This is a genomic window from Streptomyces sp. NPDC093544, assembly GCF_040683495.1.
In the GTDB taxonomy this organism is placed as follows: domain Bacteria; phylum Actinomycetota; class Actinomycetes; order Streptomycetales; family Streptomycetaceae; genus Streptomyces.
The window spans coordinates 1-103621 of sequence record NZ_JBFBEA010000031.1 but is presented as its reverse complement, the minus strand read 5'-3'; the positions used below and the strand labels follow the sequence as shown (position 1 = coordinate 103621).

Sequence of the window (103621 nt, the reverse complement as noted above, 5' to 3'; positions counted from 1 at the left end):
CATGGGGCGGGGTGCGTGGAGTTGGATTGTTCCGGACAGGCTGTGGGAGACGCGAGGCCGCTGATCCCGCCGCCGAGGGTGCGGCCACAGGGCGGCGGAACGCAGGACCCGCCTGATGAGACGCTGTTCGCGGCCATCATCTACGTCCTGGTCAGCGGCTGCGCCTGGCGGCCCTTGCCACCGTGCTTCGGCATATCCAAGTCGGCCGCGCACCGCCGGTTTCTCATCTGGTCGAGAGCGGGTGCGACGTCATCAACCCGCGTAACCGGATCACCGTCGTCCTCGGTCTGGGGTGTGGTCTCCGTCAGGGCGAGGGGTTCGGATTGAGCCCGGAGGACATCGACTACGCGCGAGGCGTGCTCCATGTCCGCCGCCAAGTCCAGGCGATCAAGGGGAAGCTGTACTTCACCCGGCCGAAGGGGAAGAAGACCCGTGTCGTCGGCATGCCCTCCTCGGTTGCCGAGGAGCTGAAGCAACACGTCGAGGCGTTCCCGCCGGTGGAAGTGGAGCTTCCGTAGGGGAAGCTGGAGGGGCAGGCAAGGAATTTCTCGCTGCTGCTCACCACACGATTCGGCAACGCCATCGCGGTGAACACGTGGAGCACCTACACCTGGAAGCCCGTGCTGGCAGAGGTCGGCATCATCCCGCCGCATGCCAAGGGAGCGAAACACTGGCAGTGGGCGGCGGCTCCGAAGGACGGCTTCCACGTACTTCGCCGCACCTATGCCTCGCTCATGCTGGAGGCCGGAGAGTCCGTCGTGACCTTGGCTCGGTGGCTCGGGCACTCCTCGCCCGCGATCACCCTTGGTTACTATGCTCACTTCATGCCGGAGGCCGGAAGCAAGGGTCGAACCGCCATTGACGGACTGCTCGGGAAGGGGGGAGAGCCGCATGCCGGTCGAAACTCCCCAGATTCTCCCCAGGGCCGTTGACGGGCGATTCCCGCTGCGGCGCCTCCCCGGCAGCGTTCGTGGATTTCAAGGCTAAAAAGACAGGCGGCCTGGGGAAATGCTAAAAGAGGTCACCGCGACCCGCTACATCACGCCCCTGCGTGAGGGCGGCTCGTTGCCCGGGCTCGTCGAGGCCGACGACCTCGGGACGTACGTCATGAAGTTCACCGGCGCCGGGCAGGGACGTAAGACGCTCGTCGCGGAGGTCGTGTGCGGTGAACTCGCCCGCCGGCTGGGCCTGCGTGTGCCCGGGCTCGTGACGATCGGCCTCGACCCGGTCCTGGGGCTCGGCGAACCGGACCAGGAGGTTCAGGCCCTGCTGAAGTCGAGCGGCGGGCTGAACCTCGGGATGGACTTCCTCTCCCGCGCGATCGGCTTCGACTCCCTCGCTCACCGGGTCAGCCCCGAGGAGGCCGGGCGGGTCGTCTGGTTCGACGCGCTGGTCAACAACGTCGACCGCTCCTGGCGCAACCCCAACATGCTGGTGTGGCACGGCGACCTGTGGCTCATCGACCATGGCGCCACGATGATCTGGCACCACAACTGGCCCGGCGCCCAGGCCTCCGTCGCCAAGCCGTACGACGCCACCGACCACGCGCTCGCGCCCTTCGGGCCGGACATCGCCTCCGCCGCCGCGGAGCTGGCGCCGCTGGTCACGGAGGAGCTGCTCGCCGAGGTGACCGCCGAGATCCCGGACGAGTGGCTCGACGGCGAGCCCGGGTTCGCCACGACGGACGCCCTGAGACGGGCATACGCCGAACCACTGCTCGCGCGCGCCGCCTCCATCCATGAGCGCATCAAGGGCATCGACGACATCGAGCGCGTCGACGGCGTCGATGACACTGCCGGCACCAAGGGGACCAAGTGAGCGAGCGGGACGTCTTCGAGTACGCGCTGCTGCGGGTGGTTCCCCGGGTCGAGCGCGGTGAGTGCTTCAACGCGGGCGTGCTGGTGTACTGCCGCGCCAAGTCCTTCGTCGCCGCCCGCACGCATCTGGACGAGACGAAGCTGCGGGCGCTGGATCCGGAGGCGGACGTGGCGGGCGTACAGGCCGCGCTGCGCGCTGTCGAGGGGGTCTGCGCGGGAGGGGAAGCGGCAGGTCAGGCGGCGCACGACGATGCCGGGCGGCGTTTTCGGTGGCTGATCGCGCCCCGTTCCACGGTCGTCCAGCCGGGGCCCGTACACACGGGGCTCACCGCGGATCCGGAGTCCGAGGCGGAGCGGCTGCTCGCGTTGCTGGTCAGGTAATGGATCACACGCGCGCGGTGTGCCGTTGACACCGGGTGCCAGGGCTTCTAGCGTCACGTCTGCTGAAGGTACTAAGCGGTTGCTCACCGGACGGGCGTACCGTGTGAGCAGCAGGGCAATTCAGGCCGCAGGGCTTTTCAAGGGCGAGGAGAACCAGCAATGTCCACCACTGAGCAGCGCGTCGCCGTAGTCACCGGTGCCGCGCGCGGCATCGGTGCCGCGACCGCCGTACGACTGGCCGCCGAGGGCCGCGCCGTCGCGGTGATCGACCTCGACGAGGCCGCGTGCAAGGACACCGTCGAGAAGATCACCGCTGCCGGTGGCAGGGCCATCGCGGTCGGCTGCGACGTCTCCGACGAGGCCCAGGTCGAGGCGGCCGTCGCGCGGATCGCCGAGGAGCTCGGTGCGCCGACGATCCTGGTGAACAACGCGGGTGTGCTCCGCGACAACCTGCTGTTCAAGATGAGCACGTCCGACTGGGACACGGTCATGAACGTGCACCTGCGCGGCGCCTTCCTGATGGCGAAGGCCGTTCAGAAGCACATGGTGGACGCGAAGTTCGGCCGGATCGTCAACCTGTCCTCGTCCTCCGCGCTCGGCAACCGGGGCCAGGTCAACTACTCCGCCGCCAAGGCCGGTCTGCAGGGGTTCACCAAGACGCTCGCCTTCGAGCTCGGCAAGTTCGGCGTCACCGCGAACGCCGTGGCGCCCGGCTTCATCGTCACCGACATGACCGCCGCGACGGCCGCCCGCATCGGTATGGGCTTCGAGGACTTCCAGGCCGCCGCCGCGACCCAGATCCCCGTGCAGCGCGTCGGCAACCCGGACGACATCGCCAACGCGATCGCCTTCTTCACGGGCGAGGCGGCCGGATTCGTCTCCGGCCAGGTGCTGTACGTCGCCGGCGGACCGCTCAACTGAAGCCGGGGGACACGGACATGACCACACTCGCCGAGCTCTCGGGCAAGGTCGCGCTGATCACCGGCGCGAGCCGCGGCATCGGCTACGGAGTTGCCGAGGCCCTGATCGCCCGCGGTGACCGGCTCTGCATCACCGGCCGCAACGAGGACGCCCTCAAGGAAGCCGTCGAGGCACTCGGTGCCGACCGCGTCATCGGCGTCGCGGGCAAGGCCCACGACGAGGCCCACCAGGCCGTCGCCGTCGAGCGCACCATGGAGGCCTTCGGCCGCGTCGACTACCTGGTCAACAACGCCGGTACGAACCCGGTGTTCGGCCCCATCGCCGACCTCGACCTCAACGTGGCACGCAAGGTCTTCGAGACCAACGTCGTCTCGGCTCTTGGCTTCGCCCAGCGGACCTGGCACGCCTGGCAGAAGGACAACGGCGGAGCGATCGTCAACATCGCCTCCCTCGCGGGCATTTCCGCCTCGCCGTTCATCGGCGCGTACGGCATCAGCAAGGCCGCCATGGTCAATCTGACCCTGCAACTGGCGCACGAGTTCGCGCCCAAGGTGCGGGTCAACTCGATCGCGCCCGCCGTCGTCAAGACCAAGTTCGCGCAGGCTCTGTACGAGGGCCGCGAGGAGGAGGTGGTCGCGGCGTACCCGCTCGGCCGGCTCGGTGTCCCCGCGGACATCGGCGGCGCCGCCGCGTTCCTCACCTCGCAGCAGTCGGACTGGATCACCGGCCAGACACTGGTGATCGACGGCGGCATCTTCCTGAACGCCGGAGTGGGATGACGTCAGCGTCGGGGGCGCCGCGCCTTGACACGAAGGGCGCCCCTGTCGACGTACGGATCGCGCCAGTGTCGACGTTCGGAATCGCCCCCTGCTGCGACATGCAAGTTGACAGAAATCGCACCCGCGTCAACGCATCACGGACGCACAGAAGCATGACAACGTAGTCACATACATGCTGATCAAGTGCCCTGCCGGGAACGTGGTTCCCCCGGCGGGGCACTGCGGTATGGTCTGCCGTCGTCCCTTGGTACGGCAGATCGAGGAGCGAGCGCGTGTTCAACCGGAATCGGAACCGATCGCTGCGGCAGCTGGCGACGCTCACGGCGATATCCGTGGTGGCCGGGTGCGGCGTCCTCTCCTCGGGTGCGTCCGAGGACGAGGGGCCGATCGTCGTGGGCACCACCAGCGCTCCGAGCACGCTGGATCCGGCGGCGTCCTGGGACGGCTCCTGGGAGCTGTTCCGCAACATCTACCAGACGCTGCTGAGCTATCCCAATGGCGCGGTCGAGCCCGCGCCCGACGCGGCCGAGTGCAAGTTCACCGACACGTCGAATCGCACGTACCGCTGTCGGCTGCGCGCGGGAATGAAGTTCTCCGACGGGGACACACTCGACGCGCTCGCCGTCAAGTACTCGATCGACCGGATCAGGAAGATCGCTGTCGTCGGCGGCCCCGCGGGCCTGCTGGGCAGCCTCGACCGAGTCCAGGCGCTGAGCGACCGTGAGGTCGTCTTCCACCTCAACAAATCCGACGCGACCTTCCCGTTCGTCCTGGCCACGCCCGCCATGTCGATCGTCGATCCCGAGGACTACCCCGCCGACGCCCTGCGCAACGGCGACCAGGTCACCGGCTCCGGGCCCTACACGCTGCGGTCCTACGAAGAGGGCAAGCAGGCGGAACTCGTCACGAACGACCGCTACAAAGGCTTCGCCGACCGCAAGAACGACGCGGTGACCATCCGCTACTTCCAGGACTCGGCCCAGATGGTCGCCGCTCTCCGCGACAAGGACATCGACGTCACCTTCCGCGGCCTCGCCGCCTCGGACATCGTCTCCCTCCGGGGGCAGGACCCTGACAAGGGCATCCAGCTCATCGAGGGTGCGGGCACCGAGATCAGCTACCTGGTGTTCAACCCGAAGGACCGGTGGGCCGCAATACCGGCCGTCCGCAAGGCCGTTGCCCAGATCGTCGACCGGCCGGCGATCGCGAACAAGATCTACAAGGACACCGTCGAGCCGCTGTACTCCATGGTCCCCAAGGGGCTGGTCGGCCACACGGTGGGCTTTTTCGACGACTACGGGTCACCCAGTTCGTCCAAGGCCCGGCAGTTCCTCCTGGAGGCGGGCATCACCGAGCGCGTCCCGCTCACCTTCTGGTACACGACCGACCGCTACGGCTCCGAGACCGCCCCCGAGTTCCGAGAGCTCAAGAGCCAGCTGGAGGACTCCGGCCTGTTCAAGGTCACCCTCAAGAGCCGCCCCTGGAAGACGTATGAAGCGGGCTACCGCAAGGGCGAGTACCCGGTGTTCGGGCGAGGCTGGTTCCCCGACTTCCCGGACGCCGAGAACTTCATCGCGCCCTTCGTGGGCGAGGAGAACGCGCTCGGTACGCCCTATCCGGCCCCGCACATCACCAACAACCTGCTTCCCGAGTCACGGCGCGAGACCGACCGCGGAGCCGTCGTCAAGGAGTTCGAGGAGGCCCAGCAGATCCTCGTGGACGACGCCCGGCTGCTGCCGCTGTGGCAGGGCAAGCAGTATGTGGCCGCCAGTGAGGACATCTCGGGTGGCGAGGTCGCCCTCGACCCGTCGACGATCATGACGATGTGGGAGCTGTACCGGAAGACCAGCTGGTAGCGCCGGGGTTCGGACCCGGTTGTCAGTGGGCGGCGGTAGGTTCTGTGGTCTGGAAGTGACCGCACATCGGAGGAAGTTGACGTGACCGATATCGCCATGCTGCCCGAGTCCTGGCGCGACGTCCTGGGCGACGAGTTGCAGGAGCCCTACTTCAAGGAACTCACCGAGTTCGTCGAGGAGGAGCGCGCGAAGGGCCCCGTCTACCCCCCGCGGGAGGAGGTCTTCGCCGCGCTCGACGCGACGCCGTACGAGCGGGTGAAGGTGCTGATCCTCGGTCAGGACCCGTACCACGGCGAGGGCCAGGGGCACGGTCTGTGCTTCTCCGTCCGCCCGGGTGTGAAGACCCCGCCCTCACTCCGCAACATCTACAAGGAGATGAAGGAGGAGCTGGGCACCCCGATCCCGGACAACGGCTATCTGCTGCCGTGGGCCGAGCAGGGCGTACTGCTGCTCAACGCGGTGCTCACCGTGCGCGCCGGAGAGGCCAACTCGCACAAGGGCAAGGGCTGGGAGAAGTTCACGGACGCGGTCATCCGCGCCGTCGCCGACCGGGCCGACCCGGCGGTCTTCGTCCTGTGGGGCAACTACGCGCAGAAGAAGCTCCCGCTCATCGACGAGGAGCGGCATGTGGTGGTGAAGGGGGCGCACCCCTCGCCGCTGTCCGCGAAGAAGTGGTTCGGCTCGCGTCCGTTCACGCAGATCGACGAGGCCGTGGCCGCCCAGGGCCACGAGGCGATCGACTGGCGGATTCCGGACCTCGGCTGACGGGTGCCCGCTAGGGGGTGTCGTTCGGATCACCCCGGGTCCGCGACGCCTGGCACGGCACCTCGCCGCGTTGTCGCATCACTCGGGTACGTCCAGTACGCGGGTGATGCTCCGCCTTGCGATGCACCGCACCATGCGCCGCGGCCTGATCCGAGGTGATCCGAACGACACCCCCTAGGGGCACCGCTGGGCCAGGACCGTCACCGGCCTGGCCCAGCGGAGTACGGGGGCGCCTGAGCGTGATTGTCAGTGGCTGCCGTTAGCGTCGTTGGCATCGTGAGGATCAGTGACGAGCCTGTGGAGGACGCGGTGGCGGAGCAACAGGAGCAGGCGGCGCCGGATGCCATGATGACCCGGATCGGACAGGCCGTCATGCTGCACCACGGCGGTGACCGCGAGGAGGCCCGGGGCCGGTTCCTGGACCTGTGGGCGCAGATCGGCGAGGACGGCGACCCCCTGCACCGCTGCACGCTGGCGCACTACATGGCCGACACGCAGGACGACCCGTCGGATGAACTCGCCTGGGACCTACGGGCGTTGTCGGCGGCCGAGGAGCTCACCGACGGGAGGATCGCCGAGCACCACGAGTCGCTCGCGGTGCGCGCGTTCTATCCGTCCCTGCATCTGAACCTCGCCGCCGACTATGTGAAGCTCGGCCGCACCGAGGCCGCCCGCACCCATCTGCGCCGGGCGCGCGGTGCGGTCGGCGCCCTCGGGGAGGACAGCTACGGGGACGGTGTCCGGGCGGCGATCGGCCGGCTGGAGGCGCGGCTCGACGGGGACGGGACTTCGGGGTCGGGGGAGGGGCCCGGGTCATTGGGCGGCCCCGGTCCCTCGGGCGGACCCGGAGGAGAGACGCTGGGGCCGCCGAGACGGCGTACCTGATCGAGGGACTGCGGGGTGCGTGGGCGGGGGCTGACGGGGGGCTTACCGTACGCGGATGCCAGGCCGGACGGGCACCGGCGCGGTAGGCGCCGGTTCCGTCAGTGGCCGTATGCCCTCTTACAGATGACAGCCTCCGGGCTGTCCGCCGACCAGCCGCCGTACTTCTTGCCGAGGGCACAGACGTCCGTGGTCGTCGGGATATCCGGGACAACGGGCGGGACGGTGATGCGTGGCTCCGGGCGTGGTGGTTCGGGACGCGGGGCGGTGCGGGGCCGGCGTGGAGTGGCCGGTGGGGCCGCGGCGGGCGGCGGAGGGGCAGCCGCCCTGCGCGGTGCGGGCGCGCTGGGGGAGGGTTTTCGGGACGGACCGATGAGCTCCAGCGCCTCCCGCGCCGGTGCCTGCACGATCTGCGGCTCGGCCTGGCCGTCCGGACGTGGCACGGACGGGCCGGACGGTGCGGGCGGAAGGCCGGAAGAGGGGGGCCGCTGGACGGTCACACAGCCGGAGAGGGCGGTGACGGCCACGGTGACCAGGAGCGTCGCGGTCGTGGTTGATCGATGCACCCGCGCAACTCTGCTGTGTCGGGCCCTCTTTGGGGAGCGGACAAGCGGAGGATGCCCCGCACGGGTGATCCTTCCGCTCCTCCGGAGGGCACCGGAATCCGTGAGGTGACCCGGCGGCCCTGAGGCGTCCGACCCAACAGCCGTATGCTTCGCGACGAGGCCCGGCGAGGTCAGAGACCCGGAAAGTACCCCAAAACCCGCAACGCACTCCTTGAGGAGACCCCTGTGAAGGTCGGCTGCATCGGACTCGGTGACATCGCGCAGAAGGCATATCTGCCGGTGCTGAGCGTGCAGCCGGGCGTCGAGCTGCATGTGCAGACACGCACGCCCGCGACGCTCACCAGGGTCGCCGACGGCCTCCATCTTCCGCGGGAGCAGCGCCACACCGACCTGGCGGCGCTGCTGGCCCAGGATCTCGACGCCGCGTTCGTGCACGCGGCCACCGTGGCGCACCCCGAGATCGTCACGCGCCTGCTGGAGGCCGGCGTACCGACGTACGTCGACAAGCCCCTCGCGTACGAACTCGCCGACTCGGAGCGGCTGGTGCGGCTCGCGGAGGAGCGGAACGTCAGTCTGGCGGTGGGCTTCAACCGGCGTCACGCGCCCGGGTACACGCAGTGCGCCGACCACCCGCGGGAGCTGATCCTGATGCAGAAGAACCGCGTCGGGCTGCCGGAGCGGACCCGCACCATGATCCTCGACGACTTCATCCATGTCGTCGACACGCTGCGGTTCCTGGCGCCGGGGCCCATCGACGACGTGACCGTACGCGCCCGTGTCGAGGGCGGACTGCTGCACCACGTCGTACTGCAGCTCGCCGGGGACGGCTTCACTGCGCTCGGCGTGATGAACCGGCTGAGCGGTTCGGCGGAGGAGATCCTCGAGGTCTCGGGGCAGGACACCAAGCGGCAGGTGCTCAACCTCGCCGAGGTGATCGACCACAAGGGACAGCCGACCGTGCGGCGGAGCGGGGACTGGGTACCGGTGGCCAGGCAGCGCGGTATCGAGCAGGTGGTGCTCGCCTTCCTGGACTCCGTGCGCGCGGGCAAGGTGCTCAGTGCCCGGGACGCGCTGGCGACTCATGAGCTGTGCGAGCAAGTGGTACGTGCGGTGGAGGAGCGAGCCGCCGTAGCCTGACCGCGCGTGTGCCCTCCGTCGCGCACAAGGCCGCCAGCACCAGCAGGGCCGCGTGCACGGGCCAGTCGCCGAACCGGACGTACGGCGTGACACCCCGGGCCAGCGGCACCTCGTACACCATCGTCGTGCTCGCGTCGGTGCCGAGCCAGGAGCCGACGCGCTCGCCGCTCGGGCCGTAGACGGCGGAGACGCCGGTCAGTGTCGCGTGCACCATCGAGCGGCCGGTCTCGGCGGCCCGCAGCGCGGCGAGCGAGGCGTGCTGCTCGGGCGCCCAGCTGTGCTGGAAGCTCGATGTCGAGGACTGCGCGAGGAGTACCTCGGCGCCGTCCTGGGCGAGATGGCGGCTCATGTCGGGGAACGCCGACTCGAAGCAGACCATCGGGCCGACCCGCAGCCCGTGCCCGACGTTCATCACCACCTGCTCGGTGCCCTGCCTGCGGTCCTCGCCCGCCGCCTTGCCCACGGACGTCGCCCAGCCGAGGACGCTGCGCGCGGGAACGTACTCGCCGAAGGGGACCAGCCGCATCTTGTCGTACCGGTCGCCGGTCGGGCCCTGGGGGCCCACCAGGACCGAGCTCTTGTAGATGCCGGGCCGGTCGGAGCGGCGCGCGTCGACGTTCACCAGGATGTCGGCGTCCGTGAGCCGGGACAGCGCGGCGATCCGGTTCGCCAGGTCGGGCCGATCGGCGAGGTCGAAGCCGACGCTGCTCTCGCCCCAGACGACCAGGTCGAGGTCCTGTCCGGCGAGCGTGCGGGTGAGCGCCTCCTCGCGCGCGAAGCGCTTCTCGATACTGTCCAGGCCGTTGACGACTCCGGGTTGTACGACGGCGATCCGGACCGCGCCGTCCGCGTCGGGGCGCGGCGACCACGCCCAGGCCGCCGAGGTCGCGGCGGCGGTGGCGACCAGGCCGGCCACGGCGGGTATTCGGGCCCCGCGAACCGAGACGAGTACGGCGACGGCGACGTTGACCGTCACCACCAGGAAGCTGAGCAGCCACACCCCGCCGACCGAGGCGAGCCGCAGCGCCGGCCCCACCTGCCACTGACTCGACCCGAGCAGACCCCAGGGGCCGCCCAACCCCTGCCAGGACCGGACGAGTTCGACCATCAGCCAGCCGGACGGCAGTACCACGAGCGCCGCCGCGACCTGCCCGGGCGACGGCGTACCGCCGAGGAGCCGCCGTACGAGCCAGCCCCAGGGGGCCCACAGCACGCCGAGCAGCGCGGCTATGACCACTGTGAACACATGCAGGCTCGGCAGCAGCCAGTGGTGCACGGCCAGCATGAAACCGAGGCCGCCGAGCCAGCCGTCGTACGCGGCCCGTTTTGCCGTCGGGGCCGCGCGGACCAGCAGGATCCAGGGCACCAGGGCGACGTACGCGAACCACCACAAGGAAGGGGCGGGGAAGGCGAACACGGGCAGCGCGCCGGCCGCCACGGCGAGGATGCCACGTCGCCAGGGAGAAGCGAGCCGGCGCTCGGGCCTGTTCATACGGCGCCTCCCCTCCCCGGTGCGTGGCTCCAGTGTGCGCGTTGGGGACGATCTCCGACAGGGGGTGTCGGCTCGGGGTGCGACTGTTCTCGGTCAGGGCGCTCGGTGGCGGCTGCTCTTGGTCGGGAGGCGCGGGTGGCGGCTGCTCTCGGCGGGGACGCCGAGGCGACGGCCGTTCAGCGTTGTTGAGGGGTGTCAGAACGGTCAGGTGGTGGCTACGGGCTCCTGACGTGCCTGCGAGGTGCGGCGCCACTTCTCCTGGACGACCACCTCGCGCAGCCGCCAGCCGTCGTACGTACGCACCAGTGCGAAGGCGTAGCGGCCGCCGCAGACGAAGTCGGGCGCGGTGGAACCGTTGTCGTCTGCCGCGAACTTCATCGGGTTGATGTAGTCCGCCTGGATCCGGGCTGTGTCGCCGGTGTCCTGCTCCAGCAGCTCGAACCGGACGCGCCGGTTGACGATCAGATGCTGGCGCATCGGGAACAGTTCCATGCTCTGGGAGAGCCATCCCGCGACTTGGCCGGCGTCTCCCTCGATTCCGCCGGCGGAGCGGTAGTCGGCGCGTCCGTCCGGCGCGAACAGCCCCCGGTACCCCTCCCAGTCGCCGTCGTCCACTGCCACCGCGTACTCGGTGACGAGTCCATCCACGGCAAACCGGTCCATCACGGTCGCGAGCTCCACACGCTGCGTCATTGGATCAGTGTTGGCTACGGAGCGTTCCACGCCAAGGGGCAAAGCGGTGATATTCACCAGTCATCGGTTTCGGCGGCCGATCGGCCTTGCGCGCGGAGGGGTTGGCGCTGTTGGACGTTTCCTATACTGACCGGATGATCACCGTACCGATCAGCGCGCTCGAAGTGGCCATGGTCCAAACGGGCGCGGGAGCGGCAGACACACTGCGAGACACCACCGAGTTCGCCCGACGCCTTGAGGAACTCGGCTATCTGCGCCTCTGGTACGCCGAGCATCACCACTCACCGGCCATCGGAGCGTTCCCGCCCGTCGTCCTGACCGCCCACGCGGCCGCGTTGACGTCGTCCATCCGTCTCGGCTCCGGGGGCGTTCTCGCTCCGAACCACGCCCCGATCATGCTGGCCGAGCAGTTCGGCACGCTGGCCGCACTGCACGGGGGCCGGATCGACCTGGGTATCGGCCGTGGACCGGGCACCTTCGACGACTCCACGGCGCGGGCTCTGCGCCGTGGGGCCGGTCCGACAACGGACGACGAGTACCGCGACGACGTGTCGGCTACTCTGCGTTTCCTGGTGGACGAGGTCGCGCTCGACCCGCTCCCGGAGCCGTGGCTGCTGTCATCGAGCACGGCCGGTGCCGCGCTCGCCGCGGAACTCGGACTGCCGATCGCCTTCGCCCATCACATTCGGCCGGACAACACCCTGGCCGCGCTGAACCACTACCGCGAGCATTTCTCCCCGTCACGCTGGTGCGAGCGCCCGCGCGTGCTGATCTGCGTGGAAACGGTGTGCGCCGAGACGGAGGAGGAGGCTGCCCGGCTCGCCGGCCCGATGGTTGTCCTCAAGGCCGCACTCCTCAAGGGACGGGGCGACTTCGCCTTCCCCACGCCCGAAGAGGCCGCGACCCACTCGTTCACCGAAGAAGAGGCGCAGGCGCTGACGAGCTTCCGTGCCCAACAGGCATACGGCTCACCCGACACCGTGGCGAAGCACCTGGCGGACCTCGTCGACGTGACCGGCGCGGACGAACTCATGCTGGTGACGCCCGTCTACGCTTTGGCCGACCGATTGAGGTCGTACGAACTCGTCAGACGGCACGTCATGATGCCGACGGCGTCATAGCCACGGACAGGTACGTGCGTGCCGGCGCCCCGAACTGTTCGTCAGACGTCTGGACTCGGGCTGAGCTACTCGACATCGATGCCGTAGTCCTGAACGAGTTCCTCCAGGCCGCTTGCGTAGCCCTTGCCGCCGAGGACGAACTCCCAGTCTCCGTTCGGCCTTCGGCGGAAGGATCCGAGTACCAAGGCGGTTTCGAGCGGTCGGCCGTCGGAGACCTCGAGCTGTCCCAGCTCGGACATCTCCGGATCGAGGAGCCGGATGCAGGCATCGGTGAAGCCGGAAAGATCGGCGTCCGGGTTGACCTCCGGGTCGATGGCCGCGACCAGTACGAACCGATCGGCCTCCGTCGGTAGCCCGTCGAAGGAAACGCAGATCGCGGCCTTGTCGGGCACCGTCGCGGGAAGGGCACGTACTGAACCGTCGGGTGTCTGTGGGTTGTTGAAGAAGACGAAGTGATCGTCACTGAGGACGCGGTTGCCGTGGCAGACGAGCGCGCACACATCCAGGGCGACGCTTCCGGTCCACGACATGCCCAGGACGTTGTAGTCGTCGGGCAGCCGAGTGGGTGGGTTCGACGGGGTCGGCCGCGGTGCGGATGGCCGGCCACCCTCACCCAGTCGCCCGCGCAGCCCGTGCCGATGCAGCAGGTCGACGAGCTCGCTGCCCGAGATGAGTTCCAGCGGCTTGCCGTTGGCGAAGGTGTGCGAGCCGGGGCCGAACCCTGACGTCGTCACAAGGACGCCCTTGTTGGCGCCCGCGTCCTGCACAGTTCCGTACAAGTCGCGTACGGAGGTTGGCGGGACCGTGTTGCGGTAGCGCTTCACCTGAACGACGATCTTGCCGCCTCGGATCGGCGTCGGATCCAGCGCGTCGACGTCCACTCCGCCGTCGTTGGAGCGTTGGGTCGTCACCGCCTGCATTCCCATGGCTCGGAAGAGATCGGCGACGAGGTCCTCGAATGCGACCGGATCCATGTCGTACAGGTCCGGTTCCTCATCGCTGCCGTGGGCGACAACGCGGTTTCCGACGTCTTGTGGCCGCCGACTCGGCCGTACCGGGGTGAGTTGGTCCGGCCGGGCCGAGAGCTGCCCGCGCAGCCCGTCGGCCAGGCAACTACCCGCGTCCACCTGTGCCAGGTGCAGGTCACGGAACGAAGAACGCGAAGCCATGACGGTTGCGAGGAACATCTGGCCCGGTCGGCCCGTCGTAGGGTCATGTCCCTCCACGAACCCGTTCAACGCCACCGACTCGAGCGCACCCTGCTCATCCGCGGCGAAGAGCTCGTTCAGCACGAGCAGCATGCACTGGGCGAGAACCTCCCCGTACAAGGCTCGGCGCTGGCCCACCGGACGGGGGGTCTCCTTGTCCTGATCCACCCCGGACATGTACCGAACGGACTTGACCTCAGGGACGATGCTGTAGGCGGGCAACTCCCAATCCAGTACCAACTGTCGGGCCGCCGGATCGTAGGCCGCCGCAATCTGCCGCGGGAATCCTTCGGGCCACGCCGTGGAGGCGTAGAGAGCGGCGGAGAAGTACTCGACAACGGAATCGGGATCCCGGCGCCTTACGCCTTCGGTGGTCGCGACGACGCCGGCGTTGTGGGCACGCACCTCCGCCAGCTGGGCATCGGCCCACTGGCGGTACTCCCGCTCGTACGAAGCCAGTTGTTGCTGTCGGTGAGCCTCCGCCGTCTGGGCGGCATGCCAGTCCCGCTCGAAGCGTGCCCGTCCTTCGGCCTGTGCCTGGGCCCGGCGACTCGCGGTCCAACCGCTCTGCGTCTGGTACTGATTGAAATCCGGCATGGGTACGGGATGCGCCAACGGTCCTGGAGCGAAGGGCTGGACCTCTTCGCGTCGCATGAGCGAGGAAGCCCGGAAAGCCGGGGCGTGACAACCCGAGGCGAGAAGGCCTTGCAGTGACGCGACCTGTGCGTCGAGTTCCTCCGTGCGGCGCAGTGCATCTGCCTGCCGGTACTCGCGGCGGCTCTGGGCGGCTCGTCGCTGGTAGGCCCGCGCCTGCTGAGCTTCCTGTCTCCGCTGTCTGGCTTCGGCTTCCAACTGGCGCTGCTGCTGCCGTTGCACCTCAGCCCACACGCCGACATAACCAGTAGAGCGACGACTCATTTGCTGCAGGCCCTCCCCAGGACGTTGGCAGCCGAAAGGCACCTTGGTTGTCCCCACAACCAGCTGTGACAAGACGACTCTATCCAGCAACTGCGGTCGCGCATATCCATTCGTCAAAGGCCGGCGGCCTGAGCCAACCTCGCAGGTCAAGTGACTGGAGAGTAGCCAAGGTTGTACCGGCGTCAGTTCGTGTAGTCGACCTTGGACCAGTCGACACCTTCCCCCGCGTACCAGTTGATGCCGGTCACGTTCTTGCGCGTGCCCACCTGGAAGCCGGGCTGCGCGATCCACAGCCAAGGGGCGTCGTTCGCGATGATCCTGGCACAGCGCTTGTGCTCCTCGACCCGCTGGTCCCAACCGAGTTGAGGGAGCCCAGCCTCGGCCAGGCAGGCGTCGGCCTTTGCGCTGCTGTATCCGCCCCAGTTGTTGGAGCTCTTCGACTGGTAGAAGACTCCGAGCGCGTAGGCGGGGTCCGGCGAATCGGCCCCGAAGCTCTGGAAGAACATCGGCCGCTCGCCACCGAACAACGCGTGCGTATACGTCGAGGGCGGCAGCGCTTCGAGTTCGAGTGTCACTCCGACGTCTCCGAAAGCGCTCCGGAGCTCGGCACCGACAGGCTCTCCGAGCGGCTCCGCGGTGCTGTAGGCCAACGTCGTCCTGAACCCCTTCGCGTGGCCTGCCTCCCGCAGCAGTTCGCGTGCCCGCTCGGGGTCGTAGGTGTACGGGTGGAAGTAGGGGTCGAATCCGGCCGCGTGGTCCGAGATGGGGCCGTGGGCCGCTCCTGCGTACCCTCGGTAGACCTTGTCGATGATCCGCTGATACGGCGTCGCGTAGGACAGGGCCTGTCGGACCCGGATGTCGTCAAGCGGTGGGTACTTCGGGTTCATGGGGCTCGAGTGAATGACATAGCCCTGGAAGTTCCAGAGGTGCATGTCCTTGCTGTTCTCCAGCGTTTGCATGTCCGCGGGCGACAGGTACTGAGCAACCTGGGCTTCTCCGGTCATCAGCGCGTCGAGTCGGTCGGACGACTTCGGCACCTGCTTGAACGTGATCTGGTCGATCTCGGGAGGGAAGGGATGCTCTTTGTGGGCCACCCAGACCACATGGCGCCCAGGGCTGAGCTCGGCGAGTTTGAACGGACCGAAGCCCACGTCGTGGCTTTTCAGCCAGCGCTTCGCCCAGGGATCGCCTGACGTCGCATGGCTTTTCGCCAGCTTGGAGTCCACCATCGCGCGCCAGAACTCGCTCATGGTGAGAAGCAGGTCAGGGCCGGGCTCCGCCAGCTCGATACGGACCGTGTGACGGTCGAGGACCTTCACATCCTCCGGGCGCTCGATGGTGGCGAGGGTGTTGTAGAAGCTCGTGATGCCGTCGACCGCGAAGCTCCGGTCGAAGGTCCACTTCACGTCGTCGGCCGTGAACTCGTTCCCTGCGTGACTCGGCCAGTCCTTTCGGAGCGAGAACGTGTAGGTTCTCCCGCCGTTGGTGACCTCCCAGCCCTCGGCCATGCGTGGCTCGGTGATGTCCTGGTAGTCACCGGCCTGCCACGCGAGGTCGAAGCCGTCCGGCTCGCCGGGAGCGGCGATGCTCTTCCAACGGGTCAGCCGGTCGTTCAAGTTGAAGACGTGGTCGTACACTTCCTTGCCGAACACAAGTTCCCAGTCAAGGCTGGGAGGGGTCGTTGCCGCCGCGACGACCAACTGCTTGGACGGCGTGGCTCGGCTGCCGCAGCCCGCGATCAACGATCCTGCGATCGGCATCCCTACCACCGCCGCCGCAGACTCCAGGAACGACCTCCGGGTCACCGCACGGCGGAAACCGCCGGTGGGCGGGCCATTGCGCTGGTCCGTCATCGAACCTCCTCGCCCGGGCACTGAGGACGATGCCCATCCGGACGGGAGAGGGTCCGGCGCGTTACGCACCGCCCGGCGAAGCCGGTTGATCTCCGACGGCACCTCCGGTTCGGGAGAACCGCCGAGACGGCCGAATCCTCGCTCTGGGGCCCCCTCTTGACCGATTCCGTCAAGCTAGCGCACCGTGCACCGACGGCCAAGAACGCGTCTTCCACAGGCAACGGCGAAGGAGGAAACGTGTTTCGTACCCGAGGGGATTGGAGCATGCGGCCTCGGCAGATTTTGACCGTGGCGTTGGTCCTGGGGTTGACCGTTGCCGGCTTCCTCGGTGCTCGCATGCTGGGCGAGCGAGACGCGCAACGTGACTCCGAGCACCGCGCCGAACTCGCGGCAGCGCAGATTCGCGAGCGCGTCGAGCAGGGCTCCTCCCTGGCCGAGAGTCTCCGCCGGTTCATGGGGAGCGCCGCAGGGACCGAGATCGCAAGCGGGGAGTTCGAAAGCAACGCATCCAGATGGCTCGGGCCGGCCGGTTTCCCCACTGCCGCATGGGTGGAGCAGGTACCCACTGCGCGTCGTACCGAATACGAGCGCCGTATCGGCTCTCCCATCGTCACACGCGACCGGCGACTCAGGGTCGTGCCCGTCGGACCGCGTTCCTCGTATCTGCCGGCGACCTTCGTTTCCGGCACCCCTCCCATGACGGTGCCCGGGATCGATCTCGGCAGCGAACCGGGCGTGGCCGCGGCGGTGACTCGTGCGAGTGGGCTCTATGAGGCAAGCGCAACTCCTCTGGCGACCCTACGAGATGGCACGAACGGGCTCTTTCTCATCAGGTCCGCTCCGCGCTTCACCAAGGGAGGCGTCGAACCGGGGTTCGTGATGTTGTTCGTATCCGAACTCACCTTGCGCAGAGCGGCCACAGACACGGTGCCGCTCCAACTCACCGTCGGCGGCAACTCTGTTGGAGATCTCGGTGGCGCGGCGGCCGTGCACAGCACGTTCACGATCGCAGGAGAGCGATTCGACGTCGCTGTGCCGCAGGAGTCGGTGCACGGGGCCGGTGCGGTCCTGCCCTGGAACATCCTGGCGGCCGGCCTGGTCCTCGCGGCCCTCGCCGGGGTGCTGGGGGTCAATGCGGCGCGGCGAGCCAGGGCGCAGGACGAGCTCGACCGCATCTTCCATCTCTCTTCGGACCTGATCGCCGTCGCCGATTTCGAGGGAAATGCCACGCGTGTCAATCCGGCCGTCGAACAGATTCTCGGCTACACGGCGGAGGAGTTCCTGGCGCGGCCGTATCTCGAGATCGTTCATCCGCAGGACCGTGAGGAGACTGCCGCGCAGGTGGCCGCGATCTGCCAAGGGGGGAAGGTCACGTCGTTCGAGAACCGTTACGTTCGCAAGGACGGCTCGTACAGAGTGCTGGAGTGGAGGTCGACCCCTGTTCTCAATGAGAGGACCATCTTCGGGGTGGCACGCGACGTGACAGAACGTCGGCGGGCCGAGAGCGAGTTGAGACGGCTTGCGGGTGAGCAGGCGGCGCTGCGGCGCGTGGCGACCCTAGTCGCCAGGGGCGTGCCGCCGGTGAAGGTCTTCGCGGCTGTCGCCGAGGAGGGGGAGCGGCTCCTCGACGCCGAGGCCACCACGATCGGGAGGCTCGAGCCTGACGGGACGATGGCCATCGTCGCCAGCAGAGGGACCGCGCTTGACGTACTGCCGGTGGGCAGTCGTTTGAAACTCGAGTCGGGGTTGGCATTGACCATGGTGGTGCGAACCGGCCGGCCGGCTCGCGTCGACGACTTCAGCCGCGCGTCAGAATTCGTCAAGCGCAGAGCGCAACGGTTGGGGATTCGCTGTTCCGTGGCGGTTCCGATTGTGGTCGGAGGCACTCTCTGGGGGGCGATTGCCGCCGCGACGAGCCGCGAACAGTTTCCGGCCGACGCCGAGCAGCGCATGACCGACTTCACGGAGCTACTCGCGACCGCGATCGCGAACGCGGACAGCCGTGCCGAGCTTGCCGCCTCGCGCAGACGGATCGTCGCGGCGTCCGACGCGGCTCGCCGCCGGATCGAGCGAGACCTCCACGACGGCACGCAGCAGCAGTTGGTCTCGCTCGTACTGGATGTGCGCGCCGAGGAGGCGAACGCTCCTCCCGAGAGGCACGATCTTCGAGCCTCGCTGTCCCGATTCGCGACGGGACTGGCCGCCGCGATCGACGACCTCCAGGAGATCTCGCGTGGGATCCACCCCGCGATCCTTTCCGCGGGCGGTGTCGGTCCGGCCTTGCGTACGCTCGCGCGCCGTTCGGCGATTCCCGTCGAGCTCGATGTCACGACGAAAGCGCGGCTCCCTGAGCCGATCGAGGTTGCGGCGTACTTCGTCGCGTCGGAGGCGTTGGCGAATGCGACGAAGCATGCGCGAGCGTCGCACATAGAGGTTTCGCTCGCGCTGCGCGACGGTGGCCTACTGCTGTCGATTCGCGACGACGGTGTCGGCGGAGCGGATTCCAGCCGGGGTTCGGGCCTCGTCGGCTTGCAAGATCGAGTCGAGGCGCTCGACGGGACGATCAGGATCGACAGCCCGGACGGTGGCGGAACATCGCTCGTCGTCACGCTTCCGTTCGACACCGAGCCGCCGAGGACGGAAACAGGCGGCAGGACCGAGCAGCGGTGAGGTGATGGGGGACGGGGGCGCACCGGCCCGGCTGATCGTGAGCATCTACGGTGTGACACCGCTCGCAACGGAGATCCACAGCCTCGTACTTGTGGGGAACTCGACTGCGGGGCGGTGATGCTGCCAGTTGAGAGGCCGTACATCTCGGCGAGGACATGCTGGCGCATCTGCGATCGTAGAGCGATCCATTCGCGCTGCTGGAAGACTGTTATGTCACGTCCTGTCACTGTTATCACCGGCGGCAGCCGGGGGATCGGTGCCGCGACCTGTACGCGCCTCGCGGCGGACGGGCACGACATCGCGCTCGGGTACGTCAGTGACGGCGCCGCCGCCGAATGGACCGCCGCCGCTGTCCGGGCCGCCGGGGCACGCTGCGTCACGGTCCGCGGCGATACCTCCGACGAAGCCGACGTGGAGCGGCTGTTCGACACGGCGGCGGACCGGCTGGGACCGGTGACGGGTCTGGTGAACAACGCCGGGGTGACCGGCCCGCTCGGCAGGCTCGCGGACGCCGACCCCGCCGATCTGCGGCGGGTGGTGGAGGTCAACCTCCTGGGCACGCTGTTGTGTTCGCGGCGGGCGGCCCGTTCGATGGCGGCCTGGGGAAGCGGCGTCATCGTGAACGTCTCCTCGGCGGCCGCAACGCTCGGCAGCCCGGGGGAGTTCGTCCACTACGCGGCGAGCAAGGCGGCCGTCGACGCCCTGACGATCGGCCTCGCCAAGGAGCTCGGCCCCGACGGCATCCGCGTCAACGCGGTCGCGCCGGGAATGATCGACACCGAGATGCATGCGGCGATGGGCGATCCGGGCCGTGCCGAGCGCACCGGGTCCGCGGTTCCGCTCCGCCGGGCCGGCCAGGCCGGGGAAATCGCCGCCGCCATCGCCTGGTTGATGTCTCCTGACGCTTCGTACACGACGGGGGCTGTGCTGCGGGTTGCTGGCGGACGGTGACGTACGGGGCGGTCCGGCTCGGCTTGTTCGAGCGCCGCCGCCGTTACCCCCGGAGCGTCATCGCGCCGCCACTTGCGCAGCGTCATCGCGCCGTCGCCGTCGCCGTCGCGCGGCCGCGCACTTGGGTCCACGCGAGCGCTAACGGGAGCGCGCGCCGAGGCGAGGCGGGCCCACTCGGCCCCTGCCCCCAAGCCGCCCCGGTTATCGGACCCCGCCCCAGGCAGCCCGGGTGATCGGACTCCGGTCTCAGGCCGCCTCGATGATCTCGCCGCGTATCGCCTTGGCCCACTCCACGACCAACAGCTCGTACTCCGCTCGCTCCTGAGCTGAGAGGGAGCCGCCCGCGCGCATCCACAGCGCGCGAATCTGTTCGTTCACCGCGGCGGCGGACCGCACGGAACCAGAGTGCACGAAATTCGGGGACATGCCTGCAAGCCTAGGGGCAAGGACTGACAGTGCGCTACCAGACGGCTACTCAGGACGTATGTGGTTGGTCACGGCCGCCGCGTCGACTGTCGCTCGGCCCAGGTGCGGGACCAGTCCAGCAGGGGGCCCATCGAGCTCACCAACTCGTCGCCGAGCGGGGTGAGATGCCAGGTGGAGTGGGCGGTCGACGCGGTGATGCCGGCCTCGCGGAGTTCCGTCAGGCGGGTGGACAGGACGCTGGAGGACATACCGTCGCAGCGGCGCTGCAGGTCGCGGAAGCCGGTCGGGGCGCCGCCACGGTGGAGTTCCCAGATGACGCGCAGCATCCAGCGCCTGCCGAGGAGGTCCAATGCCGCCATGACGGGGCGGCCACTCGTCGAGCCACGCACTGGCCGGCCGGGTACCGGGGTGTTGGGAGCCAGGCTGTTGGGCGCCGAGGTGTCGGGTGCCGGGGTGCCCGGTGGTGAGACGCCGGGTGATGAGGTCTCGGCGGCGGACTGGTCCGGCTCGGGTCGTGTGCTCAAGTGAGTACCTCTCGTGGGGACTTGCTCACTTCTCACCCTTGCGCTTCGATTTCAGAAGCGCAAGGGTGCAGGGCATGAAGCAGCGCATCGACGGCGTCACGCCGCCCTACGAGCCCGAGATCGACCGCGCGTTGCACAGGTGGATGCCGCCCGGCGCCACCCGTGAACCTCTGATGCTCTTCAAGGTCCTGGTCCGCCACCCCGAACTGGCCTCGGGCATGCAGGTGTTGGGCGAGGCACTCCTCTTCCACGGCAGGCTGCGCGACGCCGACCGTGAACTCGTCATCGCCCGCGTCGCGGCCCGCTCCGGGTGCGCGTACGAGTGGGGCGTCCATATGGCGGTGTTCGCCGAAGCGGCCGGACTCGGTCAGGAACAGATCACCCTCACCGCGACCGGCGAAGCCGACGATCCCACCTGGTCAGCACGCCAGACGGCCCTGCTGCGCGCCGTGGACGAACTCCACGCCGCCGCACAGCTGAGCGACGAGGCGTGGAGCGGACTGCGGGAGCACCTCGACGAACTCGAAGTCCTGGAGTTGCTGGTCCTCGCGGGCTGGTACCGGACGATCGCCTATGTCGCCAATGGTCTGCGGATCGAGCAGGAACCCTGGGCGCGCGCCCTGCCGGGGAGTTGAACCGTCGGCATGCCGACTCGGTGGTGGCGTGCCGGAACCGGAGTCGTCAGCCTGACGACTCCGCGGCGTGCGGGCTGAGCGCACCCGTCGTCACCAGCGCGATGATGACGATGCCGAGCGCGATGCGGTAGTAGACGAACGGCATGAAGCTCTTGTGCGAGATGAACTTCATGAACCATGCGATGACGGCGTACCCGACCACGAAGGCGATGACCGTCGCGAAGGCCGTCGGGCCCCAGTCGACATGGCCCCCCTCGCTGGCGTCCTTGAGCTCGAAGACCCCGGAGGCGAGCACGGCCGGCATGGCGAGGAGGAAGGAGTAACGGGCCGCCGCCTCACGGGTGTAGCCCATGAACAGGCCGCCGCTGATGGTCGCGCCGGACCGGGAGACGCCGGGGACCAGTGCCATCGCCTGGCAGAGGCCGTAGAGCAGGCCGTCCTTGGTGTTCAGGTCCTGAAGTGTCTTGCGTTCCCTGGCGGCCCGGTGCTTCCCGCCCGTCTCGTCGCGGGCGGCGAGCCGGTCGGCGATACCGATGACGATGCCCATCACGATCAGCATCGTCGCGGTGATCCGCAGATCGCGGAACGGCCCCTCGATCTGGTCCTTGAGCGTCACCCCGAGCACACCGATCGGAATCGAGCCGACGATCACCAGCCAGCCCATCTGCGCGTCGTGATCGCTTCGCATCGCCTTGTTCACCAGCGAGCGGGACCACGCCGAGATGATCCGCGCGACATCCTTGCGGAAGTAGATCAATACCGCGGCCTCGGTGCCGAGTTGGGTGATCGCGGTGAAGGCCGCGCCCGGGTCCTCCCAGCGCGCGAACGCCGCCGTCAGACGCAGATGCGCGCTGGAAGACACGGGAAGGAACTCGGTCAGCCCCTGGACGAGTCCGAGGATGAGGGATTCAAACCAAGACATGAAGTTACGTGGTCCCAGTACTGATCGTGGAGGGGCGACGGGCGCACCGCGCCGCTGATCGCGGTGATCACGGGCGGTGTTGAGGGCAGCGTAGCGTCCCCGTCCGACAGTTCTGCCACAGGGGTTTCGTAGCTGGATGCCGCCGGGTGCCCCCGGAGCTCGGTCCGGGGGCTGGACGACCGCGTTCTCGGTGTTGACCTGCGGCTGGGCCGACGCATACGTTTCAGCAGTTGAGAAAGCGCTTGCTGCCGCCGAGGTTCGCCCGGGTGTCAACATGCGTTGGCCAACGTCTGACGACCACGTCCGATGGAGTGCTGATCACGCCCATGCGTACACCCCGCAACGCCACCAGCCCCGCGGCCTCCCCGAACCGCCTCGGGGCGCCGCTCGACGGCCGCCGTATCAGGGCCGCCGTCATCGGTACGGGTGCCATCGCACGAGGGAGCCATGTCCCCGCGCTCGCCCGACTCGCCGAGGAGGGGGAGACGGAGATCGTCGCCGCGGTCGACATCGCCGAGGACGCCGTACGGGAGTTCTGCGCGGAGGCAGGCATTCCGCACGCGTACACCGATCTGGACCGCATGCTCGAAGAGCAGCGGCCGGACCTGGTCGTCATTTGCACGCCGCCGACCCTGCACCGCGAGCAGACCGTTGCGGCGCTGCGCGCCGGTGCGTGGGTGTGGTGCGAGAAGCCGCCGGTCCTGACGCTCGCCGACTTCGACGCCGTCGAGGCGGAGGAGGGGCTGGGCGGGGGGCCGTACGCCGCGATCGTCTTCCAGCACCGGTTCGGCTCGGGTGCTCGCCAGGTGAAGCGCCTGATCGCCGCGGCGGCCATGGGCCGTCCGCTCGTCGCGCACTGCCAGACCACCTGGTACCGCGACGCCGACTACTACGCCGTGCCCTGGCGCGGACGCTGGGAGACCGAGGGCGGTGGGCCCGCGATGGGGCACGGCATCCACCAGATGGATCTGCTCCTTGACCTGATGGGGCCGTGGAGCGAGGTGCGCGCCATGGCCGGACGCCTCGTGCACGACGTGGAGACGGAGGACGTGTCGACCGCTCTCGTCCGCTTCGAGAACGGCGCGCTGGCGACTGTCGTCAACAGCGTCCTGAGCCCGGACGAGGTCAGCCGCATCCGCATCGACTGCGAACGCGCCACCGTCGAGCTCACACACCTGTACGGGCACAGCAACGACAACTGGCGCATCACGCCGGTTCCGGGAACGCCGGACGCGGACGTGGCGGCCTGGCGCGACTTCGGCGTGGACGTGCCGAGTTCCCACCTCGCGCAACTGCGGGACCTGGTCGCGAGCATGCGCGCGGGTGAGCGGCCGCGCAGCAGCGGCGCCGACGGACGCACCAGCCTTGAGCTGATCACGGCGCTGTACAAGTCGGCGTTCACGGATACGACGGTCCGTGCCGGGGAGATCGGTCCGGGGGATCCGTACTACGCGGCTCTGCACGGCGGCGCGCCCGGCTGGGCGCCCGTGGTTCGCGAGGTGTCCGTGGGCCAGGAAGTGACGGCATGACCACGTCCCCGGACGGTGGCCTGCGCATCGTCCACGCGCACGGTGAGCGCGTGACCATCAGCGAAGTCGGCACCGGGGTCGAGCTGTTGAACTACGTCTACCGTCCCGAGGCCGCCTGGGAGTCCCCGAAGCCGTATCTGCATCCCCTCAGGACGCTGGCGAACAACGTCGTCACGGACTACCGGCCCAATGACCACCGCTGGCACAAGGGTCTCCAGATGACGGCCTCGCACCTCTCCGGCCAGAACCTGTGGGGCGGCAACATATACGTTCACGGAAAGGGATATCTCGAACTCCCAGAGCGCGTGGGGTCGATGGCGCACGTCGCCTTCGACCGGGTGGACTCGGACGACAGCCGCGCGGTCATCGCGGAGCGGCTCAGCTGGCACCCGTACGACGGTGATCTGTGGGCCGACGAGGAGCGCCGCATCGAGGTGCACGACGTCGATCCCGAGTCGGGTTCCTGGGCGCTGACCTGGGCCACCGCGGTCACCAACCGGCGTGAGGTACCGCTGCGCTTCGGCAGCCCGACCACAGCGGGGCGCGAGATGGCGGGCTACACGGGCCTGTTCTGGCGCGGACCGCGGTCCTTCCGGGACGGGCGGGTCATCGGCCCCGACTCCGAAGGGGCCGAGCTGATGGGGCGGCAGGCACCGTGGCTCGCGTACTCGGGGGAACACGACGGCTCCGACGGACACGCGACGCTCGTCTTCGCGCACGCCCCGGAGAACGACCACTCCGGAAAGGCGGGAGCCCACCCGGCCCACTGGTTCGTCCGCAACGAACCGTTCGCCGCCGTCGCCCCGTCGCTCGCCTTCTACGACGAACTGGAGCTGGCGCCCGGCGACACGCTCACCCGCCGCTATCGGGTTGTCGTCGCCGTGGGGGCCTGGGAACGCGAGGACGTCGCGAAGTACCTGGAGGAGCATCCGTGGTGAGCCGATGGGCGCCGGGCGGGGCGGGTGCCTTCGCCGGTCTCCCGGGAGCCGTCGCCGTCTCGCACCTGCGTGCCTACGACTGGCCCGCGGCCGACGGTGTCAGTGGCGGAACTCCGCATGTGCACCTGACCTGTTCGGAGGCGTACGTCGTCACCGGCGGGCGCGGCGCGGTGCAGACGCTGACGACGTCCGGGTACGAGGTCACGCAGCTCTCACCCGGCACCGTCGCGTGGTTCACGCCGGGCACCGTCCACCGGCTGGTCAATGAGGACGATCTGCGCATCACCGTCCTCATGCAGAACAACGGACTGCCGGAGGCGGGCGACGCCGTTCTCACCCTGCCGCCGCGCTACCTGACCGACGCCGAGACGTACGCGGCCGCGACAGCCATCCCTGTCGACGCGCCCGAGGAGGAGCGGGAGCGGATCGCCCGGGCCCGGCGCGACCTCGCCGTCGAGGGCTACCGGGTGCTGCGCGAAGCGGACGGGCCCGAGCCGCTCGCCGCGTTCCACCGGGCCGCGGCCGCACTGGTCCGGCCCCGGCTCGCCGAGTGGCGCGAGCGGTGGCGGCGGGGCGCCGAGGCGGCCGCCGCGGCCACGGCGCAGCAGCTCGACCGTCTGGAGCGGGGCGACACGTCCTACCTAGGTGACGCCCTCGTACGTGCTGAACAGCCGTCCGCGCACGGCCGGTTCGGGATGTGCGGACGGCTCGACGTCTACGACGTCCAAGAGGTGGACCGGTAGGTTGCCCGGGTGGCCCGGCGCTTCGCGGTAGTCGTCCGCTACGCCGCCGCGGGCCCGGTCGCCGTCCAGCCCGGGGCCTGCGGGTGTGCCGTCAGGTCGCCGTGTTCGACTTCCTTGCCGCAGTCCCTGCAGACGACCTGTGGGACCAGTTCACTGCCGCAGGTGTGCTCCAGCACCATGGGCCGGAAGCCGTCCTCCTGGAGGTGCCGGTCGCCCCACGCCATGAGCGTGAACAGGACGGGCTCCAGCTCCAGCCCGGCCTGCGTGGGCCGGTACTCGTAGCGCTTGGGGCGGTCGCTGTACTCGACCTTCTCCAGCACGCCGACGTCGACCAGCCGTTTCAGGCGGGCGGTCAGTACGTCGCGCGGGGCGCCGATGTTGCGGACCAGCTGGTCGAAGCGGGTGGCGCCGAGCACTACCTCGCGCAGCACCAGCAGGGAGTACTTCTCGCCGACGAGGGCGAGCGTGGCGGCGATCGAGCAGGGGCGGGCGTCCTTCATGCGACCAGTCTACCGGGTGGGTTGGTTGTTCCAACCCACTGAGTTACTCTTGGGTCACCTTGTGGGTTTGGAATGCAAACTCTGTGAGTTTGGAGATCAGCCATGCGTGATGCCGTGATCGTCGAAGCCGTACGCACCCCCGTCGGCAAGGGCAAGCCGAACGGCTCCCTCGCCCACGTCCACCCCGTGGAACTCCTCGCCCACACACTGCGCACCCTCGTGGAGCGCTCCGGAGTGGACCCGGCGCTGATCGACGACGTCATCGGCGGGACCGTCGACCAGGTCGGCGAGCAGGCCATGAACACCACGCGGTACGCCGTACTCTCGGCCGGCTTCCCCGACACGGTTCCCGCGACCACGGTGGACCGCCAGTGCGGCTCCTCGCAGCAAGCCGTGCACTTCGCCGCGCAAGGCGTCATGTCGGGCGCGTACGACATGGTCGTCGCCTGCGGCGTGGAGTCGATGAGCCGCGTACCCATGTGGTCGAACGTGCCGGCGGGCAAGGATCCCTTCGGACCCGGGGTCGCCGAGCGCTACCCGGAGGGCCTCGTGCCGCAGGGCATCAGTGCCGAACTCATCGCCGCCAAGTGGGGCATCTCGCGCGAGCGGATGGACGCGTTCGCGGTCGGCTCGCACCGGAAGGCGGCCGCGGCCTGGGACAAGGGTCTGTTCGACGCCGAGGTCGCGCCCCTGGAGGGGGTGGCCCACGACGAGTGCGTCCGGCCCGCCGGCACCACGGAGATACTCGCCGGGCTCAAGCCCGCCTTCTACGACCCCGGCTTCGGCGAGCGCTTCCCGCAGATCGACTGGTCGGTCACCGCGGGCAACGCGAGCCCCGTCAACGACGGGGCGTCGGCCGTGCTCATCACGTCGAGCGAGACCGCCGCCCGCCTCGGCCTGCGCCCGATCGCCCGCCTGCACAGCTTCGCCGTCACCGGATCCGACCCGTTGCTGATGCTCACCGGCGTCATCCCGGCCACCGAGAAGGTGCTCCGCAGGGCGGGCCTGACCCTCGACGACATCGACCTCTTCGAGGTGAACGAGGCCTTCGCGACTGTCGTCCTCGCCTGGCAGCAGGAGACGGGCGCCGACCTGGCCAAGGTCAACGTGCACGGCGGAGCGATCGCGATCGGCCACCCCCTCGGCGCGAGCGGAACGCGTCTGACGACCACCCTCGTCCACGCGATGCGTGCCCATGGAGCGCGCTACGCGCTGCAGACGATGTGCGAGGCGGGCGGACTTGCCAACGCGATGGTCCTGGAGGCTGTGTAACGCCGCCTCGGGCGGCCGCAGTTGGACTTGTTGCCGCGGGGTCGCCGGGTCGCGGCGGTGCCTCAGCGGCCGCGCAGCTGGTGGCGCTTGCGCCAGGCCACCACAACTCCGGCGAGGGCCGGTACGGCGATGAAGGCCATCGCGATGAGGAAGGCGGGCGATGTCGGTGCCGAGGCCTGAGCGCCGGCGACGACGTACGCGGCGGTGTTCGGGATGATGCCGAGCGCCGTCGCGAGGAGGAACGGCAGCCAGCCCATGCGGGAGACGGCCGCGCAGTAGTTGGCCGCCCAGAACGGGATGCCCGGGAACAGCCGGGCCGCCATCATCGAGCGGAAGCCGTGGCGGCTCAGCTGCCCGTCCGCCGCCTTCAGCCAGCGGCCGCGCAGCAGTGGACGCAGCGCGTCCTGTCCGAGAAGCCGACCGAGCCCGAAGGCCAGTCCGGCGCCGAGCACACTGCCCCCGACAGAGGCGGCGAGGCCCAGTTGGGAGCCGAAGAGAGCGCCCGCCGCGAGGCTCAGCAGTGGTCGTGGCACGAACGCGACCGTGACCAGCCCGTACGCCACCGCGAAGGCCACGATCGCCGCCGCGCCGTTGAGCTGTGGCGGCCAGCCGTCGGAGAGCATCCGCTGTGGTTCGAACAGCAGCACGCTCGACGCGGCCCCTGCGAGCAGCACCGCCAGCAGGGAGAGCCGCGACCAGGGCGAGAGCAGGGCTCTCGTGCAGCGGGCGGTCAGGCTGGTGGGTCTGCCGGTCAGACCTGTGGGTGTGCCGACGGCGAACTCCGAGGCGATGGCGAGTTCCTTCGCTACGGCGAACTCCGTGGCGGCGGCCGGGGGAGTGGCCGTGGCGGTGCCCCCAGAATGGGTGGTGGCATCGAGCATCCGGTGACACTAGCCGACATGGATGTGTGATCGCCGTATGGTTCGTCTCATGGGCGTCACAGCTTCCGGAACGTCAGAGGTGCCGAACAGCGTCCTGGCGGACACCCTGTTGGAACGGCTCACGGTCACGTACGCCGCGGCCGCCGATCCGCAACGGGCCCAGTCGATGCGCGCGTACATGAAGGACATCGCGCCCTTCCTCGGCCTGACCACACCCGAGCGCCGCGTCCTGTCGCGGACCGTCCTCCTGAATACCGCACGTCCCGACGAGGCGGACTGTGTCGCGGTCGCCCTCCGCTGCTGGACGCTGCCGGAGCGCGAGTACCAGTACTTCGCCGTCGACTACCTGCACCGCCATGTGCAGCGCCTGTCCTCCGACTTCCTGCCGGTGGCACGGCACCTCGTCTCCACGGTCTCCTGGTGGGACACCGTCGACGCACTCGCCTCCCACGTGGTGGGAGGCCTGGTGGCCGCCGACCCGGGGCTGAAGACCGACATGGACGCGTGGATCGAGGACGACGACCTGTGGGTCGCGCGTACGGCCCTGCTCCACCAGCTCCGCTACAAGGACGCCACCGACACCGAACGCCTCTTCGGGTACTGCGTCCGCCAGGCCGGACACCCCGATTTCTTCATCCGTAAGGCGATCGGCTGGTGTCTGCGCGAATACGCGAAGACGGATCCACAGGCGGTACGGGACTTCGTGGCCCGGGAGCGCGGGCGGTTCGCGCCACTGTCCGTGCGTGAGGCCCTGAAGAACATCGGCCCCTGAAGTCTCCTGGCGCACCGGGGGACACATCCGACTCGGGGTGCGAAAAACCATTCGACGTGGGCAGACGCGTCGGCGAAGATCTCCTCATGTTCCGGTACGCCTTCCTCCTCGCAGCATCCGCAGTCGCGGATGCGCCGAAGGCTGCCGTCCCGATCATCGTGGCCGCCGCCGACGGCGCCCGAAGCTGACCCTTCCCGGATCGTCCGGCGGACCCCGCAGGGGGAGGGTCGGCAAGTCCTTGGGGTCCCCGTCCCGGCCCGTACGCGCCGGGGCCATCACTCAGCTCCGCTGACACTGAAGAGGCTTCGAGGTACAGCCATGCCCAAGACGGCTTACGTGCGGACCAAGCCGCACCTGAACATCGGCACCATGGGTCACGTCGACCACGGCAAGACCACCCTGACCGCCGCCATCACCAAGGTTCTCGCCGACCGCGGCTCCGGCACCTTCGTCCCGTTCGACCGGATCGACCGGGCGCCGGAGGAGGCCGCGCGCGGCATCACCATCAACATCGCGCACGTCGAGTACGAGACCGACACCCGGCACTACGCGCACGTCGACATGCCGGGCCACGCCGACTACATCAAGAACATGGTCACGGGCGCGGCCCAGCTCGACGGGGCGATCCTCGTCGTCTCCGCGCTCGACGGGATCATGCCCCAGACCGCCGAGCACGTGCTGCTCGCCCGCCAGGTGGGCGTAGACCACATCGTCGTCGCCCTGAACAAGGCCGACGCGGGTGACGAGGAGCTCACGGACCTCGTCGAGCTGGAGGTCCGCGAACTGCTCTCGGCGCACGGGTACGGGGGAGACTCCGTACCGGTCGTACGGGTGTCCGGTCTCAAGGCCCTTGAGGGGGACCCTCGTTGGACGGCGTCGATCGACGCGCTGCTCGACGCGGTGGACACGTACGTACCCATTCCGGAGCGGTACCTGGACGCGCCGTTCCTGTTGCCGGTCGAGAACGTGCTCACGATCACCGGGCGCGGGACCGTCGTCACCGGGGCGGTCGAGCGCGGCACGATCCGGGTCGGCGACCGTATCGAAGTGCTCGGCGCCGCCGTCGACACGGTGGTCACCGGCCTCGAGACCTTCGGCAAGCCGATGGAGGAGGCGCAGGCCGGGGACAACGTGGCGCTGCTGCTGCGCGGGGTGCCGCGCGACGCCGTCCGGCGCGGGCACATCGTCGCCGCGCCCGGCAGTGTCGTACCCAGCCGTCGGTTCTCGGCGCAGGTGTACGTCCTGTCGGCGCGGGAGGGCGGGCGTACGACGCCTGTGACCACCGGGTACCGGCCGCAGTTCTATATCCGTACCGCGGACGTGGTCGGCGATGTCGACCTCGGGGAGACGGCTGTCGCCCGGCCCGGTGACACCGTCACGATGGCGGTGGAGCTCGGGCGGGACGTTCCGCTGGAGCCCGGGCTGGGCTTCGCGATCCGTGAGGGGGGTCGGACCGTTGGTGCGGGGACGGTGACGTCGGTCGGCTGACGGCTGTGTGGGGTGCGGGTGCCTGCCTGGGCAGGGTGGGCACCCGCACCCCCTCCACCGAGCTGGAGCTGGGGGCGGGCAGTTTTCGCCCCCTCCGCCCCTACCCGTCCCGTACCTGGAGGCTGCCGCCCCCAGACCCCCGCTTTCGGCCTGGATGGCCTCGTCCTCAAACGCCGGACGGGCTGGATGGTTCCGGCCGGAGCTGATGGGGGATGGCCGCACAATGGACCCGTGGACGACGAGCCGATACCCGTGACGCGGGACGTGGATCACGGGATCGCCAAGCTGATGCCGGATGTCGACCGGAAGCGGGCGTGGCTGCTGACGGTGGACGGGGCGCCGCAGTCGTATGTCGATCTGGACGCGCCGACGCATCTGGAGTTCGAGTACGCGCGCCGGCTCGGGCATGTGGTGGACACGGTCGCGGAGCAGGGGCGGGCGCTGGACGTGCTGCACCTCGGCGGGGGCGCGCTCACCCTGCCGCGCTATGTCGCCGCGACCCGGCCCGGGTCGCGGCAGGACGTGGTGGAGGCCGACGGAGGTCTGCTCTCCCTGGTCGTCGAGTACCTGCCTGTGTCCGACGACGCGGCCATCGCGCTGCACGGCGCGGACGCCCGCACCTGGATCGAGGCCGCCGCACCCGACTCAGCCGACATCGTGATCGCGGACGTCTTCGGCGGCTCCCGCGTCCCGGCGCATCTGACCTCCGTCGCGTACGCGCGGGCGGCCGAGCGGGTCCTTCGCGCCGACGGCGTCTACCTCGCGAACCTCGCCGACGCCGCGCCCTTCGCCTTCCTGCGCTCCCAACTGGCCACGTTCGCCACGGTTTTCGAGGAGCTGGCGCTGATCGCGGAACCCGGCGTCCGGCGCGGCCGCCGCTTCGGCAACGCGGTGCTCGTGGCCTCCCGCCGCCCCCTCGACACGGCCACCCTCGCCCGCCGGACCGCCTCCGACGCCTTCCCGGCGCGGGTCGAACACGGCGCCGCACTGCGGAAGTTCATCGGCGGCGCGAAGCCCGTACGGGACGAGGACGCGGTCCCCTCACCCGAGCCGCCCGACGGCGCCTTCAGCATCGGCTGACCCCGGGACGCGGTCCGGCGTGGACGCTCCCCGTGCCACCGCTTTCGTCCGCCGCGTCAGATTCCGTACGTCGGGGACGCACAGCACCGCCGCCGTGACCACGACGACGAGGATCGCGCAGCCACACAGGGCGGCCGTACGGCCGAAGGCCACTTCCGCTGGGCCCGCCAGGGCCGTTGCCAGCGGAACCATCGCGATCGAGCCGAACCAGTCGTAGGCGGAGACACGCGAGAGCTTGTCCTCGGGGATCTCCTGGTGCAGCGCGGTCATCCACGAGACCCCGAACACCTCGATGGACAGACCGCTGACGAGCATCACCGCGCACAGCCAGCCGACCGGCAGGGGCACCGCGAGCGCGGCGGACGGGGCGGCGAGGGGGAAGACGCAGAGGGTGCCGGCGAGCAGGAGGCGGCGCGGTTTCCAGCGGGTCATCAGAAGTGCGCCGCCGACGGTGCCGAGGCCGAACGCGCCGAGGGCGAGCCCCCACGGGCCCGCCCCGCCGAGGCTGTCCCGGGCGACGAGCGGACCGTAGACCGCCTCTGCGGCGCCGACGACCGCGACGACCACGGAGAACTGCGCGACGATCGTCCACAGCCACGGCCGTCCGCTGAACTCCCGCCAGCCGTCGCGGAGATCGGAGAGCAGACCGCCGCCGGGTTCGCGCGCCGGAATGTGGCTGACGTCGAGGAAGGCGCGCAGCGACCCCGCGACCGCGAACGCCACCGCGTCCACGGCCAGCACCCAGCCGGGCCCGATCGCGGCCACCATCGCCCCGCCGAGGGCCGCGCCGCCAAGGCCGGCACCGTGCATCGCCATCCGGAACATCGCGAAGGCACGGCTCGCCTGGGGCCCGCTGACCGAGGACATCAGCATGCCCTCCGCCGCCGGGTTGAAGAACGCCTGCCCCGTGCCGCCGAGCGCGCTCAGCATCATCATCTGCCACAGCCGCGGTTCACCGGCGATGACCAGCGTCGCGAACGCCGCCTGCGAGACGCAGTTGAGGGTGTTGGCCGCCACCATCACCCGGTGGCGCGGCAACCGGTCCGCCACCGCGCCACCGATCAGCAGGAAGAGCACCAGCGGCAACGTCCGCGCCGCAGCCACCAGCCCCACGTCACCGCCGTCGCCGCCGATGTCGAGCACCGCGAACGCCGAGGCGATCAGGGCGCCCTGGCTGCCCAGGTTGGTGGCGACGGCGGCGGCGGTCAGCAGGGTGTAGTTCCGGCCGGCCCAGGAAGGGCGGCGCGTGCGTCCGGGGGAGGGGGAGTCGGCGGCAGAGGTCACCGGGTGACTATCCCCGTCCCGGGTTCGACTTGCCAAACCATTTGCCCCGGGGGCAGGAGGGGAGGGGACGCAGGTCAGGGGCCTTGTGCACGGCCGCGCGGCACATTGCTCCGCGCGGTCCGCGACTCACCGTGTGGGTACGTCGGTACGTCGGTACGTCGGTACGTCGACACGGTGAGCGCGGTGAACTCGGTGAACTCGGTCCAGGTTCACCGCTCCCGCCGTCCCCGACTCACCCCGTCGGCTCGCCGTGCAGCCGTACCGTGCCGAGGATCTTCTGGACGGTCGCGTCCGAGACCTCCTCGGACACACCCTTGGCTCCGTAGAAGGTCCAGGACACGAAGTCGTCGGCCGAGTTCTTGAAAGCGAAGGTGGTCGCCTTGCCGTCGGTGTCGCACTTGTCCTTCTTGGGGACGCCGGACGAGTACGTCGTCACGACGCTGCCCTTGATGCCCGAAGTCGTCGTGTACGCCTTCGGCTTGCCGATCGTGAGCAGCTTCTTCGAGGCGTCCTTCTGGTCCGTGTAGCCCCCGAAGACCCACCAGGCCGAGTCGTTCTGTGCGACGTCGTCGGTGTTCTTGGCGCCGCTCTGTCCCTTGGTGCCCACGGCGGCCAGCGCCGACTCCTCCTCGTAGCCGTCCTTGTCGGAGTCGTACGAGCACCACTTCTCCTGGAGGAACGCGGGAGCGGACATGCCGATCAGTACGGAACCGTCGCCCTTCTTGTCGTCCTCGAAGCCGATGAACGTACCGGGAGTCTGGACCTCCCAGTCCGCCGGTACGTCGAAAGCCGTGCCCCACTTGGGGTTGACGACGACCTTCCAGCCCGCGACCGTCGCCTTCTCCTCGTCGTCGCCCCGCGGGTTGTCGTCACCGCCGCTCGCGCTCGGCGACGTGGAGGCGGACGCCGAGGGGGACTTGGACGGATCGGGGCCCGCGGTGTCGTCCTTGTCGCCGCCGAGAACGAGGAAGCCGGTGACACCGGCCGCTATCACGACGGCGGACGCCGCGACTATCGCCGTGATCTTGGTCTTGTTCCCTCCACCGCCTCCGCCACCCGTGCCGCCGGGTGCTTGTGGTGCCCCGAGCGGGTCCGTGGGAACTCCCCACTGCTGCTGCCCCGGCTGCTGTCCATGCGGGTTGGGCTGTGGATACCCCGTCTGCTGATATCCCGGCTGTTGGTACGGATTCGGCTGCTGGTACCCCGGCTGCTGGTACGGGTTCTGGTCCTGCGGGTTCTGCTCGCCCCCGGGCGGCTGCTGTCCTGGCCACATGGGGAGTCACCTTAGTGCCGCCTGTGACACGTTTCGGTCACTGCGTCTCGTCAGACATGTACCGGATCAGAGGCCTGACGGGATGTCAGAGGGGCGGACGGTTGCTGCCCTGGCCGCGCGGGCGGCGTAACGATACTTCGACTGTGCAGGGTGCTGGTCAAGAGTTGCTACTCGTGGGTAACATATTGGGATGAGCGCAGACCAGATGTCGATCGGCGAGATGCTCGCCGCCACCGTGCCGATGGCCCGGACCCTGAACCTCGAGTTCGTGGAGACCACGCCGGAGAAGGCCGTAGTGGCCCTGCCGGACCAGGACGAGTACCACAACCACGTCGGCGGCCCGCACGCCGGAGCGATGTTCACGCTGGGGGAGTCGGCGAGCGGGGCGATCGTCCTCGCCGCGTTCGGGGACCAGTTGTCGCGCGCCGTGCCGCTCGCCGTCAGCGCCGAGATCGCGTACAAGAAGCTCGCGATGGGGCCCGTCACGGCCACCGCGACGCTCGGCCGCCCCGCCGTCGATGTCGTCGCCGAACTCGACGCCGGTCAGCGCCCCGAGTTCCCCGTTGCCGTCGCCATCCAGCGCGGGGACGGTGCGGTGACCGGCGAGATGACGGTTGTCTGGACATTGCGCCCGAACAACTGAACCCACCACCGCCCGGTCGCCGGCGACCCGCGTCGCTGTCCGGGCGTCGGCACCGGGCGCCGCCCCCTGTGGGTGGGGCTTCGTCACGGGACCCGCGGCTGTGGACGACCGCGGAGGTGAGCGCGTCATGGGTCGCCTGTTCGGCGGGCTCACCGCCCTCGCCGCCGTCGGAGGCGATTCGCTCCCCTCCCTGAGCAACAGTTAGGCTCGCGAAGCCAATCAGAGACGCTGCCCGGCGTGCACTCACTGCTCGCTTCGAACGCAGGGCGGGCGAAACGGGAGGAACCGGCGTTGCACGTCCAGGAATGGCTCGAGACGGTGCCCGCGATCGCCATCTACGCGCTGGTGGGGCTGGTCATCGGCCTGGAGAGCCTGGGCGTCCCACTGCCCGGCGAGATCATCCTCGTCTCCGCGGCGCTGCTCTCCTCGCAGCACGACGGGATCAACCCGGTCATTCTCGGGGCGTGCGCCACCGTGGGAGCGATCGTCGGCGACTCGATCGGCTACGCCATCGGCCGCAAGGGCGGACGGCCACTCCTTACCTGGCTGGGCGCCAAGTTCCCCAGGCATTTCGGCGAGGCGCATATCGCGACGGCCGAGCGGTCCTTCGAGAAGTGGGGCATGTGGGCCGTCTTCTTCGGCCGTTTCATCGCCCTGCTGCGGATCTTCGCGGGCCCGCTCGCGGGCGTGCTGAAGATGCCGTACTGGAAGTTCCTGATCGCCAACGTCCTCGGCGGGATCATCTGGGCCGGCGGCACCACCGCCGTCATCTACTACGTGGGCGTGGTCGCCGAGGACTGGCTCAAGCGCTTCTCCTACGTCGGTCTTGTCGCCGCGGTGCTCATCGGGCTCGCCTCGATGCTGGTCGTGCGCCGCAAGGCGAAGAAGGCGGCGGCTCAGCACGAGGCGGCCGAGGTCGCCGAGGCGCCGGCTGTACCGGCGCCCGCCACCGACTGACTCATCAGACCAGACCAGACCGGAGTCGGTCACTTCTCCGCGTCGGCGTCGGCGTCGGCGTCGGCGTCCTCGTGCACCGCGCGGTGCGCCTTCGCCAGCTCGACGTACAGCGTGCCGTTCAGTGAGATGCCCTCGCGCTCCTCGGCGGTCAGCTCCCGCCTGACCTTGGCCGGTACGCCGGCGACCAGCGAGCCCGGGGGTACGCGCATGCCCTGCGGCACCAGCGCCTGAGCGGCGACCAGTGAACCGGCGCCGATCACCGCGCCGTTGAGTACCGTCGCGCCCATCCCGATCAGGCAGTCGTCCTCGACAGTGGCACCGTGGATCACCGCGTTGTGCCCGACCGAGACGCGCTCGCCGACGGTGACGGGGAAGCCCGGGTCGACGTGGAGCGTGCAGTTGTCCTGGACGTTGCTGTCGGCGCCGATGACGATCGGACCTACTTCGGCGCGCAGCACCGCGCCGTACCAGACGCTCGCCCCCGCGTGCAGGGTCACCTCGCCGATCACCACGGACGTCGGCGCCGCGAACGCCTTCGGGTCCACCTTCGGATCCTTGCCGCCGATCCCCGCGATCAGCGCCCGCTGCGTCATCACCGTCTCCTTCTGGTCGATTCACCGGCACCGTATGCCATCGGTGCGGGACCCGGTGGGGCGAAGATCACAGCCGTACGGCCTCTTCGGCGCACTGCGTGCTGAGTACCGTGAGCGGGTGCCCACGAACAGGAACACGTTCTCCTCATGGCGGCGCGGCCTCGCGCAGCGTGCCGTCCACGCGGGCTGGGCCTGGGTGCAGCGCACGGGTGCGATCACGGCCGAACACCCGGGGCGGCTCCGCTTCGGCGCGATGGGAACGAGTACCAGACTTGCCTTCCCGCTCGGCACGGTCTTCGGTGAGCCCTGGATCCACCTCGGCTCGCACTGCATCGTCGGCGAACAGGTCACACTGACCGCCGGACTGATGCCCGACCTCGACCTCGGACCCGACCCGATCCTGCGCATCGGCGACGGTGTCGTGCTCGGCCGCGGCAGCCATGTCATCGCCGACACGACGGTCACCATCGGCAGCGACTGCTACTTCGGGCCGTATGTGTACGTCACGTCCACGAACCACTCGTACGACGATCCGCATGTGCCCATCGGGAAGCAGTGGCCGCGGATGGAGCCGGTGGAGATCGGGTCCGGCTGCTGGATCGGGACCGGGGCGGTGATCCTTCCCGGCGCGCGGATCGGGCGGAACGTGGTGGTGGCGGCCGGTGCGGTGGTGCGAGGTGAGGTGCCGGACCACGCCGTTGTGGCGGGGGCGCCCGCTCGGGTCGTACGGCGCTGGGATCCGGTGGGCGGGTGGCAGCCGCCGTTGCGGACGCCGGCGCCGGTGCCGATTCCCGACGGGGTGACGCCGGCGCAGTTGTCGGCGCTGTCGGGGCTCGATGAGGAGACGGCGGCGCGTCTGGCGGAGCTGGACGAGGAGACGACTGAGCGCCTGGCGGAGCTGGACCTCGATGCTCGGAGCGCGCCCGGGGACGTACGCTCCGAGACCTGACTCAGCCCGTCGCCAGCAGGACCGTGCCGACCAGGGCGAGGCCCGCGCCCGCCGCCTGGACTCCGCGCAGCCGTTCGCTGAGGATGCCGCGCGCGGCCAGGGCCGTGACCACCGGATACAGCGAGGCGAGGACGGCGGCGACGGTGACCGGGCCGTGCTGGGCGGCGATCGAGTAGGTGCCGTTGGCCGCCACATCGGCGAGACCGACGAACGCGAGCGCGGGGAGCAGGCCCCAGGGGAAACCGCCCTCGGGGAGCGCCTTTGCGCCGCGCTTCACCGAGATGCAGAGGGCCGTGCCGCCCGCCGCCACATTGGTCACGCGCTGTACGAAGAGGGCGAGGAAGAGGCCGGTGAGATTCGTCGAGGCCTCCGCGATCAGCGACATCACCGCGCCGAATCCGAAGGCGGCGAGGAGGGTGAGCAGGACGGCCTGCCGTTGGACGGGAGCGCCCTTCAGCTGCGGCCCACCCGCGAGCACGACCCCGACGAAGGCGACCGCGATGCCCGCGAACTGGAGCAGCCCCGGACGCTCGCCCAGGACGAGGCCCACGCCGACCGGCACGGCGACACCCAGCGAGCCGAGCGGGGAGACGACGCCCATCGGGCCGAGCGCCAGCGCCTTGTAGAAGGAGAACATCGCGACCGGACCGACCAGACCCGCGGCCACCGCGAACCACAACTGGGGGCCTGCCTCGCTCCAGCCGCCGGTGGCGACCACGACCACGCCGAGGACGGCGACCGCGATCGTCTGTGAGGCGACGACCACCGTGAGGGCAGGCATACGTCGGGTCAGCAGCCCTCCGCCGAAGTCGGCCATGCCCCACAGGAGGCTGGTGGCCAGGGCGAAGAGTGCTGTCATGGGGCGCCTCGCAGTACAGTTTGGTGAACAATCTGGTGCACCACACGATAGTGCAATGAATTAAACTATGTCATCCAAAATATTGGACGGAATGTGTCGGACCTCGACCTGCTGACCCAGTCCCTGGCGCGCAACGTCAAGCGCTGGCGCAGCGAGCGCGGCTTCACCCTGGACGCGCTCGCCGCCCGTGCCGGAGTCAGCCGCGGCATGCTCATTCAGATCGAGCAGGCCAGGACCAACCCCAGCCTCGGCACCGTCGTCAAGATCGGTGACGCACTCGGCATCAGCATCACGACCCTCCTCGACTACGAGCAGGGGCCCAAGGTCCGGATCGTCCCGGCCGATCAGGCCGTACGGCTGTGGCACACCGACGCCGGCAGTTACAACCGGCTCCTCGCGGGCACCGAGGCGCCGGGACCGCTGGAGATGTGGGACTGGCGGCTGATGCCCGGCGAGGGCAGTCCCTCGGACCCGCACCCCACCGGCACGGTCGAACTCATCCACGTCACGGCGGGCGAGCTGACCCTCACGGTCGACGGCGTCGAGCACCGCGTGCCGGCGGGCGCCAGCGCCTCCTTCGAGGCCAACACTCCTCACACGTACGGCAATGACAGTGACGCACCGGTGGAAATGATCATGACCGTGTCGGTGCCGGGCGTGCACTGAGACACCTGACCGAGGGTGTACGCGCGGCTGTTAGCGTGCCGTCATGCGCGCACCGATCGGACACTTCGACCACGCCACGCCCGCCCCCGACTGCCTCGGCGAACTCATCGGCCCGGTCGCCGACGCCGTACGCGACTGGCGCGGTGGCATCCCCGCCGACCAGATCGTCTACGTCGACACGGACCCCGAATGGGCCGACACCGCGACCTTCGTCGAGCACTACGGCAAGGAACTGCTCGACCAGTCCGCCAACTGCGTGGTCGTCGCGGGCAAGCGCGGCGGCGAGACCACGCTCGCCGCGTGTGTCGTCCTCTCCGCGACCCGCGTCGATGTCAACGGCGCGGTCCGGCGCCAACTCGGCGCCCGCAAGGCCTCGTTCGCGCCGATGGACATCGCGACCGGGGAGACCGGCATGGAGTACGGCGGCATCACACCCATCGGACTCCCCGGCGACTGGCCGGTGTTGGTGGACCCGGCGGTGGTCGCGCTGCCGTATGTGCTGGTGGGGAGCGGGCGGCGGCGCGGAAAGCTGCTGGTGCCGGGGAGGGCGTTCGCGGAGCTGCCCAATGTGGTGGTGCTGGAGGGGCTGGGCGTCGCCTGACGGTGGGTCAGGCGGTGTCGCGGTGCGCGAGTGCCAGGCGGCGGGCGAGGCTGCCGAGTGTGGTGATGTCGGAGGGCTCGGTGTCGCCTGACGGTGGGTCAGGCGATGCCGTGATGCGCCAGCGTCAGATGCGGGTCGCTCTCGCCCGGCGCCGGGGTCGGATCGGCGTGGACCAGGGCAGCGGTGAGCTTCGGTACGGCGTGCAGCAGGGCGTGTTCGGCCGCTACGGCGATGTCGTGGGCCCGGCGCACGGTCACCTCGCCGTCGACCACGACCGCCACCTCGGCGCGCAGCCGGTGCCCGATCCAGCGCAGCCGCAGCTCACCCACCCCGCGCACACCCGGCACCTCGCGCAGCGCCTCCTCGGCCCGGTCGACAATGGCCGGGTCGACCGCGTCCATCACGCGCCGGAACACCTCGCGTGCGGCGTCCCGCAGCACCAGCAGAATCGCGGCCGTGATCGCCAACCCCACCAGCGGGTCCGCGAGTTGCCAGCCGAGTGCCGCGCCTCCCGCGCCCACCAGCACGGCCAGTGAGGTGAATCCGTCCGTACGGGCGTGGAGTCCGTCCGCCACCAGCGCGGCGGAGCCGATCTCGCGGCCGACGCGGATGCGGTGGCGGGCGACCCACTCGTTGCCGAGGAAGCCGATGACCGCGGCGAAGGCGACGACCGGGATGTGGTGGATCGGCCGGGGGTTCAGCAGTCGGTCGACCGCCGTCCAGGCCGCGAAGGCGGCGGACGCGGCGATCGTCAGCACGATCACGATGCCCGCTAGGTCCTCCGCCCGGCCGTAGCCGTAGGTGAAGCGTCGCGTCGCCGCGCGGCGGCCCAGCACGAAGGCGATCCCGAGCGGTACGGCGGTGAGGGCGTCGGCCGCGTTGTGCACCGTGTCGCCGAGCAGCGCGACCGACCCCGAGAGCACGACAACGACCGCCTGCGTCACGGCAGTTGCGCCGAGGACGACGAGGGAGATCCACAGCGCCCGCATGCCTCGGGCCGACGACTCCAGGGCCGGGTCGAGTTTGTCGGCGGCTTCGTGGGAGTGGGGGGTGAGGAGGTGGCTCAGGCGGTGCGCGAGGCGGGGGGCGTGGGGGTGGGTGTGGGCGCGGCCCTGGGCACGGTCCTGGCCGTGGCCGTGGGTGTGAGCTTGGCCGTGCGTGTGGCCCTGGTCGTGACCGTGACCGTGATCGTGTCCGTGGGTGTGCTCGTCGCTCACGTGGGTCCCTCTCCGGTGTGCGGGAGTGGACGCGGGATTGTCCACGGAGCCATTATGTGCGTATGAGCGCACGCACGCACCTATCACCTACACATGATGCGCACCCGCGCACCCCTGACGAGGAACAGTTCGCGCTCGCGGCGGAACTCCTCGCCCTGCTGGGTGATCGCACTCGCCTCGCCCTGCTGCACGCCCTGACCGGTGGAGAGGCCGATGTCACCACGCTCACGGAGGCATGTGGGGCCGCGCGTCCCGCCGTCAGCCAGCACCTGGCCCGGCTCCGTCTCGCCGGGCTCGTGAACACCCGCAAGGAAGGCCGCCGAGTGATCTACTCACTCGGCGACGGCCATCTGCGCCGGGTGGTCGATGAGGCGCTGAGCCTGGCCGACCACCGCCTCAACGACAGCCCGGCTCACGACTGAGAGCGCGACGACCGGGTCGGCGTACGAGTCAACTGACAGCGAGACAACCGGGTTGCCGTGAGCGTCAACTGGCAGCGCGAAGACCGAATCGGCGTGCGCGTCAACCGACAGCGCATCGACCGGATCGCCGTACGCCTCAGAAGATGTGGGCGGTGTCGTCCTCGCCCTCCTCCAGCAGGTTCGCCGCCTCGCCCACGACGCTCGGGTCGGGGCTGCCGACGACTTCCTCGTCCTTGCCGGTGTAGTCGAAGCGGGCGAGGACGCTGCGCATGGCCTCGACGCGGGCCCGCTTCTTGTCGTTGCTCTTCACCACGGTCCAGGGCGCCTGTTCGGTGTCCGTCTCGCGGAACATGGCGACCTTGGCGGCGGTGTAGTCGTCCCAGCGGTCCAGCGAGGCCAGGTCCATGGGACTCAGCTTCCACTGCCGTACAGGGTCGACCTGGCGGATCGTGAAACGGGTGCGCTGCTCGCCCTGCGAGACCGAGAACCAGAACTTGATCAGGTCCACACCGTCGTCGACCAGCATCCGCTCGAACGCGGGCGCCTGCCGCATGAAGCGCCGGTACTCGTCGTCCGTGGCGAAGCCCATGACACGCTCGACGCCGGCGCGGTTGTACCAGGACCGGTCGAACATCACTATCTCGCCCGCGGTCGGCAGATGCTCCACGTACCGCTGGAAGTACCACTGCCCGCGCTCGCGCTCGGTCGGCTTCTCAAGTGCCACGACCCGTGCACCACGCGGATTCAGGTGCTCGGTGAACCGCTTGATCGTGCCGCCCTTGCCGGCCGCGTCCCGTCCTTCGAAGACGATGACGAGCCGTCGCCCCGACTCCTTTATCCAGCTCTGCAGCTTCAGCAGTTCTATCTGCTGGAGGCGCTTGTGCCAGTCGTACTCCTTGCGCTCCATGCGCTGCGGGTAGGGGTAGTTCTCGCGCCAGGTATCGACCGGGCTGCCGTCAGGGCGGATCAGTACGGGGTCGTCGTGGTCGCTGTAGTCGACCCGCATCCCCGCCATCAGTGGCGTCATGTCAGCCTTCCCTTCTCCCGGTTCGTGACTGTTCGTGTGCCGGCGCCAGTGCCAGTGTCCGACATCAGTGGAACTGCGGCACGATCAGATAGATTCCGTACGCCACCACGGCCGCGCAGGCCAGGAAGCAGAGGCCGGCCTGGGCGAACGCCAGGGTGTCGCCGCCGCCGTCGCCCTCGTGTGCGGCCTCGACCCGGGCGAGGCCCAGCACGCCGAGGGCGAATACGACGACCACTGCGACGGTCACTCCCGTACTCACCGCGGCAACCTCGCCGAGTGCGCTCCAGTCGATATGCATGTCCAGAACTCCCCTTGGTCAGGCGGCCGTGCCGACATCTGTCGGCGTCGCGCTGCGGATGGTGACGTCGTGGGCGTCGTTCACGTTGTTGGCGCTCACCGGGTTGCGGCGCGAGGCGATCACGATGACCGCGGCGACGGCCAGGGCGACGAGGGCGATCACCACGGTGCCGAGGTTCCCGCCGTGCTTCACCACGCTCGCGGAGACTCCGCCGACCAGCGCGGCGGCGGGCAGGGTGACCAGCCAGGCGATCACCATGCGGCCCGCGACGCCCCAGCGGACCTCGGCCAGGCGCCTGCCCAGACCGGCGCCGAGGATGCCGCCCGAGCAGACCTGTGTGGTGGAGAGGGCGAAACCCAGGTGGGCCGAGGTGAGGATCACAGTCGTGGAGGCGGCCTCGGCCGCGAAGCCCTGCGGCGACTGGATGTCGGTGAGGCCCTTGCCCATGGTGCGGATGATCCGCCAGCCGCCGATGTAGGTGCCGAGCCCGATGGCCAGACCGGCCGAGGCGATCACCCACACCGGGGGACCGGCGTTGTGGCCCAGCGCCCCGGCCGAGATCAGGGTCAGTGTGATCACGCCCATCGTCTTCTGCGCGTCATTGGTGCCGTGCGCCAGCGAGACCAGCGAGGCCGAGGCGATCTGACCTAGCCGGAATCCCTCGGTCACCGACTTCTTGCGGGCCCGTGCGGTGATCTTGTACGCGAAGTAGGTGGCCAGCAGGGCTGCGATGCCCGCCACGAGGGGCGAGGCCACGGCCGGGATGAGGATCTTCGAGACGACCATGTCGAAATGCACGCCCTTCTCGCCCGCGCCGACCCATACCGCCCCGATCAGTCCGCCGAACAGGGCGTGCGTGGAACTGGAGGGAAGCCCGACGAGCCAGGTCATCAGATTCCACAGAATCGCCCCGACCAGGCCCGCGAAGATCATGCCCGGCGTGACCAGGGTGTCGTCCACGATGCCGCCCGAGATCGTCTTGGCGACCTCGGTGGAGAGGAACGCTCCGGCGATGTTCAGGACGCCGCTGATAAGGACCGCTGTTCTCGGTTTGAGCGCACCGGTGGCGATGGACGTGGCCATCGCGTTCGCCGTGTCATGGAAGCCGTTGGTGAAGTCGAATGCCAGCGCCGTGACGATGACGACCGCCACGAGGAACGTGATGTGGTCCATCCTTCGATGGAAGCAATCGCAGTTGTACACCCGGCTAACCTCAGGCAAAGCCCGCGTAAGGCGGAGCAAAGGTCAACATTTGTTTGCGGTCGCATCGGCCCAGGTCGGCGGTCGCCGAGCCGGTTGCTTGCCATGATCGTCACACGGTCAGCAGGATGGCGGCATGCCCGCCTTCACCGCTCCCGACGGCACCGAACTCGCCTCTCACGTCATGGGTGACGGTGAGCCGCTGCTCTGCCTGCCCGGTGGCCCGATGCGCGCCTCCGCCTACCTCGGTACCCTCACGCTCGTCACCGCACGTGCGCGCGCCCTGGGCGTCGACTTCACCGAGAAGCACCGCCGGGAGGCGGCCGCCCTGCGCAAGGACGAGCCGTGGTTCGCGGATGCGAACAAATCCTACGAGCGGATCCGGGCCGGCTCCGCGGTCGACGCCGACTGGGACTCTGTCGCCCCGTTCTTCTACGGCCGGTGGGACAAGGCAGCCCGGGCGCACGCCGCGACCGACGTCGAGCAGTCCAACGAAGAGGCCGCGGACCTGTACGCGTCTCCTGACGCCTTCGACCCGGTCGGCGCCCGCGCCGTCGTCACCGGTTGGGAGGCACGGGTCCTGGTCCTCGCGGGCGAACTGGACAGCGGGCCGCTTCCCCGTGTCGCCGACGAGATCGCGGAGCTGTTCCGCGAGGCGGAATCGGCCGTCCTGCCGGGAGCCGGTCACTTTCCGTGGCTCGACGACCCCCGCCGCTTCACGGAGACCGTCACCGCGTTTCTCGACCAGGACCACTGACAGCTCAGGTCAGGCGCAGGTCGATCCATTGGACAGTGTCTCCGGGCAGCACATACCGCTCGATCTCCACGAAGCCGTGCTTCCGCGCGAACCGCAGGCCGTCGGCGTTGGAGGCCAGGACGACGGTCTCGATCACCTCGGCACCCCGCTGGCGCGCCTGCTCAAGGCCACGTGCGTAGAGCTCCTCGCCGAACCCCCGCCCCCGGTGCTCGGCGAGCACACGGGCGATCACCGTGGCGGTGGCGGTGTCGTCCGCGGGCGGGCGCACCGTCGTGCAGCCGACCAGGACGTCGCCGAGGTACGCGACCTCAAGGTGATAGCGCCGGGCACGGTCCCGTACGTCGTCGAAGGACATGGCGGCGGGCGGGACGATCACATTGTGGACGTGCTGCCAGTCCTTGAGACGGGCCTCGTCGTCCGGCTGCTCGATACGAAGGGTGGACACCGGAGCAGGGAACCCGTGATCAGCAAGAGGTGTCAACTGTTTTCGCCGCTCAGGGGAGTTGGGGGTCAGCGCAGCCGGCCGTACTCGATCGCCGGGCAGCGGTCCATGACCATGTCCAGGCCCGCCGCACGCGTCCGGTCGTAGGCCTCCTCGTCGATGACGTCCAGCTGGAACCAGACCGCCTTGGCGCCGATGCGGGTGGCCCCGTCGGCGATGGGGCCCGCGAGGTTGCTGTTGACGAAGACGTCCACGACATCGACGTCGAAAGGGATGTCATCGAGCGAGGCGTAGCCCTGTTCGCCGAGAACCGTTTCCGCCTTCGGATGGACCGGCACGACGCGCTTGCCGTGGCGCTGGAGGACCTCGGCGACGCCGTACGCGGCGCGGCGCCGGTTGGTGGAGAGGCCCACAACCGCCCAGGTGTCACCAAGGTCCTGGAGGATCCTGCGAGCCGTCTCGTCGTCGCCGTACATGGCTTGTCTCCTCTGGCCGGGCGTCTCGCCCCTCCCGCGAAGGGGCCCCTGTGCCGGGCAACAGCCCGGGCCGCCCGGCGATTCCCGATGTGCTCCGGGTTCCGGTCGGGTGAGCGGGTGTCCCTGTGGGGACCGTGGCCGCGCCCCCGGTGCTGTCCGGAATGGTCCCACCTCCCTGCGCGCGGCCCTCCGGCCGCCTACGCTCACTCCGTGCTGCGTATCACCGATGTTCGAACAGGCGAGTCCACCGATGCCGTCCCCGCCCGACGGGTGCTGGCCCGCGTCCAGGTGCATCTGTCGGGGGCCGACACATCCGCGCTGCGAGTGCTGCTGGTCGCCGATGTGCTCGCCCGGGCCCTGGAGATCGGTGGGACACCCACCGTCACCGCGGCCGACCCGCCCGGGGACCTCCGGGCACGCGCCGACGCGCTCGGCATCCGCCGCGCCGAGGCGGGTACGGCCGGCGCGGGCACGGCCCTTCACGTCCTCGCGCCGGGCGACACCGTCACGGACGGCATCCGGGTCGAGGTCGCGCCGGTCACCGGCACGGCCGATCCGGCACTGCTGCGCATGATCCTGCTCGCGACCCCGCGCCGGGAGCCCGTCGACCTCACCGTCGCCGACCTCGAAGGCGCTCGCGAGACGCTGGCGCGCTGGCGGAAGGCGGTCGCCACCTGGGCGACCCGTCCGTCCAAGCCCGTCCCCGAAGCCGTACGGCAGGAACTGCGGGCCGCGTGGGAGGACGACCTCGACGTGCCCGCCGTACTCGATGTGCTGCGGCGCGTGGAGAGCGCCGAGGACATGCCGGACGGCGCCCGCTTCGAGACGTACGCCTTCGCGGACCGTCTCCTCGGGCTCGAACTCACCCGCGACATCGGGTCGGTGCTGTGATCGCCCGTGCCGGGGCAGGACCGCTGCGCAGACTCGTCGTCCTGCGGCACGCCAAGTCCTCCTGGCTCACGGGCGTGGCCGACCACGAACGCCCCCTCGCACCGCGCGGCCGCCGCGACGCCCCGGCCGCCGGACGCGCCCTCGCCGAGGACGACTGGCTGCCGGACCTCGCACTGTGCTCGACGGCCGTACGGGCCCGGCAGACCTGGGAGTTGGCCGCCGAGCAGTGGGGCACCCCGCCTCCCGTACGACTGGACCAGCGGTTGTACGGCGCCGACGTACCGGAGTTGCTGGAAGCGGTGTCCGAAGTCCCGGATCAGGTACTGACGTTGTTGTTGATCGGCCACAACCCCGGCCTGGAGGACCTGGTGCTCGAACTGGCCGGCGACAGCCTCGGCGACGCGCTGGACGACGTACAGACGAAGTTCCCGACCTCGGCCGTCGCGATCCTCGCCTGGCACGGCGTCGGCTGGGACGAACTCGCCCCCGGCACCGCGTTGTTGACGGACATGATCGTGCCCAGGGGCAAGAAGCAGGGTTAACCCACGTGAATCCGGGGCCTGCGCTCCGGGTCCGGTTCGGCGCGGCGGAGTACCTCGCGGGTGACCGGGGCGACCTCGCCGTCGCCGAAGACGAGGAAGCGTACGAGGTGGCTCAGGGGGTTGCCCTCGGTCCAGTTGAAGTACGCGTTGGGGACCGAGCCGGTGCGCTCGCGCAGCTGCATCAGGACGGCCGCGATGGTGTTGGGCACAGTCGCGCCCCGGACGCGCAGCCTGCGTACGCCGTGCTTCTCCTCGCCGTGCACGGCGAGGTCGGCGGTGAAGTCCGAGGAGTCGGTGACGAAGACCTCCAGGAAGAGCACCGGACGATCGTCGGGGATACGGGTGTGCTCACGCTGGCTGCGCTCCTTGGCGCGGTACTCCCGGTAGCTGTGCTCGTCCGGCTCGTTGGCGATGAGCTGGAGCGGTCCGCTGACCGCGGCCTCGTCTATGAACCGGGCGGCGGCCTCGTCGAACGTGACTGCGGCGGCGCGCAGTTCGAAGGCGCGGTGCACACGGGAGGCGAACGAGGTGACCAGGATCGCGAGGATGAAGATTCCCGCGATCTTGATGCCGTCGGGCCGCTCGATGACATTGGTGACCAGCGTGTACGCGAACACCGCGGTGATCGCGCCGAAGCCGATCGCGGGGCCCCGCCGGCCCCGCTTGTGCACGGCGACCGTGGAGGCGAACGACGCGGACAGCATCAGGACCAGCACACCCGTGGCGTACGCGCCGCTCTGGTCGTCGACATTCGCGTTGAACCACAGCGTGATGAAGACCGCGGCCGCCATGAAGACCAGGACCAGCGGACGCACGGCGCGGGACCACTCCGGAGCCATGCCGTAGCGCGGCAGATAGCGCGGTACGAGGTTGAGGAGCCCGGCGAGCGCCGAGGCACCCGCGAACCAGAGGATCGCGATGGTCGAGATGTCGTAGACCGTGCCGAAGGCCTCACCCAGGTGCTCGTGCGCGAGATACGCGAGCGCGCGGCCGTTCGCCGATCCGCCGCTCTCGAACTCGTCCTGGGGGATCAGGATCGTCGTCGCCAGACTGGACAGCAGCAGGAAGCCGCTCATGATCACGGCGGCCGTGGTGAGCAGCTTGCGGGTTTCGCGGATCCGGCCCGTCGGCTTCTCGTACGTGTCCGTCGCGTCGCCCTTCACCTGAGGCATCACCGCGACGCCCGTCTCGAAGCCGGACATGCCGAGCGCCAGCTTCGGGAAGACGAGCAGCGCCACGCCGACCATCGCGATCGGTGAGGAGTGCTCGGCCGTCATCATGTCCGTCCAGTCACCGATCTTGACCGGGTTGCTCAGTACCTCCCAGGCGGAGGTGGCCAGGACGACGACATTAAGTGCGAGGTACGCCGTCACGAGCACCACGGCTATGCCGATGGCCTCCTTGAAGCCCTTCAGGAAGACCGCACCCAGCGCGGCGACCAGGACAAGCGTGATCCAGACGTTCCCGCCGTGCATCCAGTGCGGAGCGAAAGGATTTTCCACGACGTGTGCGGAGGCGTCCGCCGCCGACAGCGTGATGGTGATCATGAAGTCGGTGGCCGCGAACCCGAGCAGCACAAGGACGAAGATCTTCCCCGACCACCAGGGCAGCAGCCGCTCCAGCATCGCGATCGAACCCTCGCCGTGCGGGCTCTCGTGCGCGACACGGCGGTACACCGGCAGCGCGCCGAGCAGGGTCAGCGCGATCAGCACGAGCGTCGCGAGCGGGGAGAGCAGTCCGGCCGCGAGCGCGGCGATACCCGGCTGGTAGCCGAGCGTGGAGAAGTAGTCCACGCCGGTGAGACACATCACGCGCCACCACCTGTGGCCCTGGTGCTCGGCGTCCGGGGTGGCGTGCGGGCCCGGGTGGCGGGCCGACTGCTCGCTCAGGCCCTCCAGGAGCCACGCCCGCCAGCGGGGTGTGGCAGCGGAGGGCTCGGGATGGTCGGGCGCGTCCGCGTCGGAGCTCTCCACCTGGGTGCCGGTCATGCTGCGATCTCCCTGCGATCGGTCGGGCCGGCGATCCGGCGTCGGTCGAACTGTTGCCCCGGCCTGGGCCTTTCGGCAACGACGAGCGAGTATCCACCACCTCCTCGCGCACACGTTCGCCGGGGGCGACCGTGCGGGACGGCGGCGTGCTCCACGCGCGCGCGGGGCACGTACCACGTGCGGGAACGGGCCTGCTAGAGGGCAACCGGATGCCCCACGCGTGCGTGGAGCACCTACCGCGTACGGGGGAACGGCCTGCAGGAGGCCGATCGGTGCTCCACGCGCGCGGGGGCACATACGCTGGCGTGATGCAGGACGAGTACCGCACAGTGGCCCGCGCGGGCGTGCACGAGACCGAGGTCAACCGCTCCCGTTTCCTGTGCGCCCTCGCCCCGGCCGCCACCGAGCGGGAGGCCCAGGACTTCATCGCCGGTGTCCGCAAGGAGCACGCCGACGCCACCCACAACTGCTTCGCGTACGTCATCGGAGCCGACGCCGCCGTCCAGAAGGCGAGCGACGACGGCGAACCGGGCGGCACCGCGGGCGTCCCCATGCTCCAGATGCTGCTGCGCCGCGACATGCGGTACGTCGTCGCCGTCGTCACCCGCTACTACGGAGGCGTCAAGCTCGGCGCGGGCGGACTGATCAGGGCGTACGGCGGCTCGGTTGGCGAGGCGTTGGACACCCTGGGGACCCTCACGCGCCGGAGGTTCCGGCTGGCCACGGTGACGGTCGACCACCAGCGGGCCGGCAAGGTGCGACACGATCTGCTGTCGACCGGGCGCCAGGTGCGTGACGTTCGCTACGACGAGGCGGTCACGATCGAGATCGGGCTACCGGACGCGGACGTGGAGTCGTTCCGGGCGTGGCTGGCCGATGTCACCGCCGGGACAGCCGGGTTGGAACTCGGCGGAGAGGCGTACGGGGACGCGTGACTCGGCTGTGTCGCCGTCGGCCGTGAGGGCCGATACGGGAGTAGCCGCCCGTGATGTCCGACCCGCCCGTTAGTCTCGGGGATCATGAGGCTTCTGCACACTTCCGACTGGCATCTCGGCCGGGCGTTCCACCGGGTGAACATGCTCGACGCCCAGTCCGAGTTCATCGGCCACCTCGTCTCGACCGTGCGCGAGCACGACGTCGACGCGGTGGTCGTGTCGGGGGATGTGTACGACCGGGCGGTGCCGCCGCTGGCCGCGGTCGAGCTCTTCGACGACGTCCTGCACCGGCTGGCCGACCTCGGCGTACCGACGGTGATGATCTCCGGGAACCATGACTCCGCGCGCCGGCTCGGCGTCGGTGCCGGGCTCATCGGGCGGGCGGGCATCCATCTGCGGACCGAGGCCTCGGCGTGCGGCACGCCCGTGGTGCTCGCCGACACACATGGTGACGTGGCCTTCTACGGACTGCCGTATCTCGAACCGGCCCTGGTGAAGGACGAGTTCGGGGTGGAGAAGGCGGGCCACGAGGCGGTGCTCGCCGCTGCCATGGACCGGGTCCGCGCCGACCTCGGCGCGCGTGCGGAGGGCACCCGTTCCGTGGTCCTCGCCCACGCCTTCGTCACCGGGGGCCAGGCCAGCGACAGCGAGCGGGACATCACGGTCGGCGGGGTCGCCGCCGTACCCGCCGGTGTCTTCGACGGCATCGACTACACCGCGCTCGGGCATCTGCACGGCAGCCAGACCATCACCGAGCGCGTGCGCTACTCGGGCTCCCCGTTGCCGTACTCCTTCTCGGAGACCGACCACCGCAAGAGCATGTGGCTCGTGGACCTCGGCCCCGAGGGCCTGCTCGGCGCCGAGCGGATCGACTGCCCCGTCCCCCGGGCGCTCGCCCGCATCCGGGGACAGCTGGAGGAACTGCTCGTCGATCCGGAGCTGCAGGGGCACGCGGAGGCGTGGGTCGAGGCGACCCTCACCGACCCGGTGCGCCCGGCCGACCCCATGGCCCGGCTGACCGAGCGCTTCCCGCACACGCTCAGCCTCGTCTTCGAACCGCTGAGGGCGCCGGAGGACCCGGATCTCTCCTACGCCCGGCGTCTGGCGGGCCGCGGTGAACAGCAGATCGCGGAGGACTTCGTCGCCCATGTGCGTGGCGCGGGACCCGACGCACGCGAACAGGCGGTGCTGCGGGACGCGTTCGACGCGGTCCGTGCCGACGAGGCCGTACGGGAGGTCGCCCGGTGACGACACATCCACGGGAGACGGCACGTCCGCCGGCCCTGATGGGGGCCGCCCGATGAGGCTGCACCGCCTGGACATCACCGCGTTCGGGCCCTTCGGCGGCACCCAGCGCGTCGACTTCGACGAACTGTCGGCGGCGGGGCTCTTCCTGCTGCACGGGCCGACGGGCGCGGGCAAGACGTCCGTGCTCGACGCGGTCTGCTTCGCGCTCTACGGAGCCGTGCCGGGCGCCCGTCAGGGCGGTTCGCTGCGCAGCGATCACGCGACACCCGCCACCCGCACGGAGGTGACCCTCGAACTCACCGTCGCCGGACGCCGGTTGGAGATCACCCGGCAGCCACCCTTCGAGCGGGTCAAGAAGCGCGGCGCGGGCACGACGACCGAGAAGGCGCAGAGCTGGCTGCGCGAGTACGACGCGTCGGCCGGCTCCTGGAAGGACCTCAGCCGCTCCCACCAGGAGATCGGTGAGGAGATCACCCAGCTGCTCGGCATGAGCCGCGAGCAGTTCTGCCAGGTCGTGCTGCTTCCCCAGGGCGACTTCGCGCGCTTCCTGCGGGCGGACGCCGAGGCCCGCGGCAAGCTGCTCGGACGCCTCTTCGACACGCACCGGTTCGCCGAGGTCGAGAAGCGGCTCGCCGAACGGCGGCGCGCGGCCGAGGCCGAAGTACGTGACGGGGACACGGCGTTGCTCGCCGACGCGCACCGCATGCAGCAGGCGGCAGGCGACGCCATGGCGCTGCCCGACCTGGCGCCGGGAGACCCCGGTCTCGCCGACGCCATCCTGAGCTCTGCTGCCGTCGCCCGCAGCACCGCACGCGAACGGCTCACCATCGCCCACTGCGCGCGTATGGCCGCAGAGTCCGCGCAGGCCGCGATAGGTCGCCTGCTGGACGACGTACGTGAGGTGGCTCGGCTGCAGCACCGGTTCGCTCAGGCGCGGGAGCAGGCCGCGCGCCTGGAGGAGCGGGCCGACGCCCAACGCGCGGCCCAGGCGCGGATGGAACGCGGCCGCAAGGCCGAGGCAGTGGCCCCCGCGCTCGACCTGCGTGACGTCGCCGAGGCCGAGCATCGGCGCTCGGCAGCCGAGGAGACACGCACGCGTGCCGCCCTGCCGGAGACGTTCGCCGGAGCCGGTTCCCCCGGGCTCGTGTCCGCCGCGCGCAGGGCGGCCGAGGAACTGGGCGGCCTGGAGTCGGCGCGTCGCGCCGAGCGCCGACTGGCCGAACTCGCCACGGAGCGCGTCGACCTGGACCGTCAGGAGCGCGCCGACGAGGACGTACTCCAGGACGCCGAGAGCTGGCTCTCCACTTGGGAGGCGACCCGCGCCGCCTTCGAGGAGCGCGTCGAGTCCGCGCAGGAGGCCGCGACACGCGCCGAGCAGCTCGCCGTGCAGCGCGACCCCGCGCAGGCCCGACTCAACGCGGCCCGCCAGCGCGACGAGTTCGCCCGTGACACGGACGACGCCCAGCAGCAGGCCCTCGCCTTCCGCGAACGCGCCACGGACGCGCGCGCCCACTGGCTCGACCTGAAGGAACAGCGGCTCCAGGGCATCGCCGCGGAACTCGCCGCAGGACTCGTCGACGGCGAACCCTGCGCCGTGTGCGGCGGCACCGAACACCCGGCGCCCGCACGGAAGATCGCCGGGCACGTCGACCGGGAAGCCGAGGAACAGGCCCTCGCCGCCTACCAGCTGGCCGACGACCAGCGCACCGAGGCGGAACGGCGGCTCGGCCTGGTCCGGGAGGCGCTGGCCGCGGCGACCGCGGAGGCTGGCGACGCCCCCACGGCACAACTCGCCGAGCGAGCAGGTGAGTTGGAGCGGGAACACGCCGAGGCTCGCGCCGCCGCATCGGGGCTGCACACCGCACGTGAGCGACTCGCGCAGGCCGGTCTTGAGCACGAGCGGCGGGTGGCCGCCCAGCAGCAGGCCGCACTCCGCGCCGCGGCCCGGGTGTCGCACCGGGACCGGAACGACCAGGAACGGGCTTCTCTACAGGAGGAGTTGGACCAGGCCCGGGGCACCGCGGGCAGCGTGGCCGCGCGGGCCGCGCAGCTGGAGCGGCAGGTCGCGCTGTGCACCGAGGCCGCCGACGCGGTGCGCGCGGCCGAGGACACCGCGCAGCGGCTCAAGGACGCCGACGCGCGACTGGCCGACGCGGCCTTCCGCGCCGGGTTCGACACGCCGAGGGCAGCCGCCGACGCACTGCTCGACGACGCGGCGCACCGGGAGCTCCAACGGCGGCTCGATGCCTGGCAGTCGGAGGAGGCGGCGGTACGGGCCGTACTCGCCGAATCCGACACGGTGGCCGCCGCCCAGCAGCCGCCCGCCGACCTGCGGACCGCCGAACAGGCGGCCGAGTCCGCCGCCCGCCGGCTGCGGGACGCCGCCTCCGCGCAGGACGCGGCGGCCCGGCGGTGCGGGGAGCTCGACCGGCTGTCCACGCGCGCGACCGCGTCCGTACGCCGCCTGGCGCCGCTGAGGGAGGCGTACGACCGCGTGGCGCGCATGGCCGGTCTCGCGGCCGGCACGTCGGCGGACAACGAACGCAAGATGCGCCTGGAGTCCTACGTTCTCGCCGCCCGCCTGGAACAGGTCGCCGCCGCCGCCACCGTACGGCTGCGGCGCATGTCCTCCGGGCGCTACACCCTGGTCCATTCCGACGACCGCGCCGGGCGTGGCCGCAGCGGTCTTGGACTGCATGTCGTGGACGCCTGGACCGGCCGCGAGCGCGACACGGCGACGCTTTCCGGCGGCGAGACGTTCTTCGCCTCCCTCGCGCTGGCCCTCGGCCTCGCGGACGTCGTCACCGACGAGGCGGGCGGGGTGCGGCTCGACACGCTCTTCATCGACGAAGGGTTCGGCAGCCTCGACGAACAGACCCTCGACGACGTGCTCGACGTGCTCGACTCGCTGCGGGAGCGCGACCGCAGCGTCGGCATCGTCAGCCATGTCGCGGACCTGCGGCGCCGCATCCACGCCCAGCTGGAGGTCGTGAAGGGGAGAACGGGGTCGGTCGTACGGCAGCGGGGCGACCAGGATTGACCTGGGTGACCCCGGTGCCCCGGTGCACTCGGTCGCTCAGTGGCCCAGCGGGCGCCGGGGGAGTGGTGAGGAGTAGACGACACTGGTGGTCACGGAGCCCAGGGTGCCGATCTTGCCCGCCATCTCCTCCAGGTGGCTCATGGAGCGCGCCGCGACCTTGATGACGAAGCAGTCGTCGCCCGTGACGTGGTGCGCCTCCAGGATCTCGGGCGTCGTCCCGACCAGGTCGTGGAAGGGTTTGTAGTTGCCGTTCGGGTACCTGAGCCGCACGAACGCCAGGATCGGCAGGCCCAGGCTCTCCGGGTCGACGACGGCCGCGTACCCCTGGATGACACCCGCCTCCTCCAGGCGCCGGACCCGTTCGGTGACCGCGCTCGCGGACATGGAGACGGCACGGGCCAGCTCGGCGAAACTGGCCCGGCCCTCACGCTGGAGGACATCGAGGATCTGCCAGTCGGTGGCGTCCGGGGAATACGCGGTCATGTGGAATGAATAGCAGGGAAATCCCCGGCCGATCAAGAGAGATGCCGTGGATCGCCACTTCAGGGAGGGGAGCGCCGGACGTAGATTTCTGACCAGGAAGTCCTGCGCGACCGGTGCGGATGGCACTGGTCCGGCGGGACCGGGAGGGAAGGCATCACCATGACTGTGACCGCTGTGACCGCTGTGACCAGCACCGCTGTGGCCGGTAACCCCGTTCTGCGCGTCGCGCCGGCGTCGCCGGCCGCTGCCGCCGGCTACTTCGGCGCGAGCCTCGCCTTCCACGCCGACGCGTCCGATGTCGCCATCGCCCTCGCTGTCGACGGCGACCCCGGTTTCGTCGTCCTCGACTCCCGCTCGACCGAGTCCTGGGACCGGGGCCATGTCCCCGGCGCGATCCACCTGCCGACCGCGCTCATCCCCGAGCAGGCCGAGCAGCTCCTCGACAGGTCGGTGCCGGTCGTCACGTACTGCTGGGGCCCCGGCTGCAACGGCGCGACCCGCGCCGCCCTGGCCCTCGCCGAACTCGGCTTCCAGGTCAAGGAGATGCTCGGCGGCTTCGAGTACTGGGCGCGCGAGGGCTTCGAGTTCGAGACCTGGCAGGGGCGCGAGCGGCACGCCGCGGACCCGCTGACAGCGCCGGCGGACGCGGCGGACTGCGGCTGCTGAACCCGTCGTACGGTACGGATCCAGTACCGCGCGGCGGGTTCGGTCCCGTACGCCCCGCCCCCTCCTACGGCTCGGGGCTCGGCAGGTTCAGTCCCGCACGACTTCGGGCAGCGGCCGCAGAAAGCGGCGGTCCGCCGCGTGGAACTCCGTGGCCGGCCGGGCCGCGCGCAGCACCACGTCGAGGGCGCCGTCCGGGTCGCAGGCGTAATGCCCGCTCGCCCAGGCGGCGTTGGCCTCCACGACGGCCCAGCGCCTGTCCTCGCCGGTTACCAGACCGACGTCCACGACGACGGCGCTGGGCAGCCCCGCCTCGGCGAGCCGCGCGGCGAAGGCCAGCACCTCATCCCCGCGAGGGTCCTCGTCGAGCGGTGCGACGGCCAGCTCGCCATGCTCGAAGTACCGGCTCGCGGTGCGGACTTGGCCGTCAAGGAGGAAGAGCCGGTACTCCACGGCGAAGGCCACGATGTCGCTGACGAGGACGGGTGTGCCGTCGTCCACCGCATCGGGGCCCGGCAGCCGGCTGCCGTCCGGATAGACCCGTGCGGGGAAGCTCTTGTCGTTCGGCGGCTTGATGAAGGCGGGGCGGCGCAGCCGGCGTGCCTCGGCGACCGTGCTGAACTCGATCTCCCTGTGCGTGAGTTCGTACGGCAGACCGGCCAGCCAGTCCAGCGGCGCCTCAAGCAAGCCGAGCCGCAGATCTCCCGCGACGGCATCAGCGAACAGTGGCCCGGCGTACACCGCCGCGCCCGGTGTTGCCCGCCATTCCTCCGGCACCCGCCAGTCGCGCAGCGTTTCGACGTGCGTGCCGCGTCGGCGCGCGGCGTCGGCGAGAGCGTGTCCGGTCGCCGTAACGCGTGGGGAGAGGAAGAGAGTTCGGGTGGTCATGGGTGTCGAGGGTGGCGTATCGGACAGGGAAGGGGACAGCGAATTTCCCCCGGATCCATGCCGTGTAGCTTCTGCGCATGGCGAGAAACGACGACTTACGCGCGGTCCAATGGGTGGAGTCGGGCGGCGGGCCCCTCATAGCGATCCCGGAGACCGTGCTGCCCTTCTGGTCGGGCGCGGACGGCGACGAGATCTACTCCGACTACGACCGGGCCTGTGATGTGGACGGCTTCATCGGCCTCGTACCCGTCGGCGACACCCGGGCCCTGGTCCTCGGCGACGAACCCGCGTCGACCTCTTTCCTGCCCGAGCACGGCACCTTCGTACGGTGGTGCGCCGCCGACTCCGAGGGCGAACTGCTCGCCGGCGTCCCGGCCGCACTCGAAGCGGCGGTCTGGGAGCCGGACATGCACTGGAACGTGCCGGGACCCGTGGTCCTGTTCGACGCGGCCTGGCCCGGGACCGCCTCGACGCGCACGGAGCACCTCAGGGTCGCGCTGGAGCCGGGCCGGTACGCGGTGCGCGCGACGTACGCGGAGCCGGGACCCGAGACGTGGGTGGGTCTCGTACAGCTGCGGCGGCTGCCCTCCTGAGCGCGTGCGTCACCGGCTCGGAGGACGGCCGCCGACGTGGGCAGCGAGCCGTCTCGCCGCTGGAGTGCGCGGTTCAGCTTTCCTCGTACCGCCGGCGGTGGACGGCGCACGGCGGCGGCGGGGCTCAGCGACACAACACGAGCCCGGCCGCCGTCCGTTGGCCTCACAGTTGGGACAGCTCGTCCACCAGGTCGTCCAGGCCCAGCGACCCCTGCGACAGGGCCGCCATGTGCCAGGCCTTCGCGTCGAAGGCGTCGCCGTGGCGCTTCTTCGCGTTCTCGCGGCCCAGCAACCAGGCACGCTCGCCGAGCTTGTAGCCGATGGCCTGCCCGGGGATGGTCAGGTAGCGGGTCAACTCGCTCTCCACGAAGTCGGCCGGACGGCTGCTGTGTGCGCCGAAGAACTCCTGCGCCAGCTCGGGAGTCCAGCGCTCACCCGGGTGGAAGGGCGAGTCCGCCGGGATCTCCAGCTCCAGGTGCATGCCGATGTCGACGATGACCCGGGCCGCGCGCATCATCTGCGCATCGAGGTAGCCGAGGCGCTGCTCAGAGTCGGTGAGGAAGCCGAGTTCGTCCATGAGCCGCTCCGCGTACAGCGCCCAGCCCTCGGCGTTGGCGCTGACTCCGCCGACGGTGGCCTGGTAGCGGGAGAGGTCCCCCGCGACGTGGGCCCACTGCGCGAGCTGGAGGTGGTGGCCTGGGACGCCCTCGTGGTACCAGGTCGAGACCAGGTCGTACACGGGGAAGCGGGTCTGGCCTATCGTCGGCAGCCACGTACGGCCGGGGCGCGAGAAGTCCTCCGACGGTGCCGTGTAGTACGGGGCCGCGGCGCTGCCGGCCGGCGCGATACGTGACTCCACCTTCCTTACCCGCTCGGCGAGTTCGAAGTGTGTCCCGTCCAGTTCCTCGATCGCCTCGTCCATCAGGTTCTGCAGCCACGCCTGGACCTCGTCGACGCCCTCGATGTGCGTGCCGTGCTCGTCGAGGTACGCGAGCGCCACCCAGGGGGTTTCGGCGCCGGGAAGGATCTTCTCGGCCTCCTGCTTCATCTCGGCGAGGAGGCGGTGGTACTCCGCCCAGCCGTACGCGTACGCCTCGTCGAGGTCGAGGTCCGTACCGTTGAAATAGCGCGACCAACGGGCGTACCGCTCGCGACCGACCGTGTTCGGCGCGCCCTCGATGGCGGGCGCGTACACGTCGCGCATCCAGTCCCGCAGGGAGACCACGGCCTCGGTCGCGGTCCGGGCGGCGGCGTTCAGCTCCGCGCGCAGCGTGTCGGGGCCCGGCGCGACGAAGTCCTCGAACCAGCCGCGGCCCTGGCCGTCCGTGTCGGACCACTCGGTGAGCTGCTCGATGAACGTCGCGGTCGGGCGCGGGCTCGCGTACAACTTGCGTTCCAGACCGAGGGCGAGGGACTCGCGGTAGCCGTCCAGCGAGCCCGGCACCGCGCGCAGCCGCTCCGCGACCGCGGCCCAGTCCTCGTCGGTCTCCGTGGGCGTGAGGGAGAAGACCTCGCGCACCGAGTGCGCGGGCGTGTGCATGTTGCCGACCGTGCGCAGGTGTTCGTCGGCGTCGTGCACGGCGAGTTCGGCGCTGAGCCGCTCGCGCAGCAGACGGCCGCAGCGGCGCTCGATGTCACGGTCCGCGCCCGGCTGCCGTTCCGCCTCGTCGAGCCGCTCCAGAGTTCTGCGCGCCAGCTCGGCCAGGGCGGCCTGACCTGCGGGCGAGGCATCCGGCAGCTTGCTGGAACTCGCCTTGTCGCCGAGGTACGTACCGGTGATCGGGTCGAGGGCGATGAGGTCGTCGACATAGGCGTCGGCGACCTCGCGGGGCAGCGGGCTCTTCGTCTCTGACATGCGGACATCCTCATACGAGGACGCGGTTCGCGTCATCAGGGTTCGCTCAGGGCATGGCCCCTGGTGGACCCTGCGGTCAGCCGTCTCGCCTCGGGGGCAACAGAGGCCCGCAGTCCCACTGCTGGAAGATCAACCGGGTCTCCACGCGCGCGACCTCACCCCGGGACGTGAACTCGTCGAGGACCAGTCGCTGCAGATCAGCCATGTCGGCGACCGCCACATGGACCAGATAGTCGTCAGGTCCGGTGAGATGGAAAACGGTACGAGACTCCGGCAAGGCCCTGATCCGCTCCACGAACGGTCCGACCAGCTCCCGCCGATGCGGCCTGACCTGCACGGACAGCAACGCTTCCAGGCCGCGCCCCAACTTCGCCGGATCCAGCCGCAGTTGATGGCCGAGAATGACTCCGGCACGGCGCAGCCTGGTCACCCGGTCCAGACAGGTCGAGGGCGCGACACCGACCTGCGCGGCCAGATCGCGGTACGTCGTCCGGGCGTCGTTCTGCAACAGCCGCAGCAGATGGAGATCCACCGGATCGAGTACGACGGAATCGGCCATGCGGCGAACGTAGCACGGGATGTGGCGCCGCCCACCCGGTCCTTGTTCAGGCTCAGGGCATGGACTCCGTCAGCTACGACACACGCGTACCGAGAACGACGAGACACGGCGACCATGGCGCCGGCCGTACCCGCGCGCTCGCCACCGAGGCCGTGCACGCCGGGCGCGAGGATCTCGCCCGGCAGGGACTGCACGCGGCGCCGATCGACCTGTCCACGACCTACCCGTCGTACGACAGTCGCGGCGAGGCCGCCCGGATCGACGCGTTCGCCACCGATGGCGCCGAACCGCAGGGCCCACCCGTCTACGGCCGGCTGGGCAACCCGACCGTCGCCCGCTTCGAGACCGCCCTCGCGCGCCTCGAAGGCACCGAGAGCGCGGTCGCGTTCGCGAGCGGGATGGCCGCGCTGAGTGCCGTACTGCTCGTACGGAACGCGCTGGGGCTGCGCCATGTCGTCGCCGTACGGCCCCTGTACGGCTGCAGCGACCATCTGCTCACCGCCGGGCTGCTGGGTTCCGAGGTGACCTGGGTCGACCCGGCGGGCATAGCGGACGCGCTGCGCCCGGACACGGGCCTGGTGATGGTCGAGTCCCCGGCCAACCCGACGCTCGCCGAGCTCGATCTGAAGGCCGTCGCGCACGCCTGCGGATCGGTTCCCCTGCTCGCCGACAACACCTTCGCCACGCCGGTGCTGCAACGCCCTGCCGAGCAGGGGGCACGGCTGGTCCTGCACAGTGCCACGAAGTACCTGGGCGGACACGGCGACGTGATGGCCGGAGTGGTGGCCTGCGACGAGGAGCTCGCCGGTCGGCTGCGCCAAGTGCGGTTCGCCACCGGGGGCGTTCTGCATCCGCTGGCCGGCTATCTGCTGCTGCGCGGCCTGTCGACCCTGCCCGTACGAGTCCGGGCCGCGTCCTCGAACGCCGCGGAACTGGCCCGCCGCCTCACCGCCGACCCACGCGTGGCCCGCGTCCACTATCCGCGGATCGGCGGCGCCATGATCGCCTTCGAGGTCCACGGCGACCCGCACGCCGTCATCGCCGGGGTCCGGCTGATCACCCCCGCCGTGAGCCTCGGCAGCGTGGACAGCCTCATCCAGCATCCGGCCTCCATCAGCCACCGTGTCGTGGACCCGGCGGACCGCCACGACGCCGGGGTCGGCGACCGGCTGCTACGGCTGTCGGTCGGGCTGGAGGACGTGGACGATCTGTGGGCCGACCTGGACGGGGCATTGGGCCGGCCCAGCATCCGATCCTGAAGTGCCCTGGGTTTTCAGGCCGGGTGGGCGGCGAACGGTCCATCGCTGCGGAAGGCCGGTTCGGCGAAGCGTTGCAGGAGGCTGACGGTGACGAGTGGTCGTCGTTCGCCGTCAGCCTCCGCGGTCGAGAACACGGCCGGGAGGCGGGCCTAGGACTTGTCCGGCCGGTCAAGTCGCAGGGAAGCGGCCGTGCTTGGCCCGCCGCAGATGTGGGTCCCCCCGAGTCTGAGGCATGATCGGCCGGACAGGTCCTAGTCCCGTACCACCGGCTCCCCAAGCTGTCCCTCGTCGTACGGCAGCCGTGATGTCACCGGAGTCGCGTCCAGGCGGGCGGTGATGACCAGGGTGCCCTCCTCGATCTGGTAGTCGAGGGGAAGGCCGAGGCCGCGCATCGCGGCGACCATGCCGGTGTTGGCGGCCTGTGTGACGGCGTACACGCTCTCGCAACCCGCCTCGACTGCCATCGTCACCAGGCGGCCGAGCAGTTCGCCGCCGATACCGCGCCGCTGCCAGTCGTCCTCGACGAGGAGCGCGATCTCCGTCTCGTCGCCGTCCCAGAGGAGATGGCCGAGCCCGACGATGCGCCCGGATGCCGTCTGTACGGCGAGGGTGCGCCCGAAGATCGGGCTGAGCAGGTGGTTGAGGTAGCGGTCCGCGTCGCCGACCGGACCGTGGTAGCGCATCCTCAGGGTGTGGGGCGAGCAGCGCTCGTGCATCGCCCTGGCGGCGTCGAGGTCGGCGGCGTCGGCGCGCCGCACGCTGATGGCGTTGCCTTCCGGCAGCGTCAGTACGTCCTGGCTGCGCGGGATCCGCGGGCCGAGCCGCGCGTCCAGCTCGACCAGTGCCCGAGCGCGCGCGAACTCCGTCGGTGTGAACGGCAGATACGGCCGCTCCACCGTGATCACCCCGCCCTCCGGCGCACGCAGGCGCATCACCGTGTCCTCAAGTGCCCCCTCGACGGGAGTGCCCTCCTCCGGGCGATCGGACCGGGGCGACTTGGCGGGCAGCGAGCGGATGGTGCACCTGCCGAGCAACTGCCGTAGAGCGAGCGGCAGTTCCGCCGCGTCCAGCGCCGTGCGGGTGGCCAGGCCCAGCACTCGGGTCGGCGCGTCGACCAGGTCGTGGGCGTCGGCCCGTTCGATCCAGGTCTCCCTGCCGCCGGCCTGCGAGACGACGCGCGTCATCTCGGAGGCGGCCAGCTCCGTGGGCGCGCGCAGCAGGAACTCGTCCACGGTGCCCTCCGCCAGCGGATGCGTCTGCAGGCTGAGGATGTCGACCTGGTACCGCGCCAGTGCCGAGCACAGCACGGCCAGCGAACCCGGCGCGTCCTTCACCGTCGTCCGCATCCGCCACAGCGTGGTCGCCCCGGAGACCGCCTCGGGCGCTACCGCGGACTCCCCGGACAACCCGGGCCTGCGTCCGTCGGTGAGCGGCCGGGCACCGGTATCTTCCGCCGGTGGCGCGTGACCGTGGTGGCGTGCCCACCATGTGTGGAAGCCGGCCGTGGCGACCAGGACGCCGGCCGAGATAATCAGCAGGGCCGTCCCGTCGGGTCCGTGCCCGATCAGGTTGGCGACCGCGTCCGCGACCGCGACGGCCGTGAACAGGGCGGCGAGTTCGACGACGTCCCGCCGCCAGTGGTGAACGGGGCGCCCATGCTTTGTTCGCGTCACATCAGACATGTCTCGAGTCATACAGCCACTGTGGAGGACCGGTGTTGCGTGATCACGAACGGTCTGTGACTGATCGGTAAAGTGTCGTTCCGTACCTTTTGTGGTTCTTTTTGCGAGTGTTTTGCTTGCGCCGCCGGGCGGATGCCTGATGCCCCTGGTCAGAGCGATCCGTGGCCAGTCCCCTTCGCACCATCGGAGCGAGGGGAAGTGAACGAGACCGCGCACCGGGGGATGACTCCGGTACGCGGTCGGCGCTTCGAGGGTACGGGAGAGTGACCGGTCCGAACGACGAGTCACACGGGCTCCCGGGAGCTACTGCCCCACTCGCCCCGGCTGAAGAACCTGAGTGAACAGCACAGTTCCGTCCTGCTCGCGCAGCCGCACCGTCAGCTCGCCGCTGTCGCCGTCGATGTCGACCTCGCCGAAGAACTGGTAGCCGCCGGCGGGCGACACGTTCGAGTCGGTCGGCGCCTTCACGAACACCCGCTCCGGACCGAAGGTGTTGTCCAGCGCGCTCGCCGGGAAGGCACCCGCGTTGAGCGGTCCGGAGACGAACTCCCAGAACGGTTCGAAATCGGTGAAGGCGGCCCGCGACGGCTGGTAGTGCTGCGCCGAGGTGTGGTGCACATCGGCCGTCAGCCACACCGTGCCCGTGATCCGCCGGTGCTTGACGAACCGCAGCAGCTCCGCGATCTGCAGCTCGCGCCCGAGCGGCGCCCCCGGGTCACCCTGGGCCACCGCCTCGATGTTCGGCTGCCCCTCGGTGGCGTCCGGCACGACCAGGCCGAGCGGCATGTCCGCGGCGATCACCTTCCACACCGCACGCGATCGCGACAACTCCCGCTTGAGCCATTCCAGTTGCTCGGCACCGAGAATGCCCTGCGGGTCGGTGGTCTGCGTGTCGGGGGAGTTGGCGTTGCGGTAGGTACGCATGTCCAGTACGAACACGTCCAGCAACGGGCCCTGGCGCAGGACCCGGTACACGCGGCCGTCCTGGTTGTCCGGTCGCAGCGTCGAGAGGGGGAAGTACTCGCTGAACGCACGGCGGCCCCGGGCTGCCAGGAGGTCGACGCTCTTCTCGGTGTAACGGGTGTCCGAGGCCGCGATCACCTCACCGGGGTACCAGTTGTTGCGCACCTCGTGGTCGTCCCACTGGATGATCGACGGAACCTGGGCGTTGAAGCGCTTCAGGTTCTCGTCCAGCAGGTTGTAGCGGAAGTTGCCGCGGAACTCGGCCAGCGTCTCGGCGACCTTGGACTTCTCCTCGGTGGTGATGTTGCGCCAGGTGCTGCCGTCGGGAAGCGCCGCCGTCGCCGTGATCGGGCCGTCGGCGTAGATGTTGTCGCCGCTGCACAGGAAGAAGTCCGGGTCGAGCTCGGCCATGGCGTCGTAGATCCGGTAGCCGCCGAGGTCCGGATTGATGCCCCAGCCCTGTCCCGCCAGGTCGCCCGACCACAGGAAACGCACCCCGTCGCGCCGCCCGAGCGGCGTCGTACGGAAGGTGCCGGTCACCGGTTCGCCCGTGCGACGCGGGTCTTGGGGGTCGGCGAGCAGCACGCGGTAGTGAATCTGCTCGCCCGCGGGCAGCCCGCGCAACCGTGTCGTCCCCGTGAAGTCGCTCCCCGCGCCGAGCAGCGGGCCTTGCCACCTGCGGGGGTTGCGGAACGACTCGGTCGCGGACGTCTCGACGATCATCCGGGCCGGGCGGTCGGACCGCACCCACACCAGTCCGGAGTCGGCGGTCACGTCTCCGGTCTGTACGCCCCACCCCGCCTTCGGCCGCCCGGACAGGGCGAACGCGGGCGCCGCGCCGAGCGCGGTGGGCAAGGCCAGAGCGCCGGAGGCGGCGAGCGAGCCGCGCAGAACGCTGCGCCGACCGGGGAACGGATGCTGCGGACGGTGTGACATGAATGCGCCTCCAGCGACGGATTCGGCCAATGGGCACTGCCACAACTACTGGTGCACCGCAGCGCACACGGAAACCGCGGGTGAACAGCTGACCGCGAGCACGAGGGAACCGGCGCCCCGCAGACAAGGGGCGCGTGTCGGAGAGGCGGACGGTGTCGGTCGGTGAGGGGCGCGTGTCTCAGAAGCGGACGACGTCGGCCGGTGAGGGGCGCGTGTTGCAGAGGCGGACGACATAGGCCGACGAGGGACGTGTCTCAGCAGCGGACCGCGTCCGCCATCAGCCGTACGCCGTCGCGGATCCGCGCGGGGGACAGGTGCGCATATCCCAGCACCAGCCGTATGCCGTCGTCGTCGACCGCCTCCCCGTAGTGCGCCAACGGACGTACAACCACCCCGGCCGCGGCGGCCCGTTGCAGGAAGTGGTCCCGTGGCCCGTACCGCTCGGGCAGCATGGCGATCACGTGCAGACCCGCCGCGATCCCGGACACCTCCGTGCCGGGAAAGTGCTCCTCCAAGGCCGATACGAGGGTGTCGCGCCGTTCCCGGTAGGCGCGTTGGCAGCGGCGCAGTTGCCGGTCGTAGCCGCCCCGCTCGATGAAGCGGGCCAGGAGTGCCTGGTCGACCACGGGGTTCCCGAGATCCATGGTGCGCTTGCGCTCGACGACCTCCTCGGTCAGTGACGCGGGCACGAGCAGCCAGCCGAGCCGCAGCCCCGGCGCGAGGGACTTGCTGACCGACCCCGTGTACGCGACGTGCTCCGGGTCGAGCCCCTGCAACGAGCCCACGGGGGCACGGTCGTAACGGAAGTCCCCGTCGTAGTCGTCCTCGATCACCAGGCCGTCCACCGACCGCGCCCAGTCGAGGAGTTCCGCTCGCCGCCGCGCGGAGTACGCGATCCCCGAGGGGAACTGATGGGCGGGCGTCGTCACCACGGCCCGTACGCCCGATGCCTCCAGGGGGCCGGTGGCCAGCCCTTCCTCGTCCAGGGGCAGCGGTACGGTGCCGACGCCGGCCGAGGCATACAGCGCACCGTGCTCGGGGCTGCCCGGATCCTCGACGCCGACAGCGTGCACCCCGCGCGCGTGGAGCACGAATCCGAGCAGCGTCATCGCCTGCGCGACCCCGGAGACCACGACGACCCGCTCCGGGTCGGCGACCACACCACGGCGTCGCGTGAGGAGCTCGGCGAGGGCCGTGCGCAGTTGGGGGAGGCCGCGCGGATCCGGGTAACCCAGTGCGTGGTGCGGGAGTTCGGTGAGCACCCCGCGCTGCGCGGCGGCCCACGCGGCGCGCGGGAACAGCGACAGGTCCGGTGTCCCGGGAACGAAATCGGCCCGCGCGTCGGCCGTTCGCGGAGCGAGATCACGCGCGCCTGGACGGGCCGCCCGCACGGCACCGCCGACCCAGGTCCCGGCGCCCCGGCCGCTGCGCAGATACCCCTCCGCGGTCAGCTGCTCGTACGCCTCCGTGACCAGCCCCCTGGACACCCCGAGATCGGCGGCGAGTTCACGGCTGGACGGCAGCCTGGTGTCCGGAGCGAGCCGGCCCGAACGGACCGACTCGCGCAGCGCCTCCTGGAGCGTGCGCCCACGCGCGCGTGCCGGGGCCGACGCGGTCGGCAGGAGCAGCTCCCAGGCGGCGGCCCAGGGATTCGGCGCCGATCCCCCGGACCCCGGGTACGGGGTGTCCCTCGCATTGGTCCCCGATGACGTCATGGAAGCGGACCTTAAACCGGACCGCGTCCCTTCATAGCGTCGCTGCCATGAACGTCACCCCCGTCCGAGGCGCACTGCTCGCCGCCCTCGCCTGTGTCCTCGTAGGAGCCTCCTTCACCGCCAACAGCGTCCTGGGCCACTACCCGTACGCGGGCGGCCAGTTCCTGCGTTACGGCCTCGCCTTCTTGCTGCTGCTGCCGCTGGTCGGCCGGGGCGGCGCGGCACCGCTCCGGGCACTCGCCCCGCGCCAGTGGGGCCGCCTCGCGCTGCTCGCTGCGGTCGGCATGGTCGGCTTCAACCTCGCGGTGATCGCCGCCGAACGGACGGCTGAGCCGGCGGTTCCGGGCGTCTTCGTGGGTTGCGCCCCGGTGCTGGTGGCTGTGATCGTCCCCCTTCGGGAGGGCCGTCGCCCGCAACGCCTCGTCCTGTACGGGTCGTTGCTCGTGGCGGTAGGCGCCTTCACCGTCCAGGGATGGGGTCGTACGGACGGCGCGGGGATCGCGTACTCCGTGTGCGCGCTCGTCGGAGAGGTGGGCTTCGCGGTCCTGGCCGTCCCCGTACTGCGGCCGCTCGGGCCACGGCTGCTGTCGGCCGCGGTCTGCGGGATCGCCGCGGTCGAGTCGGCGGCGGTCGGCGTGCTCATGGACGGCGGCGCCTGGCTTCGGATGCCGGACGCGACCGAGACGACCGCACTGCTGTGGCAGGCGGCGGTCGTCACGGTCGTCGGCTTCGTGTGCTGGTACATGGGCATGCGGCGCATCGGCGCGGAACGCGCCACGCTCTTCTCCGGGCTCATCCCCGTCGCGGCGGCCGCCACCGCGCCGCTCGTCGGCACGGGCTCGTACGGTGCCGCGCAGGCGGTCGGGAGTGCGCTGGTCGGCGCGGGAGTCGCCCTGGGATCAGGTGTGTTGGCGCGCGCGGGACGTCGGTCAGCGGCTGCCGTCCAGGATGACGCGGGCGACGAGCGCCGGATCGTCGTTCATCGGGACGTGCCCGCATCCGGGCAGCCTGACGAGCCGGGCGCGCGGAATGATGTGCTTCGCACGGATTCCCTGGCGGCGCACCAGCAACCGGTCCTTGGTGCCCCAGGCCACGGTGACCGGAAGCCCGGGGACGTCGTCGGTGAACTGGACGGAGGCTCCCGCCCGGAGAGTCTGCGTGAAACCCTCGGCGTGGGCCAGCGCGAGGGTCTCCGCGACGACGGCCTCGGGTGAACGGCGGCCCGGGCGGGCGTAGATGGAGCTGGTCAGCACCGCACGCCCGGCCGCCGTGCGGGAGAGTCGCTCGACCGCCGGGACGGGCATGCGCCGCGCGGTGTGCCGCATCGCGAGCAGGACACCGAAGGCGTACCGCCGCTCGGCCGGTGTCCAGAACCCTGCGGGCGAGAGCGTCGTGACAGACCGTACGAGCTTCTCGCGGCCCAACTCCAGTGCCAGCAGGCCGCCCAGGGAGTTGCCCGCCACATGCGGCCGCTCGATCTCCAGCGCCTCGCACAGCGCGCCGAGCACGGGCACCACCGTCCCGAGGTCGTGTGTGAGCCCGTCCGGCAGCGCCGGGGACTCGCCGAAGCCGGGCAGGTCGACGGCTATGACGTCGCGCTCGGCCGCCAGAATGTGGACGACCGGGTCCCAGGCCTGCCGGTGGTGGCCGATGCCATGCAGCAGGAGCAGCGGCGCGCCGGTGCCCACGCGCGCGTAGGACACGGTCACGGTCTTCGGGCCGCGCGGAGTGGGGACGTTGAAGGAGACCGTGGCGGACATGAAGCTGCTCCTCGTCTGGGACACGCTGACGGAGTTTGGGACACGCTGACGGACCGTTTCGTAGACAGTTTGTCAGCAACTGCTACCGACGGGTAGCCCCCGGTCGTCATGAACCAGCCCTCGCTTCTTGGACGGGAGCTTTCGGTGTCGTGTCGCGAACATCACCCAGCACCAACGTCCTGTGAACGCTCTGCGGCACCACCCCTGTGCAATGCGTAAGGGATTGAGGATTGGTCTTGACCAAGGGTGGGGGTGGACATATGGTCACAGGGATAGTGCAGGAACCTTTAATAAACAAGGGCGCTAAAACGCCGCCGGGCCACGGCGATTGCGGAGGACAGGGTGGGGACCCAGCAGTTGGAATCGGTGCCGGAACCGAAGTACTGGCATCTCAGGACCGTGCTCAGTGAGGCATTGGACTCTGACTTCACGGTGGGGGAGATCCTTCCCAACGAGCGTGATCTGGCGGCGCGGTTCGGGGTCGCCCGCGCCACGCTCCGCCAGGCTCTGGAGCAGCTTGAACTGGAAGGCCGTCTGCAGCGTCGTCGTGGAGTGGGCACCACCGTCGCCCCGCCGCGTGTGGGTGTGGCGGTCGGATCCGAGCAGCACGTGTGGCCGGGCGCGGTCGGCGATGCCTGGCAGCCCGCGGACTGCACAGTGGCGGTCCCGTCGGCGGCCGTCGTCGGCATCCTGGAGTCGGGCGACGACGAACAGGTGCACACAGTGCGCCGCTCCCTGGTGACGCATGGTCAGCCGGTCGCCGCCGAACTGCTCTACATCCCGGCGTCCTCGGTGCCCGACCTGTCCGCGATCGACGCGCCCTCGGGCACGGCACGCGCGCGTGCCGTGCTGCGTGAGTTGCAGCGCCTGGACCTGGACGGTCAGGACAGCGCCGTGGAGCTCGGTTCGGCCCGCGCGGACGACGCCAGGGAGCTCGACCGGCTTCCCGGAGCGCCCGTCCTCGTCGTCACGACCCGCTTCTTCGCCGAGGGACGCACCGCGGCGGTCTCCGTCGCCACGTACCGCGCCGACACCTGCCGGCTGACCTTCGGCGACTCCGGCGGCGTGGAAATACACCACGACCCGGAGCGCAAGGCTTCCTGAGCCAGCCGCGAGCCGGGCGGTCTGCCACCGAGCAGCAGCCCACCGCACGACCGTCCCGCCCCGGAAATCTCCGGGGCGGGACGTTTTGTTTGTTTTGTAGGCACGTTGCGCTCAGCGGCGCGCGGTCACGGTTCCCTCCACCGCGAACAACTGCTCCTCCACGTGGTCCAGAGCCAGCCGCAGGGCACCCGTCGCCACGGCCGCCTCGCCCAGGAGAGAGAGTGCCACCTTCGGCGGGCGCAGACAGTAGCGCGCCAACTCGCGCCGCAGCGGCTCCAGTACGCCGTCCAGGCCCGCCGCCCAGCCGCCGACGACGACCAACTCGGGGTCGAGCGCCAGCACGAGCGCCGCGACGTCATGGACGAGACGCTGGATGAAACGGTCGACCGCCGCGACGGCCCGCTGGTCGCCGCCCCGGGCATACGCGAACACCTCGGCGACCGCCTGCTCGTCGAGCGGGTGCAACGGCTCGTCAGTGGTGGACAGCAGCGTCTCCGGCGTCACCCCGCGGCCCAGTAGATGCAGCGCGCCGATCTCCCCGGCCGCGCCCCCGTATCCCCGGTGCAGCCGTCCGCCGATCAGCGAACCGGCGCCCGGACTCAGCCCGGCCAGCACGAACACGACGTCGTCCGACTCGGTGGCCGCCCCCTTCCAGTGCTCGGCGACCGCCGCCGCGTTGGCGTCGTTCTCGACCAGTACAGGGCACTTGAAGGAGCGGCTCAGCCGCTCGCCGAGGCGCAGGCCCGTCCACTCCGGCAGCGCCGTGCCCAGGCGTACGGTGCCGTCCGCCTCGACGATCCCGGGGCTGCCCACCCCGACCGCGCGCAGCGAACTGCGGGCCACGCCCGCCCGGCGCAGCAGCTCGGCGACCGCCGTACGCAGCCGATCCAGCCGCTCGTCGGCCGACGCCGCCTCCTCCACGTCCTTGGACATGGAGCCCAGCACCCGGCCGTCCAGATCCGCGAGGAGCGCGGAGACCCGGTGCGGGCCGATCTCCAGGCCCAGGAGATGCCCCGCCTCGGCCCGGAAGCGATACCTTCGCGCCGGACGGCCCTGGCGCCGGGCAGCGCCCTCCTCGGCCGCCTTCTCGACGACGAGCCCGGCTTCCATCAGCCCTTCGACGACTCCCTCGACCGTGGGCCGGGAGAGTCCGGTCACCCGGGTGATCTCGGTGAGGGTCGCGCAGTCCGTGGTGCGCAGCGCGTGCAGCACCACTGCGGAATTGATCCTTCGCAGCAGAGAGGGATCCCCGCCGGTCAACTGCCCCAACGTCTGTCCTCCCAGCTCGTGCGCGTGTTGGCCGGATCGTACTCGGCGCGGCGGACCCCGGCGAGTGCCGGGGACCAGTTGGCTACTGACGGGTCGGACTCAGCCGGGCGCCACGAACCCCGACTCGTACGCCGCGATGACCGCCTGCGTACGATCCCGGGACCCCAGCTTCGTCAGTACGGCGCTGACGTGGGACTTGACCGTCTCGGTCCCGATCATCAGCCGTACGGCGATCTCCGCGTTCGACAGCCCCCTGGCCATCAGCCGCAGCACCTCCGCCTCCCGCTCGGTCAGGGAGGCCCGCTCCATGGCGGCCCGCGCCGCGGGATTCCCGCCGCTGTCCCCGTATTCGGCGGCCAACTGCCGTACTGAGGCGGGGAACAGCAGTGACTCGCCCTCGGCGACGAGCCGCACGGCGTGCACGATCTCGGCGGGCCGCGCCCGCTTCAGCAGAAACCCGTCGGCTCCGGCACGCAGCGCCTCGTAGACGTGCTCGTCGTTCTCGAACGTCGTCACCACGAGGATCTTCGGCGGATCCGCCACGGTCCGCAGCACCGCGCGGGTGGCTTCGATGCCGTCCATCAGCGGCATCCGTACGTCCATGGCGACGACGTCGGGCCGCAGCTGCCGCACCAGGGGGATCACCGCGGCACCGTCGGCCGCTTCCCCGACGACCTCGATGTCGGGCTGGGCCTCCAGGATGGCGCGCAGACCGGCGCGGACGAGGGGTTCGTCGTCGACGAGGAGAACGGTGACCGGCATCCGGCCAGCGTAGATCAGCGCAGTGGCAGCTCCACATGCACCTGCCAGTCACCCTCGTCCGGTCCCGTCCGCGCGCGGCCGCCGAGCAGCGCCGCACGCTCCCGTATGCCGCGCAGCCCGCTGCCCCGGCCCGGCCCCGGTATCTCCGCGGTGAGCTGATTGCGGACCTCCAGGACGAGTCTGCCGTCCTGGACCTCGATACGGACCCGGGCCGGGACACCCCCCGCATGCCTCAGGACGTTCGTGAGCGACTCCTGCAGGATGCGGTACCCCTCGCGGGACAGTGGCCCAGGCACGGTCTCCACCGGACCCGTCACCTCGGCGTCGACCTTGGCGCCGGAAGCGCGCGCCGACTCCAGGAGCCGGTCGGCCTCGGTCAGCGTGGGGCGGCTGCTCACCGGACGCTCCGCCTCCCGCAGCACGCCGAGCACCCGCTCCAGGTCCTCCAGGGCGGCCCGGCCGGTGTCCTCGATCGCGCCGAGGGCCCGGTCGGTGAAGGCGGGGTCGCCGGCCGCCCGCGCCGCACCTGCCTGTACCACCGCGACGGTCAGCGCGTGACCGATGGAGTCGTGGAGCTCACGGGCGATGCGGTTGCGCTCCAGGAGCTGATCGGTGCGCTCCTCCAGGGCGGCGAGCCGCTCGCTGGGGGAGGGTCCGAGCAGCCGGCGCGCTATCACCGTGATCAGCTCGCCGAGGCCGACGATCGCGCCGTACAGGGCGAGCAGCGGGAGTGGGAAGAGCAGTGCGTAGGCCCAGTGCGGGTACGAGACCGGCACGAAGGGGTTGTCGGTAGTCGGATGGCCGGTAGCCACGTTGACCAGCTCGGCGGCGATCAGCGGCGGCCAGACGGTGAGCCCACAAGCCACCCACCCGCCTACCAGACGGATTTCCAGCCAGAGCAAGGTCCGCCACCGGTCCCGCCACGTGACCGAAGGAGCGACCGAGAACGCGGCCTCCTCGCCCCCGCGCGCCAGCATGAACCGCGCCTGCACTCCCTCGCCCCGCCGGACGGCCGGAATCAGCCCCAGCGGAATCAGCAGCACGGCGGGCACCCACGGCTTCGACATGTCGATGAACAGCCACACGCTGACGAACAGCATCGGCACCCACAGGTGCAGCCAACGCGTGTACGTCGTCCCCCGGAACAGCGGGCGCAGAAATCGGGCCATTGCGCCATCGTGACAGGCCTCACTGACAGCGGGCTTCCCCCAGGTGGGGGAGACACTTTCCACCTGTGGGGGAGGTGACGGCCCCTCACCGGCGGCCAGTCTGATGCCATGACCAGCATCGACGTCCAAGACCTCACCAAGGAGTACGGCAGCACGCGCGCCGTGGACCAGCTCACCTTCAGCGTCCTCCCCGGCCGCGTCACCGGCTTCCTCGGTCCCAACGGCGCCGGAAAGTCCACCACCATGCGGCTCGTGCTGGGCCTGGACCGGCCCACGTCCGGCACCGCCACCATCGGCGGCCGCGCCTACGCCGCCATCCACGAGCCCCTGCGCCACGTCGGCGCCCTGCTCGACGCGCAGGCCCCGCACGGATCACGGACCGCACGCGACCATCTGCGGGCGCTCGCCGCGAGCAACCGCATCCCCGAGCGCCGGGTGGACGCGGTGCTCGAGGAGGTGGGGCTCGCCTCCGTCGCGCGGCGCCGGGTGAAGACGTACTCCCTGGGCATGCGCCAACGGCTGGGCGTCGCGGGCGCACTCCTCGGTGACCCACCAGTGGTGCTGCTCGACGAACCGTCGAACGGGCTCGACCCCGAAGGGATCATCTGGATACGGGAGTTGATGCGCGCGCTGGCCCGCGAGGGCCGCACCGTCCTCGTCTCCAGCCACCTCATGAACGAGACCGCGTCCTTCGCCGACCACCTCGTCGTACTCGGCCGGGGCCGACTGCTCGCCGACACACCCATGCGGGACTTCATCGACGCGCGCGTGCAGCCCCGCATCCGGGTGCGCACCACCGACAGCGGGGCTCTGGGTGGCCTGTTCACGGACCACGGCATTGAGGCCGTCGAAGGTGGGGACGGACGCTGGACCGTGCTCCACCCGCGCGTGGAGGACATCGGGCGCCTCATGTCGGCCGCGGGCGTGCCCATTCTCGAACTCGCGGCGGAGGAAGGCACGTTGGAGCAGGCCTATCTGGATCTGACGGTCGCCGAGACCGAGTTCGCCGCCGCGCCGTCCCCGACACAGCCCCAGGAGGCCTGACCATGACGTTCGCACCCGCACTCCACGCGGAGTGGATCAAGATCCGGACCCTGCGGTCGCTGGTCGGAGGACTGTGCGGCGTCCTCCTCGCCACGGCGCTCTTCTCGGCGATCGCCGGTCTCGACTCTGAAGGCGAGGACTTCGACCCGCTGTTCTCGGCGTTCTTCGGTGTCAGCTTCGGACAGATCGCGGCGATCACCTTCGGCGCGCAGGCCGTCTCGGCCGAGTTCCAGGGCGGTGCGCTGCGTGTGTCGTTGGCCGCAGTGCCCGACCGGCTGAGGTGGTTCGCGGCCAAGGCCGTGGCGATCGCGGTTCCGGTGCTGGCGGTCGGCCTGATCACAGGAGCCGTGAGTCTGGCTGTGGGGAAGGCGACTCTCGGGACGAAGGCGAGCGGACTGACCTGGAGCGAGGGGCTACGTGGTGTCGTCGGCTGTGGCATCTACCTGATGCTCATGGCCCTGTTCGCGGCCGGCCTCGCCGCCGTCCTGCGCAGCGGTGTGGCCACACTGAGCACCCTGATCCCGTTCCTCCTGATCGTCTCCTTCGTCGTCGGGAGCGCGTCGGCCGGAGCGGCCGACTTCCTGCCCGACAAGGCGGGCCAGGTGGTCTTCCACGAGACGTGGGACGGCGTCCTCGGACCCTGGACGGGGCTCGCCGTGACCGCGGCCTGGACGGCGGCAGCGCTGGCGGCCGGCGCGTGGTGCGTTCGGCGCCGCGACGCCTGACCCGTAGGGAAAGCGGACCTGGGCGTTGGCCCGCCGGTGGCGAGCAGCGCCGCCCGACCCGCCGGCCCGCGGCGGCAGCCGCCTCCGATCCGCCGCGGCCTGGGCGTCAGTTGCCCCCGACTTGCTGGTCCTCGGTGGCAGCCGCCCGCGCCCCGCTACCCCTCGGCGGCAGCCGTCCGCAACCGCCCGAACTCCTCCGCCATGGTCGCCGCCGTCCAGTGCGCGTTGAGCCCACTGGGGTTCGGCAGCACCCACACCCTGCTGACCCCGATCAGCGCCTCCTGGGGACCGATGGCGGCCTTGCGGTCACCGAACGCCGCCCGGTACGCGGTCACGCCCACCACGGCCAGCCAGCGCGGCCGCAGCCGCTCCACTTTGGCGGTCAGTAGCCGACCGCCCTCGCGGTACTCCTCGGCGGTCAGCTCGTCGGCACGAGCGGTCGCGCGCGCGACGACGTTCGTGATGCCCAGCCCGTACGACGGCAACTCGCCCTGTTCCGCGGGCTTCATGAGCCGCGGCGTGAAGCCGGACAGGTGGAGCACCGGCCAGAAGCGGTTGCCGGGGCGGGCGAAGTGGTGGCCCGTCGCGGCCGTCATGAGGCCAGGGTTGATGCCGCAGAACAGGACGTGGAGGCCGACCGCGGCCACGTCGGGTACGAGACGGTCGCGGGCGGCCTCCAACTCCTGCTGGGTGAAGCGGGTCAGAGGATCGCCCCCGGCGTGTATCCCGCGGCCTCCGGGTGCTGCTTCACGATCTCCTCGATACGGCCGACGACGGCGGCGACCTGGTCGGCGGCGGCGCCCGTGAAGGACAGCTTGTCGGCCATCAGTTCGTCGAGCTGAGCGCGGTCCAGCGGGATGCGCTCGTCCCCGGCGAGCTTGTCGAGCAGCTCGTTGCGCTCCACGCCCTGCTCACGCATGGCGAGGGCCGAAGCGACCGCGTTCTCCTTGATGGCCTCGTGCGCGACCTCTCGGCCGACGCCCGCGCGCACCGCGGCCATCAGGACCTTGGTCGTCGCGAGGAACGGCAGGTAGCGGTCCAGCTCACGCGCCACGACAGCGGGGAACGCGCCGAACTCGTCGAGGACGGTGAGGAAGGTCTCCAGCAGACCGTCCAGCGCGAAGAACGCGTCGGGCAGCGCGACCCGGCGTACGACCGAGCACGACACATCGCCCTCGTTCCACTGGTCGCCCGCCAGCTCCCCGGTCATCGAGGCATAGCCGCGCAGGATCACCATCAGGCCGTTGACTCGCTCGCAAGAGCGGGTGTTCATCTTGTGCGGCATCGCCGAGGAGCCGACCTGGCCGGGCTTGAAGCCCTCGGTCACCAGCTCGTGCCCGGCCATCAGCCGGATCGTCTTGGCGGTCGAGGACGGGGCGGCCGCCAACTGCACCAGCGCGGTCACCACCTCGTAGTCGAGCGAGCGCGGATAGACCTGGCCGACGGACGTGAACGCCTGCGAGAACCCGAGGTGCCGGGCGATCCGCTGCTCCAGGTCGGCGAGCTTCGCCGCGTCGCCGCCGAGCAGGTCGAGCATGTCCTGAGCCGTGCCCACCGGGCCCTTGATGCCGCGCAGCGGGTAGCGGCCGAGCAACTCCTCGACCCGGCCGTATGCCACCAGCAGCTCGTCGGCGGCGGTCGCGAAGCGCTTGCCGAGGGTGGTGGCCTGTGCCGCCACGTTGTGCGAGCGGCCTGCGATGACCAGCTCGCCGTACTCGCCCGCGAGCTTGCCAAGCCGCGCCAGGACGGCGACCGTACGGTTGCGCACCAGCTCGAGCGAGAGCCTGATCTGTAGCTGCTCGACGTTCTCCGTGAGGTCCCGGGACGTCATGCCCTTGTGGACCTGCTCATGCCCGGCGAGGTCGTTGAACTCCTCGATCCGCGCCTTCACGTCATGCCGCGTGACCTTCTCGCGCTCGGCGATCGAGGCCAGGTCGACCTGGTCGAGCACCCGCTCGTAGTCGGCGATGGCGGCGTCCGGCACCTCGATCCCGAGATCCTTCTGAGTCCGCAGCACGGCGACCCAGAGCTGACGCTCCAGCCTCACCTTCTGCTCGGGCGACCAGAGCGTGGCGAGCTCGGCGGAGGCGTAGCGTCCGGCGAGGACGTTGGGGATACGGGGCTTTGCGGGCGCGGGAGTCACGTGTACGGATTCTACTGGCGATTCCTGCAGGCCAGCGCCGCGGGGTTGTTCGTCGGAACCTACGAGGCCGGGGCGGAGCTCTCCGCGATCTCGGTCAGGATGTCGGCGTGGCACAGCTCGGGGGTGCACCAGCAGGCCAGGGTCTTGCCGCGTAGGGCGGGTACCTGGGCGAGCAGGTCGGGGCGTTCGAGGAGATACGCCCGGTACTTGTCCATGACCTCGGCTCGGGTGCCGTCGCGCTTCTTGGTGGGGGTGTCGTAGGCGAACGGGTTGTAGAGCGGGTGTTGAGGGAGGTCCCAGTGGCCCATGGTCCAGCGGCGGCCGACGTAGACGAGGTCCGCGGGGGCGTGTTCGAGCCCGGGGCCGAAGTCGTGGATATGGCCCTTGAGGTTGATGACGGCGGCACTCACACGCGGCTCCCTTCGGTCGGACGTGACGTGACGTGACGTGACTCGGCGCGGCGTTACCTCGATGATCCGGCGCCTGGGCGGCCTACGCCGGCGGCTCTTCGTACGGATACAGCTCGGGGCGCTTCGGCGGAAGCCCGTCCCCCGACGAGCGTCCCGTCAGGCGGCGGCCGATCCAGGGCAGCAGGTGCTGTTTGGCGAAGCGGGCGTCGGCGGTTCGGCGGGAGATCCAGCCGGGCGGGGCCGTGGGCGGCATCGGGGTGTGCCAGTCCGCGTCCTCCGGGTCGTAGCCCAGCACCTGCCACACGGCCTCGGCGACGCGGCGGTGCCCCTCGCCTGTCAGGTGCAGCCGGTCGACGTCCCACATGCGGGGGTCGGCGAGCGAGGGCGCCCCGTACAGGTCGACCACGAGCGCGCCGTGCCGCTTCGCGAGGTCGTCGACGTGGTTGAAGAGTTCCTCCATGCGGGGCCGGAACCGTTCGAGAACCGGACCGGTGCGGCCCGGGCTGCGCATCAGGACAAGTTGCTCGCACGCGGGGGCGAGGCGCTCCACGGCCTCCTCCAGGAGTCCACGGACGCGTCCCATGTCGACCTTGGGGCGCAGCGTGTCGTTGAGGCCGCCGACCAGTGTGATCACGTCGGGCGTCATCGCGGCCGCCACGTCCACCTGCTCCTCGACGATCTGCCCGATCAGCTTCCCGCGCACCGCGAGATTGGCGTACCGGAACCCAGGCGTCCGCGCGGCCATCCGGGCCGCCAGAAGGTCGGCCCAGCCCCGGTAGGAACCGTCGGGCAGCAGGTCCGACATGCCCTCGGTGAAGGAGTCGCCGACCGCGACAAGACTGGTGTAAGTGGCATTCGTCTGCATGGCGAAAAAGATGTTAACCCGCGCGCATACCCGTCGGTAGGTCAGGCCGTCGGTAGGTCAGGCCGTCGGCAGGTCAGGCTTTCGGTGGGGAAGGCTGTCGGTAGGTCAGGCCGCCGGATTACGCGAGCGCGCCGGTCCCGCCCCCGTGACCGCGGTCCCGCCCCCCTCACCACGGACTCGCCCTCACACCGGCTGCCCGAACAGTTCCCCAAGCACGTCCTCCATCGTCACCAGACCCGCGAGCCGCCCGTCGCTGCCCAGCACGGCCGCAAGATGCGTACGACTGCGCCGCATCGCGGTGAGTACGTCGTCCAGTCGGGTGCTCTCGCGGATACGGGCGATGGACCGCATGTCCCGCTCCTCGAACGGGAGGTCGCGCGGCGTCGCGTCCAGGGCGTCCTTGACGTGCAGATAGCCGACGATACGGCGCCCCTCGTCCACGACGGGGAAGCGCGAGAAGCCGGACTCGGCGGACAACTGCTCCAGCTGCTCGGGAGTGACGCCCACGCGCGCGTAGACCACGCGTTCCAGCGGGAGGACGACATCGCGGACGGGCCGGCGGCCGAGCTCCAGGGCGTCGTTCAGCCGCTCCTGGGCGCGGTCGTCGATGAGTCCCGCGGCGCTGGAGTCCTTGACGAGGCGGGCCAGCTCGTCATCCGTGAAGGTCGCGGAGACCTCGGTCTTCACCTCGACCTTGAACAGCTTGAGCAGTGTGTTCGCGAAGGTGTTGATGGTGAAGATAAGCGGACGCAGTGCCCGGGAGAGCCACACCAGCGGCGGCCCCAGCAGCAGCGCGGTGCGCACCGGCTCCGCGAGCGCGACGTTCTTCGGCACCATCTCGCCGAACAGCATGTGCAGATAGGTGGCCAGGGCGAGCGCGATCACGAAGGAGACCACGTGGCCCGCGCCGTCCGGTACCCCCACCGCGTGGAACACCGGCTCCAGAAGATGCTCGATCGCCGGCTCGGCCGCGATACCGAGGACGAGTGTGCACAGGGTGATGCCTAGCTGCGCAGCCGCAAGGAGTACGGACACATGCTCCAAGCCCCACAGCACGCTGCGCGCCCGCCGGTCCCCGTCCTCGGCATGCGGCTCGATCTGGCTGCGGCGGACCGAGATCAGCGCGAACTCGGCACCCACGAAGAAGGCGTTCACGACGAGTGTCGCGAGGCCGATCAGCAGTTGTACGGCGGTCATCGTTCCCCCTCCTCGGTGTGCGGCGCGTGCAGCAGCACGCGTGCGGCTCGCCGGCCCGAGGCGTCCACCACGTCCAGCCGCCAGCCGGCGACCTCGATGCTGTCCCCGACGGCGGGAATGCGGCCGAGCTCGGTCGCGACGAGACCCGCGAGGGTCTCGTACGGACCGTCGGGCACCCTGAGCTCGATGCGCGCCAGCTGGTCGGTGCGGACGGACCCGTCGGCCGAGTACAGCGCGCGGTCGTCGTCGTCCGTACCGACCGGGGCCAGGTCGGACATCTCGTGCGGGTCGTGCTCGTCGCGTACCTCGCCGACGACCTCCTCGACGATGTCCTCCAGCGTGGCGACCCCGGCGGTGCCGCCGTACTCGTCGATGACCACGGCCATCGTGCGCTTGCCGGACAGCCGGTCGAGCAGCCGTTCCACGGTCAGCGACTCCGGTACGAACAGGGGCTCACGCATGATCTGGGAGACGGGGGTACGGCCCCGGTGCTCCGCCTGCACGGCCAGCACGGCCTTGATGTGCACGACGCCGACGACCGAGTCGAGACTGCCGCGGTAGACGGGGAACCGGGACAGTCCCGTCGCCCGGGTCGCGTTCGCCACGTCCTCGCAGGTCGCCTGCGCGTCCAGCGCGATGACCTGGACGCGCGGGGTCATCACGTTCTCCGCGGTCAGGTCGGCGAGGTTCAGCGTCCGCACGAACAGCTCGGCGGTGTCCGCCTCCAGGGCACCCTCCTTGGCGGAGTGCCGGGCGAGGGCCACCAGCTCCTGCGGTCCGCGCGCGGAGGCCAGCTCCTCCGCGGGTTCGAGGCCGAAGCGTCGTACGACACGGTTCGCCATGTTGTTGAGATGCGCGATGAACGGGCGGAACGCGGCACTGAACCAGCGCTGTGGCGTCGCCACCCGCTTGGCCACCGCCAGCGGTGCGGAGATCGCCCAGTTCTTGGGCACCAGCTCGCCGACCACCATCAGGAAGACCGTCGACAAGCCCGTCCCGATGACCAGCGCCACCGAGTGCGACGCGGCGGTGGAGACACCGGCCGACTCCAGCGGGCCCGCGATCAGCTTGGCGATGGACGCCTCGGAGAGCATGCCGACGACCAGATTGGTGACGGTGATGCCGAGCTGGGCGCCGGACAACTGGAAGGTCAGGTTCCGTACGGCCTTCAGGGCGCCCGAGGCGCCGACCTCGCCGCGCTCGACGGCCCGCTCCAGCTCGCTGCGCTCGACCGTGGTCAGCGAGAACTCCGCCGCGACGAAGGCGCCGCAGGCCAGGGAGAGCAGGACCGCCACCAGGAGGAGGAGCAGTTCGGTCATCGGGTCACCTCCGTCCCATGATCGGCCAGGGTCGGGGGGACCGCGCGATGTCGTCCGCCGCCGTGGGAGTCGCGGCGGCTATTGGGAGGCTCGCCCATGGGCGGACGCTCACACACCTTTCAGAGGGCCGACCGATCAGCCCGTGGTAAAGGGTTGGCAAAGTGGACCTGGTCGCCGAGAGGCTTCACTCCGCGGCGCCACTGCTTCTCGCGCACATACCCCGCCTCCCGCCACGCATGTTGCGCGGTCTCGTTCGGCTGGATCACCATCGTGTCCCCGCGACGCCCGGGCCCGTACGGAGGACAGCGCCAGCCGTCGAAACGTGGCTGCTCACAAACACCTTGCTGCACGTGTCTACAGGGGCTTGACCCAGCGCCGCCAGTGGTCCTCGCGATGGTAGCCAGTGGCCGCCCATGTGTGGTGGGCCTGTTCGTTGGCTTCCAGGACCATGGCGTCGACGCGTCGCCCGCCCAGGGCGGTGAATCGTTGCTCTGCGGCTTCGAGCAGGGCGGTGCCGATGCCTTGTCGGCGGTGGGCAGGATGCACGGCGAGTCGGTATGCGGAGCATCGCCAGCCGTCGAAGCCGGCTATGACGGTCCCGGCGAGGATCCCGTCGCGCTCTGCGAGAAGCAGGGCTTCCGGGTCTCGTGTGATGAGTCGGGCCACTCCGTCGTGGTCGTCGCTGATGCTCGTTCCTTCCGCGGCGTCGCGCCAGAACTGCAGCACGGTGTCGACGTCCGAGAGAGTGGCGTGGCGGATGTGGAGATCGCTCATGGGACGAGCCAAGCAGAGCGCCGGCCTGCCGGCGAGCGGTTTCCGTGGCGGGGAATCCACACGGGGGCGGGCTCGGCCCCGGTCTTCCGCAAGCCGCAAGCTACGGGGTGAGCACCGCGGATGTCCCGGTACGCGCCCCCCGCAACCATCTTGCTGCGGTATGCGTCCAGGTGCTTACCTGAGTGCATCCGTACAGGAGGGGCATGACGTCTCATCGGGCTGTGCGGGCCCTGGTTGTCGGCGCCGGGCTGGTCCTGACCTTGATTGTGCTGCCGACGGTTCTGAACATCGCCACGAGCGCCCCTCTTCCCGGGCCGCTGGCCTGGATCGCGGCCCGGCCGTGGCCGGTTCTGGCCTGCACGGGATTCTTCGCGGTCGTGCTGGCGTGGGTCCAGCTGACCTACGTCGACGACGTGAGCCGTGCACGCAGAACCGAAACGCGGGGACGCAGACTCGCGGACGCCGTGCTCCTGATCGATCGCGGGGGCGGGTCGTGGCGGCGCGAGGCGCTGGTGGCGGCTGCTGCGGAGCGGGTCCGCTCCGGCACGCGGGCCACCGTCGTCTACGGTCTGCCCGGGTCGGGCAAGACCACGATCGTTGCGCAGGCGGCCCGTGAGCTGATCGGCGAGATCAAATACGGCGTCGCTCTGACCTTCGAAGGCTATCGGGCCGAGGACGACTCGGGGTTCGTGGTGTCGCAGCTGAACGGCTTCCTGGCCGGGTTCGGCCGGGACTTGGACGAGGCGGTGCTACAACAGTCGCCGCGGGCGGCGCTGTTGCGCCGGCTGGCCGTGGAGTTACGTGGGCTCGGCGTGCTGGTACTGGTCGACGACCTGCACCGGGCCGCTCCCGACACCCGGCGGGAGCTCCTGGACGCGCTGAACGGGGTGGAAGGGGTCCGGGTACTGGCCGCCTCCGACGAGGCGCCGACGTCGCGGCTGCCTGCGGAGGGACTGCGGGTGCCTGAGCTGACTCCGAACGAATACCGCGAACTCGCCCGGAACCTCGCGGCCGAGCTGGGGCTCGACACCGACCTGGACGAGCTGCTGGACAGGCTGCCCGACGAGATCCGCAGCTCCCCCCGCTCCCTTGCCATCACACTCGGCTACCTCCGGGACCGTCCGCTCGAACTGCTGCCGACAAGCGCCACCTCCGATGCGCAACTGGTCGCGCACGCGATGGCCACGCTGGACCCGGAGACCCGGCAAGTGCTGTTGCTGGCCGCCCTGTTCCGGGGCTGCGGCCTCACCGAGCTGCTCGCCCGCTCCGCGGGCGCGCCCGGGTTGCGGGACGCGCTGGACGTACTGCTGCGGCGAGCACTGATCGACCGGGTGCAGCCCACGGTCGAACTACCCGCTCTGGTGGTCGCCGGGCTCAGCGGGTTGGGCGGACCGGAGGCCGAAGAGCTGTGTGAACAGGTGAGTGACGCACTCCTCGCGGAGGCCCGCAGCCGGGTGGCAGCAGGCTCAGACTTGGCCGGGACCGGCCAGGTGATGGCCGCTGCGGCGCACAACCTGAGCCAGCTGGAGGGATGGGCGCAGCTCCTGAAACTGTGCGACCGGTCGGTCCTGGACGCACTGAACAGGCAGGGGCACTGGAGCGCGTTCCTGATGCTGCTGAGGGTCGGTATCCGCGTGGCCGACGGCCGGGACGAGGACCTGGCCCTGGAGTTGCGGCTCCGGCTGGGCCGCAAGCTCACTCAGCTGGGCGAGCCGGGGGAGGCCGCGGCGCTGGTGGAGACGGTGGCGTCGCGGGTGGGTGAGGGCGAGGGTGTCGCCCAGGTACGGCTGGCCACACAACACGGCCTCCTCGCGCTGACCCGCGGTGACGCACAGGCGGCGAAGGTGGCCTTCGAACGCAGCCGCGACCTGGCCGAGGCGCTCGGCGACCCCGCCCTGCTGGCCACGGTGTACAAACAACTCGGGCACACCTACCAGGCGTTGGGCAGGGTCAGACTGGCGCGGGAGGCGTTCCGTACGGCCATCGACCATGCTCCGGCGAAGTCCAAGTACTCCTGGGACTCCCTGGTGAACCTGGCGATGCTGGATCTGCGGGCGGGCCGGACGACGGCGGCGCGAGAGCGTGTCGAGCAGGCGGTCCAGGGGATGACTGCCGACCGCTATGCCGCAGGGCTGCCCCGGGCGAACCTGGCCTACGCCGAGATCGCCTTCGCCGACGGCGACCGGGCCCGCGCGCTGGAACTGGCCCGGGAGGTACTGGCAGGGCCCAACCACGACGGCAGGGTCACCGACCTGGCGGCGTCGATGATCAGAAGGTTCGAGCGAGCGACCGACGGATGAGTGGAGGCTGGCGATGCTGCTGCGGTGGCGACAGCGTGGTACGGGACCGACCTGGACGCCCGGCATCAACCCGGTGAACTACCGGGACGATCCCGGGCTGCCGCGTACGGTCCGGCGGCTGCTGAGGAAGTACGAGCGTGCGCTGCGGATGTACTGGGTGTGGCCGACCAGTTATCCACGTTCCCGCAGCGAGTTGGACGATCTGGCCGCACGGCTCCGGGCCGCCTGGCCGGACGAGGAGCTCGACCCGCGCTATCTCACGTCGATCCTGGCCGTACTCGACGTGCGCGCCCAAGCGTTGTACAGCAAGCAAGGCATGGCCGAGGCCGAGGAGGGGCTGGCTGGATTCTGGGCCGCCAACGGGCTGGAGCAGCAGGCGTTCGACGAAGTCATCCGGCAGATCCACATTGACCTCATCACCGTCTTCGACCACTGAGCGGCTGACCGCGCTGCTCGCGCACGCCCGCGAGCACGTGCCGTTCTACGACGGCCGCATCCCGCTCGGCGACGACCCGTACCACGTGCTGACGGCTCTTGCGCCGCTGGACCGGAAGACGGTGCGTGCGGCGGGCCACCGCCTGCACGCCCTCGACGGCTCGACACAGGGCTGGCGCTCGACCCACACCTCCGGTACCACCGGCGAACCGCTGACCGTTGTCTTCGACCATCCGCCGCAGGAGCTGGAGTTCACGCTGCTCACCCGGCACGCGGACCGGCTGGGGGTGCCGAAGGGCGCAGGGATCGTCCACCTGACACTGCACGCACCCGGGCCCTCGCAGGCGATGGCGGCGCCGTGGGGCGACGGGCGGAGGCTGAGCAAGTGGAATCTGGCCAGGGTGTGGCAGTGCCCCGACCCGGAGTTCCGGCGGGCGATCCGCCGGCTGGACGGAAAGGTGCTGACCGGCAAACCCGCCGTTCTGGAACTGCTGGCCGCCCGGGCGGACGCGGCACCGGCCGGCGTGATCGTGTCCGGCGAGACGCTGGACGCGCGGGCGCGCGCGATCATCGGTGCCGGCCTGCACTGCCCGGTGAGCAGCCTGTACACGCTGGCGGAGGTCGGCATGGCCGGATCGGAGTGCCCGGACGGCGGCTACCACCTGGAGCCGGAGAGCGTGTACGGCGAGATCGTCGACGGTGAGGTGGTCCTGACGCCGCTGACCAACAGGGCCATGCCGTTGCTGCGTTATCGCACCGGAGACCAGGCACGCTGGCTGCCCGCCGACTGCGGCTGCCCACACCCGGGGCCACGGCTCGAGCTGACGAGCATCCGCTCGCCCCGGCACCTGCTCACCACCTCGGGACAGCCGGTGGAGCTGAGCCGCTTCCTGGAGACGCTGGGCGCCCTGCCGGTGAGACGCCTAGCGCTCAGCGCCGAGGGACCGGGCCGCGTCCGCATGGACTACAGCGCCGACGCACCGCTGACTCCGGCGGACCAGGAGCGGGCCGCGCGCCCGTTGCGAGCCGCACTCGGCCTGACCGCCGAGGTGCGGTTCGCCCAGCACAAGGGCCCGCACTGGCCTGCGTCCGACGGACAGCCCACCAACCCTCCGCAGTCCGAGGTCGGCCTCGACCTGCCGGCCGACGACGTGGCGGCCTGGCTGGCCGACTGGTTCACCGAGCGGGAACTGCGCCCGGAGGCGGTCGCGCTGACCGGAAGCGTCCTCACGCCGCAGGCTCGGACCAGGTTCAGCCCGGTGGACGTCACGGTCATCAGCCCCGCGGCACCGGACGAATGGGTGGACGTGGTCCGGGCGTTGCGGCGGGACCTGCCCGCACTCCGCGTACACGTCGTCGACGCGCCCTCGGGGCTGGCGGCGTGCCGCCTGTCCGCCGAGGGCCGGGTGGTGCTCGGCCGACTGCCGGAGATCGCCTGGCCGACCCAGGCCGCTCTGGCAGCCGAAGGCCGCGCGTGGTGCCGCCAGGCGGCCGACACGCTGTGGGACAGGCTCACCGGCCCACCCATCCCGCCCGCGGACACGCTGCGTACGGCCTACATGGCACAGCATCTGTCCGTAACGGCGTGCCGCTATCTGCACCTGGCATCGGGCTGGCGGGAGACGGGTGCGGACGCCGTCCTCGCAGCCGAGTTGGACCCGGAGGAAGGCGCAACCGTCTTCGAGGCGGTCGCGGTCGCCCGCGAGCACCGCCCGCCGCCGCCGGAACCCGACGCCGGGCGGGGCTACCTCCGGGAGGCGATGAGACTGGTCGGGATGGTGGCCGCGGTGTTGTGAGCCTTCGCGAACGCCGGTCTGCGAGGCGGGCGGTGGGAGGACCTCCACTGTTTGTGGGGCCCACCGGCACGCCTCCCGGGCGGCTAAAAGGTGCCTCTATGGCTTTCGTCAGGCAGTAGCCGGTGTGGGTGCCTCGGTCAGATCATGTGGTTGGGCTTCCGGGTGTGCGGAGGGTTCGGCGGATGGTGTTGCGGAGCCAGTGGTGGGCTCCGTCGGCTGTGTGTCGGGGGTGCCAGGCCATGCCGATGGTCAGTGGTGGCAGTCCAAGGGGGATGTCGAGGAGGCGCAGTCCGAGGGCGGTGGCGTCGTCGGCGAGGGGTGAGGGTGCGGCGCCGGGGGTGCGGCAGGCACGAGGCAGGCGATGTCGCTCCCGGTGGCGAGGGTCATTGCGGCCAGATGGCTGGGGAGGACGACGCTGACCCGCCGGTGTACACCCCCCTCGTCGGCTACGGCCTCAACGAGGCATTCGTCCAGGGCGTCGTCGACATGAAGCGAGCCTAGGACGAAGGCCTCGACGCCGGCGTCGCCCGCACCCCGAACACCGCCTCACCCACCAGCTTCGAACAGTGGTGCGCCCAGACCCTCAAGCCCGCCGTCCTCTCCTGAGGGCCAACCACCCGTCGCCGGAACATACGGTGCCCAGCGCACCAAGACGACCTACACCTTGGGAGGCGCCCTGATGCCCACCGAGGAGACCGCCCCCGGTCACGGCGTTCATGCTCGTTGGTGTCGAGGCTCAGGAACTCTCACGGGTTCCGGTGTTCACCGGTGTGCGCGGAAGAACTCGGTGAGGTCGTGCGCGAGGAGTTCGGGTTCTTCGTGGGCGGCGAAGTGTCCGCCACGGGGCATGCGGGTGTACCTCGTGATGTTGTGCGTGCGCTCGGCCCAGCTGCGGGGCGGCTGGGTGAGGTCGGCCGGGAACAGAGCGAGGGCCGTGGGCACGTTGACCCGCTCCACCCGCCTCGTCAGCCGCTGGGCGTATTCGTAGTAGGGCCGGAAGGAGGTCGAGATGGTGCCGGTGAACCAGTAGAGCGACGCCTGTGTGAGGAGGAAGTCGTCGCTGAACCGGGACGACAGGTCACCACCGCAGTCGCTCCACGCCCGGTACTTCTCGACGATCCAGGCGAGCAACCCGGTCGGCGAGTCGGCCAGACCGTAGCTCAGCGTGAAGGGGCGGGTGCTCTGTTGGTGCATGTACCCGCCCTCTTGCGCGGACCACGTCGCGAGGGAATCGAGGTACTCCTGCTCCTCGGGGGTGACACCGGCCGCGTCATAGGCGACCGGGCCGGCGATCGCCATCAGATGGATGCCCACCACGGTCTCGGGGTGGGCTTCGCCGAGCCGGGAGGTGATGCCGGCACCCAGGTCGCCCCCGTGCGCGACGTAGCGCTCGAAGCCGAGTTCGTCGTGCATGAGCCGGTGCCAGATCTCATGTGTCTGCGGCGGCTGGGCGAGCGAGGGCCGTTGAGGTGAGAAGGCGAATCCGGGCAGTGAGGGGACAACGACGGTGAACGCGTCGGCGGCGTCACCCCCGTACCGCGACGGCGTGGCCAGCCGACGGGCAAGGGTGGTCAGCTCGAGAAAGGAACTGGGCCACCCGTTGGTCAGGACGATCGGCAGGGCGGCGGGATGTTCGCCGTCGAAGCGGAGGTAGTGGACGGGGGTTCCGTCGATATCTGCGAGATGGGACGGCAGGGCGTTGATGGTGGCTTCGTGGGCACGCCAGTCGTATTCGGAGGCCCAGTAGGTGACGAGGCGGCGCAGTTCGCCGGAGTCGGTGCCGGCCTCCCAGCCTGTGGCGGGCCAGGGGATCGGCCAGCGTGTGTTGAGCAGCCGTGAGCGCAGCTCGTCCAGTTCGGCCTCGGGAACGGTGATCGCGGGCGCGTGGCGGGTCATGGGGGTCTCCAAGGGGTTCGTTCTCACATGACAGCGGTACGTGCCTGGGTGTCGGAGCCGCTCTGTGTGCGGCTGGCGGGGGACCGGCGGGTGGTCCCGGCGATCACAGCGGACAGGGCCATGAGGATCGCGATGACGAGCAGGGCATGCCCGACAGTGGTCCGGTTTCCGAGGAAACCGATGAGAGGCGGTCCGCCGACGAAGCCGCAGTATCCGATCGAGGTGATGACGCTGACCCGGCCGGCGGCACGAGCGGGCTCGTCGGCCCCGGCGCTCATGCTGACCGGAAAGCCGAGCGCCGCGCCCATTCCCCAGAGCAGGCTTCCCGCGAACGCCAGTCCGGTGGACGGCCCCAGCGCGAAAAGGGCGACGCCGGTGGCGGTGACGGCGGCGGCGGTCCGAAGGACGGTGACTCGTCCGAACTGGTGGAGGACCGCCGGCCCGAGCCAGCGGCCGGCGGTGAGCGCGGTGAGGAAGGAGGCGTACGCCAGCGTGCCGATCGTGGCGGTGACGTGGTGACGGTCGACGACCGAGACGCTGACCCAGTTGCTGCCCGCCCCTTCCGCGACCGCGAAGGCCAGTGCGACGAGCCCGACCGCCACGGTGCGCGGTTCTCGCCACGCGCCCAGACCCGGGCCGAATATTTTCACCGGCGGTGGCACTGCGATGGGGCGCACGGCGTGCTCCGGAAGGAAGTGCCGTGCCGCCGCGGGTACCGCCCCGGCGATGACCGCTGCGACCGCGGCCAGGTGGATGCTTACCGGAACCCGCAGCTCGGTCATCAGCACACCGACCGCGGCACCGGCGACCGTGCCGAGGCTGAACGCGGCGAAGAAGCGCGGCATGACGGGACGGCCGAGCAGTCGTTCGACCGCCGCGGCGTGCACGGTCATCGCGACGTCCCAGAAACCCGTAGCCGCGCCGAGCAGGAACAGCCCGGTCACCAACAGGGGTGCCGAGAGGGCGTATCCGAGTGAGATGACGCCGAGGCTGGCGCTGACGAGCAGGGCGACGACGGTGACGGCCCGGCGGGGGCCGACGCGTGTGACGACCGTCCCCGACAGAGGCAGCACGATCACGCCGCCGACGGCGATGGTGAGCAGCAGGAGTCCCAGTGATGCCGAGTCGAGATTCAGCCGCGTGCGGACCTCGGGGAGCCGGGAGGACCAGGTCGACCCGGCAAGGCCCAGACCGGCGAAGACCGCGTAGGTCGCCCTCGCACCCGCCGTCACCTCCCGCGCTGTCGGGGCCGCCGGGACGGCGGCGGACGCTCCGGTCACGATCCCGGCCGACCGGCTGGGCCGAGCGTCCGGTCGATCGCCTCGCGCGTCCTCCGGCGCGACTCCGGCGCAGTTGTGAGCAGCGCATGCATGATCATTCCCTCAAGAAGGGAGTCCAGGCGGGCGGCGCTGTCCGGGTCGGCGAAACGGGCCAGAACGGTGCGGCTGTCCTCCGTCCATGCCTGCGTCAGGGCTCGCAGTCCGGGGTTGCGGAGGGCCGCCAGGTGCAGCTCGAAGCCGAGGACCGCACTGCGGTGTCTGGCAGGACCTCCGTGGACGAGATCGACCAGGACATTGACGAATTCCTCGCGCGTATTGACATCCTCGAACAGATTCTTGAACACCTTGGACTGCAATTCGACATACCGGGCGAACGCCTGCGCCTGGAGATCGGTCAAGCTGGCGAAGTGGTAGGTGATCGACCCGAGCGGCACGCCGGCCCGGGCAGCGATGTGCCGATGCGTCGTCCCCGCCACCCCAAGATCCGCAATGACGTCGAGGGTGGCGTCCAGGATGTGTGTCTTGCGGCCGGGGTCGTTGCGACGGGTCCGTCGCCGCCCGCCGCCCGATTCGGCCGAGGTCCGGTGCTCGCCACCGGCCATCTTCTTGGCCGTTTCACCTTCGGAAGGGTCCGCCGACGGCGGTTCGATGTGCAGCATGCGTACAAACGTATAAGCCTTAAGAACAGATGTACAAATCAACGGATGCTCATCGCCACCACGACGCGGCAGCACACTCTCGCCTACGCCGTCCTGCACCTACGGCATCCCGCACAGACCGGCCGCTCGCCATCGTCTGCGGTCCAGACGGCTACCCTCACGCCCGCCTCAGTCCGCCCGGCCGAAGGAAGCACTGCGACTTCCGCTTGGGCGCACTCACCATCCGCATCCGCAACCACCACGCGATCCAAGCCCCGCCAGCGGCCGCCCGGATCAGCGTCGGCGGTCGCCCGGCGGCGCACTGCACGAAACCCCCTTCTGGGACCGCTACTTCGAGGTCGTCGACCTCCTCGTCATGCTGAAAGAGGCCGGCGGGTTCGGCGGGTTCACTCCCCGCGCAGTGCCTCGATCACCGTTCCGAAGGCTTCCATGTACGGCTCCAGGACGGTCAGATACGAGAACCCGTACCGCTCCCGCTGTGCCCGCACTTGCGCGGTGATCTGTTCCGCCGTGCCGACCAGGAGGATGGGAAGGTGCAGGACCTGTTCCAGGGTCAGACGGGGCAGGCGGGGGAGTAGTTCCCGCACCGCGGCCTCGCGGTCGTCGGTGACAGCGACCATCTGGATGAGCACGTTCAGTTCGGCGGATTCCTTGCGGCCCGCCGCCAGGCGCTGGTACGCCGCCACCCGCTCGTCCAGCTCCTCCGCCGTGAGCGGGTCCAGCGTCCCCGTCGTACTGCCGGGCACCAACCGCGCACCCGCGAACGCCGCGATGTCGGCGTGCTCGGCGGTGAGCCGCAGCATCCGGTCGCCGTTGCCGCCGATCAGCAGCGGTACCCGGGAGTGCGGGAGGTCGGCCGGGCCGAGCAGTCGCTCCAACTCCTCGACCGTACGCAGGAGATGGTCCACCCGCTCACGCGGGGAGCCGTACGGAAGGCCCGCGGCGTCGTGCTCCGCCTGGATGTAGCCGGTGCCGAGCCCTAGTTCGAGGCGGCCGCCCGTCAGCGCGTCCGTGGTGGCCACCTCGCGGGCCAGCAGTGTGGGATTCCAGAAGCCCGCGTTGAGCACGAAGGTGCCGACGCGGGGCCGCTGGGTCGCCTCGGCGGCGGCCACCAGAGCCGGGAACGGCGCGGGCATGCCGAGATGGTCGGGGACCAGGATCACGTCGTAGCCGAGCTGTTCGGCCCGGCGGCACTTCTCGCGCCACTCCTCGACGGGGGCGGGGTTCATCAGGTTGACGCCAAAACGGAAGGGGCGCGGCATGAACTCTCCTCAGAAATGGGCAACTTGACGAGAGTAGGGCACTGCCATGGGCGACTCGACGGGAGTACATCACTCGTGCGCGATGGCTGCCAGCACATTCATACGGGACGCGCGCAGCGCCGGCAGCAGCGCCGCCACGATGCCCACGAGCGCCGAACCGATCACCACCGCGATGATCGTCGTCCACGGAACGGCGAACGCCTTCATGCCCTGAAGGGCCAGCACCTGTTGCACACAGACGCCCCAGACCAGGCCGAGCGCCAGGCCGAGGATCGCGCCGAACACGGCGATCACCACCGACTCGAGCCGGATCATCCGGCGCAGCTGACGCCGGGAGAGCCCGATGGCGCGCAGCAGCCCGATCTCGCGGGTGCGCTCCACGACCGACAGGGCAAGGGTGTTGACCACGCCGAGCACCGCGATGACGATCGCGAGCCCGAGCAGCGCGTACACGAGGTAGAGCAGCACGGCGATCTGGTCGTGGACCAGCTTCTTGTAGTCGGCCAGGTCGCGTACCTGCACCTGCGGATACGGATCGAGCGTCTTGTCCAGGTTCGAGCGCAGCGTGTCGGCGCCGGTGCCCGAGGCCGCGTTCACGTACAGCGCGGAGTCCTGACCGCCCGGCACGTACTTCTCGATGGTGGCGAAGCCGAAGACCAGCCCGCCCTGCATTCCGAACCCGCCGGAGCCGTCCTGGTCGGTGAGCGCCGCCACCGTCAGTTCGGTGTTCCGTCCGGCGGGGAACTCGACGGGGATCGTGCTGCCGACGGTGACGTCGTGGTCCTTCGCGAAGTCCGCGTCCATGGCGATGTTCCCGTCGCCGAGTGCGGCCGCGCTGTCCCCTTGGGCGTACGTGATGTGGGCGACGTCGTCGAGCCGCGGATCGTAGGCCGTGGCGGTCGTCTCGATCCGCTTGCCGTCCGGCAGCCGCACCGCGACCGGTGAGAAGCGTTGGCGGACGACGAGCCCGGCGCCCTCCGTGCCGCGCACCTTGTCGGTGACCTCCTGCGAGAACGGTACGAAGTTGCTGTTCTGGATCACGAAGTCGGCGCCCAGTGTCTTGTCGATCTGCTCGTCGAACGACTTGGACATCGACGCGCTCGCCACGGACATCCCGCCGACCAGGGCGAGACCCACCATCAGGGCGGCCGCGGTGGCGCCCGTGCGGCGCGGATTGCGCAGCGCGTTGCGCTGGCTCATCCGGCCGACCGAGCCGAACAGGGCGGGGAAGGCCCCGCCGAGGACCCGGATCACCGGCCGCACCAGCAGCGGACCCGCGATCACCGTCGCGATGAGCGTCAGGACGACGCCAAGTCCCAGCAGGGAGGACGAGGTCGCGGTGCTCGACGACGCGGCACATCCCGCGAGCGCGGCGGCGCCGGCCGCCCCGACGACCGAACCGACCACCGCACGCACCCGCAACGGCCGTCCCACACCGGCGACTTCGGCGTCCGCCAGCGCCGCCATGGGGGAGACACCCGACGCGCGCCGCGCCGGGAGATAGGCCGCCACGAAGGTGACGCCGACCCCGACGACGTACGCCGCGACAGGAGTCACCACCCCGATCACCATCTCGGTGGATTTGAGGTTCATGCCGAACGCGCCCATGAGCTCGATCAGTCCGGCCGCCAGCCCGATTCCCGCGGCCAGGCCGAGCGTGGAGCCCACCAGACCGAGGAGAAGCGCCTCGGTCAGCACCGACCGGCGCACCTGACGGCGGTCGGCGCCGAGTGCGCGCAACAGGCCCAGTTCGCGGGTGCGTTGGGCGATCAGCATCGAGAAGGTGTTGACGATCAGGAAGACGCCCACAAGCACGGCGATTCCGGCGAAGCCGAGCATGACGTACTTGATGACGTCCAGGAATCCGCCGAGTTGGGCGGCGGCGTCCTCGGCCTGCTCGTCTGCCGTCTTCAAGTCGTAGGTTCCGGTGCCGAGTTCGGTGGCGATGCGCTGCTTCAGTACGGCGTCGGTGACACCCGGGGCCGCGTCCACCGAGATGCTGGTGGCGGCGTCGGGACTCCCGAGCAGCTGGTCCGGCGCGGTCCGGCTGTCCAGGAACACCAGCGCGGCACCGGGGTTGGTGGTGGTGAAGGTGGCGATGCCGACGATCTCCACCTTGAACGTGCCGGGCTGCGCGAGCACGGTCAAGGTGTCGCCGATGCCCACGTCCTTGCTCTCGGCGGTGTCCGCGTCGAGCAGCGCCTCGCTGGCCCCTTCCGGTGCGCGGCCGGAGGTCAGCTTCACCGGGCTGCGGTCGGTGAGGTACCAGTCGGTGGCGATGGTGGGGGCGCCCGTGGTCGGGCCGACCGACTCGTTCTTGCTGTCGACGATCGTGATGTTCTCGACGGACGCGTCCGCGTGGGTGGACTCGACCCCGTTGACCTCCGCGATGCGGCCGGCCAGCGAGGCGGGCACGGTCTCGGCGGCCCCGGACGGGATCTGGGAGTTGAGATCGTCCTTGGGGCCCACCGTCACATCGGCGGAAGTGGAGGCGAAGAGCCGGTCGAAGGTGCGGGTGACCGTGTCCGAGAAGATGAGGCTGCCCGCGACGAACGCCACGGACAGCACGACCGCCAGCGCCGAGAGGAGCAACCGCCCCTTGTGCGCGAGAAAGCTCCGCAGTGTCGCCTTGAGCACGACCGCCTCAGTCCTTGTCGAGGGTTACGTCGCGGGAGTCGCCGTCGGCCGTTGGGTGACCGGCGTCGGTGTCGGCGTTGGTGGGTTCAGGCCTGGCGCCGGTGCCGGTGCCGGTGGCCACGGGACTGGTGTCACCGTCGGGGGCAGTGGATACGGGCCCGGTGTCGCCGTCGGTGGTCACGCCACCGGAGCTGACGTCAGGAGGCGTACCGCCGGAGCTGCCGTCAGAAGTCGTACTACCGGAGCTGCCCTCAGAAGTCGTGCCACCCGTGCCGCCTCCGTCGTCGAGGGGCACCGGGGTCGCGTCGGGACCGGGCGTCTGATGGCGTCCCTGTCCCCCCGTGAAGTCGCGCAATCGCTCCAGCACCGCATCCGCCGTCGGCCGTTCGATCTCGTCCACGATCCGTCCGTCCCCGAGGAAGAGCACCAGGTCGGAGTGGGCGGCAGCGCTCGGATCGTGCGTGACCATGACGACGGTCTGGCCCAGTGTGTCGACCGCCTCGCGCAGGAAGCCGAGGACTTCGAGGCCCGCGCGGGAGTCGAGGTTGCCGGTCGGCTCGTCCGCGAATATCAGCTCGGGGCGCGAGGCGAGCGCGCGGGCGCAGGCCACGCGCTGCTGCTGGCCGCCCGACAGCTGGGACGGCCGGTGCTTGAGCCGGTCCCGCAGGCCGAGCGTGTCGATGACCTGGTCCAGCAACTTCTGGTCGGGCTTCTGGCCCGCGATGTCCATGGGCAGGGTGATGTTCTCGGCCGCGTTCAGTGTCGGGATCAGGTTGAACGACTGGAACATGAAGCCGATCCGGTCCCGCCGCAGCCGGGTCAGCTCGCGGTCCTTCAGCCCGGTTATCTCGGTGTCGCCGAGCCACACCTGTCCGGCCGAGACGGTGTCGAGCCCCGCCAGGCAGTGCATGAGGGTGGATTTCCCCGAGCCCGACGGACCCATGACCGCGGTGAAACGGCCACGCGCGATGTCGACGTCGACCGAGTCGAGGGCGAGCACGGTCGTCTCGCCCGAGCCGTACGCCTTGGTCAGACCTCGGGCGCGAGCGGCCGTCCCCTCGGCCTCCGCCCGGCCGACGACGTGCTCCGCAGCAGGTGTGGACAAGGCCGCCTCCTCAGTGATGGACGTCCCGACTCCCTTGTCGCGGCGAGCCTAGTGTGATCCTGGGCACACCCGGTATCCCCCCGAGGTGCCGGGACCTCTCCGCCCCAGGTCGTGCCCCTGATATCCGTGTAAGGGGCAATCTCCACCCCGCGATGGCGCATCCGTGCCGGATGCCCTCTTGCCCGTGCTAGCGATTTGGCGCTAGCTTCGAGGTATGGCGAAGACTCAGCTGAACGTACGGGTGGACGAGGGTACGGCCAGGGCCGCCCGCGAACGAGCCCTCGAACGCGGGATGAGCGTGAACCGCTACATCGAAGAACTGGTCAGACAGGACACCGGGGAAGTCGGCCACACCTTCGTCGACGCCGCCGCCGACTTCATGAAGCAGTACGAATCCGTCTTCGCCGACGAGTTCGGCACGGACCGTGAAGGCAGCCGACCGGTCGACCGGGCCGGCCACCACGAAAGCGCGCGCGAAGGTCGTCGTTGATCCCTTGAGCAGTCTCAGAGTCGACCTTGCCTGGCTCCTCATGATCGCCGAACATCAGACGCCCGGAGACCCCCAGGTCACCGATTGGGGAGCCCTCGTCGCCGCCGTCAGCCGGCACGAGGCGGAGATATTCGGCATTCCCGTCTACGACAGCCCGCACGCCCGCGCCGCCGCGCTGCTCCAACTCCTGCTGCACGTACCCGCGCTGGAACGCTCCAACGCGATGTTCGCCTCGGCCGTCGCCTACGGCTATCTCGTCGCCAGCGGCCTCAAGGTCGTCACCTCCCCCGAGCAGGTGCGTGAACTCGCCCGCCTGGTGAAGGGCGGCGACGCGACCGTGCACGACATCGCCCAGGAACTCCGTCAGTGGAGCCTGTGAGGCTTCGGCGGGGCAATGAGGGATCGGCCCTTCATTCTCGCCGTTGCGCAGAACGGCGCCGCTCCGGCGGACGCATTTCTTCGTAGGCGGGACGTTTTCGGTGCCTTGCCGCTCGCAGTGCGGCCGAATTCCCGCTTGTGGTCGCAGTTGAGGTGGTGAAAGCCGTGACGCGCGTTCCGCGGCGGCCTCGCCGGGGCCAGGCGCCCCAAAAGGCCGGCCAGGTCCTCCATGGGCTTCCGCGCCAGGTCCAGGAACCCTCGCAGTCGAAGACAGGCCGGTCCGCGCGTCACGGGCAGAGGGCTGAACCGCCCGTCATGGGGTCGCGTTGTGGCGTCGCGACGGCGTCGAGCTCGAAGCAGCGACTCACATCGCGTCTTGAGCTCACACGTCGCGTCGAGCCGCCCATTCTTCTGTGAAGGTTCCTCCCACCCCATGCGCACAAAGCTTGATGCCGTCTCCATGACCGCTGTGCTGGTGACGGTCGGCGCGTTTCCGCGACCGCACCGCTCACCGCGTCGTGACGGACGAAAACGTCAGCGACGAACCGGCCTCGGCGCTACGGGCCATGTACCTGCGGGACCCCTGCTGCGGTGCGGAGATGCTCGCGACTCTCGACAGTCGCCTGCCGCACCAGGCCGTTCACGCCTATCAGGACTGATCCGGACTGCCCGGTCGGCGAGCCCGTGAGGCCTCGGCGGAGCCTAAGAGGGATCGGCCGGGGCTTCGTCCTCCCCGGCGCCGGGGCGGCGGGCGGTGCCCAGTACGCAGTACGAGGTGGGCAGTCGCGGTCCCTTCTCGGGCATCAACATCCGCCTGTACGGGCCCAGTTCGAACCCGGCGTCCCGCAACGCGGCGATCGGGTCGCGCGCCAGATGGCAGCCGCCGTTGAGCCGCGGCCACACCGTGCGGTCCAGACCGCGCTGGGCGTACGTCATCGAGCGCCCGCCGCCCCTGCCGTGCTCGAAGAACCGCAGGGTGCCCCCGGGCCGCAGCACGCGACGCAGTTCGGCGAGGGTTCGCGGCACATCGCGCACGCTGCACAGCACCAGGCAGACCACGGCGGAGTCGAAGGCCTCACTCTTGACCGGCAGCGCCTCCGCGGTGCCCGGCGCCACATCGACGGGCACCGCGGCGCGCAGGGCCGCCTCGACCGCCAACTGCCGCAACTGCCGCTCGGGTTCGATGGCGACGACCTCCGAGACAGTGCCCGGATAGTGCGCGAAGTTCAGACCGTTGCCCGCGCCGATCTCGATGACCCGCCCCGAGAGCCCGGCGAGCAGTCGGTCGCGTACGCCGCCCATGCCCATCCGTGTCTCGGCGGCGACGCTGACACGGGCGTAGTAGCGGGCGAACAGTGGATGGCGCACGGGGTCCCGCGACACCTTGCCGGAGCTGGCGGACCGGAGCGGCATGACGGACCTCCCAGGAGGACGGGTCTTACCGCGATTGTCCCCCGTACCGGTCTGTCGCACCCCCGCTGTGTGATCCCGGCCGTGCAGGGACCACACAGTGGGGGCACTCCGGTGGCTGCTCCGGCTACTCGGGACGCTCGGGCTGTTCCGATGCGTCAGGTGTGTCAGGTGTGCCAGGTGCGTCAGGCGATGAAGTCGCGCACCTGCGTGTAGACGCCGTAGTCGTTGTTCGTGTCGGTGTGCCCGATGCAGCCGACTCCCACATTCGTGGCGCCGTTCAGAAGCGCGGTGCTGTCCGGGTCGAGGTACTCGTCGCAGTTCGACCAGTAGCTGGCGTAGGAAACGCTGCCCGGTGTCTCGTCACCCGAGTTCAAGGCGGTCAGGAACGAACTGCCGGTGTTCATCTGGGCACAGGACGTGTAGAGCCACGCGCACCACCCGGCGAGGCTCGTGCCGTGGTTCGTCCCGGCGACCGAGACGAAGTCGTCCACGTACGCCGTTCCACCGAGGTTCTTGAGGTAGTAGCGGGAGCTGAGCGGGCCCATGGAGTGGGCGACCAGGTCGACCTTGGACGCGCCGGTCTGCGCGAGCACGCTCTGGACCTTGGTGGCGAGTTGCTGGGCGGTCGTGACGTTCGACTGTCCCCAGCTGTACGACCACGCGTACAGCTCGGAAGTGGTGTAGCCGTCGGCCTTGAAGTCGGCGATCCAGTCGTCCCAGCTGCTCGCCGAACTGCTCAGCCCGTGGACGAAGATCACGGGGTTGTGGGTCGCGGCCTGTGCGGGCGCGGTGAGGGAGAGTGACAGAAGGAGCGCTGCGGCCGCGGTGGAGAAGAACGCGGCGATGCGACGCATGCGGGTTTGCATGGTGCCTCCTGAGTCGGGTGGGGTAATCAGGAGTGTCAGCCGGGGTCTACGCGCGGCGCATCGGTGAACTCGCCAGTCTTTACTTGTCAGTTAACCCGCCAGTAACGTCATACATGTGGTGACCCCGGTGAACCCTCCACCTCGCCCGCCCACTTCGCCACCGTCCCGCACGCCCGCATGGCAGCATCCTGACCCGGCCCAGCGCGGACTCGCCCCGCAGTCCCGGCTCGGCCCCTCACTTTCCGAAGGCGTGCGCGTACGGGTGCTGCGCGCCGCGCACGGCGACCGGCACGCGGCCGCGGAACTCGCCTCGGTACTGACCGAGCGTCAACTGACCGGTCTGGAACCGCTCCCGGAGCGGCCGCCCGCGCTGCTGCGCGCGTACCGCCATGAAGTCCGCGCCCTGCCGGACAGCACCCGCTTCCTCCTGCTCCTCGCGGCGGCCGACCAGCACCCGGTGACCACCCGCGCCTACCTGCGCGCCGTCACCGCGGCCGGGCTCGACACCCGGTCCCTCGACGCCGCCGAGGCGGCCGGGCTGGCTCATGCCACGGCCGACGGGATCGTCTTCCGCGACGCGTGGACCCGGATCGCCGCGTACGAGACGGTCCGTCCGTCGGACCGGCGCGAGGTCCACCAGCTGCTGGCGCGTGTCCTGCGCGGCGAGGGCGAGGAGCCGCGCCGCGCCTGGCACCACGGCGCCGCCGCGCTCGGCCCCAGCCGAAGGCTGGCCGCGCGGCTCCGAGTGGCCGCCGACCTGGCGCGCGCCGCGCGCGAACACGCCCTCGCCTGCGCCCTTTTGGAGCGCGCCGCCGTGCTGACGCCCGATCCGCGCGACCGCACCCACCTGCTCGCCCGCGCGGCCACCGACGCCTGGCACTCCGGCGACACCGACCGCGCCCGCCGCCTCGCCGCGTCCACCACCGACGACGCGCTCAGCGGCCTGCTGGCCCTGCGCGCGGGCAACGCGACCGACGCGTTCGACGCACTCCTCACGGCGGCGGTCCGCTGCGCGGGGCAGGGGGCGAGCGGGGCCAACGGTGCGGTATCGGGGAGTGCGGCCGCTGGCGAGGGCGCTCGCGCGGCGGACCGGCGTGCGGCTGACGGCGGTCCTGGTGGTGGGTTGGAGGAGGCTTCCGTCCGTGTCGCCGGCGAGGGCGGTCGCTTGGCGGGCCGGCGTGTGCCTGACGACGGTCCCGCCGCCGGGGGTTCTGGTGGTGGGTCGGCGGAGGCCTCCGCCCGCGTCACGCCTGGTGTGCACGACGCCGTCGGCGGGCTGCCGGTGGGCGTGGCCGGCATGGTCGGTGAGCTGTCAGCTGCCGATACCGGCCCTGTGCTCTACGACGAGCCACCGGTGGACGCCGATCGTCTGGGGACCGGCTTTCGAAGACCTGACAGGGATCGGCCGACTGTCGAGGCCCGCCCCGCACAGGGTGCCGCCGTCGTTCACCTCCTCGCCCGGGTCACCGAAGCCGCCATCTACACCGGAGATCTGCGCCGGTGCCGGGAGGCGGCCGCCGTCGCCGACCGGCTCGGGATCGTGCCGCCCGGCACGCTGGGCGGACTGGCCGCCGCCTTCGAGGGGCGCTACGAGGACGCGCGGGACCTGCTCGAAGCGGCAGCCGGGCGGTGCGGACCCGGTGGAGACCCCACTTTGCTCATTCACGCCGGGATCGCGGCACTGCTCCTCGGCGACCACACGCGAGCCGCCTCCGCCGCCGTGCGGGCCGCGGCCTCGGCCCGCGCCAGGGGTGAGACCGTGACCGTGCCGCAGGCGATGGAATTCAGGGCGTACGCCGAGTTCTGGACCGGCCGTTCCCGTGCCGCGGAGGCCGACACACTCGACGCGCTCCGCCAGGCGTACGCCACAGGTCAGGACAACGGGGCCTGTCATCTCCAGGCCGCCCTGGCCATGTTCGCCGCCCTCACCGGTGACGAGGACGTATGCCGGGAGCGCGCCGAGGCCGCCCGCTCCTACGCCCTGGCCCGTGGGCTGGGCCTGCCCGCCGCGCTGGCCCTGTTCGCGCTCGCCTTCCTCGACCTCGGCGCCGGCAGGTTCGCCGCCTCCGCGGCCCGGCTGCGTGCGCTCGCCGGTTTCGGACCGGGCCACGGGCACCGCGCCATCCGTCACCTCGCGACCCCGCTCTACGTCGAGGCGGCCGTCCGCAGCGGCGACACCCGGGTCGCCCGGGCCGCCCACGCCGACTACGACCGCTGGGCCCGCACGATCCGCAGCGCCGACGACCTGGCCCTCAGCGCCCGCTGCCACGCCCTCCTGGCCTCCGGCCCCGAAGCCGTCGAGCACTACCGCGCCGCCCTCGACCTGCACTCCGTCGGCACCCGTGACTTCGAACGGGCCCGCACGGAGCTGCTGTTCGGCGGTGCGCTACGACGACTGAGGCACCGTACGGAGGCACGCGACCGGCTGCACAGCGCCCTCGAAGCGTTCGAGCACTTCGGGTCGCCGCGGTGTGCTGCGCAGGCCCGGGCGGAGCTTCGCGCTCTGGGGGAGCCCGCCTCGCCCACGCGGGGCGGCGACGATCTTGCCGCCCGGCTGACCGCCCAGCAGCTCATGGTGGCCCGCATGGCTGCGGAGGGGGCCACCAACCGGGAGATCGCTGCCAGGTTGCTGCTCAGCCCGCGGACGATCGACCACCATCTGCGGGGTGTCTTCGCCCGATTGGGTATCCGATCGCGAATCGAATTGGTGCGGTTGATTGGGGAGGGGTGACTGGTGTGGTTCGTGGGCTGCGGGTTGTTCGTGGCTGGTCGCGCAGTTCCCCGCGCCCCTATGGGGTGCACCTGGCGTTATGAGTGGCCGCGTCCCAGCTTCCGCCCAGCCTTGGCGCGAGCCAACTCGGCGCCCCCGCACGGAAGTCAGCGGGATCAAGTGCCCCCACGCCCTCCGGTACCGCACCGAGCAGCGGAGCTCCCGCCACCACTGGAAGGTCCGCGAGGTTGCAACGGGACGCCAGGTCGGGCTCGTTGGGCCAGCCGCCGATCAGCACACCCGCGAAGTCCAGTCCCCGGAACCGCAGTTCACGTGCCGTCAGCTCTGTCGTGTTCAAGGTGCCCAGCCCCGCCGAAGCGACCACCAGCACCGGCGCCGCCAGCAGCCGTGCCGCGTCCGCCAGCGTTCCGCCCTCGTCGTCGAACCGTACGAGCAGTCCGCCTGCTCCCTCCACCAGCACCAGGTCGTGCTCGGTGGCCAGCTTGGCCGCCGCGTCCGCCACCTCGTGGGGCCGCACCGGCGCGAGACCGGACCGCCGCGCGGCCGTCGCGGGCGCCAACGGCTCGGGATAGCGGGCGAGTTCGAGGGTGGTCACGGCGCCGGCGAGCCGGGCCACCTCGTCGGCGTCACCGCGCTCGTCCGGACGTACGCCGGTCTGCGCGGGCTTGAGCACGGCCACGGACCGCCCAGCCGCGAAAGCCGTGGCGGCGACGGCCGCGGTGGTGATCGTCTTGCCGACCTCCGTGCCCGTCCCTGTGATCACCAGGATCGTCATGTCACCCTTCCCGTGCCGCCGCGCACACCGCGCGCGTGATCCGTGCCAGGTCCGCGTCGCCGGTGACGTACGGCGGCATTGTGTAGACGAGGTCGCGGAACGGCCGTAGCCAGACGCCCTCGCTGACGGCGGCTCGTGTCGCCGCCCTCATGTCCACCTCGTGGTCGAGCTGGACGACGCCGATCGCCCCCAGGACACGTACATCCCGGACACCTGGCAGATCGAGAGCGGGCTCAAGACCCTCCCTCAGGCCCGCCTCGATCCGCTTCACCTCGGTCCGCCAGTCCTGCCCGAGCAGCAGGTCGATCGAGGCGCAGGCCACGGCGGCGGCCAGCGGATTGCCCATGAACGTGGGCCCGTGGGCCAACACCGGGACCTCGCCCCGCGAGATCCCGTCCGCGACCCGCGTCGTACAGAGCGTCGCCGCCATCGTCAGATAGCCGCCGGTCAGCGCCTTGCCGACGCACATCACGTCGGGTGTCACACCCGCGTGCTCCGCCGCGAACAGCGTGCCCGTGCGCCCGAAGCCGGTCGCGATCTCGTCGAAGACGAGCAGCACGTCGTGCGCGTCGCACGCCTCGCGCAGCACCCGCAGATACGCGGGGGAGTGGAACCGCATCCCGCCCGCGCCCTGCACCACCGGCTCGACGATCACCGCGGCCAGCTCGTCGGCGTGCCGCTCGATGAGCGAGCGCAGCTGCTCCGCGTACGACTCCTCGTACGCGGCTGGAGGTGCGTCCGCGAAGATCTGCCGCGGCAGCACGCCCTGCCACAGCTCGTGCATCCCGCCCTCGGGATCGCATACGGACATCGGCTGCCAGGTGTCCCCGTGGTACCCGCCGCGCCAGGTCAGCAGGCGTTGCTTGGCGGGGCGGCCGAGCGAGCGCCAGTGCTGGAGGCACATCTTGACGGCGACCTCGACCGAGACCGAACCGGAGTCGGAGAGGAAGACGTGGTCAAGCCCCTCGGGCGAGATGTCGACAAGGCGCTTCGCCAGCCGTACGGCGGGCTCGTGGGTCAGCCCGCCGAACATGACATGGCTCATGCGCTCCAGCTGGCCGCGCGCCGCGTCGTTGAGCACCGGGTGGTTGTAGCCGTGGATGGCCGACCACCAGGACGACATGCCGTCGATCAGTTCGCCCGAGCCGTCCGCCATCCGCAGCCGTACCCCGCTCGCCGACTCCACGACGAGCGGTTCCTGCCGGCCCGGCATGGGCCCGTACGGATGCCAGACGTGCCGCCGGTCGAGATCGAGCAGCTCGCGTACGGACCCGGGCGTGGACCTGGACCCGGACACAGGCAGGTCAGGCATTGGGCGCGAGATCCGTTCCGGCACCTCGACGGCGTACGGCAACGAGGTCCGTACGCGCCTCAGCGGGCGTTCCCGCGGAAGCCGAAGCCGAAGCCGAAGCCGAAGCGGAACCGCACGCGCCAGCGCCAGCGCCAGCGCCCCCGCCCTCGTGCGAGCCACACCCCCCGCCGTCGGCAACCCGGTGCTCCGGCAGGGTCACCTCCCCCGCGCCCTCCACCTCGAACCCGGCGTCCGCGATCATGTCCAGGTCGGCCTTGCCGGCCTGGCCCTCGCTGGTGAGGTAGTCGCCGAGGAAGATCGAGTTGGCGAGGTGCAGGGCCAGCGGCTGCATCGTGCGGAGGTGGACCTCGCGGCCACCGGCGATACGGACCTCGACGTCCGGGCAGACGAACCGGACCATCGCCAGGATCCGCAGACACCTCTGGGGCGTCAGATTCCACTCCTTGGCGAGCGGGGTGCCCTCGAACGGGATCAGGAAGTTCACCGGAACGGAGTCGGGGTCCAGCTCGCGCAGCGCGTAGACGACGTCGACGAGGTCCTCGTCGCTCTCGCCCATGCCCGCGATCAGGCCCGAGCAGGCGGACAGACCCGCCGCGTGCGCCTTCTGTACGGTGTCCACCCGGTCGGCGTACGTATGGGTGGTCGTGATGTCCCCGTACGTCCCCTCGGACGTGTTGAGGTTGTGGTTGTACGCGTCCGCGCCCGCCTCGCGCAGCCGCTCGGCCTGGCCGTCGCCCAGCAGGCCGAGGCAGGCGCACACCTCGACGTTCTCGTTCCCGGCCTTGATGGCCTTGATCGTGTCGGAGACCCGGTCCACGTCACGGTCGGTCGGACCGCGTCCGCTGGCCACCAGGCAGACCCGCTTGGCGCCGCCGGCCAGGCCGGCGGCTGCGGCCTTGGAGGCCTCGTCCGGCTTGAGCCAGGTGTACTTGAGGATCTCGGCCTTCGACCCCAGCCGCTGCGAGCAGTACGAACAGTCCTCGGGGCACAGACCCGACTTGAGGTTGACCAGGTAGTTGAGTTTCACTCGTCGGCCGAACCAGTGCCGGCGCACCTTTCCGGCCGCGGCCACCACGTCGAGCACGTCGTCGTCGGAGGTGGCCAGCACGGCCAGAGCTTCGTCGCGGGTCGGCAGCTCGCGCCGAAGCCCCTTGTCCACCAGCGTGTTCAGCAGGTCCATGAGGCCCGATCCTGGCGTATGCGACCACTCGCGGCCAAGGAGAGTTTGCACAACAGACGTGGTTCGAGGTGTGGGTATTGCCACATCCTGGGTGGCTGGGACGGCCGCTAGGGTCTGTGCACTGCCTACAAAAACCACGGCTCACAAAACGCACGGCTCGCAAGAAGACGCAGCCAACGAGAACACACGGCTCACAAGCACACCGGCGGCACAACCCCCGTTCCTCCGGTCCGGAGGAGGACCCATGGCGTTCGGCTGGATCGACGAGCAGGCGGGGGCGCGCCGTCGGGCCGGACTCGTCCGCACCCTGCGCCCGCGCCCCGCCGACTCCCCGCTGCTCGATCTCGCGAGCAACGACTACCTCGGCCTCGCCCGCCATCCGGAGATCACCGAGGGCGCCGCGGCAGCCGCGCGAAAGTGGGGCGGCGGAGCAACCGGCTCCCGGCTCGTCACCGGGACCACCGAACTCCACGGCGAACTCGAACGCGAGCTGGCGGACTTCTGCGGCTTCGAGTCCGCGCTCGTCTTCTCCTCCGGATACGCGGCCAACCTCGCAGCCGTCACCGCGCTCGCGCCGCACGGCTCCCTCGTCGTCTCGGACGCGGGCAACCACGCCTCGCTGATCGACGGCTGCCGACTGGCCCGCGGCACCACCCAGGTCGTCGCGCACACCGACCCAGACGCCGTGCGCAAGGCGCTCGGCACCCACAAAGGGCCCGCCGTCGCCGTCTCCGACGCGGTGTTCTCGGTGGACGGGGACGCGGCGCCGCTGGCCGATCTCGCCGCCGCCTGCCGGGAGTTCGAGGCCGGGCTGATCGTTGACGACGCGCACGGGCTCGGGGTGCTGGGCGACGTCTGTCCCTCAAGAACGCCATCAAGCGACTAGCGAATCCGCGACAGTTAAATACGCGATCCCACTATTTTACCGAGAGGCAGTAGCC

Annotated in this window: 95 protein-coding genes and 6 pseudogenes; 50 read left to right on the top strand and 51 right to left on the bottom strand. The window is 70.4% G+C overall.

All coding sequences use genetic code 11. The annotated features are described in order from the left end of the window. Window position 1: 1 nt before the first annotated feature. The 10 genes and pseudogenes from AB0N66_RS35770 to AB0N66_RS35725 form a co-directional block, all read left to right on the top strand. Window positions 2–243: pseudogene (locus AB0N66_RS35770) on the top strand (transposase); the annotation flags it as partial. Beyond that, window positions 183–518 (top strand): hypothetical protein, encoded by a 336-nt coding sequence (locus AB0N66_RS35765; protein WP_365442959.1) that lies wholly within the window; start codon window positions 183–185, stop codon window positions 516–518. The pseudogene AB0N66_RS35770 and the gene AB0N66_RS35765, both read left to right, overlap by 61 nt. Window positions 519–587: 69 nt before the next feature. Then, complete coding sequence (locus tag AB0N66_RS35760) at window positions 588–932, top strand: tyrosine-type recombinase/integrase (RefSeq protein WP_365442949.1); 345 nt, start codon at window positions 588–590, stop codon at window positions 930–932. Between the two features lie 76 nt (window positions 933–1008). Then, entirely contained in the window at window positions 1009–1818 is an 810-nt protein-coding gene (locus tag AB0N66_RS35755; RefSeq protein ID WP_365442947.1) for a HipA family kinase, read from the top strand. Then, window positions 1815–2198 carry a DUF3037 domain-containing protein gene (locus AB0N66_RS35750; RefSeq protein ID WP_365442945.1) on the top strand — a complete coding sequence of 128 codons (384 nt, stop codon included), beginning with the start codon at window positions 1815–1817 and terminating at the stop codon, window positions 2196–2198. Before AB0N66_RS35755 ends, AB0N66_RS35750 begins: the two co-directional genes overlap by 4 nt. 159 nt (window positions 2199–2357) lie before the next feature. Next, window positions 2358–3119 (top strand): 3-oxoacyl-ACP reductase FabG, encoded by a 762-nt coding sequence (gene fabG, locus AB0N66_RS35745; RefSeq protein WP_365442943.1) that lies wholly within the window; start codon window positions 2358–2360, stop codon window positions 3117–3119. Between the two features lie 17 nt (window positions 3120–3136). Next, window positions 3137–3898 carry an SDR family oxidoreductase gene (locus tag AB0N66_RS35740; RefSeq protein WP_365442941.1) on the top strand — a complete coding sequence of 254 codons (762 nt, stop codon included), beginning with the start codon at window positions 3137–3139 and terminating at the stop codon, window positions 3896–3898. Window positions 3899–4170: 272 nt separating this feature from the next. After that, window positions 4171–5754: an ABC transporter substrate-binding protein gene (locus tag AB0N66_RS35735; protein WP_365442939.1), complete on the top strand. Its 1584-nt coding sequence runs from the start codon at window positions 4171–4173 to the stop codon at window positions 5752–5754. 81 nt (window positions 5755–5835) lie between these two features. Continuing rightward, complete coding sequence (gene ung / locus AB0N66_RS35730) at window positions 5836–6519, top strand: uracil-DNA glycosylase (RefSeq protein WP_365442937.1); 684 nt, start codon at window positions 5836–5838, stop codon at window positions 6517–6519. A gap of 309 nt (window positions 6520–6828) precedes the next feature. After that, window positions 6829–7404 (top strand): hypothetical protein, encoded by a 576-nt coding sequence (locus AB0N66_RS35725; RefSeq protein WP_365442957.1) that lies wholly within the window; start codon window positions 6829–6831, stop codon window positions 7402–7404. 98 nt (window positions 7405–7502) lie between these two features. On the opposite strand, the gene AB0N66_RS35720 is transcribed toward AB0N66_RS35725, so the two are convergent. Then, entirely contained in the window at window positions 7503–7967 is a 465-nt protein-coding gene (locus AB0N66_RS35720) for a hypothetical protein (protein WP_365442935.1), read from the bottom strand. A 225-nt stretch (window positions 7968–8192) separates the two neighbouring features. Between AB0N66_RS35720 and AB0N66_RS35715 the strand changes: the two genes are divergently transcribed. Next, window positions 8193–9104 carry a Gfo/Idh/MocA family oxidoreductase gene (locus AB0N66_RS35715; RefSeq protein ID WP_365442933.1) on the top strand — a complete coding sequence of 304 codons (912 nt, stop codon included), beginning with the start codon at window positions 8193–8195 and terminating at the stop codon, window positions 9102–9104. On the opposite strand, the gene lnt is transcribed toward AB0N66_RS35715, so the two are convergent. Both lnt and AB0N66_RS35705 read right to left on the bottom strand, forming a co-directional pair. Further along, on the bottom strand, window positions 9022–10596 hold the full coding sequence (gene lnt, locus AB0N66_RS35710) for an apolipoprotein N-acyltransferase (protein WP_365442931.1): 1575 nt from the start codon (window positions 10594–10596) through the stop codon (window positions 9022–9024). The genes AB0N66_RS35715 and lnt overlap by 83 nt on opposite strands. A gap of 204 nt (window positions 10597–10800) precedes the next feature. Further along, complete coding sequence (locus tag AB0N66_RS35705; RefSeq protein WP_365442929.1) at window positions 10801–11289, bottom strand: nuclear transport factor 2 family protein; 489 nt, start codon at window positions 11287–11289, stop codon at window positions 10801–10803. Between the two features lie 134 nt (window positions 11290–11423). Here AB0N66_RS35705 and AB0N66_RS35700 point away from each other — a divergent pair, with 134 nt between their 5' ends. Then, the gene (locus AB0N66_RS35700) at window positions 11424–12410 is read left to right on the top strand and encodes an LLM class flavin-dependent oxidoreductase (RefSeq protein ID WP_365442927.1); all 987 of its coding nucleotides are present in this window, start codon (window positions 11424–11426) and stop codon (window positions 12408–12410) included. A 65-nt stretch (window positions 12411–12475) separates the two neighbouring features. Here the strand turns inward: AB0N66_RS35700 and AB0N66_RS35695 are convergent, their stop codons facing one another. Then, window positions 12476–14536 (bottom strand): restriction endonuclease, encoded by a 2061-nt coding sequence (locus tag AB0N66_RS35695; RefSeq protein ID WP_365442925.1) that lies wholly within the window; start codon window positions 14534–14536, stop codon window positions 12476–12478. A 182-nt stretch (window positions 14537–14718) separates the two neighbouring features. Beyond that, on the bottom strand, window positions 14719–16389 hold the full coding sequence (locus AB0N66_RS35690; protein WP_365442923.1) for an ABC transporter substrate-binding protein: 1671 nt from the start codon (window positions 16387–16389) through the stop codon (window positions 14719–14721). Window positions 16390–16677: 288 nt separating this feature from the next. On the opposite strand from AB0N66_RS35690, the gene AB0N66_RS35685 reads away from it, so the two are divergent. After that, window positions 16678–19059 carry a PAS domain S-box protein gene (locus tag AB0N66_RS35685; RefSeq protein WP_365442921.1) on the top strand — a complete coding sequence of 794 codons (2382 nt, stop codon included), beginning with the start codon at window positions 16678–16680 and terminating at the stop codon, window positions 19057–19059. A 210-nt stretch (window positions 19060–19269) separates the two neighbouring features. After that, complete coding sequence (locus tag AB0N66_RS35680; RefSeq protein WP_365442919.1) at window positions 19270–20010, top strand: SDR family oxidoreductase; 741 nt, start codon at window positions 19270–19272, stop codon at window positions 20008–20010. A gap of 246 nt (window positions 20011–20256) precedes the next feature. Here AB0N66_RS35680 and AB0N66_RS35675 read toward each other — a convergent pair whose 3' ends face one another. Together AB0N66_RS35675 and AB0N66_RS35670 are read right to left on the bottom strand one after the other, a co-directional pair. Next, a complete protein-coding gene (locus tag AB0N66_RS35675) occupies window positions 20257–20436 on the bottom strand; it encodes a hypothetical protein (protein ID WP_365442917.1) in 180 nt (59 codons plus the stop codon). A 68-nt stretch (window positions 20437–20504) separates the two neighbouring features. Continuing rightward, window positions 20505–20960 (bottom strand): helix-turn-helix domain-containing protein, encoded by a 456-nt coding sequence (locus tag AB0N66_RS35670; RefSeq protein ID WP_365442915.1) that lies wholly within the window; start codon window positions 20958–20960, stop codon window positions 20505–20507. 74 nt (window positions 20961–21034) lie between these two features. On the opposite strand from AB0N66_RS35670, the gene AB0N66_RS35665 reads away from it, so the two are divergent. After that, on the top strand, window positions 21035–21595 hold the full coding sequence (locus AB0N66_RS35665) for a carboxymuconolactone decarboxylase family protein (protein ID WP_365442913.1): 561 nt from the start codon (window positions 21035–21037) through the stop codon (window positions 21593–21595). A gap of 46 nt (window positions 21596–21641) precedes the next feature. Here AB0N66_RS35665 and AB0N66_RS35660 read toward each other — a convergent pair whose 3' ends face one another. Beyond that, on the bottom strand, window positions 21642–22517 hold the full coding sequence (locus AB0N66_RS35660; protein WP_365442911.1) for an undecaprenyl-diphosphate phosphatase: 876 nt from the start codon (window positions 22515–22517) through the stop codon (window positions 21642–21644). 326 nt (window positions 22518–22843) lie between these two features. On the opposite strand from AB0N66_RS35660, the gene AB0N66_RS35655 reads away from it, so the two are divergent. Genes AB0N66_RS35655 through AB0N66_RS35645 form a run of 3 tightly spaced genes read left to right on the top strand, consistent with a single transcriptional unit; the run spans window position 22844 to window position 25727 of the window. Next, window positions 22844–24046 carry a Gfo/Idh/MocA family oxidoreductase gene (locus AB0N66_RS35655; protein ID WP_365442909.1) on the top strand — a complete coding sequence of 401 codons (1203 nt, stop codon included), beginning with the start codon at window positions 22844–22846 and terminating at the stop codon, window positions 24044–24046. After that, window positions 24043–24984: a PmoA family protein gene (locus AB0N66_RS35650; RefSeq protein ID WP_365442907.1), complete on the top strand. Its 942-nt coding sequence runs from the start codon at window positions 24043–24045 to the stop codon at window positions 24982–24984. Before AB0N66_RS35655 ends, AB0N66_RS35650 begins: the two co-directional genes overlap by 4 nt. Continuing rightward, the gene (locus AB0N66_RS35645) at window positions 24978–25727 is read left to right on the top strand and encodes a cupin domain-containing protein (protein ID WP_365442905.1); all 750 of its coding nucleotides are present in this window, start codon (window positions 24978–24980) and stop codon (window positions 25725–25727) included. The genes AB0N66_RS35650 and AB0N66_RS35645 overlap by 7 nt, the downstream gene beginning before the upstream one ends. A 38-nt stretch (window positions 25728–25765) precedes the next feature. Here the strand turns inward: AB0N66_RS35645 and AB0N66_RS35640 are convergent, their stop codons facing one another. Continuing rightward, window positions 25766–26227: a helix-turn-helix domain-containing protein gene (locus tag AB0N66_RS35640; RefSeq protein WP_365442903.1), complete on the bottom strand. Its 462-nt coding sequence runs from the start codon at window positions 26225–26227 to the stop codon at window positions 25766–25768. A gap of 102 nt (window positions 26228–26329) precedes the next feature. Between AB0N66_RS35640 and AB0N66_RS35635 the strand changes: the two genes are divergently transcribed. Beyond that, window positions 26330–27499 carry a thiolase family protein gene (locus tag AB0N66_RS35635; protein WP_365442901.1) on the top strand — a complete coding sequence of 390 codons (1170 nt, stop codon included), beginning with the start codon at window positions 26330–26332 and terminating at the stop codon, window positions 27497–27499. Between the two features lie 62 nt (window positions 27500–27561). On the opposite strand, the gene AB0N66_RS35630 is transcribed toward AB0N66_RS35635, so the two are convergent. Next, window positions 27562–28380 carry a TVP38/TMEM64 family protein gene (locus AB0N66_RS35630; protein ID WP_365442899.1) on the bottom strand — a complete coding sequence of 273 codons (819 nt, stop codon included), beginning with the start codon at window positions 28378–28380 and terminating at the stop codon, window positions 27562–27564. Between the two features lie 49 nt (window positions 28381–28429). On the opposite strand from AB0N66_RS35630, the gene AB0N66_RS35625 reads away from it, so the two are divergent. From AB0N66_RS35625 to AB0N66_RS35615, 3 genes are all read left to right on the top strand, one after another. Continuing rightward, entirely contained in the window at window positions 28430–29152 is a 723-nt protein-coding gene (locus AB0N66_RS35625) for a DNA alkylation repair protein (protein ID WP_365442897.1), read from the top strand. Between the two features lie 318 nt (window positions 29153–29470). Further along, window positions 29471–30640, top strand: a complete 1170-nt coding sequence (gene tuf / locus AB0N66_RS35620; protein ID WP_365442896.1) for an elongation factor Tu — start codon at window positions 29471–29473, stop codon at window positions 30638–30640. Between the two features lie 186 nt (window positions 30641–30826). Beyond that, complete coding sequence (locus tag AB0N66_RS35615; protein WP_365442894.1) at window positions 30827–31720, top strand: fused MFS/spermidine synthase; 894 nt, start codon at window positions 30827–30829, stop codon at window positions 31718–31720. On the opposite strand, the gene AB0N66_RS35610 is transcribed toward AB0N66_RS35615, so the two are convergent. After that, window positions 31682–33004 carry an MFS transporter gene (locus AB0N66_RS35610; protein ID WP_365442892.1) on the bottom strand — a complete coding sequence of 441 codons (1323 nt, stop codon included), beginning with the start codon at window positions 33002–33004 and terminating at the stop codon, window positions 31682–31684. The genes AB0N66_RS35615 and AB0N66_RS35610 overlap by 39 nt on opposite strands. 232 nt (window positions 33005–33236) lie before the next feature. Continuing rightward, window positions 33237–34277: a hypothetical protein gene (locus AB0N66_RS35605; RefSeq protein ID WP_365442890.1), complete on the bottom strand. Its 1041-nt coding sequence runs from the start codon at window positions 34275–34277 to the stop codon at window positions 33237–33239. A 190-nt stretch (window positions 34278–34467) separates the two neighbouring features. Here AB0N66_RS35605 and AB0N66_RS35600 point away from each other — a divergent pair, with 190 nt between their 5' ends. Together AB0N66_RS35600 and AB0N66_RS35595 are read left to right on the top strand one after the other, a co-directional pair. Beyond that, window positions 34468–34920, top strand: a complete 453-nt coding sequence (locus tag AB0N66_RS35600; protein WP_365442888.1) for a DUF4442 domain-containing protein — start codon at window positions 34468–34470, stop codon at window positions 34918–34920. A gap of 291 nt (window positions 34921–35211) precedes the next feature. Next, complete coding sequence (locus AB0N66_RS35595) at window positions 35212–35877, top strand: DedA family protein (protein ID WP_365442955.1); 666 nt, start codon at window positions 35212–35214, stop codon at window positions 35875–35877. Between the two features lie 29 nt (window positions 35878–35906). On the opposite strand, the gene AB0N66_RS35590 is transcribed toward AB0N66_RS35595, so the two are convergent. Further along, entirely contained in the window at window positions 35907–36470 is a 564-nt protein-coding gene (locus tag AB0N66_RS35590; protein WP_365442886.1) for a gamma carbonic anhydrase family protein, read from the bottom strand. A gap of 118 nt (window positions 36471–36588) precedes the next feature. On the opposite strand from AB0N66_RS35590, the gene AB0N66_RS35585 reads away from it, so the two are divergent. Next, complete coding sequence (locus AB0N66_RS35585; RefSeq protein ID WP_365442884.1) at window positions 36589–37419, top strand: acyltransferase; 831 nt, start codon at window positions 36589–36591, stop codon at window positions 37417–37419. A 1-nt stretch (window position 37420) separates the two neighbouring features. Here AB0N66_RS35585 and AB0N66_RS35580 read toward each other — a convergent pair whose 3' ends face one another. Then, entirely contained in the window at window positions 37421–38278 is an 858-nt protein-coding gene (locus AB0N66_RS35580) for a DMT family transporter (RefSeq protein WP_365442882.1), read from the bottom strand. Between the two features lie 93 nt (window positions 38279–38371). Here AB0N66_RS35580 and AB0N66_RS35575 point away from each other — a divergent pair, with 93 nt between their 5' ends. Beyond that, on the top strand, window positions 38372–38944 hold the full coding sequence (locus AB0N66_RS35575; RefSeq protein ID WP_365442880.1) for an XRE family transcriptional regulator: 573 nt from the start codon (window positions 38372–38374) through the stop codon (window positions 38942–38944). A 43-nt stretch (window positions 38945–38987) separates the two neighbouring features. After that, window positions 38988–39545, top strand: coding sequence for a YbaK/EbsC family protein (locus tag AB0N66_RS35570; RefSeq protein ID WP_365442878.1), 558 nt, complete (start codon window positions 38988–38990; stop codon window positions 39543–39545). Between the two features lie 98 nt (window positions 39546–39643). Here the strand turns inward: AB0N66_RS35570 and AB0N66_RS35565 are convergent, their stop codons facing one another. Beyond that, entirely contained in the window at window positions 39644–40762 is a 1119-nt protein-coding gene (locus tag AB0N66_RS35565) for a cation diffusion facilitator family transporter (protein ID WP_365442876.1), read from the bottom strand. 62 nt (window positions 40763–40824) lie between these two features. Between AB0N66_RS35565 and AB0N66_RS35560 the strand changes: the two genes are divergently transcribed. Then, complete coding sequence (locus AB0N66_RS35560) at window positions 40825–41184, top strand: metalloregulator ArsR/SmtB family transcription factor (RefSeq protein WP_365442874.1); 360 nt, start codon at window positions 40825–40827, stop codon at window positions 41182–41184. A 136-nt stretch (window positions 41185–41320) separates the two neighbouring features. On the opposite strand, the gene ppk2 is transcribed toward AB0N66_RS35560, so the two are convergent. The 3 genes from ppk2 to AB0N66_RS35545 form a co-directional block, all read right to left on the bottom strand. Beyond that, window positions 41321–42211 (bottom strand): polyphosphate kinase 2, encoded by an 891-nt coding sequence (gene ppk2, locus AB0N66_RS35555; RefSeq protein WP_365442872.1) that lies wholly within the window; start codon window positions 42209–42211, stop codon window positions 41321–41323. 64 nt (window positions 42212–42275) lie between these two features. Then, entirely contained in the window at window positions 42276–42509 is a 234-nt protein-coding gene (locus tag AB0N66_RS35550; protein ID WP_365442870.1) for a hypothetical protein, read from the bottom strand. Between the two features lie 18 nt (window positions 42510–42527). Then, a complete protein-coding gene (locus AB0N66_RS35545; protein WP_365442868.1) occupies window positions 42528–43682 on the bottom strand; it encodes an inorganic phosphate transporter in 1155 nt (384 codons plus the stop codon). Between the two features lie 163 nt (window positions 43683–43845). Here AB0N66_RS35545 and AB0N66_RS35540 point away from each other — a divergent pair, with 163 nt between their 5' ends. Next, window positions 43846–44466, top strand: a complete 621-nt coding sequence (locus tag AB0N66_RS35540; protein ID WP_365442866.1) for an alpha/beta hydrolase — start codon at window positions 43846–43848, stop codon at window positions 44464–44466. A 4-nt stretch (window positions 44467–44470) separates the two neighbouring features. On the opposite strand, the gene AB0N66_RS35535 is transcribed toward AB0N66_RS35540, so the two are convergent. Then, window positions 44471–44911 (bottom strand): GNAT family N-acetyltransferase, encoded by a 441-nt coding sequence (locus tag AB0N66_RS35535; protein ID WP_365442864.1) that lies wholly within the window; start codon window positions 44909–44911, stop codon window positions 44471–44473. 65 nt (window positions 44912–44976) lie between these two features. Then, window positions 44977–45384: a CoA-binding protein gene (locus AB0N66_RS35530; protein WP_365442862.1), complete on the bottom strand. Its 408-nt coding sequence runs from the start codon at window positions 45382–45384 to the stop codon at window positions 44977–44979. Between the two features lie 210 nt (window positions 45385–45594). Between AB0N66_RS35530 and AB0N66_RS35525 the strand changes: the two genes are divergently transcribed. Together AB0N66_RS35525 and AB0N66_RS35520 are read left to right on the top strand one after the other, a co-directional pair. Continuing rightward, a complete protein-coding gene (locus tag AB0N66_RS35525; RefSeq protein ID WP_365442860.1) occupies window positions 45595–46275 on the top strand; it encodes a hypothetical protein in 681 nt (226 codons plus the stop codon). Next, a complete protein-coding gene (locus AB0N66_RS35520; protein ID WP_365442858.1) occupies window positions 46272–46817 on the top strand; it encodes a histidine phosphatase family protein in 546 nt (181 codons plus the stop codon). Before AB0N66_RS35525 ends, AB0N66_RS35520 begins: the two co-directional genes overlap by 4 nt. Here the strand turns inward: AB0N66_RS35520 and AB0N66_RS35515 are convergent. Beyond that, window positions 46814–48805, bottom strand: a complete 1992-nt coding sequence (locus AB0N66_RS35515) for an amino acid transporter (protein WP_365442856.1) — start codon at window positions 48803–48805, stop codon at window positions 46814–46816. The two genes, AB0N66_RS35520 and AB0N66_RS35515, sit on opposite strands and share 4 nt — an antisense overlap. A 308-nt stretch (window positions 48806–49113) precedes the next feature. Between AB0N66_RS35515 and AB0N66_RS35510 the strand changes: the two genes are divergently transcribed. From AB0N66_RS35510 to AB0N66_RS35500, 3 genes are all read left to right on the top strand, one after another. Continuing rightward, a complete protein-coding gene (locus AB0N66_RS35510; RefSeq protein WP_365442854.1) occupies window positions 49114–49740 on the top strand; it encodes a YigZ family protein in 627 nt (208 codons plus the stop codon). An 84-nt stretch (window positions 49741–49824) separates the two neighbouring features. Beyond that, window positions 49825–50988, top strand: coding sequence for an exonuclease SbcCD subunit D (locus AB0N66_RS35505; protein WP_365442852.1), 1164 nt, complete (start codon window positions 49825–49827; stop codon window positions 50986–50988). Between the two features lie 52 nt (window positions 50989–51040). Continuing rightward, on the top strand, window positions 51041–54028 hold the full coding sequence (locus AB0N66_RS35500) for an SMC family ATPase (protein ID WP_365442851.1): 2988 nt from the start codon (window positions 51041–51043) through the stop codon (window positions 54026–54028). Window positions 54029–54064: 36 nt separating this feature from the next. Here the strand turns inward: AB0N66_RS35500 and AB0N66_RS35495 are convergent, their stop codons facing one another. Continuing rightward, entirely contained in the window at window positions 54065–54511 is a 447-nt protein-coding gene (locus AB0N66_RS35495) for an Lrp/AsnC family transcriptional regulator (RefSeq protein WP_365442849.1), read from the bottom strand. Window positions 54512–54670: 159 nt separating this feature from the next. Between AB0N66_RS35495 and AB0N66_RS35490 the strand changes: the two genes are divergently transcribed. Beyond that, window positions 54671–55177 (top strand): rhodanese-like domain-containing protein, encoded by a 507-nt coding sequence (locus AB0N66_RS35490; protein WP_365442847.1) that lies wholly within the window; start codon window positions 54671–54673, stop codon window positions 55175–55177. Between the two features lie 87 nt (window positions 55178–55264). Here the strand turns inward: AB0N66_RS35490 and AB0N66_RS35485 are convergent, their stop codons facing one another. After that, window positions 55265–56062, bottom strand: coding sequence for an ATP-grasp domain-containing protein (locus AB0N66_RS35485; protein WP_365442845.1), 798 nt, complete (start codon window positions 56060–56062; stop codon window positions 55265–55267). Between the two features lie 77 nt (window positions 56063–56139). Between AB0N66_RS35485 and AB0N66_RS35480 the strand changes: the two genes are divergently transcribed. Further along, entirely contained in the window at window positions 56140–56655 is a 516-nt protein-coding gene (locus AB0N66_RS35480; protein ID WP_365442843.1) for an immunity 21 family protein, read from the top strand. Window positions 56656–56818: 163 nt separating this feature from the next. Here AB0N66_RS35480 and AB0N66_RS35475 read toward each other — a convergent pair whose 3' ends face one another. After that, window positions 56819–58510 (bottom strand): DUF885 domain-containing protein, encoded by a 1692-nt coding sequence (locus AB0N66_RS35475; protein WP_365442841.1) that lies wholly within the window; start codon window positions 58508–58510, stop codon window positions 56819–56821. A 76-nt stretch (window positions 58511–58586) separates the two neighbouring features. Further along, on the bottom strand, window positions 58587–59069 hold the full coding sequence (locus AB0N66_RS35470) for an Lrp/AsnC family transcriptional regulator (protein WP_365442839.1): 483 nt from the start codon (window positions 59067–59069) through the stop codon (window positions 58587–58589). A 59-nt stretch (window positions 59070–59128) separates the two neighbouring features. On the opposite strand from AB0N66_RS35470, the gene AB0N66_RS35465 reads away from it, so the two are divergent. After that, window positions 59129–60328 (top strand): PLP-dependent transferase, encoded by a 1200-nt coding sequence (locus AB0N66_RS35465; RefSeq protein ID WP_365442837.1) that lies wholly within the window; start codon window positions 59129–59131, stop codon window positions 60326–60328. A gap of 251 nt (window positions 60329–60579) precedes the next feature. On the opposite strand, the gene AB0N66_RS35460 is transcribed toward AB0N66_RS35465, so the two are convergent. From AB0N66_RS35460 to AB0N66_RS35450, 3 genes are all read right to left on the bottom strand, one after another. After that, entirely contained in the window at window positions 60580–62010 is a 1431-nt protein-coding gene (locus tag AB0N66_RS35460) for a GNAT family N-acetyltransferase (protein WP_365442835.1), read from the bottom strand. Window positions 62011–62313: 303 nt separating this feature from the next. After that, window positions 62314–63909, bottom strand: a complete 1596-nt coding sequence (locus AB0N66_RS35455; RefSeq protein ID WP_365442833.1) for an alkaline phosphatase D family protein — start codon at window positions 63907–63909, stop codon at window positions 62314–62316. A gap of 254 nt (window positions 63910–64163) precedes the next feature. Then, the gene (locus AB0N66_RS35450; RefSeq protein ID WP_365442831.1) at window positions 64164–65624 is read right to left on the bottom strand and encodes a PLP-dependent aminotransferase family protein; all 1461 of its coding nucleotides are present in this window, start codon (window positions 65622–65624) and stop codon (window positions 64164–64166) included. Here AB0N66_RS35450 and AB0N66_RS35445 point away from each other — a divergent pair. Then, window positions 65615–66508: pseudogene (locus AB0N66_RS35445) on the top strand (DMT family transporter); the annotation flags it as partial. The gene AB0N66_RS35450 and the pseudogene AB0N66_RS35445 overlap by 10 nt on opposite strands. A gap of 45 nt (window positions 66509–66553) precedes the next feature. Here the strand turns inward: AB0N66_RS35445 and AB0N66_RS35440 are convergent. Next, the gene (locus AB0N66_RS35440) at window positions 66554–67384 is read right to left on the bottom strand and encodes an alpha/beta fold hydrolase (RefSeq protein ID WP_365442830.1); all 831 of its coding nucleotides are present in this window, start codon (window positions 67382–67384) and stop codon (window positions 66554–66556) included. Window positions 67385–67726: 342 nt separating this feature from the next. Here AB0N66_RS35440 and AB0N66_RS35435 point away from each other — a divergent pair, with 342 nt between their 5' ends. Beyond that, a complete protein-coding gene (locus AB0N66_RS35435; RefSeq protein WP_365442828.1) occupies window positions 67727–68488 on the top strand; it encodes a GntR family transcriptional regulator in 762 nt (253 codons plus the stop codon). 111 nt (window positions 68489–68599) lie between these two features. Here AB0N66_RS35435 and AB0N66_RS35430 read toward each other — a convergent pair whose 3' ends face one another. From AB0N66_RS35430 to AB0N66_RS35420, 3 genes are all read right to left on the bottom strand, one after another. Continuing rightward, the gene (locus tag AB0N66_RS35430; RefSeq protein WP_365442826.1) at window positions 68600–69757 is read right to left on the bottom strand and encodes an ROK family transcriptional regulator; all 1158 of its coding nucleotides are present in this window, start codon (window positions 69755–69757) and stop codon (window positions 68600–68602) included. Window positions 69758–69856: 99 nt separating this feature from the next. Continuing rightward, window positions 69857–70519 carry a response regulator transcription factor gene (locus AB0N66_RS35425; protein ID WP_365442824.1) on the bottom strand — a complete coding sequence of 221 codons (663 nt, stop codon included), beginning with the start codon at window positions 70517–70519 and terminating at the stop codon, window positions 69857–69859. Between the two features lie 14 nt (window positions 70520–70533). Then, complete coding sequence (locus AB0N66_RS35420) at window positions 70534–71688, bottom strand: histidine kinase (protein WP_365442822.1); 1155 nt, start codon at window positions 71686–71688, stop codon at window positions 70534–70536. A 108-nt stretch (window positions 71689–71796) separates the two neighbouring features. On the opposite strand from AB0N66_RS35420, the gene AB0N66_RS35415 reads away from it, so the two are divergent. Together AB0N66_RS35415 and AB0N66_RS35410 are read left to right on the top strand one after the other, a co-directional pair. Then, the gene (locus tag AB0N66_RS35415) at window positions 71797–72732 is read left to right on the top strand and encodes an ATP-binding cassette domain-containing protein (RefSeq protein WP_365442820.1); all 936 of its coding nucleotides are present in this window, start codon (window positions 71797–71799) and stop codon (window positions 72730–72732) included. A 2-nt stretch (window positions 72733–72734) separates the two neighbouring features. Further along, window positions 72735–73457: an ABC transporter permease gene (locus AB0N66_RS35410; RefSeq protein ID WP_365442818.1), complete on the top strand. Its 723-nt coding sequence runs from the start codon at window positions 72735–72737 to the stop codon at window positions 73455–73457. 155 nt (window positions 73458–73612) lie between these two features. On the opposite strand, the gene mug is transcribed toward AB0N66_RS35410, so the two are convergent. From mug to AB0N66_RS35375, 7 genes are all read right to left on the bottom strand, one after another. Further along, window positions 73613–74161: a G/U mismatch-specific DNA glycosylase gene (gene mug, locus AB0N66_RS35405; RefSeq protein WP_365442953.1), complete on the bottom strand. Its 549-nt coding sequence runs from the start codon at window positions 74159–74161 to the stop codon at window positions 73613–73615. Then, window positions 74158–75600: an adenylosuccinate lyase gene (gene purB / locus AB0N66_RS35400; protein ID WP_365442816.1), complete on the bottom strand. Its 1443-nt coding sequence runs from the start codon at window positions 75598–75600 to the stop codon at window positions 74158–74160. Before purB ends, mug begins: the two co-directional genes overlap by 4 nt. Window positions 75601–75659: 59 nt before the next feature. Continuing rightward, window positions 75660–76010, bottom strand: a complete 351-nt coding sequence (locus AB0N66_RS35395) for a DUF4326 domain-containing protein (protein WP_365442814.1) — start codon at window positions 76008–76010, stop codon at window positions 75660–75662. A gap of 82 nt (window positions 76011–76092) precedes the next feature. Further along, window positions 76093–76875, bottom strand: coding sequence for an SGNH/GDSL hydrolase family protein (locus tag AB0N66_RS35390; RefSeq protein ID WP_365442812.1), 783 nt, complete (start codon window positions 76873–76875; stop codon window positions 76093–76095). Window positions 76876–77058: 183 nt separating this feature from the next. Next, on the bottom strand, window positions 77059–78072 hold the full coding sequence (locus AB0N66_RS35385; RefSeq protein WP_365442810.1) for a hemolysin family protein: 1014 nt from the start codon (window positions 78070–78072) through the stop codon (window positions 77059–77061). Continuing rightward, window positions 78069–79391, bottom strand: coding sequence for a hemolysin family protein (locus AB0N66_RS35380; RefSeq protein ID WP_365442809.1), 1323 nt, complete (start codon window positions 79389–79391; stop codon window positions 78069–78071). The genes AB0N66_RS35385 and AB0N66_RS35380 overlap by 4 nt, the downstream gene beginning before the upstream one ends. A gap of 354 nt (window positions 79392–79745) precedes the next feature. Beyond that, window positions 79746–80165: a GNAT family N-acetyltransferase gene (locus AB0N66_RS35375; RefSeq protein WP_365442807.1), complete on the bottom strand. Its 420-nt coding sequence runs from the start codon at window positions 80163–80165 to the stop codon at window positions 79746–79748. 203 nt (window positions 80166–80368) lie between these two features. On the opposite strand from AB0N66_RS35375, the gene AB0N66_RS35370 reads away from it, so the two are divergent. From AB0N66_RS35370 to AB0N66_RS35360, 3 genes are read left to right on the top strand one after another with little or no spacing between them, the layout of a single operon-like run. Beyond that, the gene (locus tag AB0N66_RS35370; protein ID WP_365442805.1) at window positions 80369–82465 is read left to right on the top strand and encodes an AAA family ATPase; all 2097 of its coding nucleotides are present in this window, start codon (window positions 80369–80371) and stop codon (window positions 82463–82465) included. Between the two features lie 13 nt (window positions 82466–82478). After that, window positions 82479–82901 carry a hypothetical protein gene (locus tag AB0N66_RS35365; protein WP_365442804.1) on the top strand — a complete coding sequence of 141 codons (423 nt, stop codon included), beginning with the start codon at window positions 82479–82481 and terminating at the stop codon, window positions 82899–82901. Next, window positions 82873–84696, top strand: a complete 1824-nt coding sequence (locus AB0N66_RS35360) for a hypothetical protein (protein ID WP_365442802.1) — start codon at window positions 82873–82875, stop codon at window positions 84694–84696. Before AB0N66_RS35365 ends, AB0N66_RS35360 begins: the two co-directional genes overlap by 29 nt. 142 nt (window positions 84697–84838) lie before the next feature. On the opposite strand, the pseudogene AB0N66_RS35355 reads toward AB0N66_RS35360, so the two are convergent. Continuing rightward, window positions 84839–85128: pseudogene (locus AB0N66_RS35355) on the bottom strand (LysR family transcriptional regulator); the annotation flags it as partial. Window positions 85129–85134: 6 nt separating this feature from the next. Here AB0N66_RS35355 and AB0N66_RS35350 point away from each other — a divergent pair. After that, window positions 85135–85302, top strand: a pseudogene (locus AB0N66_RS35350) (NmrA family transcriptional regulator); the annotation flags it as partial. A gap of 156 nt (window positions 85303–85458) precedes the next feature. Here the strand turns inward: AB0N66_RS35350 and AB0N66_RS35345 are convergent. From AB0N66_RS35345 to AB0N66_RS35320, 6 genes and pseudogenes are all read right to left on the bottom strand, one after another. Then, window positions 85459–86592, bottom strand: a complete 1134-nt coding sequence (locus AB0N66_RS35345) for an epoxide hydrolase family protein (protein ID WP_365442800.1) — start codon at window positions 86590–86592, stop codon at window positions 85459–85461. Window positions 86593–86615: 23 nt separating this feature from the next. Beyond that, a complete protein-coding gene (locus AB0N66_RS35340) occupies window positions 86616–87872 on the bottom strand; it encodes an MFS transporter (RefSeq protein ID WP_365442799.1) in 1257 nt (418 codons plus the stop codon). Next, on the bottom strand, window positions 87869–88531 hold the full coding sequence (locus AB0N66_RS35335) for a TetR family transcriptional regulator (protein WP_365442798.1): 663 nt from the start codon (window positions 88529–88531) through the stop codon (window positions 87869–87871). Before AB0N66_RS35335 ends, AB0N66_RS35340 begins: the two co-directional genes overlap by 4 nt. Before the next feature lie 386 nt (window positions 88532–88917). After that, window positions 88918–89793 (bottom strand): LLM class F420-dependent oxidoreductase, encoded by an 876-nt coding sequence (locus tag AB0N66_RS35330; protein ID WP_365442796.1) that lies wholly within the window; start codon window positions 89791–89793, stop codon window positions 88918–88920. 69 nt (window positions 89794–89862) lie between these two features. Continuing rightward, window positions 89863–92430 carry an ABC transporter permease gene (locus tag AB0N66_RS35325; RefSeq protein WP_365442794.1) on the bottom strand — a complete coding sequence of 856 codons (2568 nt, stop codon included), beginning with the start codon at window positions 92428–92430 and terminating at the stop codon, window positions 89863–89865. Between the two features lie 349 nt (window positions 92431–92779). Then, window positions 92780–93535 (bottom strand): annotated as a pseudogene (locus AB0N66_RS35320) (ABC transporter ATP-binding protein); the annotation flags it as partial. 214 nt (window positions 93536–93749) lie between these two features. Between AB0N66_RS35320 and AB0N66_RS35315 the strand changes: the two are divergent. The 3 genes from AB0N66_RS35315 to AB0N66_RS35305 all read left to right on the top strand — a co-directional run bounded on the left by AB0N66_RS35315 (window position 93750) and on the right by AB0N66_RS35305 (window position 95062). After that, window positions 93750–94025, top strand: coding sequence for a toxin-antitoxin system HicB family antitoxin (locus AB0N66_RS35315; RefSeq protein WP_365442792.1), 276 nt, complete (start codon window positions 93750–93752; stop codon window positions 94023–94025). Between the two features lie 4 nt (window positions 94026–94029). Beyond that, the gene (locus tag AB0N66_RS35310; RefSeq protein WP_365442790.1) at window positions 94030–94404 is read left to right on the top strand and encodes a fic family toxin-antitoxin system, toxin component; all 375 of its coding nucleotides are present in this window, start codon (window positions 94030–94032) and stop codon (window positions 94402–94404) included. 517 nt (window positions 94405–94921) lie between these two features. Continuing rightward, complete coding sequence (locus AB0N66_RS35305; RefSeq protein ID WP_365442788.1) at window positions 94922–95062, top strand: hypothetical protein; 141 nt, start codon at window positions 94922–94924, stop codon at window positions 95060–95062. 43 nt (window positions 95063–95105) lie between these two features. On the opposite strand, the gene AB0N66_RS35300 is transcribed toward AB0N66_RS35305, so the two are convergent. Continuing rightward, window positions 95106–95816, bottom strand: coding sequence for a class I SAM-dependent methyltransferase (locus tag AB0N66_RS35300; RefSeq protein WP_365442786.1), 711 nt, complete (start codon window positions 95814–95816; stop codon window positions 95106–95108). A 182-nt stretch (window positions 95817–95998) separates the two neighbouring features. Continuing rightward, window positions 95999–96682, bottom strand: a complete 684-nt coding sequence (locus tag AB0N66_RS35295; protein ID WP_365442784.1) for an alpha/beta fold hydrolase — start codon at window positions 96680–96682, stop codon at window positions 95999–96001. A 250-nt stretch (window positions 96683–96932) separates the two neighbouring features. On the opposite strand from AB0N66_RS35295, the gene AB0N66_RS35290 reads away from it, so the two are divergent. After that, window positions 96933–99413 (top strand): LuxR C-terminal-related transcriptional regulator, encoded by a 2481-nt coding sequence (locus AB0N66_RS35290; RefSeq protein ID WP_365442951.1) that lies wholly within the window; start codon window positions 96933–96935, stop codon window positions 99411–99413. A 58-nt stretch (window positions 99414–99471) separates the two neighbouring features. On the opposite strand, the gene bioD is transcribed toward AB0N66_RS35290, so the two are convergent. Genes bioD through bioB form a run of 3 tightly spaced genes read right to left on the bottom strand, consistent with a single transcriptional unit; the run spans window position 99472 to window position 102680 of the window. Beyond that, entirely contained in the window at window positions 99472–100188 is a 717-nt protein-coding gene (bioD, locus tag AB0N66_RS35285) for a dethiobiotin synthase (protein ID WP_365442782.1), read from the bottom strand. Window position 100189: 1 nt separating this feature from the next. After that, window positions 100190–101500 carry an adenosylmethionine--8-amino-7-oxononanoate transaminase gene (locus tag AB0N66_RS35280; RefSeq protein ID WP_365442780.1) on the bottom strand — a complete coding sequence of 437 codons (1311 nt, stop codon included), beginning with the start codon at window positions 101498–101500 and terminating at the stop codon, window positions 100190–100192. Beyond that, window positions 101493–102680 (bottom strand): biotin synthase BioB, encoded by a 1188-nt coding sequence (gene bioB / locus AB0N66_RS35275; RefSeq protein WP_365442778.1) that lies wholly within the window; start codon window positions 102678–102680, stop codon window positions 101493–101495. Before bioB ends, AB0N66_RS35280 begins: the two co-directional genes overlap by 8 nt. Before the next feature lie 244 nt (window positions 102681–102924). Here bioB and AB0N66_RS35270 point away from each other — a divergent pair. Beyond that, window positions 102925–103533 (top strand): annotated as a pseudogene (locus tag AB0N66_RS35270) (aminotransferase class I/II-fold pyridoxal phosphate-dependent enzyme); the annotation flags it as partial. Window positions 103534–103621 lie beyond the last annotated feature (88 nt).

What these genes read in the sequence shown, in the direction of transcription:
- AB0N66_RS35280 (WP_365442780.1), bottom strand. Translation starts at nt 101,500, where the DNA reads ATGCCTGACCTGCCTGTGTCCGGGTCCAGGTCCACGCCCGGGTCCGTA.
- AB0N66_RS35545 (WP_365442868.1), bottom strand. Translation starts at nt 43,682, where the DNA reads ATGGACCACATCACGTTCCTCGTGGCGGTCGTCATCGTCACGGCGCTG.
- AB0N66_RS35655 (WP_365442909.1), top strand. Translation starts at nt 22,844, where the DNA reads ATGCGTACACCCCGCAACGCCACCAGCCCCGCGGCCTCCCCGAACCGC.
- ppk2 (WP_365442872.1), bottom strand. Translation starts at nt 42,211, where the DNA reads ATGACGCCACTGATGGCGGGGATGCGGGTCGACTACAGCGACCACGAC.
- lnt (WP_365442931.1), bottom strand. Translation starts at nt 10,596, where the DNA reads ATGAACAGGCCCGAGCGCCGGCTCGCTTCTCCCTGGCGACGTGGCATC.
- AB0N66_RS35700 (WP_365442927.1), top strand. Translation starts at nt 11,424, where the DNA reads ATGATCACCGTACCGATCAGCGCGCTCGAAGTGGCCATGGTCCAAACG.
- AB0N66_RS35345 (WP_365442800.1), bottom strand. Translation starts at nt 86,592, where the DNA reads ATGACCCGCCACGCGCCCGCGATCACCGTTCCCGAGGCCGAACTGGAC.
- AB0N66_RS35605 (WP_365442890.1), bottom strand. Translation starts at nt 34,277, where the DNA reads ATGTGGCCAGGACAGCAGCCGCCCGGGGGCGAGCAGAACCCGCAGGAC.
- AB0N66_RS35625 (WP_365442897.1), top strand. Translation starts at nt 28,430, where the DNA reads ATGGGCGTCACAGCTTCCGGAACGTCAGAGGTGCCGAACAGCGTCCTG.
- AB0N66_RS35740 (WP_365442941.1), top strand. Translation starts at nt 3,137, where the DNA reads ATGACCACACTCGCCGAGCTCTCGGGCAAGGTCGCGCTGATCACCGGC.
- AB0N66_RS35465 (WP_365442837.1), top strand. Translation starts at nt 59,129, where the DNA reads ATGGACTCCGTCAGCTACGACACACGCGTACCGAGAACGACGAGACAC.
- AB0N66_RS35490 (WP_365442847.1), top strand. Translation starts at nt 54,671, where the DNA reads ATGACTGTGACCGCTGTGACCGCTGTGACCAGCACCGCTGTGGCCGGT.
- AB0N66_RS35615 (WP_365442894.1), top strand. Translation starts at nt 30,827, where the DNA reads ATGGTTCCGGCCGGAGCTGATGGGGGATGGCCGCACAATGGACCCGTG.
- AB0N66_RS35410 (WP_365442818.1), top strand. Translation starts at nt 72,735, where the DNA reads ATGACGTTCGCACCCGCACTCCACGCGGAGTGGATCAAGATCCGGACC.
- AB0N66_RS35570 (WP_365442878.1), top strand. Translation starts at nt 38,988, where the DNA reads ATGCGCGCACCGATCGGACACTTCGACCACGCCACGCCCGCCCCCGAC.
- AB0N66_RS35630 (WP_365442899.1), bottom strand. Translation starts at nt 28,380, where the DNA reads ATGCTCGATGCCACCACCCATTCTGGGGGCACCGCCACGGCCACTCCC.
- AB0N66_RS35680 (WP_365442919.1), top strand. Translation starts at nt 19,270, where the DNA reads ATGTCACGTCCTGTCACTGTTATCACCGGCGGCAGCCGGGGGATCGGT.
- tuf (WP_365442896.1), top strand. Translation starts at nt 29,471, where the DNA reads ATGCCCAAGACGGCTTACGTGCGGACCAAGCCGCACCTGAACATCGGC.
- AB0N66_RS35515 (WP_365442856.1), bottom strand. Translation starts at nt 48,805, where the DNA reads ATGACCGGCACCCAGGTGGAGAGCTCCGACGCGGACGCGCCCGACCAT.
- AB0N66_RS35415 (WP_365442820.1), top strand. Translation starts at nt 71,797, where the DNA reads ATGACCAGCATCGACGTCCAAGACCTCACCAAGGAGTACGGCAGCACG.
- AB0N66_RS35485 (WP_365442845.1), bottom strand. Translation starts at nt 56,062, where the DNA reads ATGACCACCCGAACTCTCTTCCTCTCCCCACGCGTTACGGCGACCGGA.
- AB0N66_RS35370 (WP_365442805.1), top strand. Translation starts at nt 80,369, where the DNA reads ATGACGTCTCATCGGGCTGTGCGGGCCCTGGTTGTCGGCGCCGGGCTG.
- AB0N66_RS35590 (WP_365442886.1), bottom strand. Translation starts at nt 36,470, where the DNA reads ATGACGCAGCGGGCGCTGATCGCGGGGATCGGCGGCAAGGATCCGAAG.
- AB0N66_RS35420 (WP_365442822.1), bottom strand. Translation starts at nt 71,688, where the DNA reads ATGGCCCGATTTCTGCGCCCGCTGTTCCGGGGGACGACGTACACGCGT.
- AB0N66_RS35500 (WP_365442851.1), top strand. Translation starts at nt 51,041, where the DNA reads ATGAGGCTGCACCGCCTGGACATCACCGCGTTCGGGCCCTTCGGCGGC.
- AB0N66_RS35300 (WP_365442786.1), bottom strand. Translation starts at nt 95,816, where the DNA reads ATGCCGCTCCGGTCCGCCAGCTCCGGCAAGGTGTCGCGGGACCCCGTG.
- AB0N66_RS35560 (WP_365442874.1), top strand. Translation starts at nt 40,825, where the DNA reads ATGAGCGCACGCACGCACCTATCACCTACACATGATGCGCACCCGCGC.
- AB0N66_RS35385 (WP_365442810.1), bottom strand. Translation starts at nt 78,072, where the DNA reads ATGACCGCCGTACAACTGCTGATCGGCCTCGCGACACTCGTCGTGAAC.
- bioD (WP_365442782.1), bottom strand. Translation starts at nt 100,188, where the DNA reads ATGACGATCCTGGTGATCACAGGGACGGGCACGGAGGTCGGCAAGACG.
- AB0N66_RS35540 (WP_365442866.1), top strand. Translation starts at nt 43,846, where the DNA reads ATGCCCGCCTTCACCGCTCCCGACGGCACCGAACTCGCCTCTCACGTC.
- AB0N66_RS35550 (WP_365442870.1), bottom strand. Translation starts at nt 42,509, where the DNA reads ATGCATATCGACTGGAGCGCACTCGGCGAGGTTGCCGCGGTGAGTACG.
- AB0N66_RS35380 (WP_365442809.1), bottom strand. Translation starts at nt 79,391, where the DNA reads ATGACCGAACTGCTCCTCCTCCTGGTGGCGGTCCTGCTCTCCCTGGCC.
- AB0N66_RS35690 (WP_365442923.1), bottom strand. Translation starts at nt 16,389, where the DNA reads ATGACGGACCAGCGCAATGGCCCGCCCACCGGCGGTTTCCGCCGTGCG.
- AB0N66_RS35635 (WP_365442901.1), top strand. Translation starts at nt 26,330, where the DNA reads ATGCGTGATGCCGTGATCGTCGAAGCCGTACGCACCCCCGTCGGCAAG.
- AB0N66_RS35660 (WP_365442911.1), bottom strand. Translation starts at nt 22,517, where the DNA reads ATGTCTTGGTTTGAATCCCTCATCCTCGGACTCGTCCAGGGGCTGACC.
- AB0N66_RS35475 (WP_365442841.1), bottom strand. Translation starts at nt 58,510, where the DNA reads ATGTCAGAGACGAAGAGCCCGCTGCCCCGCGAGGTCGCCGACGCCTAT.
- fabG (WP_365442943.1), top strand. Translation starts at nt 2,358, where the DNA reads ATGTCCACCACTGAGCAGCGCGTCGCCGTAGTCACCGGTGCCGCGCGC.
- AB0N66_RS35295 (WP_365442784.1), bottom strand. Translation starts at nt 96,682, where the DNA reads ATGCAAACCCGCATGCGTCGCATCGCCGCGTTCTTCTCCACCGCGGCC.
- AB0N66_RS35600 (WP_365442888.1), top strand. Translation starts at nt 34,468, where the DNA reads ATGAGCGCAGACCAGATGTCGATCGGCGAGATGCTCGCCGCCACCGTG.
- AB0N66_RS35665 (WP_365442913.1), top strand. Translation starts at nt 21,035, where the DNA reads ATGAAGCAGCGCATCGACGGCGTCACGCCGCCCTACGAGCCCGAGATC.
- bioB (WP_365442778.1), bottom strand. Translation starts at nt 102,680, where the DNA reads ATGGACCTGCTGAACACGCTGGTGGACAAGGGGCTTCGGCGCGAGCTG.
- AB0N66_RS35580 (WP_365442882.1), bottom strand. Translation starts at nt 38,278, where the DNA reads ATGACAGCACTCTTCGCCCTGGCCACCAGCCTCCTGTGGGGCATGGCC.
- AB0N66_RS35335 (WP_365442798.1), bottom strand. Translation starts at nt 88,531, where the DNA reads ATGCTGCACATCGAACCGCCGTCGGCGGACCCTTCCGAAGGTGAAACG.
- AB0N66_RS35470 (WP_365442839.1), bottom strand. Translation starts at nt 59,069, where the DNA reads ATGGCCGATTCCGTCGTACTCGATCCGGTGGATCTCCATCTGCTGCGG.
- AB0N66_RS35640 (WP_365442903.1), bottom strand. Translation starts at nt 26,227, where the DNA reads ATGAAGGACGCCCGCCCCTGCTCGATCGCCGCCACGCTCGCCCTCGTC.
- AB0N66_RS35695 (WP_365442925.1), bottom strand. Translation starts at nt 14,536, where the DNA reads ATGAGTCGTCGCTCTACTGGTTATGTCGGCGTGTGGGCTGAGGTGCAA.
- AB0N66_RS35510 (WP_365442854.1), top strand. Translation starts at nt 49,114, where the DNA reads ATGCAGGACGAGTACCGCACAGTGGCCCGCGCGGGCGTGCACGAGACC.
- AB0N66_RS35460 (WP_365442835.1), bottom strand. Translation starts at nt 62,010, where the DNA reads ATGTCTGATGTGACGCGAACAAAGCATGGGCGCCCCGTTCACCACTGG.
- AB0N66_RS35450 (WP_365442831.1), bottom strand. Translation starts at nt 65,624, where the DNA reads ATGACGTCATCGGGGACCAATGCGAGGGACACCCCGTACCCGGGGTCC.
- AB0N66_RS35365 (WP_365442804.1), top strand. Translation starts at nt 82,479, where the DNA reads ATGCTGCTGCGGTGGCGACAGCGTGGTACGGGACCGACCTGGACGCCC.
- AB0N66_RS35425 (WP_365442824.1), bottom strand. Translation starts at nt 70,519, where the DNA reads ATGCCGGTCACCGTTCTCCTCGTCGACGACGAACCCCTCGTCCGCGCC.
- AB0N66_RS35390 (WP_365442812.1), bottom strand. Translation starts at nt 76,875, where the DNA reads ATGCAGACGAATGCCACTTACACCAGTCTTGTCGCGGTCGGCGACTCC.
- AB0N66_RS35375 (WP_365442807.1), bottom strand. Translation starts at nt 80,165, where the DNA reads ATGAGCGATCTCCACATCCGCCACGCCACTCTCTCGGACGTCGACACC.
- AB0N66_RS35650 (WP_365442907.1), top strand. Translation starts at nt 24,043, where the DNA reads ATGACCACGTCCCCGGACGGTGGCCTGCGCATCGTCCACGCGCACGGT.
- AB0N66_RS35530 (WP_365442862.1), bottom strand. Translation starts at nt 45,384, where the DNA reads ATGTACGGCGACGACGAGACGGCTCGCAGGATCCTCCAGGACCTTGGT.
- AB0N66_RS35315 (WP_365442792.1), top strand. Translation starts at nt 93,750, where the DNA reads ATGGCGAAGACTCAGCTGAACGTACGGGTGGACGAGGGTACGGCCAGG.
- AB0N66_RS35495 (WP_365442849.1), bottom strand. Translation starts at nt 54,511, where the DNA reads ATGACCGCGTATTCCCCGGACGCCACCGACTGGCAGATCCTCGATGTC.
- AB0N66_RS35705 (WP_365442929.1), bottom strand. Translation starts at nt 11,289, where the DNA reads ATGACGCAGCGTGTGGAGCTCGCGACCGTGATGGACCGGTTTGCCGTG.
- AB0N66_RS35755 (WP_365442947.1), top strand. Translation starts at nt 1,009, where the DNA reads ATGCTAAAAGAGGTCACCGCGACCCGCTACATCACGCCCCTGCGTGAG.
- AB0N66_RS35440 (WP_365442830.1), bottom strand. Translation starts at nt 67,384, where the DNA reads ATGTCCGCCACGGTCTCCTTCAACGTCCCCACTCCGCGCGGCCCGAAG.
- AB0N66_RS35330 (WP_365442796.1), bottom strand. Translation starts at nt 89,793, where the DNA reads ATGCCGCGCCCCTTCCGTTTTGGCGTCAACCTGATGAACCCCGCCCCC.
- AB0N66_RS35455 (WP_365442833.1), bottom strand. Translation starts at nt 63,909, where the DNA reads ATGTCACACCGTCCGCAGCATCCGTTCCCCGGTCGGCGCAGCGTTCTG.
- AB0N66_RS35480 (WP_365442843.1), top strand. Translation starts at nt 56,140, where the DNA reads ATGGCGAGAAACGACGACTTACGCGCGGTCCAATGGGTGGAGTCGGGC.
- AB0N66_RS35675 (WP_365442917.1), bottom strand. Translation starts at nt 20,436, where the DNA reads ATGTCCCCGAATTTCGTGCACTCTGGTTCCGTGCGGTCCGCCGCCGCG.
- AB0N66_RS35505 (WP_365442852.1), top strand. Translation starts at nt 49,825, where the DNA reads ATGAGGCTTCTGCACACTTCCGACTGGCATCTCGGCCGGGCGTTCCAC.